Annotated in this window: 105 protein-coding genes, 1 tRNA gene, 2 pseudogenes and 1 riboswitch (1 of these 109 running past the window's edge); of the genes and pseudogenes, 54 read left to right on the forward strand and 54 right to left on the reverse strand. The window is 68.7% G+C overall.

Translation table 11 applies throughout. From position 1 onward, the window contains the following. The first annotated feature begins 180 nt into the window (after nt 1-180). On the forward strand, nt 181-861 hold the full coding sequence (locus HQ314_RS11985) for a haloacid dehalogenase type II (RefSeq protein WP_222650175.1): 681 nt from the start codon (nt 181-183) through the stop codon (nt 859-861). Nucleotides 862-1020: 159 nt separating this feature from the next. On the opposite strand, the gene HQ314_RS11990 is transcribed toward HQ314_RS11985, so the two are convergent. From HQ314_RS11990 to HQ314_RS21370, 6 genes are all read right to left on the reverse strand, one after another. Next, the gene (locus HQ314_RS11990) at nt 1021-2295 is read right to left on the reverse strand and encodes a hypothetical protein (RefSeq protein WP_222650176.1); all 1275 of its coding nucleotides are present in this window, start codon (nt 2293-2295) and stop codon (nt 1021-1023) included. 125 nt (nt 2296-2420) lie between these two features. Continuing rightward, nucleotides 2421-2768: a helix-turn-helix transcriptional regulator gene (locus tag HQ314_RS11995; protein WP_222650177.1), complete on the reverse strand. Its 348-nt coding sequence runs from the start codon at nt 2766-2768 to the stop codon at nt 2421-2423. Then, on the reverse strand, nt 2768-3898 hold the full coding sequence (locus HQ314_RS12000) for a tyrosine-type recombinase/integrase (RefSeq protein ID WP_261781636.1): 1131 nt from the start codon (nt 3896-3898) through the stop codon (nt 2768-2770). The genes HQ314_RS11995 and HQ314_RS12000 overlap by 1 nt, the downstream gene beginning before the upstream one ends. 78 nt (nt 3899-3976) lie before the next feature. Further along, nucleotides 3977-4441: a VOC family protein gene (locus HQ314_RS12005; protein WP_094689020.1), complete on the reverse strand. Its 465-nt coding sequence runs from the start codon at nt 4439-4441 to the stop codon at nt 3977-3979. 148 nt (nt 4442-4589) lie between these two features. Beyond that, the gene (locus HQ314_RS12010) at nt 4590-4907 is read right to left on the reverse strand and encodes an alkylmercury lyase (protein ID WP_308119424.1); all 318 of its coding nucleotides are present in this window, start codon (nt 4905-4907) and stop codon (nt 4590-4592) included. 156 nt (nt 4908-5063) lie between these two features. Continuing rightward, nucleotides 5064-5708: a VOC family protein gene (locus tag HQ314_RS21370; protein WP_261781637.1), complete on the reverse strand. Its 645-nt coding sequence runs from the start codon at nt 5706-5708 to the stop codon at nt 5064-5066. Nucleotides 5709-5920: 212 nt separating this feature from the next. Here HQ314_RS21370 and HQ314_RS12025 point away from each other — a divergent pair, with 212 nt between their 5' ends. Then, complete coding sequence (locus HQ314_RS12025; RefSeq protein WP_222650179.1) at nt 5921-6484, forward strand: AAA family ATPase; 564 nt, start codon at nt 5921-5923, stop codon at nt 6482-6484. A 134-nt stretch (nt 6485-6618) separates the two neighbouring features. Here the strand turns inward: HQ314_RS12025 and HQ314_RS12030 are convergent, their stop codons facing one another. Then, a complete protein-coding gene (locus tag HQ314_RS12030) occupies nt 6619-7545 on the reverse strand; it encodes an aldo/keto reductase family oxidoreductase (RefSeq protein WP_222650180.1) in 927 nt (308 codons plus the stop codon). 243 nt (nt 7546-7788) lie between these two features. Here HQ314_RS12030 and HQ314_RS12035 point away from each other — a divergent pair, with 243 nt between their 5' ends. Continuing rightward, nucleotides 7789-8718: an arabinofuranosidase gene (locus tag HQ314_RS12035; protein ID WP_222650181.1), complete on the forward strand. Its 930-nt coding sequence runs from the start codon at nt 7789-7791 to the stop codon at nt 8716-8718. A gap of 121 nt (nt 8719-8839) precedes the next feature. Here HQ314_RS12035 and HQ314_RS12040 read toward each other — a convergent pair whose 3' ends face one another. Next, on the reverse strand, nt 8840-10219 hold the full coding sequence (locus tag HQ314_RS12040) for a serine/threonine-protein kinase (RefSeq protein WP_308119370.1): 1380 nt from the start codon (nt 10217-10219) through the stop codon (nt 8840-8842). Between the two features lie 170 nt (nt 10220-10389). Between HQ314_RS12040 and HQ314_RS12045 the strand changes: the two genes are divergently transcribed. Continuing rightward, nucleotides 10390-11613 (forward strand): EAL domain-containing protein, encoded by a 1224-nt coding sequence (locus HQ314_RS12045; RefSeq protein ID WP_222650183.1) that lies wholly within the window; start codon nt 10390-10392, stop codon nt 11611-11613. A gap of 9 nt (nt 11614-11622) precedes the next feature. On the opposite strand, the gene HQ314_RS12050 is transcribed toward HQ314_RS12045, so the two are convergent. Further along, on the reverse strand, nt 11623-13215 hold the full coding sequence (locus tag HQ314_RS12050) for an ABC-F family ATP-binding cassette domain-containing protein (protein ID WP_261781638.1): 1593 nt from the start codon (nt 13213-13215) through the stop codon (nt 11623-11625). A gap of 146 nt (nt 13216-13361) precedes the next feature. Here HQ314_RS12050 and HQ314_RS12055 point away from each other — a divergent pair, with 146 nt between their 5' ends. The 6 genes from HQ314_RS12055 (at nt 13362) to HQ314_RS12080 (ending at nt 18385) form a co-directional block, all read left to right on the forward strand. Beyond that, on the forward strand, nt 13362-13595 hold the full coding sequence (locus HQ314_RS12055; RefSeq protein ID WP_222650184.1) for a hypothetical protein: 234 nt from the start codon (nt 13362-13364) through the stop codon (nt 13593-13595). Between the two features lie 14 nt (nt 13596-13609). Beyond that, nucleotides 13610-14458 (forward strand): SDR family oxidoreductase, encoded by an 849-nt coding sequence (locus HQ314_RS12060; RefSeq protein ID WP_222650185.1) that lies wholly within the window; start codon nt 13610-13612, stop codon nt 14456-14458. A gap of 47 nt (nt 14459-14505) precedes the next feature. Beyond that, entirely contained in the window at nt 14506-15090 is a 585-nt protein-coding gene (locus tag HQ314_RS12065) for a TetR/AcrR family transcriptional regulator (RefSeq protein ID WP_027504042.1), read from the forward strand. Between the two features lie 40 nt (nt 15091-15130). Continuing rightward, on the forward strand, nt 15131-16672 hold the full coding sequence (locus HQ314_RS12070) for an AMP-binding protein (RefSeq protein WP_222650186.1): 1542 nt from the start codon (nt 15131-15133) through the stop codon (nt 16670-16672). Between the two features lie 81 nt (nt 16673-16753). After that, entirely contained in the window at nt 16754-17365 is a 612-nt protein-coding gene (locus HQ314_RS12075) for a vitamin K epoxide reductase family protein (RefSeq protein WP_082544607.1), read from the forward strand. A gap of 177 nt (nt 17366-17542) precedes the next feature. Further along, nucleotides 17543-18385 carry a pentapeptide repeat-containing protein gene (locus HQ314_RS12080; RefSeq protein WP_261781639.1) on the forward strand — a complete coding sequence of 281 codons (843 nt, stop codon included), beginning with the start codon at nt 17543-17545 and terminating at the stop codon, nt 18383-18385. Nucleotides 18386-18401: 16 nt separating this feature from the next. Here HQ314_RS12080 and HQ314_RS12085 read toward each other — a convergent pair whose 3' ends face one another. After that, nucleotides 18402-19154, reverse strand: a complete 753-nt coding sequence (locus HQ314_RS12085) for a GAF and ANTAR domain-containing protein (protein WP_222650187.1) — start codon at nt 19152-19154, stop codon at nt 18402-18404. A 48-nt stretch (nt 19155-19202) separates the two neighbouring features. Further along, nucleotides 19203-20657, reverse strand: a complete 1455-nt coding sequence (locus tag HQ314_RS12090; RefSeq protein WP_051612949.1) for an MDR family MFS transporter — start codon at nt 20655-20657, stop codon at nt 19203-19205. 112 nt (nt 20658-20769) lie between these two features. Between HQ314_RS12090 and HQ314_RS12095 the strand changes: the two genes are divergently transcribed. Then, nucleotides 20770-21426, forward strand: a complete 657-nt coding sequence (locus HQ314_RS12095; protein WP_308119372.1) for a helix-turn-helix domain-containing protein — start codon at nt 20770-20772, stop codon at nt 21424-21426. Here HQ314_RS12095 and HQ314_RS12100 read toward each other — a convergent pair. Next, nucleotides 21416-22393 carry a LacI family DNA-binding transcriptional regulator gene (locus tag HQ314_RS12100; protein WP_056447165.1) on the reverse strand — a complete coding sequence of 326 codons (978 nt, stop codon included), beginning with the start codon at nt 22391-22393 and terminating at the stop codon, nt 21416-21418. The genes HQ314_RS12095 and HQ314_RS12100 overlap by 11 nt on opposite strands. Nucleotides 22394-22519: 126 nt before the next feature. On the opposite strand from HQ314_RS12100, the gene HQ314_RS12105 reads away from it, so the two are divergent. Continuing rightward, nucleotides 22520-23566, forward strand: a complete 1047-nt coding sequence (locus HQ314_RS12105; RefSeq protein ID WP_222650188.1) for a Gfo/Idh/MocA family oxidoreductase — start codon at nt 22520-22522, stop codon at nt 23564-23566. Further along, on the forward strand, nt 23563-24342 hold the full coding sequence (locus tag HQ314_RS12110; protein ID WP_222650189.1) for a TIM barrel protein: 780 nt from the start codon (nt 23563-23565) through the stop codon (nt 24340-24342). Before HQ314_RS12105 ends, HQ314_RS12110 begins: the two co-directional genes overlap by 4 nt. Nucleotides 24343-24349: 7 nt before the next feature. On the opposite strand, the gene HQ314_RS12115 is transcribed toward HQ314_RS12110, so the two are convergent. After that, a complete protein-coding gene (locus HQ314_RS12115) occupies nt 24350-25117 on the reverse strand; it encodes an ANTAR domain-containing protein (RefSeq protein ID WP_222650190.1) in 768 nt (255 codons plus the stop codon). 59 nt (nt 25118-25176) lie between these two features. Continuing rightward, entirely contained in the window at nt 25177-26640 is a 1464-nt protein-coding gene (locus tag HQ314_RS21750) for a helix-turn-helix domain-containing protein (RefSeq protein ID WP_307095238.1), read from the reverse strand. Nucleotides 26641-26808: 168 nt separating this feature from the next. Here HQ314_RS21750 and HQ314_RS12125 point away from each other — a divergent pair, with 168 nt between their 5' ends. Genes HQ314_RS12125 through HQ314_RS12135 form a run of 3 tightly spaced genes read left to right on the forward strand, consistent with a single transcriptional unit; the run spans nt 26809 to nt 29630 of the window. Then, the gene (locus HQ314_RS12125) at nt 26809-27861 is read left to right on the forward strand and encodes an amidohydrolase family protein (RefSeq protein WP_222650191.1); all 1053 of its coding nucleotides are present in this window, start codon (nt 26809-26811) and stop codon (nt 27859-27861) included. A gap of 1 nt (nt 27862) precedes the next feature. Next, nucleotides 27863-28567 carry an iron-sulfur cluster assembly protein gene (locus tag HQ314_RS12130; RefSeq protein WP_056447574.1) on the forward strand — a complete coding sequence of 235 codons (705 nt, stop codon included), beginning with the start codon at nt 27863-27865 and terminating at the stop codon, nt 28565-28567. A gap of 37 nt (nt 28568-28604) precedes the next feature. After that, entirely contained in the window at nt 28605-29630 is a 1026-nt protein-coding gene (locus HQ314_RS12135; RefSeq protein WP_204870263.1) for an NAD(P)-dependent alcohol dehydrogenase, read from the forward strand. A 17-nt stretch (nt 29631-29647) separates the two neighbouring features. On the opposite strand, the gene HQ314_RS12140 is transcribed toward HQ314_RS12135, so the two are convergent. Beyond that, nucleotides 29648-30313, reverse strand: coding sequence for a 3-oxoacid CoA-transferase subunit B (locus HQ314_RS12140; RefSeq protein ID WP_027504030.1), 666 nt, complete (start codon nt 30311-30313; stop codon nt 29648-29650). Further along, nucleotides 30310-31074 carry a CoA transferase subunit A gene (locus HQ314_RS12145; protein ID WP_308119374.1) on the reverse strand — a complete coding sequence of 255 codons (765 nt, stop codon included), beginning with the start codon at nt 31072-31074 and terminating at the stop codon, nt 30310-30312. The genes HQ314_RS12140 and HQ314_RS12145 overlap by 4 nt, the downstream gene beginning before the upstream one ends. 193 nt (nt 31075-31267) lie before the next feature. Between HQ314_RS12145 and HQ314_RS12150 the strand changes: the two genes are divergently transcribed. The 3 genes from HQ314_RS12150 (at nt 31268) to HQ314_RS12160 (ending at nt 34371) form a co-directional block, all read left to right on the forward strand. Next, nucleotides 31268-32020: an IclR family transcriptional regulator gene (locus HQ314_RS12150; protein WP_222650193.1), complete on the forward strand. Its 753-nt coding sequence runs from the start codon at nt 31268-31270 to the stop codon at nt 32018-32020. Between the two features lie 445 nt (nt 32021-32465). Continuing rightward, nucleotides 32466-33740: an ice-binding family protein gene (locus tag HQ314_RS12155; RefSeq protein ID WP_261781640.1), complete on the forward strand. Its 1275-nt coding sequence runs from the start codon at nt 32466-32468 to the stop codon at nt 33738-33740. Between the two features lies 1 nt (nt 33741). Next, nucleotides 33742-34371 (forward strand): class F sortase, encoded by a 630-nt coding sequence (locus tag HQ314_RS12160; protein ID WP_222627558.1) that lies wholly within the window; start codon nt 33742-33744, stop codon nt 34369-34371. Here the strand turns inward: HQ314_RS12160 and HQ314_RS12165 are convergent. Further along, nucleotides 34364-35374, reverse strand: a complete 1011-nt coding sequence (locus HQ314_RS12165; protein WP_222650194.1) for a Gfo/Idh/MocA family protein — start codon at nt 35372-35374, stop codon at nt 34364-34366. The two genes, HQ314_RS12160 and HQ314_RS12165, sit on opposite strands and share 8 nt — an antisense overlap. 62 nt (nt 35375-35436) lie before the next feature. Between HQ314_RS12165 and HQ314_RS12170 the strand changes: the two genes are divergently transcribed. Continuing rightward, on the forward strand, nt 35437-36414 hold the full coding sequence (locus tag HQ314_RS12170) for a Gfo/Idh/MocA family oxidoreductase (protein ID WP_222650195.1): 978 nt from the start codon (nt 35437-35439) through the stop codon (nt 36412-36414). 45 nt (nt 36415-36459) lie between these two features. Further along, entirely contained in the window at nt 36460-37101 is a 642-nt protein-coding gene (locus tag HQ314_RS12175) for an ANTAR domain-containing protein (protein ID WP_222650196.1), read from the forward strand. An 18-nt stretch (nt 37102-37119) separates the two neighbouring features. Here the strand turns inward: HQ314_RS12175 and HQ314_RS12180 are convergent. Continuing rightward, nucleotides 37120-38717: pseudogene (locus HQ314_RS12180) on the reverse strand (GMC oxidoreductase). Nucleotides 38718-38859: 142 nt separating this feature from the next. On the opposite strand from HQ314_RS12180, the gene HQ314_RS12185 reads away from it, so the two are divergent. Beyond that, a complete protein-coding gene (locus tag HQ314_RS12185) occupies nt 38860-39942 on the forward strand; it encodes a tartrate dehydrogenase (RefSeq protein WP_056447200.1) in 1083 nt (360 codons plus the stop codon). A 310-nt stretch (nt 39943-40252) separates the two neighbouring features. On the opposite strand, the gene HQ314_RS12190 is transcribed toward HQ314_RS12185, so the two are convergent. Then, the gene (locus HQ314_RS12190; protein WP_222650197.1) at nt 40253-41332 is read right to left on the reverse strand and encodes an SDR family oxidoreductase; all 1080 of its coding nucleotides are present in this window, start codon (nt 41330-41332) and stop codon (nt 40253-40255) included. 350 nt (nt 41333-41682) lie between these two features. Between HQ314_RS12190 and HQ314_RS12195 the strand changes: the two genes are divergently transcribed. Beyond that, on the forward strand, nt 41683-43305 hold the full coding sequence (locus tag HQ314_RS12195; RefSeq protein ID WP_222650198.1) for a GMC oxidoreductase: 1623 nt from the start codon (nt 41683-41685) through the stop codon (nt 43303-43305). An 8-nt stretch (nt 43306-43313) separates the two neighbouring features. On the opposite strand, the gene HQ314_RS12200 is transcribed toward HQ314_RS12195, so the two are convergent. Continuing rightward, nucleotides 43314-43387 (reverse strand) — tRNA-Cys (locus HQ314_RS12200). 48 nt (nt 43388-43435) lie between these two features. Then, nucleotides 43436-44989, reverse strand: coding sequence for a diguanylate cyclase (locus tag HQ314_RS21755; RefSeq protein WP_222650199.1), 1554 nt, complete (start codon nt 44987-44989; stop codon nt 43436-43438). A 254-nt stretch (nt 44990-45243) separates the two neighbouring features. Then, nucleotides 45244-45340, forward strand: a riboswitch (SAM riboswitch). Between the two features lie 169 nt (nt 45341-45509). Between HQ314_RS21755 and HQ314_RS12210 the strand changes: the two genes are divergently transcribed. From HQ314_RS12210 to HQ314_RS12245, 8 genes are read left to right on the forward strand one after another with little or no spacing between them, the layout of a single operon-like run. Next, entirely contained in the window at nt 45510-46466 is a 957-nt protein-coding gene (locus tag HQ314_RS12210; RefSeq protein ID WP_235578815.1) for an amino acid ABC transporter permease, read from the forward strand. Further along, on the forward strand, nt 46463-47245 hold the full coding sequence (locus HQ314_RS12215; protein ID WP_222650200.1) for an amino acid ABC transporter ATP-binding protein: 783 nt from the start codon (nt 46463-46465) through the stop codon (nt 47243-47245). Before HQ314_RS12210 ends, HQ314_RS12215 begins: the two co-directional genes overlap by 4 nt. 36 nt (nt 47246-47281) lie before the next feature. After that, on the forward strand, nt 47282-48250 hold the full coding sequence (locus tag HQ314_RS12220) for an ABC transporter substrate-binding protein (RefSeq protein ID WP_027504017.1): 969 nt from the start codon (nt 47282-47284) through the stop codon (nt 48248-48250). A 23-nt stretch (nt 48251-48273) separates the two neighbouring features. Continuing rightward, entirely contained in the window at nt 48274-48777 is a 504-nt protein-coding gene (locus tag HQ314_RS12225; RefSeq protein ID WP_222650201.1) for a GNAT family N-acetyltransferase, read from the forward strand. Between the two features lie 45 nt (nt 48778-48822). Further along, nucleotides 48823-50451, forward strand: coding sequence for an ABC transporter substrate-binding protein (locus HQ314_RS12230; RefSeq protein ID WP_308119376.1), 1629 nt, complete (start codon nt 48823-48825; stop codon nt 50449-50451). Nucleotide 50452: 1 nt separating this feature from the next. Further along, nucleotides 50453-51424, forward strand: a complete 972-nt coding sequence (locus HQ314_RS12235) for an ABC transporter permease (RefSeq protein ID WP_222638255.1) — start codon at nt 50453-50455, stop codon at nt 51422-51424. After that, the gene (locus HQ314_RS12240) at nt 51417-52301 is read left to right on the forward strand and encodes an ABC transporter permease (protein ID WP_222650202.1); all 885 of its coding nucleotides are present in this window, start codon (nt 51417-51419) and stop codon (nt 52299-52301) included. Before HQ314_RS12235 ends, HQ314_RS12240 begins: the two co-directional genes overlap by 8 nt. Continuing rightward, nucleotides 52298-53926, forward strand: a complete 1629-nt coding sequence (locus HQ314_RS12245) for an ABC transporter ATP-binding protein (RefSeq protein WP_222650203.1) — start codon at nt 52298-52300, stop codon at nt 53924-53926. The genes HQ314_RS12240 and HQ314_RS12245 overlap by 4 nt, the downstream gene beginning before the upstream one ends. Nucleotides 53927-54111: 185 nt before the next feature. Here HQ314_RS12245 and HQ314_RS12250 read toward each other — a convergent pair whose 3' ends face one another. Further along, on the reverse strand, nt 54112-55485 hold the full coding sequence (locus HQ314_RS12250; protein ID WP_222650204.1) for an MFS transporter: 1374 nt from the start codon (nt 55483-55485) through the stop codon (nt 54112-54114). An 80-nt stretch (nt 55486-55565) separates the two neighbouring features. Here HQ314_RS12250 and HQ314_RS12255 point away from each other — a divergent pair, with 80 nt between their 5' ends. From HQ314_RS12255 to msrA, 3 genes are all read left to right on the forward strand, one after another. Continuing rightward, a complete protein-coding gene (locus HQ314_RS12255; protein WP_222650205.1) occupies nt 55566-56081 on the forward strand; it encodes a helix-turn-helix domain-containing protein in 516 nt (171 codons plus the stop codon). A 109-nt stretch (nt 56082-56190) separates the two neighbouring features. Beyond that, nucleotides 56191-56991 (forward strand): GAF and ANTAR domain-containing protein, encoded by an 801-nt coding sequence (locus tag HQ314_RS12260; RefSeq protein ID WP_261769686.1) that lies wholly within the window; start codon nt 56191-56193, stop codon nt 56989-56991. A gap of 85 nt (nt 56992-57076) precedes the next feature. Then, nucleotides 57077-57613 carry a peptide-methionine (S)-S-oxide reductase MsrA gene (gene msrA / locus HQ314_RS12265; RefSeq protein ID WP_222650206.1) on the forward strand — a complete coding sequence of 179 codons (537 nt, stop codon included), beginning with the start codon at nt 57077-57079 and terminating at the stop codon, nt 57611-57613. 30 nt (nt 57614-57643) lie between these two features. Here msrA and HQ314_RS12270 read toward each other — a convergent pair whose 3' ends face one another. Further along, on the reverse strand, nt 57644-58444 hold the full coding sequence (locus HQ314_RS12270; protein WP_027504009.1) for a HugZ family protein: 801 nt from the start codon (nt 58442-58444) through the stop codon (nt 57644-57646). Between the two features lie 220 nt (nt 58445-58664). Beyond that, nucleotides 58665-59393 (reverse strand): pirin family protein, encoded by a 729-nt coding sequence (locus HQ314_RS12275; RefSeq protein WP_222650207.1) that lies wholly within the window; start codon nt 59391-59393, stop codon nt 58665-58667. 85 nt (nt 59394-59478) lie between these two features. Here HQ314_RS12275 and HQ314_RS12280 point away from each other — a divergent pair, with 85 nt between their 5' ends. Then, nucleotides 59479-60285 (forward strand): SDR family oxidoreductase, encoded by an 807-nt coding sequence (locus HQ314_RS12280; RefSeq protein WP_222650208.1) that lies wholly within the window; start codon nt 59479-59481, stop codon nt 60283-60285. On the opposite strand, the gene HQ314_RS12285 is transcribed toward HQ314_RS12280, so the two are convergent. Then, nucleotides 60273-61499, reverse strand: coding sequence for an MFS transporter (locus HQ314_RS12285; RefSeq protein WP_222650209.1), 1227 nt, complete (start codon nt 61497-61499; stop codon nt 60273-60275). The two genes, HQ314_RS12280 and HQ314_RS12285, sit on opposite strands and share 13 nt — an antisense overlap. Nucleotides 61500-61584: 85 nt before the next feature. Between HQ314_RS12285 and HQ314_RS12290 the strand changes: the two genes are divergently transcribed. Continuing rightward, nucleotides 61585-62493, forward strand: a complete 909-nt coding sequence (locus tag HQ314_RS12290; RefSeq protein ID WP_222627529.1) for a LysR family transcriptional regulator — start codon at nt 61585-61587, stop codon at nt 62491-62493. A gap of 9 nt (nt 62494-62502) precedes the next feature. Here the strand turns inward: HQ314_RS12290 and HQ314_RS12295 are convergent, their stop codons facing one another. From HQ314_RS12295 to HQ314_RS12320, 6 genes are all read right to left on the reverse strand, one after another. After that, nucleotides 62503-63285 (reverse strand): TauD/TfdA family dioxygenase, encoded by a 783-nt coding sequence (locus HQ314_RS12295; RefSeq protein WP_261781641.1) that lies wholly within the window; start codon nt 63283-63285, stop codon nt 62503-62505. Then, a complete protein-coding gene (locus HQ314_RS12300; protein WP_308119378.1) occupies nt 63282-64367 on the reverse strand; it encodes a D-alanine--D-alanine ligase in 1086 nt (361 codons plus the stop codon). Before HQ314_RS12300 ends, HQ314_RS12295 begins: the two co-directional genes overlap by 4 nt. After that, nucleotides 64360-65652 carry an ATP-grasp enzyme gene (locus tag HQ314_RS12305; RefSeq protein WP_222650210.1) on the reverse strand — a complete coding sequence of 431 codons (1293 nt, stop codon included), beginning with the start codon at nt 65650-65652 and terminating at the stop codon, nt 64360-64362. Before HQ314_RS12305 ends, HQ314_RS12300 begins: the two co-directional genes overlap by 8 nt. Beyond that, entirely contained in the window at nt 65649-66443 is a 795-nt protein-coding gene (locus tag HQ314_RS12310; protein WP_222650211.1) for an O-methyltransferase, read from the reverse strand. The genes HQ314_RS12305 and HQ314_RS12310 overlap by 4 nt, the downstream gene beginning before the upstream one ends. Further along, nucleotides 66436-67677: a sedoheptulose 7-phosphate cyclase gene (locus tag HQ314_RS12315; protein WP_027504001.1), complete on the reverse strand. Its 1242-nt coding sequence runs from the start codon at nt 67675-67677 to the stop codon at nt 66436-66438. The genes HQ314_RS12310 and HQ314_RS12315 overlap by 8 nt, the downstream gene beginning before the upstream one ends. A 103-nt stretch (nt 67678-67780) precedes the next feature. After that, nucleotides 67781-68452, reverse strand: coding sequence for an HAD-IA family hydrolase (locus HQ314_RS12320; RefSeq protein ID WP_027504000.1), 672 nt, complete (start codon nt 68450-68452; stop codon nt 67781-67783). 240 nt (nt 68453-68692) lie between these two features. Here HQ314_RS12320 and HQ314_RS12325 point away from each other — a divergent pair, with 240 nt between their 5' ends. Continuing rightward, entirely contained in the window at nt 68693-69334 is a 642-nt protein-coding gene (locus HQ314_RS12325) for a TetR/AcrR family transcriptional regulator (RefSeq protein WP_222650212.1), read from the forward strand. A 1-nt stretch (nt 69335) separates the two neighbouring features. Here the strand turns inward: HQ314_RS12325 and HQ314_RS12330 are convergent, their stop codons facing one another. The 5 genes from HQ314_RS12330 to HQ314_RS12350 all read right to left on the reverse strand — a co-directional run bounded on the left by HQ314_RS12330 (nt 69336) and on the right by HQ314_RS12350 (nt 73900). Then, nucleotides 69336-69554 carry a hypothetical protein gene (locus HQ314_RS12330; RefSeq protein ID WP_027503999.1) on the reverse strand — a complete coding sequence of 73 codons (219 nt, stop codon included), beginning with the start codon at nt 69552-69554 and terminating at the stop codon, nt 69336-69338. A 106-nt stretch (nt 69555-69660) separates the two neighbouring features. Beyond that, the gene (locus tag HQ314_RS12335) at nt 69661-70299 is read right to left on the reverse strand and encodes a TetR/AcrR family transcriptional regulator (RefSeq protein WP_051612942.1); all 639 of its coding nucleotides are present in this window, start codon (nt 70297-70299) and stop codon (nt 69661-69663) included. 8 nt (nt 70300-70307) lie between these two features. Continuing rightward, nucleotides 70308-71459 (reverse strand): diguanylate cyclase, encoded by a 1152-nt coding sequence (locus HQ314_RS12340; protein ID WP_222627519.1) that lies wholly within the window; start codon nt 71457-71459, stop codon nt 70308-70310. An 81-nt stretch (nt 71460-71540) separates the two neighbouring features. Beyond that, nucleotides 71541-72419: an SDR family NAD(P)-dependent oxidoreductase gene (locus HQ314_RS12345; RefSeq protein ID WP_261781642.1), complete on the reverse strand. Its 879-nt coding sequence runs from the start codon at nt 72417-72419 to the stop codon at nt 71541-71543. Continuing rightward, a complete protein-coding gene (locus tag HQ314_RS12350) occupies nt 72416-73900 on the reverse strand; it encodes an NAD(P)/FAD-dependent oxidoreductase (RefSeq protein ID WP_222650213.1) in 1485 nt (494 codons plus the stop codon). The genes HQ314_RS12345 and HQ314_RS12350 overlap by 4 nt, the downstream gene beginning before the upstream one ends. 126 nt (nt 73901-74026) lie before the next feature. On the opposite strand from HQ314_RS12350, the gene HQ314_RS12355 reads away from it, so the two are divergent. After that, complete coding sequence (locus HQ314_RS12355) at nt 74027-75382, forward strand: NADH:flavin oxidoreductase/NADH oxidase family protein (RefSeq protein ID WP_081821033.1); 1356 nt, start codon at nt 74027-74029, stop codon at nt 75380-75382. Between the two features lie 7 nt (nt 75383-75389). Here HQ314_RS12355 and car read toward each other — a convergent pair whose 3' ends face one another. Continuing rightward, complete coding sequence (gene car, locus HQ314_RS12360; protein ID WP_222650214.1) at nt 75390-78941, reverse strand: carboxylic acid reductase; 3552 nt, start codon at nt 78939-78941, stop codon at nt 75390-75392. A 200-nt stretch (nt 78942-79141) separates the two neighbouring features. Between car and HQ314_RS12365 the strand changes: the two genes are divergently transcribed. The 9 genes from HQ314_RS12365 to HQ314_RS12405 all read left to right on the forward strand — a co-directional run bounded on the left by HQ314_RS12365 (nt 79142) and on the right by HQ314_RS12405 (nt 89573). Beyond that, on the forward strand, nt 79142-80518 hold the full coding sequence (locus HQ314_RS12365; RefSeq protein WP_222627512.1) for an AarF/ABC1/UbiB kinase family protein: 1377 nt from the start codon (nt 79142-79144) through the stop codon (nt 80516-80518). Beyond that, a complete protein-coding gene (locus HQ314_RS12370; RefSeq protein ID WP_056447269.1) occupies nt 80497-81066 on the forward strand; it encodes a TetR/AcrR family transcriptional regulator in 570 nt (189 codons plus the stop codon). Before HQ314_RS12365 ends, HQ314_RS12370 begins: the two co-directional genes overlap by 22 nt. A gap of 152 nt (nt 81067-81218) precedes the next feature. Continuing rightward, nucleotides 81219-82946 (forward strand): cholesterol oxidase substrate-binding domain-containing protein, encoded by a 1728-nt coding sequence (locus HQ314_RS12375; protein WP_222650215.1) that lies wholly within the window; start codon nt 81219-81221, stop codon nt 82944-82946. A gap of 104 nt (nt 82947-83050) precedes the next feature. Beyond that, nucleotides 83051-84526: an MFS transporter gene (locus tag HQ314_RS12380; protein ID WP_222650216.1), complete on the forward strand. Its 1476-nt coding sequence runs from the start codon at nt 83051-83053 to the stop codon at nt 84524-84526. Further along, nucleotides 84523-85176: a TetR/AcrR family transcriptional regulator gene (locus HQ314_RS12385; RefSeq protein WP_222650217.1), complete on the forward strand. Its 654-nt coding sequence runs from the start codon at nt 84523-84525 to the stop codon at nt 85174-85176. Before HQ314_RS12380 ends, HQ314_RS12385 begins: the two co-directional genes overlap by 4 nt. Before the next feature lie 68 nt (nt 85177-85244). Continuing rightward, nucleotides 85245-85877 (forward strand): TetR/AcrR family transcriptional regulator, encoded by a 633-nt coding sequence (locus HQ314_RS12390; RefSeq protein WP_056447278.1) that lies wholly within the window; start codon nt 85245-85247, stop codon nt 85875-85877. Between the two features lie 109 nt (nt 85878-85986). Continuing rightward, the gene (locus HQ314_RS12395) at nt 85987-86895 is read left to right on the forward strand and encodes a diiron oxygenase (RefSeq protein WP_222650218.1); all 909 of its coding nucleotides are present in this window, start codon (nt 85987-85989) and stop codon (nt 86893-86895) included. A 7-nt stretch (nt 86896-86902) separates the two neighbouring features. Beyond that, entirely contained in the window at nt 86903-88387 is a 1485-nt protein-coding gene (locus tag HQ314_RS12400; protein ID WP_222638238.1) for a 4Fe-4S binding protein, read from the forward strand. A 556-nt stretch (nt 88388-88943) separates the two neighbouring features. Further along, nucleotides 88944-89573, forward strand: coding sequence for a hypothetical protein (locus HQ314_RS12405; protein ID WP_222650219.1), 630 nt, complete (start codon nt 88944-88946; stop codon nt 89571-89573). Here the strand turns inward: HQ314_RS12405 and HQ314_RS12410 are convergent. Genes HQ314_RS12410 through HQ314_RS12430 form a run of 5 tightly spaced genes read right to left on the reverse strand, consistent with a single transcriptional unit; the run spans nt 89521 to nt 95696 of the window. Beyond that, the gene (locus HQ314_RS12410) at nt 89521-90840 is read right to left on the reverse strand and encodes an MFS transporter (protein ID WP_308119380.1); all 1320 of its coding nucleotides are present in this window, start codon (nt 90838-90840) and stop codon (nt 89521-89523) included. The genes HQ314_RS12405 and HQ314_RS12410 overlap by 53 nt on opposite strands. Continuing rightward, nucleotides 90834-92612 carry an ABC transporter permease subunit gene (locus tag HQ314_RS12415; protein ID WP_222650220.1) on the reverse strand — a complete coding sequence of 593 codons (1779 nt, stop codon included), beginning with the start codon at nt 92610-92612 and terminating at the stop codon, nt 90834-90836. The genes HQ314_RS12410 and HQ314_RS12415 overlap by 7 nt, the downstream gene beginning before the upstream one ends. Continuing rightward, entirely contained in the window at nt 92609-94102 is a 1494-nt protein-coding gene (locus HQ314_RS12420; RefSeq protein WP_261781643.1) for an ABC transporter substrate-binding protein, read from the reverse strand. The genes HQ314_RS12415 and HQ314_RS12420 overlap by 4 nt, the downstream gene beginning before the upstream one ends. 35 nt (nt 94103-94137) lie before the next feature. Then, nucleotides 94138-94914, reverse strand: a complete 777-nt coding sequence (locus tag HQ314_RS12425; protein ID WP_308119382.1) for an ATP-binding cassette domain-containing protein — start codon at nt 94912-94914, stop codon at nt 94138-94140. After that, nucleotides 94911-95696 (reverse strand): ABC transporter ATP-binding protein, encoded by a 786-nt coding sequence (locus HQ314_RS12430; protein WP_222650221.1) that lies wholly within the window; start codon nt 95694-95696, stop codon nt 94911-94913. Before HQ314_RS12430 ends, HQ314_RS12425 begins: the two co-directional genes overlap by 4 nt. Before the next feature lie 209 nt (nt 95697-95905). Here HQ314_RS12430 and HQ314_RS12435 point away from each other — a divergent pair, with 209 nt between their 5' ends. From HQ314_RS12435 to HQ314_RS12445, 3 genes are all read left to right on the forward strand, one after another. Next, complete coding sequence (locus tag HQ314_RS12435; protein ID WP_037184264.1) at nt 95906-96187, forward strand: DUF1490 family protein; 282 nt, start codon at nt 95906-95908, stop codon at nt 96185-96187. A gap of 101 nt (nt 96188-96288) precedes the next feature. Further along, nucleotides 96289-98403 carry a cation-translocating P-type ATPase gene (locus HQ314_RS12440; protein WP_222650492.1) on the forward strand — a complete coding sequence of 705 codons (2115 nt, stop codon included), beginning with the start codon at nt 96289-96291 and terminating at the stop codon, nt 98401-98403. A gap of 10 nt (nt 98404-98413) precedes the next feature. Then, the gene (locus tag HQ314_RS12445; RefSeq protein ID WP_027503983.1) at nt 98414-99607 is read left to right on the forward strand and encodes an acyl-CoA dehydrogenase family protein; all 1194 of its coding nucleotides are present in this window, start codon (nt 98414-98416) and stop codon (nt 99605-99607) included. Nucleotides 99608-99611: 4 nt separating this feature from the next. On the opposite strand, the gene HQ314_RS12450 is transcribed toward HQ314_RS12445, so the two are convergent. From HQ314_RS12450 to HQ314_RS12485, 8 genes are all read right to left on the reverse strand, one after another. Continuing rightward, nucleotides 99612-100031: a ChaB family protein gene (locus HQ314_RS12450; RefSeq protein WP_222650222.1), complete on the reverse strand. Its 420-nt coding sequence runs from the start codon at nt 100029-100031 to the stop codon at nt 99612-99614. Nucleotides 100032-100186: 155 nt separating this feature from the next. Further along, complete coding sequence (locus HQ314_RS12455) at nt 100187-101047, reverse strand: cyclopropane mycolic acid synthase family methyltransferase (RefSeq protein WP_222646100.1); 861 nt, start codon at nt 101045-101047, stop codon at nt 100187-100189. A 446-nt stretch (nt 101048-101493) separates the two neighbouring features. Further along, on the reverse strand, nt 101494-103152 hold the full coding sequence (locus HQ314_RS12460; protein WP_222650223.1) for a phospholipase D family protein: 1659 nt from the start codon (nt 103150-103152) through the stop codon (nt 101494-101496). A 59-nt stretch (nt 103153-103211) separates the two neighbouring features. Beyond that, entirely contained in the window at nt 103212-103793 is a 582-nt protein-coding gene (gene idi, locus HQ314_RS12465; RefSeq protein ID WP_056447305.1) for an isopentenyl-diphosphate Delta-isomerase, read from the reverse strand. Between the two features lie 51 nt (nt 103794-103844). Then, nucleotides 103845-104747, reverse strand: a complete 903-nt coding sequence (locus tag HQ314_RS12470; RefSeq protein WP_222650224.1) for a sucrase ferredoxin — start codon at nt 104745-104747, stop codon at nt 103845-103847. A gap of 8 nt (nt 104748-104755) precedes the next feature. Continuing rightward, nucleotides 104756-106015: a cupin domain-containing protein gene (locus HQ314_RS12475; protein ID WP_222650225.1), complete on the reverse strand. Its 1260-nt coding sequence runs from the start codon at nt 106013-106015 to the stop codon at nt 104756-104758. Beyond that, a complete protein-coding gene (locus HQ314_RS12480) occupies nt 106012-106269 on the reverse strand; it encodes a hypothetical protein (protein ID WP_027503975.1) in 258 nt (85 codons plus the stop codon). Before HQ314_RS12480 ends, HQ314_RS12475 begins: the two co-directional genes overlap by 4 nt. Nucleotides 106270-106353: 84 nt before the next feature. Then, nucleotides 106354-107700 (reverse strand): APC family permease, encoded by a 1347-nt coding sequence (locus HQ314_RS12485; RefSeq protein ID WP_222650226.1) that lies wholly within the window; start codon nt 107698-107700, stop codon nt 106354-106356. 131 nt (nt 107701-107831) lie between these two features. Here HQ314_RS12485 and HQ314_RS12490 point away from each other — a divergent pair. Beyond that, nucleotides 107832-108743 (forward strand): annotated as a pseudogene (locus HQ314_RS12490) (manganese catalase family protein). A 253-nt stretch (nt 108744-108996) separates the two neighbouring features. Here HQ314_RS12490 and HQ314_RS12495 read toward each other — a convergent pair. After that, nucleotides 108997-110655, reverse strand: coding sequence for a catalase (locus tag HQ314_RS12495; RefSeq protein ID WP_222650227.1), 1659 nt, complete (start codon nt 110653-110655; stop codon nt 108997-108999). Between the two features lie 98 nt (nt 110656-110753). Here HQ314_RS12495 and HQ314_RS12500 point away from each other — a divergent pair, with 98 nt between their 5' ends. Continuing rightward, nucleotides 110754-111221 carry an NUDIX domain-containing protein gene (locus HQ314_RS12500; protein ID WP_222627489.1) on the forward strand — a complete coding sequence of 156 codons (468 nt, stop codon included), beginning with the start codon at nt 110754-110756 and terminating at the stop codon, nt 111219-111221. A 130-nt stretch (nt 111222-111351) separates the two neighbouring features. On the opposite strand, the gene HQ314_RS12505 is transcribed toward HQ314_RS12500, so the two are convergent. Then, nucleotides 111352-111606 (reverse strand): hypothetical protein, encoded by a 255-nt coding sequence (locus HQ314_RS12505; protein ID WP_027503971.1) that lies wholly within the window; start codon nt 111604-111606, stop codon nt 111352-111354. A gap of 154 nt (nt 111607-111760) precedes the next feature. On the opposite strand from HQ314_RS12505, the gene HQ314_RS12510 reads away from it, so the two are divergent. After that, on the forward strand, nt 111761-112735 hold the full coding sequence (locus tag HQ314_RS12510) for a ferritin-like domain-containing protein (RefSeq protein ID WP_222650228.1): 975 nt from the start codon (nt 111761-111763) through the stop codon (nt 112733-112735). 342 nt (nt 112736-113077) lie between these two features. Here HQ314_RS12510 and nadE read toward each other — a convergent pair whose 3' ends face one another. Next, a complete protein-coding gene (gene nadE, locus HQ314_RS12515) occupies nt 113078-113902 on the reverse strand; it encodes an ammonia-dependent NAD(+) synthetase (protein ID WP_027503969.1) in 825 nt (274 codons plus the stop codon). Nucleotides 113903-114041: 139 nt separating this feature from the next. On the opposite strand from nadE, the gene HQ314_RS12520 reads away from it, so the two are divergent. Then, the gene (locus tag HQ314_RS12520; protein WP_307095131.1) at nt 114042-114593 is read left to right on the forward strand and encodes a CinA family protein; all 552 of its coding nucleotides are present in this window, start codon (nt 114042-114044) and stop codon (nt 114591-114593) included. Here the strand turns inward: HQ314_RS12520 and HQ314_RS12525 are convergent. Further along, nucleotides 114573-115343, reverse strand: the 3' portion of a protein-coding gene (locus HQ314_RS12525) for a PP2C family protein-serine/threonine phosphatase (RefSeq protein WP_307109085.1). The gene runs 579 nt beyond the window's last position; only the last 771 of its 1350 coding nucleotides appear in the window; its start codon lies off the right edge, out of view — the gene reads right to left on this strand; it ends in the stop codon at nt 114573-114575. The two genes, HQ314_RS12520 and HQ314_RS12525, sit on opposite strands and share 21 nt — an antisense overlap.

Genomic DNA, 115343 nt, shown 5'->3' on the forward strand with positions numbered 1-115343 from the left:
GGATGGCATACGCCCTCCCGATCCGACACCGAGGATGCGGCAACCGACGAGGCGTGTGGACTGGGTGATCCCATGTCCAGGAAGCACTTCCACGACGCTGCGCGGTCGGAGAGCCTCACCGAGACGTCGGCGCACTGGTGAAGCGGGTTGGTGTCTCGGTGCGTCGGGTACGCCGGTGGCATGGCAGAACCCGTTGCTCCTGATGTCGTCGTGTTCGATGTGGTCGGCACACTCGCCGATCTCGACATCGTCCGCGACAGGTTCATCTCGGTGGCGCCGCCGTCGTCGTCGTTCGACGGATGGTTCGCGCACCTGTTGCGTGACGGCATGGCGCTGACCCTGTCCGGTGCGTACGAGCCGTTCGCCGTCGTGGCATCGTCCGCTCTGCGGGCGTACACCCGTGGGTTCGTCTCCGACGCCGACATCGAGCACGTCGTCGGAGGGTTCGCCGAGACGACACCGCACCCGGACGTCGTCGCGGCACTCGACGCCGCTGTCGCCAGTGGTGCGCGAGTGTTCACCCTGTCCAACGGAAGCGCGGACTCGACAGCAGGGTTCCTCGACCGGGCGGGTGTGTCCCATCGGGTCGAACGAGTGCTCAGCATCGACGACGTCCGCGCGTGGAAGCCGGCAGCAGCGCCGTACGAGCTGGCGGTGTCGAGCGCCGGAGTCACCGCGGACCGGTGCGCGATGGTGGCGGTGCACTCCTGGGACCTTCAGGGCGCCGGACGCGTGGGAATGCGCACCGGATGGTGCCGCCGTGAGGAGAAGGTGCCCACGGCCGCTTTCGGTGAGGCGGACGTGTCAGCCGAGACGCTCGACGGTGTGGTGCGCGCACTGTTCGACTCGACCGACGAGTGAACAGACACCCGCGCAGAGCGAATCCGGTGCACTGAACCGCGTACAGCGCGGACTACTGCACCGGATCCCACCGCCCCATCGATCGCTGGGGCCACCGTGCCGGACTCGTCACGGGTCCACTGGCAGGGTTGCCGTATTCGATTCGGCGAATAGCGTGACTCAGGAGTGGCGGTCGGCGGCGTAGTTCGTCCATTGGCCGCTGGCTCGGAGCGTGTGCTGCGCGACGGTGTGTGCGTTCAGGCCCAGCATCGCGGCGAGTGCGCTCGGTGGGAGCTCTCGGGTGAGGTGGGTGATGGCGGACAGTCTCAGGGCCTGCGGACTGATACCGATGCGACGCATCCGGTTACCGAGCGCCGTCGCCGTGAGTGGCATGTCAGCACGGTGACCGGGGAAGAGCCATGTCTGAGGTATTTGCTCCGCGGTTCCTGCGCGTCGTGGTCGGGGTAGTTGCAGGGCGATCTGGGCGAACGGATCCGGTAGCAGGAGCGTGTCGGCGCTGCCGAGCCGCAGTTCGACCCCGGCGTCGGTTTCGGTGACGTGGGCAGTGGTGAGCCCGGCGATACGAGTCAGTGGTTGGGCGAACAATGCGATCAGAGCGCCGGCGAGCCGGTCGGCGGGGTCCAGCGACTCGTCCTGGACGAGGCGTCGGCAGATCTGCCACCTCTCGTCGTCGCCGGTGGGGACTTCGGCTCGGCCTCGGTAGCTCGAGGGGAGGGTGAGTGTGCGGGGTAGGTGCCGGTTGCGTCGTGCCCACGTCAGGAAGGACCGTACCCGCCAGTGGGCGGCTCCGGGCGTGCTGAACCAGGTGTCGATGTCGTGTTGTGTGTATTCGCCGAGCTCTGTCGAGCGCTGCTGCAGCAGGTCGAGGAACAGTGCCGATTGTCGGATCTGTGAGCGAGCGTTCTGGGCGCCGACATGGCCTTCCCGTTTCTCGGTCGCCGCGCGCAATCTGGGTAGTACGGCCCACTGTGTCCACCTGGTCAGGAGTGCGCGGTGGTTCGGGGTCAGGCTGCTCAGTAGTTGGGGGAGTTGGGCTTCGAGGCGGCGCATGCTGCGGTCGAGGTCCGGGCCGAGGATGCCGGTGGCGACGAGGAGTGAGCGCAGGTGCTCGACCGACTTCGGGTGCGGGAGGGTGTCGAACGAGGTGTGTGTGAGGGCTGTGCTGCCGTCCTGGATGGAGAGCAGCAGGGGTGTGGTGCGGATCAGCCACCGGCGGGTGGTGACGGGTTCGGCGTGCAGGAGCGGCTGCCGCAGCGGTGCGAGGGGGCTGTCGGCATGAGGAGGGATGATCGCGTCGAGGCGGCGGGTCAGTGTGCACCGGTGACAGAGGGTGTCGCCTTCGGCGCTGGTGAGAGCTGATCCTGTTGCAGCGCAACAGGTGCAGGTGCGACGCGCCTTCTGGCGGCACCACCGGCAGGTGTCGTCGTCGTCCAACAGTTTGTCCGGCTTTGTGCAGCCGGCGCACGTGCCGCGGTGCTGCGTGGCTCGTTTTCTGCAGCGGTCGCACACCGTCATGCCGCGAACCTCGGCGGTGGTGCAGATGCGACAACGTCCTGCGATCACTGTCGCCGGATGTCGGCGCGTCGGGGTGTGCGGGTCTTGGCGCGGGTGGTCGCGGCAGCGGTGTCGGGGCGGTGTGTCGATGTTCCGGTCGCGGTCCCTGTGGCGGGTTCGGCGATCGGTTCGATCAGGTCGTTGGGTGTGCAGGTGAGGATGTCGCACAGTGCCATCAGGGTGCGCAGGCTCAGACGTTCGGGTGTCCCGGTGACCAGGCGATACACCTGTGCTTCGGAGAGTGTGATTCCTCGTTCGGCGAGGAGAGGTCCGAGTCCGGTGGTCGCGAAGATGCCCTGGTCGGCCAGGAGGCGGCGCAGGTGCCACTGGTAGTTCAGCTGCGGTTGCGGCATCAGTTCTCCTCGTCGGTGCTCGCGGTGGTAAACGCCCGACTCAGTGCTCGTCGGAGGGCGTTGTTCTTGTAGTCGGTGCCGACGCTGGTGTAGATCGCGGTGGTCGATCCCCAGGAGTGTCCGAGTTGTTGTTGGACGAAGAGGTGATCGAAGCCGTCCTCGAGCAGATGTGTCGCATACGAGTGGCGCAGACAGTGCGGGCCGAGGTGCTTCTCGAGCCCGACGGCGTTGCGGTACTCGGCGAACCGTTGGGAGATCGACACCGCTCCCACCCGCGCGCTGCGCTCGGTGGGCCAGAGGGCGAGTTGGTCGGAGTCGTAGAGGGGCCGGATCTCGGTGACCCACTCGTCGACGGCCTCGGCGGCCCATTCCATGGTGGTCAGGACAGTGCGGCGCCGTGGTGGTCCGCCGGAGAGGGCTTTGCCGTGGCGCACCGACAGCGCCCCGTAGCGGCCGAACTCGGTGGCCGCCGGGTTCGCGGTCCAGTCGACGGTGTCGAGCATCGAGGCTTCTCGCCGGCGCAGGCCCCAGGCATAGATCACCTTGAACAGCGTTGCGTCGCGATAGCTCGCCAGCCATCCCTTACGGCCGGAGGCGCCGACCCGGTTCACCCGGGTGTCGCAGTAGTCGAAGAACGCCTGCAACTCGTCGCGGGTGAGCGGGCGATTCCCTGGCCGCCCTTCGTAGTCGCTGCGGTGCACGACCATGTTCCACTCGTGGAAAATCTGCACCGGGTGCACCCCGAAGTGCCGCTCACAGACCTCGTGCCACCGGTAACGGGTGTCGGAGATGTAGCTGCAGAACAGCGATGCCGCCATCTGATACAACCGCACCGTCGAATGCGCGGCCCCCGACTCCACCAGATGCGTCGTCCACTCCTCGACGTCCGCCGATGACCACTGCCACGGGTAGTCGTTGGTGAAGATCACCAACCGGCGCACGATCTGTGTCCGACGCTCGATGGTCAGATTCGCGAGCATCCGCGAGCGCTGCTGTTGCTCCCACCCTTCGATCATCGCCGCCAGCACGGTTTCCTCGGGCGCGAGCAGCGACAGGCCGTCTCGCAACAGGTGATCTGCCGACCCCTCGGCGCGAGAAGCGCCGGACCCGACGGTGTCCATGGCCGACATCGCATGAACGTATCATGCATCCAATGCAAGGCGCTTGGATGACGTCGATGTATTTGTGGTGATCAACGACTCCGTCGGTCAGGAAGTAGTGACAGCGTCACCGTCACCGTCGACGACCGCGCTTTCGGTTCGAATAGTGTTCGTGGAGAACGTGATCAGGTTGCCGTCGCCGTCGACGGTCGCGAACTCCGTCGTTCCCCAGTCCGTCGCGACGGGGTGGCCGGCGTCTGCTGGGTGCAGGACGCCCGCGCGCGAGAGTTCGTCGTACAGTTCCGTGATCTCGTCGACGGTGATGCGGCAGCTGGCCGTTCCGGCGAGGAAGGTCTCCGCTCCGCTGCACACCGGCCACGGCGCAGGGTCGGTGCGGGTGGTCCAGCTGTCGTCGTCGGAGGCCCACAGGTGGATCTCGACGTCGTCTCGAGTGAGCTTGGCGAAGGTGGGATCGGAGTACTGCGCCGTGAAGCCGAAGGCGCGGGTGTAGACGGCGATCGCGGTCTCGATGTGCCGTACCGGCAGCGCGGGGACCGCTCTGGACATAGCCATGGGCAACACTAACGCCGGCGAACGCCACGAGGGAGTGAACGCTGCCGTGCCTTCGGGGAGTGCGTGCGGGTCGAGGTGCGCTGGTCGCCGCGCGGGCGCTACCGCTCAGTGTTCGACCGGGGCGGCGGGACGCGACCCTTCGCTGCGTTCATCGTTGCAGCGCTTCGTCTTTCGATTGCAGCGACGCGGCGAGTTGGTCGACGGTCGGCAGACCCGCCAGGCCGCGGTCGGTCGAGTAGACGCGGCAGGCGAGTTCGGTCAGTTGCACGGCATCGTCGAAGGCATCGACGCCGTCGATGAGGATGGTCGGTGAGCCGGCGAAGGCCGACGCCGCTGCCTCGGCGTCGGAGGAGATCAGCCGGTGACCGATCTCGATGTCTGACTGTTCGATCAGGCTGGCTGCAGCGCGAACCCGGTCCGCAGCTTCCTGCCAGTTCGGGCACCCGTCGAAGTACAAGATTTCCACCTTCATACGAGCGAGTCTGCCCTCGAATCGGTTGGCGTGCCGGTGCGGCCACAACGGGCGTCGGTTCATGGTGAGATCGTGTCGGCTGCAACGGGCGGGGCGGCGATCGTGCATCTGATGCTATTCCGCATCCTTCGACCACACCATCGTCGTGATTCAGAACGGATGTCCGGCCGGATCGAGGAGAACAGCCCACCGAGAATCGACCTGCGGTTCGGACTGTCGCGCACCACAGGTTTCTGCGTACCGCACCGCACCGGCCAGATCGTTGCCCGCGTCGATGTCCAGATGCACCACGGCGGTTCCGGGCCACTCGGGCGGTGTGTACTCCTCGACCTTCTGTGCCACCAGGACGAGCCCCTCATCGGTGCGCATCCCGGACGCCTGGTCGTCGCGCCAGAGTCGACGACCACCGAGAAGGGCCAGATAGAACCGAACGAGTTCTTCGGGATCCGCACAATCCAGAGAGATGCCCGCGGTGCGTAACGGCCCGCTCGTCGTCGGGTTAGGTGCCTCACCGCGCGCTCGCTCCACGACATATCGCCGTTCGATGCCCGCCGTCCGTCTGCCCCACTCACTCGACGAGACTCGCTCCTGATGTCGCGCGAAGGCGTCGTCGTCGGTGAAGTACTCGTCCACCAGCCACACGAGGGGATCACCGCTCTGGTGGACGTCGAAGGACACGCAGCCGAGTTCGGCGCGGGTCAGCTCGACATGACGGGGCAGGCATTCCGACACGACGGCCAGCTCGGCATCGTCCCGACAGACCAGCTGACCGCTGAGGTGGACGTGCTGGCTCATGCGTGGCTCCTCGTCGACGTGCCGATGAAGGGTGTACGACGACCATCCTCTCCTGCGGGCGCTGAAATCCCGGTGTTCGCGCACCCATCCTGGCGAGCCGCACGCGTGTTGCTCGGCGTGGTTGCGTGCGAGGGACGAAAAACAGTGCGGGAACCCAGCCCGCGGGTCACCGGGCGGCGCGTTCCACGGGCTCGAACCCCTACAGTCGATAGGTGCTCGAACCCCGCGGCCACCTCGACCCGCCACCGCGACGCATCCTGATCGGGGCGCCGGCGGGTGCCGGGAAGACCACGCTGGCGCGAGAGATCGAGAAACGCACGGGTCTGCCGCACACCGAGATCGATGCGCTCTTCCACGGACCGGGGTGGACTGTGCGACCGCGCTTTCACGCAGAAGTCGACGCGTTCACGGGCCGTGAGCGGTGGGTGACCGAATGGCAGTACACGACGCAACTGGGCCTGCTGCTGACGTCGCGCGCCGACACCCTGGTGTGGCTCGACCTACCCGTTCACGTGCACATGGTGCGGCTCATCCGTCGTACGCTCCATCGCCGCCGGCATCGAGTCCCGTTGTGGAACGGCAACATCGAGCCGCCGCTGCGGACGATCCTCACCGACCCCGAGCACATCGTCCGGTGGGGCTGGAAAGGCAGGAAGAAGATGCGCGGGCGCGTGGCCGACGCATCGAGTGCGCACCCGCATCTTCGAGTCGTCCGGTTGCGATCGAGCCGCGAGGCGATGCTCTGGGTGCAGGGTCTGCCGAAAGCGCAGCTCTGATCCGTCGGCACCGAGCGACTCACCCGCACCGCCCGGACCTTCCCGCATCCATCGTCGCGTTCCGCACGCGTGTTGCTCTGCGAGGTCGCGTGCGGGAACCGAGGAAGGGTGCGGGAGAACATGGTCCACCGGCGTCACGGCAGTGTGTGCCCCGCCGCGCGGAAGAGGCGGTACCACTGCTCCCGGCTCAGAACCACGTCCGAGCCGGCGGCAGCTTCCCGCACGCGGCCGGGATTGGTGGTTCCGAGCACCACCTGAATGTTCGCCGGGTGCCGGGTGATCCACGCGGTGGCGATCGCGGTGGGCGTGGTGCCGAATTCGGAGGCGAGCTCGCGGAGCGCATCGTCCAGTTCGGGGTAGTTCTCGCGATCCCCGAGGAAGACGCCGTCCGACGTTCCCTTCTGGAACGGCGACCACGCCTGCAAAGTGATGCCGTTCAGTCGTGCGTGATCGAGCACCCCGTTGTCGCGATTCGTCGACTGCTCGAGCCCCGCGATGTTCGCCGCGAGACCGGCAGCCACGAGCGGCGCGTGCGTGATGCTCAGCTGGACCTGGTTCACGATCAGGGGCTGTCGCACCTCGGTCTTCAGCACCTCGATCTGTCCGGGAGTGTGGTTCGAGACGCCGAAATGTCGTACCTTGCCCGCCGCGTGCAGCGTGTCGAAGGCGGCTGCGACCTCGGCGGGCTCCACGAGGGTGTCCGGCCGATGCAACAGCAGGATGTCGAGGTGGTCGGTGCGCAAGGCGGTCAGCGATTCGTCGACGGTGGACAGGATGTGCTCCGCCGAGAAATCGTAGAACCCTTCCCGGATGCCCACCTTGCTCTGGATGACGACATCGTCTCGATCGGACGCGAACGTCACCGCGTCGCCGAACCTGCGCTCGCAGGCGTGCCGCTCGCTGCCGTAGATGTCCGCGTGGTCGAAGATCGGCACTCCCGCGTCGCGTGCGGTTCCGACGAGGGTTCTGATCTCCTCGTCGCTCAGCGTCTCGATGCGCATGAGGCCGAGGACGATGCTGGACGCTCGGAGGTCGGTACCCGGGAAAGCGTGAGTCTTCATCTGCACTTGAGTACCCGTCGGGAACCGGGCGGCGCAACCGCACGGTCGGAAGCCGCCGACCGACTGCGGTGTGCGTCCGTCTGACTCGCATCGTCGTGACCGCTGCGGAGCCGGTGAACAGCCTGCGTAACGATCGCACATCGATGTAGCGCATGGGGCTGATGCGGCTGATGTGGCTGATGTGACTTTGGCACACTGCAGCCGGTGACATCAGAGCGACGTAGGCGACTGTCCGGAATACCGATGGTGCTTCTCGCTGTGGCGAGTCTGCTCGTCGCCGCCCCTGCGAGTAGTGGCGCCGCTCCGTCGGAGTGGGCGTACACGATGGTCGCGTTCAGCAATGCCAGCGACCGTGACCTCGACGTCTACCGATCGTCGGACGGGACCACCTTCACGCCGGAGCGCACGTCCGCGTTCAGGCCGCCGTCGGGACTGATGCGGGACCCCAGCATCTCCCGCCACACCGACGGGTCCTATCGCTTGACCTACACCACGGCCGACGGTGCGAACATCGGCTTCGCTCGCAGCCCGAACCGGGTCGACTGGACGTTCACGGGCACGCAAGCGGTTCCGTTCTGCTGCGCGTTCATGCCCGGCACCGGAGACGGCAAGGGCCCTCGCATTCCGTTCTTCTCCGAGTCGGCGGGCTTCGCGGACGGTCCGTCCCTGTCGCCGTTCGTCACCAAGGCCTGGGCTCCGGAATGGTTCGTCGACGGTGACCGAGTGCATGTCATCCTGTCCCTGTCGACGGGCGGCGGCTTCGTGCCCTACCTGATGACGGCACTCGATGACTCCCTGAGTTCGTGGAGCATCCCGGTTCCACTCGACGGTATCGGGGCCGACCACATCGACACGACGATCGTCAAGGTCGGGTCCACTTACCACGCGTTCACGAAGAACGAGACGAAGAAGGTCATCGAGCACGCAGTCGCGCCGACCGTGCTCGGGCCGTACCGCTTCGTCGCCCCCGGTCCGTGGGGTTCCATGGTCGAGGGTCCGGCCGTCGTCCAGCTGCCGAACGACGTATGGCGCATCTACCTCGATGCCTACATCGACGGGAAGTACCTGTACTCCGACAGCACGGACGGTCTCGCCACCTGGTCGCCGGTACAGGAGCTGCCCGGCGTGTCCGGAACCGCTCGGCACTTCGGTGTGATGCGAGAGCCGGCGTGATCCCGAGTGCTCGTCGCTGACAGAGCGGGACGAGTCGACTCGCGGGACTCACCGAGCTGCTGCCTCCCGAACACCTGATCCGGCTACGACGACGCCGTGCGCGGGAATTGATCCTCGGCCGTCAGCGATTGCCGTTCCCATTCCCGGAGTTCCCGTTCCCGTTGCCCGAGTTGCCGTTGCCCGAGTTGCCGTTGCCCGAGTTGCCGTTCCCGGAGTTGCCGTTGCCCGAGTTGCCGTTACCGCTGTTGCCGTTGCCCGAGTTGCCGTTCCCGGAATTGCCGTTGCCCGAGTTGCCGTTGCCCGAGTTGCCGTTGTCGGGTGACGCGGGTTGCGGAACGATGGGGGCGGGTTGCGGGGCAACAGGTGCGGGAGCGACCGTCGTCGTCGTCTCGACGACCGGTGGCGTGACCTCCGGGACAGTCTCGGGTACCGGGACAGGAGTGGCCGTCGGCTGCGACGTCGTCTCGACCACCACCACGGACGTGGTCGGCAGGGGCGGCTCCGTCGTCGGTTCATCGTCCGACCCCGCTCCGCGGATCGCGAGCACCGTGACGAGCGCCGCGCAGATTCCCAGCACGGCGAGTACCCACGGCACGGCGGATCGTCGACCGGACACGGCTGCGGCCGGCGTCGCCACCGGGGTCGCGAGGACAGCGGTGTCCGTGTCCTCGGTGAGGGTCTGCAGCCGGCGAGCCACGTCGGCGGCGGCCGGGCGCGCGGTCGGCGTCCGGGAAGTCATATCGGTCAGTAGTGACACCCATGTCGGTCCGAGCTCGACGGGGATCACCGGGTCGCGGTGCAGTCGGGCTATCGCGGCGGCGATCGCGCTGCCCTCGAACACCATTCGTCCCGTCAGGCACTCGGTCAGGACCAGACCCAGCGAGTAGACGTCGGAGGCCGGCCCCGTCGGCTCGCCCGTCGCCTGCTCCGGGCTGAGGTAGTGCGCCGTCCCGACGGCGGTGCCGTGCTCGGTCATCGGATCGGAGTCCACGATGCGGGCGATGCCGAAGTCGGCGAGCTTCGCCCGGAGGCCGGAATCGTCGTCGTCAGTGATCAGAATGTTGGCGGGCTTGACGTCACGGTGGACGATGTTCACCGTGTGGATGTGGGCCAGTGCCTCTGCCACCTGGTGCCCGATCTGCCGGACCACCTCCGGGGGCAGTGCGCCGCCTGCGCGGAACGAGGTCAGCGTGGTGCCGTCCACGAACTCCATCACCAGATACGGGCCGTCGTAGCCGACGATGTCGGACTCGGCGCCGGCGTCGTGCAGCGTGACCAGACCCGGGTGGGTCAGCGAGGCGAGGGTGCGCATCTCGGAATCGATGCGTCTGTGGTCGCTCGGTGTGTGGTCGTCGCTGCGGAACAACTTCACCGCCACGGCCCTGCCCAGCGTTCGATCGGTCGCCCGGAACACGTCGGACACACCGCCACGACCGAGCACGGGTCCCAGGGCGTACCGACCGGCGACGAGGCGCGGTGTGCCCGCCTGCGGGGATGTCACCTGCTCAGCCATTCCCCTCGCCTTTCCGCTGGTCGACCGTGCGGACCGATCCTAGGACGAGCGTGCCATTGATTCCGCGTAGCCGCGATGTCCGGTCGGAATGGACCTCGAGGCAGACTGAGTAGCCGGGCGGGGGCGTCGGCGGCACGGTGGACAGGAAAGGACACGAGGTGAGCTCATCCCCTGTCCTTCCCGGTCCCATCGACACCGCGTACCAGCCCATCGTCGACCTCCGCAGCCGATCGATCGTCGGATACGAGGCGCTCACCAGGCCCGCAGTCGGCACTGTGTGGGAGTCGCCCGAAGCACTGTTCCGCGAGGCCGAACGTCGGGGTGTCACGGCCGAGTTCGACTGGCTCTGTCGGGTGTCTGCCGTGCACGGCGCCGTGACGGCGGGACTCCCCGCTGAGCTGGCGCTGTTCGTCAACTCGGAACCCGCCGCCCTGGACGCCCCGCCGCCGGACTTCGCGCGCGCCGCGCTGGCGGACGCGGCAGACCACTCCATCGTCGTGGAGATCACCGAGCGTGACCTGATGGCGGATCCGGCGGGGATCCTGCGCGCGGTCGCTCACGCCCGCGACCTCGGGTGGCGTATCGCCGTCGACGACGTGGGGGCGGATTCGTCGAGCCTCGCGCTGCTGGCGTTGCTGCGCCCGGACGTCGTCAAGCTCGAGATGCGATTGATCCAGCAGCCGCCGACGCCGACGACGATCGCGCTCCTGGCCGCGGTGTCGGCGGAGACTGCGAGAACGGGATCCGTCGTCGTCGCCGAGGGAATCGAGAACGCAGCTCACGAGGCCCGCGCACTCGATCTCGGTGCAACGTGGGGGCAAGGCTGGTATTTCGGTGTGCCCGGCCCTCTGCCGCGTTTCGACGCCGCGCCGCGACGACCGCATCCCGGTCTCGCCGGCCCCGCCGTGACGGTGCGTGCCCCGGTGGCCGTGACACCGTTCGGCCTCACCCACGACCGCGGTACCGCGACGCGGGCCACGCGGGCCGCGCTCGTCGACGTGGAGGAGGACCTGCTCCGTCGTGCGCTCGAGTGTGGGCCGACGTCGCTCGTGCTCGCGACGGTTCCGGAGCCGGACACGATGGCCGAGTCTGTGCGCCGGTTGCTCGATCGGCTGTCCGAACGCAGTGCTCTGACCGTGCTGTTCACCGCGGGGGATCCACACTCACTGGCCGGTCGTCACCGTGTCGTCGTGATCGGACCGGGCGAGCCGCTGGCGCGAGAACACTCGGTCGTGGTGGTGGACCCGTCGTTCACCGCGGCACTGACGGCGGTGCCGTGCGACGGGGGCGGTGCGCCGTGCGTGGAGTATCGGCTGACCCACGACCGCGATCAGGTGCTCGACGCCGCGACACTGTTGCTGCACCGGGTGTCCCCGCGCTGAGCGCGGTCGTCACATCTGCACGCCGGCGATTTTCTCCACGCCGCCCCGGCCGTCGAAGGCGAGTTGGCGGAACGCGATCTTCTCGATGAAGAAGCGGTCGTGGCTCACCACCACGACGGCTCCGGGGAACGCCATCAGCGCCCGCTCGAGGATCTGAGCGCTGGGCAGGTCGAGGTGGTTGGTCGGCTCGTCCAGCACGATGACGCCGGCTCCGAACAGGAGACACTGCGCCAAGGCGACGCGTGCTCGTTGACCTCCGGACAGTGTTCCGATGCGCTGCTTCTGTTCGGCCTCGCAGAACTGCAGCAGAGCGAGGAAGCGCGCCACGTCCTTCCGGGTCGCTGTCAGCGCGAGGCTGTCCGGCATCGCGTTGACCGCGTGCGTCACGGTGTCCTCCAGGTCGAGGTTCGCGAGCACGGTGTTGTAGTGAATGAACGAGGGAGCCTTGACCTTCCACCTCACCGTCCCGGAGTCGGCGGGTGTGAGACCGGTCAGGACGTCGAGCAGCGTGGACTTTCCGCAGCCGTTGGGGCCGGTGATCGCGATGCGGTCGCCCCGGTGGATCTCGAAGGAGAGGTTCGCGAACAGTGGATCGCCGCCGTGCCCCTTGGTGACGCCGTCGACGACGCAGAGGTCGTCGTGCACGTGCAGTCCGCCGTAGATCGACGTGATGATCTGATCGACCGGGCGAGGGGTCTTGCTCTTCTTGATCGACGCCAGCCGCCGCTTCAGCACGCCGCTCGGATTCTTCGCGGCTTCCTTCCGGTCGGTGATCGCGTCCTGCTCGTAGGCGAGGAGTTGCTGCTCGGTGCTGAACTCCTTCTCGAGGTTCTTCAAGCGGAACTGCTTCTGCTGCACGTATTCCGAGTAACTGCCGTCGTAGGTGTGCAACCGGTTGTTCTCGATCTCGACGATGGTGGTCACCACCTGCTCGAGGAAGCGGCGATCGTGGGAGACGAGGAGCAGAGCACCGCGGAAGTCACGGAGCCACCGCTCGAGCCACGTGATCCCGGCGACGTCGAGGAAATTGGTGGGCTCGTCCAGAAGGAGGACGTCGGGCGATTCCAGCACGATGCGTCCCAGCGCGGCTCGGTTGCGCCATCCACCGGACAGCTTGTCCACCGGCAGTTCTCGACGCTCGGCGTCGAAACCGAGCATCGACAGGGCGGTGTCGATCTGCTGGTGGTACGTCCATCCACCGCCGACCTCCATCTGCTCGAGCAACTCGGCCTGCCGGTCGACGAGGCGGTACATCTCCTTCTCGTCGATGTCGCCTCCCAGCGCCGTCTCGACCTCGGCCAGTTCGGTCTCCACCGCCCTGATGTCCCCGAAGAGCGACTCCAGCTCGGCGGTGATGCTGCGATCGCCGTCGAGCTCGGAGAACTGGGAGAAGTAGCCGATTCGAGCGCCCTCGGTGACGTCCACCGTGCCGGAGTCGGGCGCCACACGCCCCAGAAGCAGCTGCAGGAGAGTGGTCTTGCCCGATCCGTTGCGGCCGGTCAGGCCCACCCGGTCACCGTCGGAGAGTCGGAAGAACACGTCGCGGAGAACGACTCTCTGCTCGTACCCGGCGTTGACGTCGTTCATGCGAATCCAGCTCATCGCGACGACGCTACCGGCAGACACCGTCGGTCAGGTGCCGGCAAGGGTCGCGAGGAATCGTGCGCGGAACGGTCCGCCCGCCCGCGTGACGAGACTCGCACACACCGCCGCGGTAGTCCGTACCCCGTGTGGGGTACACCCCTCCGGTGACGAGACGAGTGACGTTCAAGCGATCCGTCGCGCAGGCGATGGCCTTGTTCGCGGTGCTGGGCCTGTTCTGGGCGCTCGTCGGTGCGCGCCTCGATCAGGATCATCCGTTGCGCACCATGGTCGTGGTCGGCTGCAGTGTGATCGGCGCCGGGTGGTTGCTGCTCGCCGTGGTCGTCGTCGTCCGTCTCCGGCGTCTCCGCGCGAGTCGTGACGCCGTGAGTGAGCGCTGACGAAAGGACGTTTCATGAACGCCACCGCACCCACCGTCGCGGTCACCGGATCGACCGGCGCACTCGGCGGCGCCGTCGCCGCGTCGCTCGCCGCTGCGGGCGCGTCGCAGCGTCTGCTGGTGCGGAACGCCGGTCGCGCGCCGTCACACCCGGGTGCCGACGTCGCGCAGTGTTCCTACTCGGACGCGACCGCCGCGGTGCAGGCACTCGCCGGGATCGAGGTCCTGTTCATGGTCTCGGCCTCCGAGAGCGCCGATCGTGTCGACCAGCAGAGGACGTTTGTCGACTCGGCGGTCGCCGCCGGCGTGCGCCACATCGTCTACACGTCGTTCGTCGGCGCCGCGCCGGACGCCGTCTTCACCCTGGCCCGAGATCACCACGCCACGGAGAGTCACATCCGGTCCACGGGTATCGGGTTCACGTTCCTCCGGGACAACTTCTACCTCGACGTCATGGAGCACTTCGTGGGGGAGGACGGTGTTCTGCGCGGACCGGCGGGGGAGGGGCGTGCCGCGCTCGTCGCCCGCGTCGACGTAGCGCGCACCGCTGCGGCGGTGCTGAGCGACCCTGCCCGTCACATCGGCCGGACCTACGATCTGACCGGGCCCGAGGCGCTGTCGATGACGGAGGTGGCCGCCACACTGTCCGACGTCCGGGGAGTCGACGTGCGGTTTCACGACGAGACGGTGGCGGAGGCCTACGAGTCGAGGGCACGGTGGGCGGCACCCGCCTGGCAGAACGACGCGTGGGTGTCGACCTACACGGCCATCGCCTCGGGAGCTCTCGCCGACGTCTCGGGTGACGTGGAGGAGATCACCGGACGCCGACCGCTCTCGTTCCGGGAGTTTCTCACCGTCGGCTGAGCACGAGCACGGTCGGTATAGTGCACTGCATAGAACGAGAGGATCCCATGCCCAGGCAGAGCACCGCCCGTACCGACATGTTGCGCAGCGCGGCGCTGCTGTTCCGGGAGAAGGGTGTCGAGGCCACCTCGGTGGCCGACGTCATCGAGCATGCCCATGCGCCGCGCGGGTCGATCTACCACCACTTTCCCGGAGGGCGCCCGCAGCTCGTCGAGGAAGCGACACGGGGCGCGGGTGACTTCATGGGATCGATGATCTCGGCGGGTCTCGCGTCGCGGGGACCCGAGCACACCATGGCCTCCATCGTCGGGTCGTTCCGTGACCAACTCGTCGCGACGGATCACGTCGCGGGGTGTCCCGTCGGTGCGGCGGCCGTCGAGGGGCCCAACACCCCGGGTGCCCGCGACGCGGCAGGTGCGGCCTTCACGTCGTGGGAGAAGATCATCGCGGACTCTCTGTGCGAGCGCGGTGTCGCTCGTGACGACGCGGAACGCGGTGCGACCCTTGCCCTGTCGGCCATCGAGGGCGCCCTCCTCATGTGCAAGGCGCAACGGAGCACGCGGCCGCTCGACGTCGTCGAGGAGTGGCTCGTCGGCATGATGGCCGACCTGCTGGGCACCGCCTCTCGGTGAACTGCGCCGCACGGCGCGGAGCCTTGTTAGTGTCGGTCGAATGTTCGTCCCGTTCAGTGTCACCGACTTCCTCGACCGCGCCGCCGCCGTGTACGGAGACCGGGTCGGGTTCGTCGACGAGCCCGATCAGCCCGCTCCGAGCCTCGGATCGCCGACCTATGCCGAGATGGCGGACCTCGCCCGGCGGCAGGCCGCGAAACTCGACGATCTGGGTATCGAGCGTGGCGATCGAGTGGCGATCGTCAGCCACAACGCGGGCCGTCTGCTCACGTCGTTCTACGGAATCAGTGGCTGGGGCCGCGTCATCGTTCCCGTCAATTTTAGACTCCGGCCGGACGAGGTGCGGTACATCATCGAGGACTCCGGTGCGCGCGTGCTCTACATCGATCCGGAGCTGAAGGACTCGCTCGGCGACGTCGAGTGCGAACACGTCGTCGTTCTCGGTGACGACCAGAATCTGTACGCTCCGCCGGGATCCACTCCGGCACCGTGGGATCCGGACGAGAACGCAACCGCTGCCATCAATTACACGTCGGGGACCACGGCTCGCCCCAAGGGTGTCCAGATCACGCACCGCAACATCTGGGTCAACGCGGTCACCTTCGGCATGCACGTCGGCGTCAGCGATCGCGACGTCTACCTCCACACCCTGCCCATGTTCCACGCGAACGGCTGGGGACAGCCGTTCGCGATGACGGGAGTCGGTGCGCAGCACATCGTCCTGCGCAAGGTCGACGGCGCCGAGATCCTGCGCCGCGTGCGCGATCACGGCGTGACGGTGATGTGTGCGGCCCCCGCCGTCGCGGCAGCCGTGCTCGATGCCGCGCAGTCGTGGGAGGGCGAGATCCCCGGCCGGGATCGGGTGCGCATCATCATGGCCGGTGCGCCGCCACCGACGAAGACCGTTGCGCGCGTGGAGCGTGAACTGGGGTGGGAGTTCATCCAGATCTACGGGCTCACCGAGACGTCCCCTCTGCTGACCGTCAACCGCACTCGCCAGGAGTGGGACGATCTGGAACCCGAGGAGCGTGCCGCGAAGCTCACTCGGGCCGGCGCCCCCGCACTGGGTGTCCGACTCGACGTCGACCCGACCGGCGAGGTGTTGGCGCGATCCAACGTCGTCATGGAGGGCTACTGGGGGCGGCCCGAGGAGAGCGCCAGTACGCTGGACGGCGGCTGGTTCCACACCGGTGACGGCGGCCTCATCGGCGACGACGGCTATCTCACCATCGCCGACCGCAAGAAGGACGTGATCATCACCGGCGGCGAGAACGTCTCGTCCATCGAGGTCGAGGACTGCCTCTTCTCCCATCCCTCGGTGAGCGAGGTCGCCGTCATCGGGGTGCCGAGCGAGAAGTGGGGCGAGACGATCAAGGCCTTGGTGGTGCTCGCGCCGGACGTGGACGCCGGCCCGGAGACGGAGGTCGACCTCATCGCGTGGTGCAAGCAGCGACTGGCCGGGTACAAGGCGCCGACCACCGTGGAGTTCCGGGACGAGCTGGCGCGCACGGCCACCGGCAAGCTGCAGAAGTTCAAGTTACGCACGCCCTACTGGGACGGGATGGACCGCGAGGTCAACTGACTCGCCGGAGCCGATCTCTCAGGGAGGCTGTTTACACTCGGGGACTCGACCACTCTCCGACTCTCCGACGGGATCTCACCGATGACGATGTCCTCGCTGTCCGACGACGACGTCGACGTGGACCGTCCGTCTCGCGGAACCCCGGCGCGCGTGCTGCCGTGGGTCCTGCTGATCGGCGGGGTCGTCGGATTCGCGGCCGCCTGTGTGCTGACCTACGAGAAGATACGACTGACGGCGGACCCGTCGTACGCGCCGACGTGCAACCTCAACGCCGTGGTCAACTGCGGCTCGGTCATGGCATCACGCCAGGCGGCCGTCCTCGGATTCCCCAACTCCTTCATGGGGGTGGGCGGCTTCGCCATCGTCGCCATGGTGGGCGTCGCCCTGCTGATGCGCACGCGTCTCGATCGGTGGTTCTGGGCAGGGCTGCAGGTGGGGGTCACCGCGGCCGTCGCCTTCGTGCACTGGCTCATCGTGCAGAGCCTGTACGAGATCGGTGCGCTCTGCCCGTACTGCATGGTGGTGTGGGCCGTCACGGTGCCCGTCTTCTGGTACGTGACGGTGGTGAACGTGTCGGCTCTGGCGGGACCGGGCCGGACGAGAGACCTGCTGACGCGGTACCACGCCGTCCCCCTCGTCCTCTGGTATCTCGTGCTGGCAGGACTCGTCGTGCAGAGGTTCGTGCTCGGCTGACCGGGGTCGGTGCGCTACTCTGCGCGCAGTGATCTCTTCATGATGTCCTGACCAGGCCCTGTGGCTCCGACCGAGCGCACTCCGTGCGTTCGGTGGTGACTGCGTGCGCCGGTGTCGGCGGAACCTTCCGAGGGCTCCGCCGCCTCCGGCCCCTGTCACTTCTCTCCGGAGTACCTCATGAACGAGCCGTTCTCGGCCCCTGTCCCGCATCCGTCCACACTGCGCGCCGACTGCGCGCGGTGCACCGGCCTGTGCTGCACCGCCCTCGGCTTCTCGCGATCGGTGGAGTTCGCGACCGACAAACCACCGGGCGTCCCGTGTGCCCATCTGGACACGACGTTCCGGTGTTCGATCCACTCCGCTCTGGCTCGACGCGGGTACCGCGGTTGCGTGTCCTTCGATTGTTTCGGAGCCGGCCAACGCGTCAGCACGACGATGTTCCCTGCCACGTCGTGGCGCGACGGTGACGCGACCGCGCGCACCGTCTTCTCGGCCTTCGAGGTCGTGATGGACCTGCACGAGATGCTGTGGCATCTGACGCGGGTGCGCACGCGTGCCCACGACAGCGACCTGACCGACGAGGTCGATCTGCTGTGCGCGGAGATCTCTGCCGCCGTCGACGCTGGCGCCACCTCGGTTCTCGCGGTGGACGTGACGTTCGTTCGAGGGCGCGTAAGGCAGGTGCTCGACACCGTGAGCGCCGAGGTGCGCGCGGCCTACTTCGCGGACGGGGCGGCGACGGACGCACGGCTCGTCCCGCGAGCGGACCTGGCGGGCGCGGACCTGCGTGACGTGTGGCTCGTCGGTGCCGACCTGCGCGGGGCGTCATTGGTGGGGGCGGATCTGCGCCGTTCCGACCTCACCGGATGCGACCTTCTCGGGGTCGATCTGCGCGGCGCGGACGTCCGGGGTGCGGACCTGCGTGACGCGCTGTTTCTCACCCGGACGCAACTGGCGTCCGCGAGCGGGGACCGGAACACCCGAGTTCCGGTCGACCTGGAGGTTCCGCCCGGGTGGTGACCGGTCGGACTGTGCGTCAGGTGGGGCGCGCGCCGGTCATCTCGGCCGGCGCGACGTCCGTCACCGACGACACGAATTCGCGGGCGATGTCCCGCAGTCGGCGGTTGGTGCGCTGCGACTCGGTCGAGAGCACCTCGAACGCCGCGGCGTCGTCGATGCCGCGCAGGGCCATGAGGATGCCCTTGGCCTGCTCGATGGGTGCGCGGTGGGCCATGGCATCGCGGAGGCCGTCGACGGTGGTCGAGAGGTCGCGGTGCTGGTCGTCGCGCTCCAGCGCGTCCGAGACGGCGCCGACCAGCGTGCTGAGAACCTGACGGTCCAGGTCGTCGAACGAGTGCGGGGTGTGGGCGAAGAGGGTGAGCGAACCGATGGTGCGGTCACCCACCCGCACCGGGGTGCACATCATCGCGGCGATCCCCGCGGCGCGCGCAGTGGTGCCGAATTCCGGCCACCGGGCGTCTCCCGCCTCGCAGTCGACCAGCACCGTCTCGCCCTCGCGAGCGGCGTGCAGGCACGGACCGCTGTCCGCGTCGTACTGCTCGAGGTCGATGGCGGAGACGGTGGCCGACGACGTCGCGGCCGCGAAGGGTGCGCCGTTCAGCTCGACGGTGACTCCGCACATGTCCGTGTCGGGGATGCACGCGCAGGCGGCGTCGACCAGCCGGTGCATCAACTCCGCAGCATGGTCGTCGTCGGTGCCCGCCGCGCTCAACGAGCGGACGGCGTTACCGATCACGACCGCGAGCGGCAAGGAGTCAGAGGAGTTCACGGCACCATTGCACCACGACGGGGCGACAACCTTCCGGCAACGACCAGGTCACCCCCGGTCGGCCGCAGGCGTACGGATGAAGAACGAGGCGCCCACTGCCAGCAGGGACACGGCACCGCCGCACAGGAACGCGGTGTGGATCCCCGACTGCTGCGCCGCCACGTCGCCCACGCCACCGGCCAGTCGGGAGGCCGCAGCGGTGGACATCACGGTCACGAACAGCGCGGTGCCGGCCGCTCCCGCCAACTGCTGCACGGTGTTGAAGATCGCGCTGCCGTGCGAGTACAACTGCGGCGGAACCGAACCCAGTGAGGAGGTCATCAGCGGAGTCATGATCAGAGCGAGTCCGACGCTGAGCAGCGAGTGGATCGCGACGACCACGGGGAGGGCGGTGTCGGCCGTGAGGATCGTCATCGACCACAGTGCGGCGCTGACGACGACGGCGCCCGGGACCACCAGTGGGCGGGGGCCGACCCGGTCGAAGACCCGTCCGACGACGGGAGCGAGACCGCCCATGATCAGACCGCCGGGAAGGAGCATCAGGCCCGTGGTCAACGTGTCCAGCCCGCGGACGTTCTGCAGATACATCGGCAGCAGGATGAGGGCACCGAACAGCGCCATCATGCTGATGGAGAGCATGCCCAGGCCGATGCTGAACGTGGGGGTGCGCAGCGGACGCAGGTCGAGCAGGGCCCGGCCCGAGTCCTGACGAGCGATCTGCCGGAGGACGAACACGACCAGTGCGACGACGCCGACACCCAACGGGATCCACACGGGGACCGCGGTGCCCTCGGCGGCGTGACCCAGGCTGCCGAGTCCGTACACGATGCCGCCGAACGCCAGCGCGGACAGCACCACCGAGACGGCGTCGAACGGGGCCACCGTGCTCGCCGCGGTGGCGTTCTCCACCAGGCGGGATCCGATCGCGAAGGCCAGCAACGCGATCGGGAGCACGAGCCAGAACATCCACCGCCAGTCGAGTGCGCTGAGGATGACACCCGAGATGGTCGGCCCCACGGCCGGAGCCACGGCGATGACGATGGAGATGACGCCCATCATGCGGCCGCGCCGATCGGCGGGAACCAGTCGCAGCACGGTCGTCATCAGCAGGGGAAGCATGATCGCCGTGCCGCCTGCCTGGACGACTCGACCGGTGAGCAGCAGCGGGAAGCCGGGCGCCGACGCGGCGAGAACGGTGCCCACGGAGAACAGCGACATCGCCGCGAAGAAGACCTGGCGGAGAGTGAAGCGCTGGAAGAGGAAGCCCGTGGTCGGGATGACGATGGCCATGGTCAGGAGGAAGCCGGTGGTGAGCCACTGCGCGGTGCCGGCGTCGATGGCGAGATCGACCATCAGGGTGGGCAGCGCGACGCTCATGATCGTCTCGTTGAGGATCATGACGAATGCCGACACCACGAGCACCGCGATCAACAGCCGACTGCTCCGTGGCAGAGGCCCGTCCGTGACGCGCGGCGCGTCCACCTCTGTCTGCTGAACCTGCATCGTCGTGGGGCCTCTCTGTCGTTCGGTGTGGTAACAGTGTCTTCCTGCATGACAGTCACTGTCAAACTGGTTGTTGATGTAGGGTAACGGCCATTCGGAGAGGAGTGATGTCGTGAGTGGAGACGGCTCGACCGAGGTGGCGGCGACACCGGTGCCCGATCTGCGGGAACGTCGGCGTCGCGACATGTGTTCCGAGATCTCACTGGCGGCGCTGGAACTCTTCGAGCGTCAGGGATTCGCGTCCACCACCGTCGGCGACATCGCTCGCGACGCGGGCATCTCGCAGAGCACGTACTTCCGTCACTTCCCCACGAAGGAGCAGTCCGTCGTCGGCTTCGACGCCGGGCTCGAGCGAGAGATCCTGGCGTGGGTGACCGAGGCCGACCTCGCGTGTGTCGGTCTGGCCGGCATCGAGGACATCGTGGAGCGGTTCCTCCGGCGCATGAGTGCGGCGAACACGGCGTCGTCCGACCGCGTGATGCGCATCCGTCGGCTGATCGTGTCGGATGCGCACCTACGGTCCGCGGCGATCGCCCTCGACGAAGTGGTCATCGCTCGCCTGGCCGACGCGCTGGCGGCGCGAGTTCCGCGATCGCCCTCCCGCCTGACCGCCGAGACGGCGATCATGACCGTCCGGGTCGCGTTCGACTCGTGGGCGGCGCGCGTGGACGACGGGGATCAGGACGCCGACCTGGCGGAGATCTATCGCGTCGCGTGCCGTGATCTGCGGACCGTCGTGACCGGTGCCGCCCCGGACGTCACGACGTAGCCCTCGGTGCGCCGGTGGTCGACCGTGACACCAGGCTGGGCGTCAGCACGATGCTCGGCGCACTGTCGTCGACGGTGAGGGTGAGTGCGGCGTCCACCGCCGCGTCGGCCAGGCTCTCGGCGTCCTGGGACACCGTGGTGAGTGCGACGTGGTCCAGTCCGGCGACGCGCGAGTCGTCGTACCCGATCACCGACATGTCCCGCGGCACGGCGAGTCCGCGAGCGACCAGTGCAGCGAGAACGCCTGTGGCGCACCGGTCGTTGAAGGCGATCACGGCGGTGGGAGGGTGCTCGGTGTCGAGGAGTCCCTCGACTGCTCGCGCTCCGTCGTCCTCCGTGAGGCCGCCCCGCACCACCTCGGCTCGGGCGTCGTCGATGTGGGACAGGGCGTCCAGGAAACCGGCGGATCGGTCCTCGCTGCCCGGTGCGCCGTCGCCGTCGACGAAGGCGATGCGACGATGGCCGAGCTCCTCGAGATGCCGTACCGCCAGCGTGATGCCGGCGACGTCGTCGCTGCGCACCGTCACCGTGTCCGGGGTGTCGACACGGCGAGCGACGACGACGGTGGGAACGGTGCGGGCGAGCGCGGCCAGCTCGTCCTCCGGCAGTCGGCTGCCGAGGAGGATCGTTGCCTCGCAGCGATCGTGACGGAGGGAGTCGATGGCCGCTGTCTCACCTCTGCTGGGTGCGACGGCGCTGAGAGCCACCTCGTAGCCCCGTCGAGCCGCGGCGGAATAGACGTGTTCGACCAGATCCCCGTGGAACGGTTGTTGCAGCTCGAAGACGACCCCGAGAAGCCGGGAGTGCGACTGCCGCAGACTGCTCGCCCGTCGATCGCGGACGTATCCCAGTTCGTCGGCGATCTCGCGTACCCGTGCGCGGGTCGCGTCGCTGGCACCGGGGGAGTCGCGGAAGACGATGGACACCAGGGCGGTGGAGACTCCCGCCGCCCGTGCCACGTCGGTCATCGTGACGGGACGCTCGGTTCGTCTCCTGATGGTCACGCACCGATCGTACGGGGGTGTTGACGCCGGCGTCTAGTACGTTCTAGCCTCTGCGAACAGGCAAACTAGAACGTACTAGTAGGAGGCGTCATGGCAGTCGATCGTTCGGAGGTGGTGGGCATCGCGGTGCTCGGTGCGGGCAGGATCGGCGCCAACCACGCCGAGATCGTCGCGCGCCGGGTACCGGGTGCCGCACTGCGGGCAGTGGCGGATCCGGTGCCCGGCGCCGCCGACAGGCTCGCCGGGGAACTCGGTGCACCGACGGCGTCCACCGACATCCACGAGACCCTGCGGCGTGACGACGTCGACGCGGTCGTCATCTCCGCCCCCGCGCGGAGTCACACCGTACTCGTCGTCGCGGCCGCGGAGGCAGGGAAGCACGTGTTCGTCGAGAAGCCGATGGCCGTGACCCTCGAGGACGCGGACCGCGCCATCGCCGCCGCACGGGCCGCGGGAGTGACACTCCAGGTAGGCTTCAACCGACGCTTCGCGCCGGGATTCGCGGCGGCACGTCGGGCCGTCGACGAGGGCAGGATCGGTACGCCCCAGCTGCTGCGGTCGCTCACCCGTGATCCCGGCCCGTGGGGTGGAGATCCGAGCCGCGTTCCAGCGTGGACCATCTTCCTGGAGACGCTGATCCACGACTTCGACACGCTGTGCTTCCTCAACCCGGGAGCCGCTCCGGTGCGCGTGCACGCCATGGCCGACGCGTTGATCCGGCCCGAGGCCAGGGACGACGGCTTCCTCGACACCGCCGTCGTCACCATCGCGTTCGACAACGGCGCCCTCGCGACGGCCGAGGCCAACTTCTCCGCGCTGTACGGCTACGACGTCCGCGGAGAGGTGTTCGGATCCGGCGGCATGATCACTGCCGGCACCGCGGCGTCGAACGACATGACCCTGTACGACGCTCGCGGGATCACCGTGGACACCGCCCGTCGCGACATCGATCTGCTGCGCGAGGCCTACATCGGCGAGTTCACCGCGTTCGTGTCCTCGGTCCGCGACTCGACGCCCGCGGTCGTCGGTGGAGCCGACGCACGGGTCGCCCTGTCGATCGCGCTCGCCGCGATCGAGAGCGTGCGGTCCGGCGCCGCGGTCGCCGTCGCGGATCTCGACTCGGACGGTGTCCGATGACGTACACGCTGGCGGCCAGCGCCGAGATGCTCCACCTCGATCTGCCGTTCGTCGATCGGGTCCGACGGATCGCGGACCGCGGCCTGCAGGTCGAGATCTGGAACTGGTCGACGAAGAACATCGACGATCTGCAGGCCACGGGTGCCCGGTTCTCCTCGATGACCGGGTACCTGAGCGGAAGCCTCACCGACCCGGACGGCATCGACGAGTTGCTCCGCACGGCCGCGGAGTCGCTGCTCGTGGCCGATCGGCTCGACTGCCCGCGCCTGAATCTGCACGGCACAGGTCTCGATTCCGAGGGGTTGCCGGTCCACCCCGAGCACGCGGTGACCCCCGACATGTGGCTCCGGGCGGCCGACACACTGCGCCGGGTCGCGGAGCTGGGCGAGCGTGCCGGTCGCGTGTTCACCCTCGAGAACCTCAACACCGCGGTTGATCACCCCGGTACACCGTTCGCCACCGCGGCGGACACGCTCGCACTCGTGTCCGCGGTGGACAGTGCGGCGCTGCGCCTGAATCTGGACCTGTACCACGCTCAGATCGGCGAGGGGAACCTCATCGAGACGGTGCGGCGCTCGCTTCCCTGGATCGGCGAGATCCAGGTGGCCGACGTTCCGGGGCGCTGCGAACCGGGCACCGGGGAGATCGCCTACCCGGTCGTCGCCGCCGCACTGCGCGAGATGGGGTACGACGGTGTCGTCGGTCTCGAGGGGTGGGCACGCGCCGATGCCGACGAGGCACTCGACGCTTTCGAGGCGGCGTTCACGGCGCGGTGATCGTCGGTCAGCTGTCCTCGGTGATCGGGCGGGCCACGTCGACTAGTGGTAGTTCTGCTGCGGCAGCGGCTTTCTCGAGTAGTGCTCGGGCCTCGCCCATGTCGATATCGTCCCGCACCATGAGGATGCCGACCGCGATGCCGACGACCCGGCGGTCCGCCATGGCCGCACCGATCCGTCGGACTCCGGCGTCGAGGTCGCGCCCGCGGCCGTAGGACCACAGGGCGGTGTCGAGGTGGTCCACGAGGACGCACACCAGATCGTCCTCGGCCTCGACCTGCGCGGAGGACAGGGGAGGCCCCGCGGCGTACAGGTTGACCGATCCGGCGGCCGCCCCGTCGACGGTCAGCGCGCACGCGTGCACCCGGTCCACGCCTGCCCTCGCCGCGAGGGCGGCCAGGGGCGGCCAGAGTCGGGCCACCTCGTCGTGGGAGAAGTGCAGCGACGAGTGTGTCCGCAGCGCGCGCAGGCAGGGTCCGTCGTCGAGGTCGTACTGCTGGGCGTCGAGCGCGAACACGACGGCGTCGGTGGGGGACACGGTGAAGGGGTGGCCGTCCACGGTGGCGGTGATGCCGGCGTGCGCCACGCCGTCGAGTGATCGGACCGCCGCCGCCGCGCCCTGCTCGAGCACGACGAGCAGAGCGGCATCGTCGTCCACCGAGCCGGTCAGAAAATCGGAGACCGTGGTCGTCGCCGTCGAGTCCCGTTCGCGGGCCCGACGGAAGTGGGGGAGGTCGCGCAGTGCGAACAGACGTCGCGTGAGTTCGTCGTCCATGTCCGCGCCCCTCCCGTGAGATCGAGTCGTCCGGGACGAGACTACGCGGCCGACGTGCGTCAGCCGGGGTTCCGCGGATCGATCTTGTAGTAGGCCGTCTTGCGGTAGAGCGTGGCGCGGCTCATCCCCAGCTGACGGGCCGCCTGGCTCATCGTGACCTTGCCCGACGCGAGGACCCGCACTATCTCCCCGTGCTCGAACGCCTCGATGCTCGACAACCGGCGCGTCCGGCCCGCCAGCAGTTCGGCGGGGAGCATCGCGACGTCGACGACGTCCGCACGCGACGCGACTCGCGTGACGAGTTCGCGGAGCTCCGCCGCGCCCTGCGGCCAGTCGTGGTGCTGCAGAGCGCGTTCCGCCGCGGGGGTGATGTGCACGTCGCGTCCGCGCACCGCGCGCGCGAACTCGTGAGCCAACGGCACGACGTCGTCCGGTCGGTCCGACAGTGGGGGCAGCGACACGACCGATGCGACCGCGGAGGCGAGTGCGGCCGGGATGTCGTGCAGTCGTTCGGCGGTGACCGCGAAGGGCATCCGGGTCTCGGCGGACCGCAGCAGGTCGACGAGTGACTGCGCGGCGAAGTCGGGGAGCGTGTCGACGTCGCGCAGGACGACGACCGTGTCGGTGCGATCCGCCTCGTACGTCCACAGGTCGAGCCACGTGTCGACGTCGTCGGGTGCGGGGGCCGCTGCCGAGAGAATGCGGTGGCGCGGGAAGGCGCGCCGCGCAGCGTGCGTCACCAGCGACGAGCGGCCGGAGCCGGGGCGGCCGATCACCGCGACGGTCGATCCCGCGGCCATCGCGGAGTGGGCGTCCGCCTCCAGTCGTGACCACTCCGCGCCGAGTCGAACGCCTGTGCCGGTGGACCCGTGCTCGATACGGAAGAGGCTGCGACGCACCGTCGGTCGCTCTCGTCGACCGGTCGATCGGGACGACATCGACAGCGAGATGGTGCTCGCGGCCGACCGTGCGAGTGTGAGTAGGAGGTCGCTCGACGTCCGGGACCAGGTGGTGAGATTGACGGCACCCTGCAGACGACCCGTCGCGGGATCCAGCACCGGGGCGGCTGCGCAGGTGAAGCCGGTGAGGCTGTGGGAGTAGTGCTGTTCCGCTCGGACCAGGGTGGGTGCCAGGTCTGCCAGCGCGAGACCCAGACCGTTGGTCCCCACCTCCCGTTCCGAGTAGCCGAAACCGGGCGCGAGGTGGACGTCGTCGAGCGCGCGGAGCAACGTGTGGTCCCCGCTCAGGCGGGACAGAACGAGGCCGTCGGCGTCGGTGAGCATGAGGCCCACCGGCTCGGCGGTGAGCGTCCGCTGCAGGTCGGCGAGCACTTCGTCACCGCACTGCCGAAAGAGCGACTCCTGCCGTTCCGTCCCGGCGAAGACCGGCTCGACATGATCGACCGGGATGCCGTAGCGCCGACTCCGAAGCCAGGAGGCGCGGAGCCGAGGGGGTACCGCACCGGCGACCGCGTCCACCTCGCGGCCGGAGCCGGTCCGGTGTTCGGGGAGCTGTGCTGGCACGCGGGCGTCCTGGTGGGTCGAAGCGGGTCGGGTTGTGATCCAGGTTACAGCGCCCGAGGGGTGGTCGACCGTCTCAGATTGAGACGCCGGGGACGCCCGCTTCCCGTCCGTCGCGCTCTAGCGTCGAGCCAGTGAAGGTGACGCCAGTCACACGACGAAGGGACCTCGATGTACACCAAGGGCGACAACAGCTTCTTCATCGTCGACGCGCACGTCGCGCTGTGGGACGCGCGGCCCGAGAACCAGCGCAACATCCACGGCAAGCAGTTCATCGACTGCTTCTACGACTACCACCGCAACCTGTCGCCCGAGAGCGAGCTGTGGCCGTACGACGAGTACCTCTACCAGGGCGGCGACCGCCTGATGAAGGACCTCTTCGAGGACGGGTACGTCGATCATGCGATCTTCCAGCCGGCCCACCTCGGGGAGTTCTACGTGAACGGGTTCGGGCAGACGGAGGAGGCATGGGCCCTCACGGCGCAGAATCCCGACAAGCTCACCTACAACCACCACTTCGATCCGCGCAACGGCGAGCGTGGGCTCGATCAGCTCCGCGCCGATGCCGAACGGTTCGGACTGAAGGGCGTCAAGCTCTACACGGCGGAGTGGCACGGAGACTCTCGCGGCTACAAGCTCGACGACGACTGGACCCGGCGTTACCTCGAGGTCTGCCGCGAGCTCGGGATCACCAACATCCACGTCCACAAGGGACCGACCATCAGGCCGCTCGATCGCGATGCCTTCGACGTGGCGGACGTCGATCATGTCGCCACCGACTTCACCGATCTGAACTTCGTCGTCGAGCACTGCGGTCTCCCGCGGCTCGAGGACTTCTGCTGGATCGCCACCCAGGAGCCGAACGTGCATGCCGGGCTCGCCGTCGCGATGCCGTTCATCCACTCCCGGCCGAAGTACTTCGGCCAGATCATGGGCGAGTTGCTCTACTGGCTCGGCGAGGACCGGATCCAGTTCTCGTCCGACTACGCCCTCTGGACACCGCGCTGGCTGATCGAGTCGTTCGTCGACTTCCAGATCCCGGCGGAGCTGAGCGAGTACCCGGAGATCACGATGGACCAGAAGCGCAAGGTGCTGGGCCTGAACGCCGCGAAGATGTACGACATCCCGGTTCCGGCGGAGCCGCAGATCGCCGATGCCGACGAGACGGCCACCGGCCCGCGCGGCGCCGACCGTGCGGCCGACGACGTTCTCGTGGGAGCGTGAGATGACCACCCGTGCCGACTCGGCGATGCGGGCTCTGGACGTGGTGATCGATCCCGAGCTCGACGAGCCGATCACCGACCTCGACTTCGTGCAGTCGCTCACCGTCTCCGAGGACCGTGACGTCGTGGTGCACCTGCGCTTGCCGACGTCCTTCTGCGCGCCGAACTTCGCCTACCTCATGGCCTCCGACGCGAAGGACGTGCTCACCGGCCTGCCCTGGACGCGGAACGTGACGGTGGAACTCGACGACCACCACGATTCACCGATCATCAACGCGGGACTCGCCGCGGACGCGGGGTACCGGGGCACCTTCGCGCACGAGGCGGAGAACGATCTGGAGGAGCTCCGGACGACGTTCCGGCGCAAGGCTCACGTCGCGGCGATGGAGCGGTGCCTGACCGCGCTGCTGAAGCGGGATCCGTCCCGGCGCATGGAGGACATGGGAACCGTTGTGCTGGGCGATCTCCCGGACGACGACACCACCAGGGCACTGCGGTCGCGGCGACGGTCCCTCGGTCTGGACGACGTGCCCGACAGCATCGTCATGGTCGATCACACCGGAGCCGGCTATGCGCAGCTCGACGTGCCGCTCGCACTGCGTCGGGCTCGATCGACCCGCATCTCGATCGACGGCAATGCCCACTTCTGCCGGGGACTGCTCCGTACCCGCTACGACGACCCGGACCGCACGACGGTCGACGCCTGACCTTCCCGAGAAGCCGAGGAGACACATCATGAGCACCATGCGCGCAGTCCAGGTCGTGGGGTACCACGAGAAACTCCGAATGACCGAGGTACCCGTTCCCACTCCCACGGGGCCGTTCGACGTGGTCGTCCGGATCGGTGGAGCGGGGGTGTGCCGTACCGATCTGCACATCCTCGAGGGGCAGTGGGCCGAGAAGTCGAACGTGACCCTGCCGTACACGATCGGTCACGAGAACGCCGGCTGGGTCCACGCCGTCGGTTCCGCCGTGACGAACGTGCAGGAGGGTGACAAGGTCATCGTCCACCCGCTCATCACGTGCGGGCTCTGCCGCGCCTGCCGATCCGGCGACGACGTGCACTGCGAGATCAACCAGTTCCCCGGCATCGACACGAACGGTGGCTACGCGGAGTATCTGAAGACGTCGGCACGCAGTGTGGTGAAGCTGGACGACTCGCTGGAGCCGGCGGACGTGGCTGCCCTCGCCGATGCCGGGCTGACGGCCTATCACGCCGCAGCGAAGGCTTCCCGGCATCTGACTCCGCGCGACCGCGTCGTGGTCATCGGTGCAGGTGGGCTGGGGCACATCGGGATTCAGGTGCTGAAGGCGCTGACCGCGGCCGAGATCGTGGTCGTCGACCGTAACGCCGACGCGGTGAAGCTGGCCCTGTCCATCGGGGCGGATCATGGCGTCGTCGCCGACGGCACCCACATCGAGCAGGTGCTCGAGCTCACCGGCGGGCAGGGCGGCGAAGCGGTCATCGATTTCGTCGGTGAAGGCGGCGCGACGGCGGAGGGCATCGCGATGTTGCGGCAGGCGGGCAATTACCACGTCGTCGGATACGGCGAGAACATCGACGTGCCGACAATCGACATCGTGTCGTCGGAGATCAACGTCATCGGCAACCTGGTCGGGTCCTACAACGACCTGTGCGACCTCATGGCTCTCGCGGCACGCGGGTCCGTCGTTCTGCACACCGCGAAGTACGCACTCGACGACTTCCAGAGCGCCATCGACGATCTGGACGCGGGCACGGTGCGAGGGCGGGCCATCCTCACGCCGTGAGAACGGCCCGCCGCCGGTCAGTGCGTGACGAGGTCGTCGGCGTCGGTGAGGGTGGCGCCGGTGGCGTCGTGCACCTGCGCGGCCGTGACACCGGGCGCGGTCTCCCGCAGGACCAGGGTGCCGTCGCCGACGACGTCGATGACGGCGTAGTCGGTGATGACACGGTCGACGACGGCCTGACCGGTGAGGGGGAGCGTGCACGTGTCGACGATCTTGGGGTTGCCGTCCCGATCGGTGTGCTCCATGACGACGATGACGCGCGCGGCGCCGTGGACGAGGTCCATGGCGCCGCCCATGCCCTTGACCATCTTTCCCGGGACCATCCAGTTGGCGAGGTCGCCGGTCGCCGAGACCTGCATGCCGCCGAGGACTGCGGTGTCGATGTGGCTGCCGCGGATCATGCCGAAGGACAGCGCGGAGTCGAAGAACGCCGCGCCGGGCAGGGTGGTGACGGTTTCCTTGCCGGCGTTGATGAGATTGGCGTCGACCTCGTCCTCGGTGGGGTAGGGGCCGGTGCCGAGGATGCCGTTCTCGGAGTGCAGCGTGACGCGGATCGCGGGATCGAGGAAGCCGGGAATCAGTGTGGGCAGCCCGATGCCGAGGTTCACGTAGTCACCGTCGCGCAGTTCGGCCGCCGCGCGCCGAGCCATGTTCTCGCGGGTCCATCCGGTGTCGGTGCTCATCGTGCGTCTCCTGCGGGTCGGGTGGTGCGCTTCTCGATGCGGGGTGTCTGTGGGCCGGTCTCCACGATGCGCTGGACGAACACGCCGGGCAGGTGCACGTGCGCCGGGTCGATCTCGCCCGGCTGCACGAGATGCTCGACCTGAGCGACGGTGATGCGGCCGGCCATGGCGGCGAGCGGGTTGAAGTTCATGGCTGCCTTGTCGAAGACGAGATTTCCGTCGGTGTCACCCAGGTGCGCGTGCACGAGCGCGAAGTCGGCGCGGATGCCCTCCTCGAGGACGTACCGCTTGTCGCCGAAGACGCGGGTCTCCTTCGGGGGGGACGCGAGTGCGACGGATCCGTCGGCGGCGTAGCGCCACGGGAGCCCGCCGTCGGCGATGGGGCTGCCGACACCGGCCGGGGTGAAGAACGCCGGGATGCCCGCGCCCCCGGCGCGTAGTCGCTCGGCGAGAGTGCCCTGGGGAGTGAGCTCGACCTCGAGCTCGCCGGACAGGTACTGCCGGGCGAATTCCTTGTTCTCGCCGACGTAGGACGCGGTGACGCGACGGATCCGGTGCGCTACGAGCAGGATGCCGAGGCCGTGATCGTCCACTCCGCAGTTGTTGGAGAAGACCTCCAGATCGGTGACGTCGGTGGCGGCGAGGGCGTCGATCAGTGCGTCCGGGATGCCGCAGAGCCCGAAGCCGCCGACGGCCAGGGTGGCGCCGTCCGTGACGCCGCGGACCGCGTCGGCGGGGGTGGACAGGACTTCGGTGGCCACGAGTTCCTCCTGAGATCGAGTACTGATCAGATGTACGGTCCGGTGAGTGGACGTGCGCACTCTCTGCATTCGATCAGGACCACGGCGTCTTCGCAGGCGATACGGGGTCCGGACGGCGAACTGCTCGACTCGTGGAACGATCGGCGGCACGGTGTTCACTGAGTGGACACCCCGCGAGCCCTAGACTGTGGTGATGGCGGAGGCAGCGAGGTCGGTCATCGCGCGAGTCGCGGCCGTGATGCGTGCCGTCGGTGATCACGAGCCGGACGGCGCGTCGACCACCGACATCGCCAGGACCGCCGGGTTGGCGCGGCCCACCGTGCACCGGATGGTCACCGCGTTGGCGGCGGAGGGCTTCGTCGATCGGCACGAGTCGGGCCGGTGGGCGCTGGGGCCCGAGACCTTCCTTCTCGGATCGATGGCAGCGGAGCGGTACGACATCACGTCGAGCGCGGGAGACATCCTGCGCGATCTGGCCCGAACGACGGGGGAGAGCGCCTTCCTGTCGGCACGTCGGGGCGACGAGACGGTCTGCATCGCGAGCGAGGAGGGCAGTTTCCCGCTGCGCTCGCACGTCCTGCACGTCGGCCTGCGCATGCCCCTCGGAGTCGCGTCCGCCGGGTTGGTCATCCTCGCGCACCTGCCCGAACGTGAGCGGGTGGAGTACCTCGACCGTGCAGAGCTCGGCGGCTGGGGAGAACGTCACGCGCCGCGCGAGATCGCCGAACGGGTGGAACAAGTTCTGGTGCAGGGATACTCGGTAAATCCCGGGTTGTTGGTGGAAGGTAGCTGGGGTCTCGGGGCCGCGGTGTTCGATCGCCGCGACGCCCCGGCGTGGGCGCTGAGTCTGACGGGCGTCGCCGGCCGTTTCGACGATGTCCGGCGCCCTGTTCTCGGCGAACAGCTGCTGCGGGCCGCACACGCGTTGACCTCGCGTCTGCGGTGATCGGAGGTCGATGCGGCCGGTCGGACAGAACTCGGGCGGTACATCCAAGTTATTCACCCGTTATATCGTGAATGCATGCCCGATATCGTATCGATGTCGACATCAGAGTCCGAGAATTGTTGTCGCACAGAGATGTCAGTCGTCCATCACGTGATTGTCCGGACTCGACAGAATGTCGCAATTCCGGCATGCATTGACATTACCGTTATCGTCCTGTTCACTCTCATTTATGCCGTAAATCTACGTCGCATTCGACGGAGTCGGCTCGATCTCACACCTGCCCCCGCCACATCTCGGCGCCGTGGTCGTCTTCTCGGACGGTCATCGACGCGCCGACGTCGCCGGGGCGTCATCGCACCGCTCTGCGTCGTCGGGGACAGAGTCTGCGCACCACATGTGCTGCATCAGGGATGCGGCACATTCACCACATCGCGCAAGGAACCGCATGATCAGGACACACCTCGACCGCTCTCCCTTCGACGCCGCGAAGCGAGGCCGCCTCCCCGCACTGGGTACCGTCGCCGTCGCCACGGCGGCTCTGATGATCGTCGGCGCGAGCACCGCCGACGCCGCCACTCCGGTGGGACTCGGCACCGCTGCCAGTTACGCGGTCCTGGCCGGTGCGGGCGTGACCAACACCGGCCCGTCGGTCATCTCGGGTGACCTCGGAACCAGTCCGACCGCGGCCGTCACGGGGTTCCCTCCCGGTCTCGTGAACAACGGCACGATCCATGCCGCCGACGCGGTTGCGCTGCAGGCGCAGTCGGACCTCACCACGGCATACGACCAGGCGAGTGCGGAGCCGATCTCGGCGAACGTCGCTGCCGACATCACCGGCAGCACCCTCGCCCCGGGGGTCTACAAGGCTTCCAGCGCACTGGCCCTGAACGGCACCGTCACGTTGGACGGTGGATCGGATCCCGACGCCGTCTTCGTCTTTCAGGCACCGTCCACATTGATCACGGGGTCCGGCAGCAGAGTGGCACTGATCAACGTGAATCCCTGCAACGTCTTCTGGCAGGTGGGCAGCTCGGCGACCATCGGTACCTCCACGACGTTCGTCGGAACGGTACTGGCGCTCACCTCGATCAGCGTCCAGAACGGTGCGACCGTCTCCGGACGTGTGTTGGCGCGCAACGGCGCGGTGACCCTGGACGACAACGTGATCACGGCGAACGACTGCTCCCCGCGGACGACCACCACCCCGGTCGGCGACGGGGGAGTCGTGTTGCCTCCCATCGTGATTCCGATCCCGTCGATCCCGGGACTGCCGTCGATCCCCGGTGTCCCGCCCGTGATCACCATCCCGGGTCTTCCGGGGTTGCCGGGTACACCGCCCACCTCGTCGGTGCCCACCGCACCGGCGGTCCCGCCCACCTCGGACACTCCCGGTACGCCGGGAACCCCGAACACTCCCGGTACGCCGGGAACCCCGAACACGCCGGGAAATCCGAACACTCCCGGAACCCCGAACACTCCCGGAACCCCGAACACGCCCGGAACCCCGAACACGCCCGGAACCCCCGGTGTCCCCACGGGTCCGGACGCGCCGGGCCGGTACTCGCCGGGCAGCCAGATCACTCAGGTCCCGGGTGGTGGCGTCGACACGGGTGACGGCAGCACCGTCCGGTCGGCCGACCATCGGCAGCCCGTGTCGATCGGCCTCGCGGCCGCGGCGATCATCGGGTCGGCACTGGTGCTGCGTCGTCGAAAGAGCTGACATGGCATCACGTTCCGCCATCACCGCGGCGCGCTCACTGTGCGCTGCGGTGCTGCTCACGCTGGCGCTGATCTCCGGATGCTCCACTGCTGCCGGCACCGAGTCGCCGGTGCCGGCCGCGACCGAGTCGGCGGACGTCGGCGTGGTCGACGAGGGCACCACCGGTGTCCCTGATGCCGTGGCCGTCTCGTCGCCGCCGGTCCGCATCGACGTTCCCGCGATCTCCGTGAGTTCCGACCTCATGGGCCTGGGTCTGCAGCAGGACGGGACGATGGAGGTACCACCCGGCGCGTTTCCGGCCGGGTGGTACACGGGTTCACCGATTCCCGGCGCGATGGGGCCGTCCGTGATCGCCGGTCACGTGGACTGGGACGGTGCGCCGGGCGTGTTCTCCCGGCTCGGTGACCTCGTCCCGGACGACGACGTGATCGTCACTCTGCAGGACGGCACCACGTCGCGCTTCCGGGTCATGGAGGTCGATCAGTACCCGAAGGCCGAGTTCCCGACGAACACGGTGTACGGCGACATCGACCACCCGGGACTCCGGCTGATCACGTGTGGCGGTCGATTCGACAGCGACGCAGCCAGTTACGACGACAATATCGTGGTCTACGCTGATCTGATCAGCTGATCCGTTCGCGGATCCGGTCGATGATCTCCAGGGTCGCGACCGCGTCGGCGAGGGGATGGACGGCGGACTCGACCTCGCCGACGGAAATCCTTCTCGCAGCCTCCACCGCGGCGAGATGCAGTCCGTCGACCTGGAGGCCGGGGGTCTCGTCGTAGGCAAGGGTGATGCCGTCGCGGAGTGCGACGGTGAACGGCCCCGGCATGAAGAAGGGCCCGGCGATGGTGAGCGTGCCGTCCCGGCCGCACACGACCGCCGTCGTCGGCGTGTTCGTCAGGATCGTGGTGTTGAGCACCGCATGTCCGGACTCGCCGGTGAGAAGGGCCGAGATCTGACCGTCGATCTCGTCATTGGCAGGTCGACTCCGAGCATCCACCGTCTCCGGTGCACCGAGAACCGAGTAGGCGAAGGACGCGACGTACGTTCCCAGATCCAGGAGCGGGCCACCGGCCAGCGCCGGATCGTAGATGCGGTGATCGGTGGTGAAGAACTCGCCGTGATCCGCGAGCACCGTGTGGATCGGTCCGAGGACGCCGCTGCGGAGCACCTGCTCTATCACGTCGAACTTCGGCAGGAATTTCGTCCACATCGCTTCTCCCGCGAACACTCCTGCCGACCGTGCGGCCTCCGCGATACGGGCCGCGCCGGCCGCGTCGACGGCGAGCGGCTTCTCGACGAGCACGTGCTTGCCCGCGGCGATGGCGTCGAGGGCGTTCGCGAGGTGCTCGGTGTGTGGCGTGGCGATGTACACGATGTCAACGTCGTCGTCGGCGAAGACGGCCTCGTAGGTGCCGTGCGCACGGTCGACGCCGTGCTCGTCGGCGAAGGCGCCTGCGCGCTCCGGTGAGCGGGATCCCACCGCGACGACGGTCTGGGTCGTGTGCCGGTGCAGTGACTCGACGAACCGGTGCGCGATCCAGCCCGGCCCGAGGACTGCCCATCGGAGCACGGGCGCGTCACGGGGATCGGGAACTCGTGACAGGGGGAGGGAGGCGCTCTGCGTCATGCGGCAGAGCCAATCAGACGAAAGCACATTTGTCAGGACATTAAGATGTAATACTTTCGATCATGACTGTGCGGGTTGGAATCATCGGTGTCGGCGTCATGGGAGCGGACCATGCCCTGTCCCTCGATCGGCGGGTGTCGGGCGCGGCGGTGACCGCTGTCGCCGACTTCGACGCAGCACGGGCGAGTGCAGTCGCCTCCACCCTGCGCGGCGCCACCGTCGCGGCGGACGGCCCGGCGCTGATCGAGCGCGACGACGTCGACGCCGTCGTCATCGCCTCGCACGATTCGACCCACGCCGAACTGGTGCACCTGGCGCTGGCCGCGGGCAAGCCGGTGCTGTGCGAGAAGCCGCTCGCGCCCACGGCGGCGGAGTGCCGCGAGATCATCGCCGCGCAGGGCGAACGCACCTTGATCACGGTCGGCTTCATGCGTCGGTTCGATCCGGCCTACGTGGACCTGAAGCGCGTGGTGTCGTCCGGTGAACTGGGTGAACCCCTCGTCGCCCACTGCGTGAGTCGCACCGTCGAGGCCTACCCCGGCGGCACGTCCGCGTCGACCATCACCAACTCCGCGATTCACGAACTCGACATCGTGCCGTGGTTGCTGTCGTCGCCGATCACGGAGGTGAGTTGGCACGCGGGTCGTACGTCCGCGCACTCCGGAACGCGCCAGGATCCGCAGATCATGCTGTTGCGGACCGAGTCCGACGTTCTGGTGACGGTCGAGATCTTCCTCAACGCCCGCTACGGATACGACACGAGGTGCGAGGTGGTGGGCGATATCGGAGCGTCTGCGCTCGTGCTGCCCACTCACGTGGTCACCGACCGCGACCGCCGGCGGTCCGTGGCCTACCCGGCCGACTGGGTTCCCCGCTATGCGGACGCGTATCGCCTGCAACTCCAGGAGTGGGTCGATTCCCTCGAGGCCGGCCGGGTCTCGGAGCTCGCCGACGCGGACGCGGGGCTGCGTGCAGGTCTCGTCGCCGACGCTCTCGTCGCCTCGATGAACGAGGGCGGCCGAACCGTCGACGTGGAGTGATCTCCGCGGTACGTTTATCCATGTCCGACTCGGGCACCAGAATCCATGGATTCCTTCGACGCCACCCGCGCCGTGGTGGAGCGGTACGCGCCGTCGCTGGGTGTGGACGGGATCGCGGTGGCAGTCATCGTGACCGCGGCGATCCGCGACCTCGTCTACAGCAGCGACGACGTCGCGACCCGCATCGACGAACTGCAGTTCACGCTGGGAACCGGGCCCTGCCTCGATGCCTTCCGGAGTGAACAGACGATGATCAGCATGGTCGGTACCGACGAGGGCTCGCCGTGGCCGCTGTTCGACGACGCCGTTCGAGCTCTCGACGTGGGTGCCGTGTTCGCGCTTCCGGTGGGCACGGAGCCGACGGTGGGCGTGCTCGAGCTCTACCGCCGCGACGCGCATCCGTGGTCGCCGGTGACCGCGGCGCGTGCCGCGCGGTGCGCCGGGGAACTCGCGTCCGCGGTGCGCCGCGACGTCGCCGGAGTGGGGGACGACGCCGCGGACGATCCGCTGTCCCGCGCCTCCGTGCACGTGGCTGCCGGCATGATGGCAGCACGGTTCCGGATCACCGCCGACGAGGCCGTGGTTCGGCTCCTGTCCCTCGCCTACGCAGACGGGATACGCGTCACCCAGCTCGCGGACGACATCGTCGGGCGGCGGGTCGAGCTGACCGATGCCCTGCTGGACTGACGCCGGCCGCGGAGCGGCTCAGATGACGGTGCCGACGTCGGAGGCCACGATGCTGTCGAGAGCGTGCTCCGCGACTGCGGCGATGGTCATCGACGGATTGCAGGCGGCGCAGTTGCCCGGGATCAGGGCGCCGTCGAGAACGTAGAGGCCGCGCTGTCCCTGGACTCGACCCTCCAGATCACAGACCGTTCCCATGTTGGCCCCGCCGAGCGGGTGCCAGGTGGACGGGAACACCGCGTTGGTGTCCACGACGAGGCTGTTCGGTCCGGCGATCGCGCGCACGCGCGGGTCGATGTGACTCTGGATGGCCGCATCCCCCTCGTGCGGCCACCGCAGGATCGCATCGTCCCGCGCACCGTCGTAGACGAAACGCCCACGGGCGTCGCTGACGCCGTAGCCGACCAGAACGGTGGTTCGGGCATCCACCCCGAGAGGGGGGAACGACGCCTGGATGACCGTCATCGCGCGGGACGGGTCCGCCCAGTCGAGACTGCCGAAGACCACCGGGCCGCCCTGTGCGGGTCCGAAGTCCTGGTCGAACGTCGTCCACGAGTAGATCCTGTCCGCGTTGGTGCCCCAGCCGTCGCCGAGCGTGTCCGGCATGTCCGGGATCCGGCCGGACGCTGCCGCCCGCATCAGCAGTCGCGTGGTGTTCATGCTGCCCGCAGCCATGATCAGGGTCGGCGTGGTGAGGATCTTGTTCTCCACGACCGCCCCCGAGGTGTCGATGCGGTCGACGTACACCGTCCACCGGCCGTCGGACGCCCGTTCGACGTCGGTGACCTGGTGCAGGGTCTGTACCGTCGCCAGCCCGGTCGCCTCCGCCTCGGCGATGTACGTGACGTCCACGGAGAACTTGCCGCCGTTGTTGACGCCGATGGCGCCGTCGCCGTTGGTGTAGGACGGGGCCATCTCGCCACGAAGTTCGTCGAGGGCGAAGTTCCAGTCGATGGGCATCGGGATCTTCGACACGGGAGTCCGAGTCGTCGTGCACTGTCCCGGAATGCTCGTGGTGCAGCGTAATTGGGGCTGTCGACCAACTGGTCGGGCGCGACCGCGAGGTGTAGCATCCGGGCGACCCGCGGGTAATGGACGCGATCGAGCAGGCCCCAGTCCAGTGCGCCGGGGAACTGCGACGCGAACACCGCCTCGGCCGGCTGCAGCGTCATCCCCTGATAGACGAGGGACCCGCCGCCGACCCCGGCCGCACACAGCGCGGTCATGTTCTCGCCGGGAACCGCCTCGACGAGGCCGGTGTACGCCGGGACGTCGATCGGACGTCCGAACACGTTCTTCGCGGATCCGTACCAGAGGAAACGACCGTCGGGTGAGCGAGCGTGCGGAAAGGTCTCGGCGTTCGGACCGGTCGGCCATCGCAGACCGCGCTCGAGCACGGTCACCGGAACGCCTGCCTGTGCGAGGCGCAGTGCGGCGACGCCGCCGCCGAACCCGGAGCCGACGATCACCACGCGGTGATCCTCGCGGGAGAGCGGAACTCGTTGTGTGCGTGCGGCGATGCCGTGAGCAGAGGCGCGGGCGGCATGGTTGCCGGCGATCAGCGCACCGCCGGCCGCGGCGGCGCCGGAGAGGAACGTGCGGCGAGTGAACGGTGGCATGCGGCTTCCCCCGGATCGTTCGTGGAGTCCGCCGATACCTGTGGGCACCCCCCGGCGAACACCCGATCTCGATGCCGGGTGCTCAGAACCTAGACAGTTCTGTCCGCGAGTGTCAAGATTTCGCCCCGACTAGGCTCGAACGATGGCTACCAGACGCATCGCAGTGATCCCGGGTGACGGCATCGGCAAGGAGGTGGTTCCCGCCGGTATCGAAGTACTGGACGCCGCGGCGGCGGCGTTCGACCTCGACCTCGAGTACGAGTACTTCGACTACGCCAGCGCCGACTACTACGTCGAGCACGGAAAGATGCTTCCCGACGGCTGGTTCGAGGAGCTCCGACCGTTCGACGCGATCTTCTTCGGAGCGGTGGGCTGGCCGGAGGTGGTGCCGGACCACATCTCGTTGTGGGGCAGTCTGCTCCAGTTCCGACGTCACTTCGACCAGTACGTGAATCTGCGGCCCATCCGGCTCATGCCGGGCGTCACCAGCCCGCTCGCGGGACGCGAGGTCGGCGACATCGACTTCTACGTGGTGCGGGAGAACACCGAGGGGGAGTACACCGATCTCGGCGGCCGGATGTTCGCGGGGACCGAGCGTGAGACGGTGATCCAGGAGACGGTCATGTCGCGCATCGGCGTCGACCGAATCCTGAAGTACGCCTTCGAACTCGCCGAGACCAGGCCGAAACGCCACCTGACGTCCGCGACCAAGAGCAACGGCATCTCCATCTCGATGCCGTACTGGGACGAGCGGGTCGCCGCCATGGCGTCGCATCACCCCACGGTGGACGTCGACAGCTATCACATCGACATCCTCACGGCGAACTTCGTGCTGCACCCGGACTGGTTCGACGTGGTCGTCGCGAGCAATCTGTTCGGGGACATCCTGTCCGATCTCGGACCGGCGATCGCGGGCACCATCGGCATCGCCCCGAGTGGAAACATCAACCCGGAGGGGCTCTTTCCCAGTCTGTTCGAGCCGGTGCACGGATCGGCACCGGGTATCGCGGGCAAGAACGTCGCCAATCCGATCGGACAGATCTGGAGCGGCAGCATGATGCTCGATCACCTCGGCGAACCCGATGCCGCGCGCACGGTCCTGACCGCGGTCGAGAACGTGTTGGCACGGGGCGGCGCCGCGCTCACCGCGGACATGGGCGGAACGTCGGGGACCGACGAGTTGGGGCGCATCATCGCGGACGAGGTGACCGCTCTCGCTCGCTGATGATGTTCTCGAAATTGACACCGTTTCGGGGCGTTGTCTGTGAGCACGACCAAGTCAGTGACAGGTCACCACACCGTTCATCGTCGTCCGTGACGACGGGTCCTTCATGATCTGTGTGCGCGAAACAATCGCGACATCACTCACTCGGGAGACATCATGCTCAGCATTCTCAACGGCCTCAGCTTCCTCAATTTCTCGTTCGGAGATCTGCTGCCTCTGACCGATTTCCTGAATATTCTGAAGAGCCTCTCGATCGCGTCCTGACGCCGACGGCCGGGCGGGTCCACCCGCCCGGCCGTTGCGTCCGACGTCAGCGAGGAATGATCCGAGCGTCCCGGTACCGAGCGAGGTTCTCCGCGAAACTCTCACTGGTCGAGCGGAATCCGAGGAACCCCGCCTTGCGGCTCTTCGTCATGTCGGTCAGGCACTCCATGTCGCGGCCGAGGTCGCCGTCGGTGTGCCACCACGATGCGAGTCGAGTCACGTCCGACTCGACGAGGTCGTACTTCTCGGCGATGCGCCGCCACGCGTCGGGTGCATCGTCCATTCGCGTCGCCAACGGTCGCGGTTCGGTGTCGAAACCGACGGGTTCGACACCGAAATGGTCGGCGATGCGCGGCCACAGCCATCGCCAACGGAACACGTCGCCGTTCGCGACATTGAATGGCTCGTCGGCGCCGTTCTCGTTCGTGGCGGCCCAGATCATCTGCTCGGCGAGCAGATCGGCATCGGTGACATCGGTCAGACCGTTCCACTGGGTCTCCGAACCGGGGAAGACGAACGGCTCGCCGGTCTCCTTGCAGAGAGTGGCGTACACCGACAGGGTGAGTGCCATGTTCATGGCGTTGCCCACGGCGAACCCGAAGATGGTGTGTGCCCGGTGCACGCTCCAGGTGAAGCCCAGTCGCTCTGCGCCCGAGAACAACTCGTCCTCCTGGGCGTAGTAGAAGTTCGGTGTGTCGAGGCGCTCCTCGCTCTCGTGGAACGGGGTCTCCGCCGTCACCGCGGCGCCGTAGGCGTCGAACGGGCCGAGGTAGTGCTTCAGACCCGTCATGAGAGCGACGTGCTTCACCGAGTTCTCCGGTGCCAGCGCGTCGAACGTGTTCCGGAGGGTGGCGGTGTTCACCTCGATGTTCTCCGCCTCCGAGTCCTGCATCATCCACGCCGTGAAGAACACGAGGTCGGGCGCCGTTCCGCGCAGTGCCTCACGCAGCGCATCGGCGTCGAGAAGGTCGGCCGTCACGGGTGTCACGCCGTCGACCGGCAACTCGGTCTTGCGCGACAACCCGTAGGTGCGCCACCCCGCGTCGACGAGTCGTCGACAGATGGTCTGCCCCGAGATGCCGGTGGCTCCGACGACGAGCGCCGTGCCCGGACTTCGTGCTGCCATGTGTGTGATGCCTCCGATCGGTGATCGTGTCTCGATCCTGCATGGGCTACCCGTGGGGGCAACGGAGCAACCAGTGGGGCCGAGTGGCGCGGCGCACTGGTCCGCTACGTGGCGCCGAGCGCACCGCCCGGTGCCGAGCGCGCGCTGCACCGTGCGCGGAACGCCGTGCGCAGCGCGCGGGCGTCGGAACAGCTCGAGTGGTGCGGCGCACTCGTCGACGTCACGGCCGATCGCCTCTCATCGAGCCGGGCGAAGTGGACAACTTACCGGCGAGTAAGGAAGCTTCAGCGCATCCGCTGCCCGTCCGCGACACCCGCGATCACCTGCACCGGGTGGAGAGAAGCGTCGACATGCAGTGGTCGAGAAGACAGTTCCTGGGCGCGATGGGCGTCGCGGGCCTGATCGGGTCGACGGGACCGGGAGCGGTGTCCCGCGCGGCTCCGATACTCGACGGTCTGTACCGGTCGGCGGTGCCCGAGCTCTACGCACCGATCGATCCGGCGCCGGCGCATTCGGAGGCCGTGGTGGTCGGATCGGGCTTCGGTGCCGCGGTCACCGCGCGGCGCCTCGCCGAGGCCGGCGTTCGCGTCACCGTCCTGGAGCGCGGGTCGCAGTGGCCCACGGATCCGCGTCGACAGATCTTCGCCAACGACTTCCTGCCGGACGGGCGCGCGTTGTGGCGTCGCGGCGGCACTGCTCCGCTGACCGGACTGCCCACGGTTCCCACCGACCGCTTCGGCGGCATCTTCGACGTGAGTGAACACGGCACCATCGACGTGTGGTCCGGAGCCGCGGTCGGCGGTGGTTCGTTGGTGTTCACCGGCGTGATGATCGCCCCCGAACGACGGTTCTTCGACCAGCTCTTCACCGGGCTCGTCTCGTACGACGAGATGCAGGCTCTGCACTACCCGCTCGTCCGTTCCGAGCTGCGGCTCTCACCGATGCCGGAGGACGTCTATCAGTCGCTGCCGTTCACGCATTCACGGGTGTGGGATCACCAGGTCCGCCGCGCCGGGTACACACCACAGCGCATCGACGGTATCTGGGACTGGGACGTGGTGCGCGGAGAGATGGCCGGTCGGTCCCGTCCGTCCGCGATCATCGGGGAGTCGAATCTCGGCAACTCCAACGGCGCCAAGTTCGACCTCAACCGCAACTATCTGGCCGCTGCTCGCGCCACTGGCCGGTGCACGATCCATGCGCGTCACGAGGTCACCGCCGTGACCAGGGAGGCGGACGGTCGCTACGCGTTGACCGTGGATCTGCTCGACCCGTCCGCCGAGGTCCTCTCCACCCGCACGGTGACCTGCGACGACCTGTTCCTGGGCGCCGGGTCGATGGGAACGTCACGGCTTCTCGTGCATGCCCGCGACACCGGACTGCTCCCCGACCTGAACGAACACGTCGGTGAGGGATGGGGCACCAACGGTGACGCGGCACTCGTCCGGGGCATGAGCCCGGAGGGCAACGGCATCGTGCAGGCGTCGCCCTCGGCGTCGAGGATCTCCGACGACTCGGGCGCCCCGCTCACCCTCGAGAACTGGTTCGTCCCCGGATCGCCCGTCGATCTGACGCTGATCGGCTCGTTGGGCATGGTCATGGACCCGACGAGAGGGCGGTTCGTGTGGGACGAGTCGACGCGGTCGGTGCGGCTCGACTGGCCGGAGGCCGGCAACATCGCCGTCTCGGACGCCCTGCGACCGGTGCACGACCGCATCGCGGAGCGCTCCGGAATCGGTGTGGGGTATCCGCCCCTGCGGGTTCCGGACGTGAACACCTCGTTCACGGCGCACCCGTTGGGAGGGGTGGTGCTGGGCCGAGCCACGGACGGGCACGGCCGCGTCCTCGGCCACGACCGGTTGCACGTCGTCGACGGAGCGCTGATCCCGGGCAGCACCGGCAGAGTCAATCCGTCGCTCACCATCGCGGCGCTCGCCGAACGCAACATCGCGACGGTAATCGCCGATCGCTGAGCGCCCCGTGGAGCGAATGACGGGAATCGAACCTGTGTGCACGGCTGTGCAGGCCGTTGCCTCACCACTCGGCCACATCCGCAGTGAGTCCCACGTCGGGAATCCCGGACCGGTCGGGACAGAGAAGCGCTCACGGTGATTCTCGGGCTGTCGCGGTGAGATACCTCGCGGCCGCGGCCGGGTTCTCGTCCGCCAGTGACGCCAGCGCTCGACACAGTGCGCCGAGTGAGGTTCCCTCGGCGTGCGCGGCCGACTGCAGGAGTGCCGCCGCGGTGTCCCGGTCCACCGCGAGGTGTTCCATCGCCATGCCGATGCTCTGATCGAGCGCGGCCGCGGAGCGCAGTGCCGCGGAGTATCGATCCGAACGGGACGTCGTCGCCACGTCGATCTCCGTCTCGAGTCGCCGAGACAGCATCGCGAGTCGGACGGACGTGTGTTCCGGCCCGTGTCCGCGGGTCTGGAGCGCGACGAGGGTGGCAGCGACCGCCGCGGCGGCCTCGGTGCGCGCGCGTCTCTGCACAGCCTGCCGTCGACGGGACCGGAGGTGCTCAGACGACCGTGCTCGCAGCAGTGACGGCGGGTGGAACCGAGTCGTGTCGCCGTGCTCGACGCGGTCACGACCGAGACGCTTCGCCCGGTACATCGCATCGTCCGCGCAGGAGATGAAGGAGTCGAGCGTCGACTCCACGTCGCCGAGGGCGAGCGCGGCGCCGTCGGGAGCCGTGGCCACGGCCGTCGTGGTGCCGATGCTCACCGTCACCGAGCACCGTGTGCGCACCGATCGCAGGACACGGTCCGCGAGATCGGCCGTACGCGCACCGCGGGCGACGACCAGGAACTCCTCGCCGCCGAGACGGGAGACGACGGCGCCCGCCGGAGTCGCCAGCACCACCGCTCGCGCGACGGACTGCAGCGTCCGATCACCGTGGGTGTGTCCGTGGGTGTCGTTGACGGCCTTGAAGTTGTCGATGTCGATGACGAGGGTGGTGACCGATTCGTGCCGCGACGCCGCGGCACCCAGCAGTTCCGTCAGACGGGGGAGTACGCCCCGGCGGTTCAACAGGCCGGTCAGGACGTCCGTGCGTGCGAGCACGTCGAATCGGTGACTCACCCGCACCATCGACCGCCGCAGGCCCCACACCAACACGACGGGGACGACGACGATGGTCAGGGACGCGCCGGCACTGATGAACGCGATGGCCGCAGATCCTGCCGAGGCGAACGACACCACGACGGCGGCTCCACCGGCAGCCACGGTGAACGACCACGCGGTCGCGGGCGGCGACGCGGCCGCGGAGAGCACCGGGACGATGGTGAGCAGCGCGGCGATCGCGAGGGAACCCGCCGGATCGGTCACCGCCACCGCGGAGAACGTCGTACCGCACAGCATCACCATGCCCATGGCGACGAACTGGCGTTCGGTCAGCCGCCCCGAGCGCCGGATGATGCCGGCTCCCACCACGGCCGCAGCGACGGCGAGAGCGGTGGCGAGCATCGGGGCGATGCCGGGGAAGAACAGACCGGGCACCACCCAGCCCGCTCCCAGTGACAGGGCGGAACCGGTGATCGCCGTTCCCATCGCGATCGACCGGATGTCGAGCACCTGCCGTGCGGGTGTCTCGAGAGGCGACTCGGTGGGCGACGTCCGCGCGCCGCGGTGCGCTCTGTCGATGTGTGGCGTCACGCGAGCACCCCGGTCCCCGTCACCGGTGATCCGTCGTCGGCTGACCTCCACCGTGTACCCCGTGAATGTACCGACCGGGACGGTTCCGTCGCGGCGATCCGGCGCACGTCTGGCCGTGAGACCTCGGGCGCGTGACCACCGCGAACACGCGGTCGGTGCGGTTGTCACCCTTTCCGGTCATCCTGATTCGAACTCGACGGAGCCGAAAACTGTTGCGCGATTTGACGTCTCGAGACGTCGGCGCTACATTTTCCTCACCATCCAGAGCGACCGAGAGACCTGGCTCGTCGACGTCGCAGCAACCCGCCTCGAGTTCGAGTGTGTGGGTGCTACCGCCAGGACCGATGGAGGAGATCCGCCGATGAACACTGTGACGACCCGACGCCCGCACGTCCTTCGCCTGCACCTCGAGTCGTGTCGAGAGTGCTGCTGCGCCTGTACGCGGCGCTGACCGGGTCCCTCACTTCGTCCTCTCGAAAGGCACAGCGATGTTCGCTGCCCTCACGCACCGGTGCAGCCGGTGACTCAACTCCACGATCGACCGGTCACCACCGACGCCGGTGACGTCTCGGATCACGACCTCGTCGTCGCACGCACGGTGCACCCGTGGCGGTGGATCATCGCCGTCGCGACCCTGGTCCTTCTCGCACAGTTCGTCCACGGGCTGGTGACCAACGCCGGCTGGGACTGGGGCACCTTCGCTCAGTACTTCACGGCGCGGTCCGTCGTCACTGCTCTGTGGCTCACGATCCAGCTGACCTTCTGGGGCACCCTCATCGGGTTCGCACTCGGCATCGCTCTCGCGGCGGCGCGGTTGTCGCAGAACCCGGTCCTGCAGATCATCTCCTGGTTCTACATCTGGGCGTTCCGGTCGATCCCGCTGATCGTGCAACTGCTGTTCTGGTTCAACATCGCCTACCTGTATCAGCGTTTGTCCCTGGGCATTCCGTTCGGACCGAGCTTCGTCGAGTTCGACGTCAACAGTGTCATCAGCGGGTCCACGGCGGCGATCATCGGTCTGGCCCTGCATCAGGCGGCGTACTCGGCGGAGATCGTGCGCGCCGGCATCATCTCGGTCGATCAGGGGCAGCTCGAAGCCGCTGCGGCGCTGGGGATCCCGAAGCGACGCGAATTCTTCGCGATCGTGCTGCCGCAAGCCATGAGGGGAATCCTCCCCAACGCGGCCAACGAGGTGATCAGTCTCTTCAAGGGCACCTCGATCGTCTCGGTCATGGCCATCGCCGAGCTGTTCTATCAGGTCCAGGTGATCTACGGACGGACCGGCCGTGTCGTCCCGATGCTCATGGTCGCGACGGTCTGGTACGTGATTCTGACGTCCGTCCTGTCCGTGGTGCAGTTCTACGTCGAGCGGCACTACTCCAAGGGTGCACTGCGCACGGTGCCGCTCACGCCGATCCAGAAGTTGCGTTCGCGCATCGCCGCGCTGCCGCTGTCACCGAGGGGAGCAACTCGATGACCGCCGAGATCGAGACTGCGCGGTATGCGGTCGAGGTACGGGGAGTGCACAAGTCCTACGGTGCCCTCGAGGTCCTGAAAGGCGTGGACCTGGCCGTGCGGCCGGGGGAGGTCGCGGCCGTTCTCGGACCCTCGGGGTCGGGCAAGTCCACTCTGCTGCGCACGGTGAACCACCTCGAGAAGGTCGACGCCGGATCCGTCCGAGTGGACGGTGCCCTCGTGGGATACCGCCGCAGAGGCCGGAAACTGCACGAACTGACGCCGAAGGAGATCCGGCGCCAGCGCTCGCAGATCGGCTTCGTCTTCCAGAACTTCACCCTGTTCCCGCACCTCACGGTGCTCGAGAACGTGGTCGAGGCACCCGTGTCCGCACAGCGACGTCCGCGGTCGGAGGTGGAACCCGAGGCTCTCGCACTCCTGTCGCGGGTCGGTGTCGCTGACAAGGCGCACGACTACCCGCGGCGGTTGTCCGGCGGACAACAGCAACGCGTCGCGATCGCCCGGGCGCTGGCGCTGCGCCCGAAGGTGATCCTGTTCGACGAACCCACGTCGGCACTCGATCCCGAGCTGGTGGGCGAGGTGCTCGATGTCATCCGCGGTCTCGCCGCAGACGGCGCGACGCTCGTCATCGTCACGCACGAGGTCGGCTTCGCACGCGAGGTCGCCGACACCGTGGTGTTCATGGACGGCGGCGTCGTCCTCGAACAGGGTTCTCCTGTAGAGGTGTTCGACACCCCGACCCACAGTCGCACTCGAGAATTCCTCTCCCGGGTTCTCTGATTCCCACGCACACCTCTCCCGAAAGTGACCTCTCCCATGTCTCGATCGTCCCGTCGCCTCGCGTCGGTCCTGTCCTCCGTCGCCGTCCTCGCGCTCGTCGCGTCCGCGTGCGGCGAACCCGCAGCCGAGAACACCGTGGTGTCCGAAGCCGGTGTCTCCTATGATCTCTCGCCCGAGCAGTCCGGGCGCATCCACACCGAGAAGGTGGACGACATCGCGGCGAAGGTGCCGCAGGCAATCCGTGATCGCGGAACCCTCGTCGTCACCGGAACAGCGGGTGCGACTCCGCCTCTCGGCTTCTATGCCACCGACGACACCACCGTCGTCGGATCCGAGATCGATCTCGCGAGCCTCTTCGCCGACGTCCTCGGTCTCTCGGTCGACCGCCGCACCGCGGACTGGGCCCAGAACTTCGTGAAGATCGATTCGGGCGAGAACGACGCCTTCATCTCGAACGTGACGGTCACGGAGGAGCGCAAGGAGAAGTACGACTTCGCCACCTACCGCCTCGACAACGTCGCCCTCGAGGTTCCGACGGACTCCGACTGGACGTTCACCGACCGCAAGGACATCGCCGGCAAGAAGATCGGTGTCTCGTCCGGTACCAACCAGGAACAACTGCTCGTCGACTGGAACACGCAGAACGGGGCGGAGGGCATCGCGCCCGCCGAGATCGTCTACTACCAGAACGCCGCCGACTACTACCTCGCCCTGTCCTCGAAGCGCATCGACGGGTACCTCGGACCCAATCCGTCCGCGCAGTACCACTCGTCGAGCACAGGGGAGTCGAAGATCATCGGCACCTTCTCCGGTGCGGGCGAGGCGCTCCAGGGTGAGATCGCCGTCCTGGTGAAGAAGGACAGCGGGCTCGCCGAGGCGTTCGCGGACGCCATCGATCACACCATCGAGAACGGGACCTACCAGCAGGTGCTGGACAAGTGGGGGCTCGGCGGCGAGGCCGTGTCGGCCTCGGAGATCAATCCACCCGGGCTCCCGAAGAAGTGACCTCGGTCCGACAGGGAGCACCCGTGGCCGGCAGCGATCGCCCGCAGCTCGAGGTCGCGCGAGTCGACCAGGGCGATCCGCTGGCACGACCCCTGCTCGCGGAGCTGGCGATCGAGTACAGCACCCGCTACGGCGGGACCGCCGACCAGATGTACTCGGCTCTGTCCACCCATCCGGCAGAGGACTTCGCGCCGCCGCACGGCGGGCTGATCGTGCTCCTCGAGAACGGTGAACCTGTTGCCGGCGGGGCGTTTCGGCGTCACGACGAGCAGACCGCCGAACTGAAGCGCATCTGGACGTCCGCATCGCACCGCCGACGAGGACTCGCTCGGCGCGTTCTCACCGAACTCGAATCGGAGATCGCTGTCCGAAACTACGAGAGCATCCACCTCACCACCGGGTGGCGCCGACCGGAGGCTGTCGGCCTGTATCTGGCGGCGGGGTACACACCGCTGTTCGACCCGGTGGCCCCGCCGGCCGAGGGCGTGCCCCGTGCGTTCCGGAAGACGACTCGACCCACCAACTGACCCCCGTTCTTCGTTCCTGCACACACACCTCTTGGAGTTGACCCAGTGATCGACCGCCATCAACGGACACCCGCCGTCAGTGCCGCGATCGGCCTCGTCGCCCTGACCACGGCCCTCACCGCCTGCGGCGGCGCTGCTGGTTCGGCGGGCGCCGACGCCGGCCCCGCTCAGCCGGGAGGCACCCTGAACTACGGACTCTCCACAGCGCCGACGTGCTCGGATCCCGCGCAGGCAGGGACCAACCAGACGATCTACGTCACGCGCGCCGTGGTCGACTCACTCACCGATCAGGATCCCGACACTGGCGAGATCGTGCCGTGGCTCGCCGAGAAGTGGGAGACCGACGCGGATGCGACGTCGTTCACGTTCACACTGAAGGACGGGGTGTCGTTCAGCGACGGCACACCGGTCACCGCGCAGTCGGTCAAGAACAACTTCGACGCCATCGTGGGCACGCTCGGGGCGGCGAAGGCGCCGCTCGCCGCCAGCTATCTCGCGGGATACGTCGGGACGACCGTGGTCGACCCGCGGACCGCGCAGGTGACCTTCTCGTCGCCCAATGCGCAGTTCCTGCAGGCATCGGCGACCTCACAGCTGGGACTGCAGGCCGATGCCACCACGTCGCTGTCCGCCGAGGAGCGCTGCCAGGGCGGAAACATCGGCAGTGGCCCGTTCACGTACACCGACTACCAGCAGGATCGATCGGTGAGTGTGGCCAGGCGAGCCGGCTACTCCTGGGGTTCGCCGGCGTTCGGTCACACCGGTGAGGCCTACCTGGACGGCATCGAGTTCACGGTGGTGCCGGAATCGGGCGTCCGGACCGGAAGCCTGTCGTCGGGTCAGCTCGACGCCGTCAGCGACGCGCTCCCGCAGGACGCACCGACCATCGAGGCGACCGGCGGTCGAGTGCTGACGACGTCGAATCCCGGAACACCCTTCGGTATCGCGCCCAATGTCTCGCGAGGCGTACTGGCCGACCCGGACGTGCGCCGCGCACTCGTCCCCGCGATCGACCGTCAGCAGTTGGTCGACACCGTCCTCGGCCCGAACTTCCTGCCGGCGACCAGCACTCTCGCGAGCAGGACGCCCGGCTACGTGTCGTTGCCCGACGTGACCTTCGACGCCGACGCGGCGCGGACCGTGCTCGACAGTGCGGGTTGGGTACCGGCCGCGGACGGGATCCGCGAGAAGGACGGTCAGCGGCTCAGCTTCTCGATCCTGTTCAGCGCCGTGTTCGCGGGCAACCAGGCGATTCTCGAGTTGCTGCAGCAGCAGTTTCGGGACGTCGGTGTCGATGCCCGGCTCGAGCTGACGTCCGTGCCCGAGTCGATCGCACGACAGAATGCCGGTGACTTCGACGCGACGTACTACAACAGCACGCGTGCCGACGGCGACATCCTGCGGACGTCGTTCGCGGCGGACGGCCGAAATCTCAACCAGCGTGGCCCGATCGCCGATCTGGATGCCTCGTTGACCGATCAGCTGCGCACGACGGACACGACGCAGCGCGGCGAGTACCTGGCGCACGCACAGCAGCAGGTGCTCGACAACGGACTGTGGATCCCGACCGTCGAACTGTCGCAGGCGGTCGGCGCGAGCTCGGCGGTGCAGGACCAGAGGTTCGACGCGTCTGCTCGGCTGCAGTTCTTCGACACCTGGTTGAGCAGGAGCTGACATGCTTCGCTACCTCGGCCTGCGCGTCCTGCAGGCGATCGGTGTCCTGTGGGCCGCGTTCACCATCTCCTTCGTGGTGCTGTTCCTGCTGCCCTCCGATCCGGTGAGCATCGCGGTCGATTCCGGCGGCGGCAGTGGCACCCCGGTGGACGCGGCCGCGGTCGCCGAGCTGCAGGCCCGGTACGGACTGGACAAGCCTGTCCTCGAGCAGTACTGGACATCGCTCACCAGCGCGATCCGCGGTGACTTCGGCACGTCCATCTCCACGGGTCAGCCGGTGACCACCGCGATCCTGGGCGCCGTTCCGAGCACCCTCGCCCTGGCCGGTCTCGCGCTGATGCTCGCCGTCGGTGTCGGTGGGGGGCTCGCCTTTCTCGCTACCTACACCCGCGCACGATGGTTGCGTACCGCGCTGCTCTCCCTCCCTCCGCTGGGCGTCGCGGTGCCGACGTTCTGGGTGGGACTCCTGCTCCTGCAGGTGTTCTCGTTCGGGCTGCCGATCTTCCCGGCGTTCGGCGACCGCGGGTTCGGATCGCTGGTGCTGCCGGCGATCACGCTGGCGGTACCGACCGGGGCCGTCATCGCGCAGGTGCTCGCGACCAGCCTGACCACGACGTGGCGGCAACCGTTCACCACCGCGGCCGAGGCGAAGGGTGCGTCCCGGTGGCGGATCCAGACTCGCCACGTGCTGCGCCTGGCCAGCGTGCCGGCGTTCACCATCGCCGGCGTCCTCGTCGGCGAACTGTTGGCCGGTTCGGTGGTCGTCGAGACCGTGTTCTCCCGGGCCGGCGTGGGCCGACTGACGCAGACATCGGTTCTCGCGCAGGACATCCCGGTGGTGCAGGGAATCGTGGTCCTCACGTCGCTGGTGTTCGTGGTCGTCACGCTGGCCGTGGACATCGTGTACCCCCTGATCGATCCCCGGATCGTCCAGCGCACCACCCGACCCACGAAGGAGCCGGCCCATGTCTGACGTCCTGGTACGAGAGACGGTCCACGCGAGCGTCTCGCCCGAGCCGACGTCCCGTCGACGGCGAGTGACCCCGCGGGCCGTCGGCGGCAGGATCGGCGTGGCGGTGTCGGTGGCCGTCCTGATCGTCGCCGTCGGGTTCGCCATCGTCCCGTCTCTTTTCGCCAGTGGGGATCCCTTGCGCGGCGTCCCGGCGGAGAAGTTGCAGGGACCCAGCGCCGCTCACTGGTTCGGCACCGACAACATCGGCCGCGACGTCTGGACCCGGGTCGTGCACGGTGCCGGGTTGTCGCTCAGCGCGACGCTGATGGCCGTGGCCATCGCGCTCGTGGCGGGATCGATTCTCGGCCTGATCGGAGGCGCTGTCGGCGGAATCGTCGACGCGGTGCTCATGCGTCTCGTCGACGTGCTGTTGTCCATCCCGACTCTGCTGCTGGCCCTGGCCCTGGTCACCGCTCTCGGTTTCGGAACCGTGAACGTCGCGATCGCGGTCGGTGTCACCCTCGTCGCGAGCTTCGCGCGCGTGATGCGGTCCGAGGTGCTGCGCGTAAGGCGGTCGCTGTACGTGGAGGCCGCCTTCGCGTCGGGTTCGCGGTGGCACACCGTGCTGTGGACCCACATTCTCCGGAACGCGTACCCACCCGTGATCGCCCTGGCGGCAGTGCAGTTCGGCATGGCCGTGCTCGCTGTGTCGTCGCTCAGTTTCCTCGGTTTCGGAGCGGTACCGCCCACACCGGAATGGGGTTCGCTCGTGTCGGAGGGGCGCAACTTCCTCGCCACCTCCTGGTGGCTCACCACGCTGCCCGGTCTCGTCATCGTGGCGGTCGTGCTGTCGGCGCACAGAGTGGGCCACGCGCTGGATCGGGGTGATCGAGCATGAGCAGCAGGAGTGGAGCCGGCGGAACGACCCGGTCGAGCCTGCTCAGGGTCGACGGTCTGCGCGTGTCGTACGGGGCGACAGAGGCCGTGCGGGGTGTCGACTTCGAGATCGCGCGGGGTGAGGTGCTCGCCCTGGTCGGCGAGTCGGGCAGCGGCAAGACGACCACGGCCCAGGCGATCATCGGTCTGCTCGCCGGATCGGGCACCGTCACCGGGGGCACCGTCACGTTCGACGGTGACCGTGTCGACGACGCGGGACACCGTCGGTGGGAGAAGCTTCGCGGTGCGCACATCGGTCTGGTGCCGCAGGACCCGACCACGTCGCTCAATCCTGTGAAGCGAGTGGGGGAGCAGGTCGCAGAGGTGCTCCGCATCCACGGCCGGGCCGACCGGCGCAGCGCCGCGGCGGCGGCCGTGCAGATACTCGACGAGGCGGGGATCGACAATCCGGAGCTCCGTGCTCGGCAGTATCCGCAAGACCTGTCCGGCGGGCAGCGTCAGCGCGTGCTCATCGGTATCGCGCTGGCGTGCGAGCCGGAGCTGGTGATCGCCGACGAGCCGACCAGCGCTCTGGACGTGACCGTGCAGCGCCGCATTCTCGACCACCTCGCGGATCGGATCGCCGAGCACGGCACCTCGGTACTGCTGATCACGCACGACCTCGGGGTCGCGGCCGACCGCGCCGATCGGATCGCCGTCATGCGTGACGGTGAGATCGTCGAGATCGGGCCCGCGCGAGAGGTGTTGGAGAACCCGACCGCCGACTACACGAGAGGACTGATCGCGTCCGCGCCGTCTCTGACGTCGGTACGGGTGCCGCGTGCGACGCGCGAGGCGCAGCCGGTCCTGTTGTCGCTGAGACAGGTGTCCAAGACGTTCCGCATCGGTCGTGGACAGAACCTGACGGCGGTGGACGGGGTGTCGCTCGACGTCGAGCGCGGACGGACGGTGTCGATCGTCGGGGAGAGCGGCTCGGGAAAGTCCACGACGGCTCGCATCGCTCTGCGGCTCGAGAACCCGTCGGCGGGGTCGGTCGTCTTCGACGGCGACGACATCACGTCCGCACGCGGCAGGGAGTTGCGCACCCTCCGGCGACGCTTCCAGATCGTGTATCAGAACCCGTACGCATCGCTGAATCCCGCACTGCGCGTGCGGGACATCGTGGCGGAACCGCTCGTCGCGTTCGGGCTCGGATCACGCTCCACGCGTCCCGCCCGGGTGGCCGAACTGCTCGAGCAGGTCGCCCTGGCGCCGGAGTACCTCGACAGGCGCCCCGCCGAGCTGTCCGGTGGGCAGCGCCAGCGGGTCGCCATCGCCCGCGCGCTGGCTCTCCACCCGGAGCTGCTCGTGCTCGACGAACCGGTGTCCGCACTGGACGTCTCGGTGCAGGCGCAGATTCTCGAACTCCTCACTCGGCTGCAGGACGAGTTGGATCTGAGCTATCTGTTCATCTCCCACGATCTCGCGGTCGTGCGCCAGATCAGCGACACGGTGCTGGTGATGCGCAACGGGCGAGTGGTCGAGTCCGGGTCGGCGGAGGACGTGTTCGATCGACCGCAGCACGAGTACACCAGGGAACTGCGCAACGCCGTTCCGGGAACGGGAGTCGACGCACGACCGTCATGACCTTTCCGATCACGCCGAGCAGAACTGTGTCTCCGCGCGCCGCGCGGCTCTAGCGTCGGGCCATGACCTGGAACTCGATCATCGATTCGATCCGTCACTGGGTGTCCGACTGGAGCGACGAGTCTGCCGCCGGCTGCGTCGAGGCCGCGGTGCGCACCTCGTTCTGAGGGCGCGCGACGACGCTGTCAGCGTGCGGCTTTCGGCCGGGTCGCCGCGACGACCGCGGCCCCCAGCGCGGTGATCGCCATGACGACGATCACGGCGTGGTTCCAGCCGTCGAACACCGCGGACGGCGCGGTGCCGGCCGACAGGACCACCACCGACACCACGGTCACGCCGATCGCCGAGCCGAGGTAGCGCGCGGTGTTGTTCGCCCCGCTTCCCATGGCGGCGCGCCCGGCTGGGACGCTCGCGACGGCCTCGCGGCCGAGGGCGGCGTTGACTATTCCTGTCGCGGCGCCGGCCAGGACGAGACCCGGCACGAGGCGCAGGGGCGACGACGTCTCGGACAGTCCGAGTAACAGCCCCGTCCCGACGGCGACACCGACGAGGCCCAGGGCCAGTTGCGTTCGGCCGGAGACGGACGCGGGTATGCGCCGCGCGAGCAGGGCGGTGATCACGCTCGTCCCCGACCAGCCGAAGAGCAGGAAGGCGCTGTGGAGTGCGTCCAGACCGAATGCGGCGCCGACGAATCCGGCCATGTACGACATCAGCGCGATCACCCCGGCTCCGGTGGCGAGTGCGGCGACGGTGGCGGCGAGGAAGGCGGGTTGGCGCAGCAGCGTGAGATCGAGCATGGGCGACGCGGTCCGGCGTTCGTGCAGAACGAAACCCGCGAGCAACAGCGCGGCCACGGCGAGCAGGACGAGGGGTAGGGGTCGCGTCCACCCGGCACGGCCCTCGACGAGCGCGGCGAGGAGGGCCGACAGACCCCCGGACAGGGCGACGGCGCCGATCAGGTCCAGCCCGCGCCTTGTCTCCGTGCGGGATTCGGCGAGGAGGCGCCCTGCGACGACCGCGGCGACGAGTGTCAGCGCGGTGAGCAGCCAGTACCCCTCGCGCCACGTGGCGAGACGATCCGAGGTCGCGGACAGCAGGGGACCGAGGGTGATGCCCGCGCCGACGGCCGCGCCCCAGATGCCGCTGGCACGGGCGCGCAGCGGGCCGGGTTCGAAGGCGTGCGCGATGACGCCGAGACTCGACGCCAGCACCGCGCCCGCCCCGACGCCCTGGACCACGCGGGCGAGGACGAACACGAGCGTGGACGGCGCGGCCGCGCACACAGCGGACGCGAGGGCGAGGACGACGAGACCGAGAACGAAGGTGCGGCGACGGCCGATGTCGTCGGCGAGTGCGCCGGACACCAGCAACGCGGCACTGAGGCCGATGCTCATCGAGCTCAGGATCCAGGTTCTGCCCGACGCGTCGCTCCCGAGCGTCGCGGCGGTGCTGCCGATGGTCGCCAGGGGAAACGTGAACGCAGCCAGGGCGAGGAGGGTCCCGAAAGCCGCGACGGGCAGGGGACGGGCGAGAGGTGGTGCGGATCGCTGCTGAGTCATGCCCGTCCTTCGGTTCGGTGAGCGAACCGTAACCCGCCGATATGGTTCGGTCAACAGACCGTTCGAGGTAGGCTCGAGCCATGGCGATGGGAACGGATTACGCCGCGCAGGACTGCTCGCTCGCTCGCGCCCTGGAGATCGTGGGGGAGCGGTGGACACTGCTCGTCGTGCGGGACTCCCTGTTCGGTGTGCGCCGGTTCTCCGACTTCCAGCACCACCTCGGCATCTCGAAGGCAGTGCTGTCGCAGCGCCTGTCGGCCCTGGTGGACCACGGATTGCTGAGCAGGGAACGTGTCGGTGGGCGTGAGGAATATCGTCCCACCGAGATCCTCGTCGACCTGTGGCCCGCGCTGCACGCGTTGACCGTGTGGGGTGAACGAGCAGCGCCCGCGCAGGACGGCCCCCGTCGGGTGTTCCGACACGAACCGTGCGGCGGTGAGCTCGACGATCACGGCAGCTGCCCGCAGTGCGGGACCGTGCCCGCTGCCGGTCGGGTCGTCATGTCGCCGGGGCCGGGTGTGGTCGCGACCCCGCGGCCGAACACCGTGTCCCGCGCGCTCCGCGCACCTCGTCGGTTGCTCGAGCCGATCAGGTGACGGCGACACCCGGCGCGAGGTGAAGGGGGGCGGTCGCGCGACGGCCCCCGGGGCCTCGCTCTATTCTGGACCGGGTCGGAAACACAGGTCCGCGACACGGTCGGTTGTCATGGGCGTCGAGAGTGGGGAACACATGACGGTGCCGTACGGCGATCGCGGCGATCTCGTCCGCACCATCGACGAGGACACCTCCGTCGATCAGCAGGCGTCGGCGCTCGGCAAAATCGCCGAGATGGCCCGCACTCTCCGCGGAACCCGTCGATCGGTGGACGACACGCTGACAGCCCTGGTGCGGTCGGCCACGCAGCTCATGCCCGGCGTCGATCATGCGTGCGTCACCGTGATGACCGGTGCGCGGCGCACCATCCACGCCCGCACCGACGACGTCGCCGCCGATCTCTGCCGTGTGCAGTTCGAACTGGGTGAGGGGCCCACCGAGAACGAGATCTGGCAGATCGACACCGTCGTGGCCGAGAATCTCGGCAGCGAGCGGCGGTGGCCCTCCTTCGCCGCGGCCGCACGCGACAGGGGAATCGAGTCGATGGCGGCGTTCCGCCTCTACACCGATCCGTCGGCGCGTGATCTCGGCGTGTTGCTGCTGTTCAGCAGGACTGCCGACGCCTTCGACGCCGATGCTCAGATGGTCGGATCCGCGCTCGCCGCCCACGGCGCGGTGGCGCTGCTCAGTGCCCGCGACGACCAGAACTTCCGGGACGGCCTCGCGAGTCGCGACATCATCGGCCAGGCCAAGGGGATCCTCATGGAGCGATTCGACGTCGATGCCGTGCAGGCCTTCACGATGCTCGCCCACATCTCCCAGTCCGAGAACCGCCCGCTGCGGGAGGTCGCGCTGTCTCTGATCGAGGAGTCGCATCCCACGAGGTCCGTCGAGGTTCCGCCCGTCGCGTGACGGCCCGCCGGAACTGCCCGTCGGAACAACGCGGTGCGCGCGGACGTTGTCGGAACAGAGTGTTACTGCGACAAGAGGAGACACCATGGCGGACAGCACACAGGCAGGTTCCACGACCGAGACGGCCATCCTGGCGGGTGGATGCTTCTGGGGTGTCGAGGAACTTATCCGCAAGCAGCCGGGCGTGCTCTCCACGCGCGTCGGGTACTCGGGCGGAGACGTGCCGAACGCGACGTACCGGAACCACGGCACGCACGCCGAGGCGGTCGAGATCGTGTTCGACCCGACCCGGACGACCTACCGCGACATCCTGGAGTTCTTCTTCCAGATTCACGACCCGTCGACGAAGAACCGTCAGGGCAACGACCGCGGAGTGAGCTACCGCTCGGCGATCTTCTACACCTCCGACGAGCAGAAGCGCGTCGCGCTGGACACGATCGCCGACGTCGACGCCTCCGGTATCTGGCCCGGAAAGGTGGTCACCGAGGTCACCGCGGCGAGCGAGTTCTGGGAGGCCGAGCCCGAACATCAGGACTACCTGCAGCGGATCCCCAACGGATACACCTGCCACTGGGTCCGCCCCGACTGGAAGTTGCCGCGTCGGAACGCTACGGTCAGCTGAGCCGTTCGACCATCGACGCCCGTCGTCCCCTCAGGGGCGGCGGGCGTTTCTCGTCAGCTCGATCGTCGCGGCACGGAGATCGTCGAGTGACGCCAACGGCGACGTGTAGCCGACTCGCGTGTAGGACACGCCTCTCGGTGTGGTGACCGTGATGTCGAGTCCGTAGCGGTCGGCGCCGGTGCACACAGCGGACGTCGCATCGGGGAATCCGCCGAATGCCGCGGTCATCGCGGTGAGTGCGTCCGCGTGGTCGGCGTTCAGGTGCTCCACCGCGGGCCCGCTCACCGGCCGTACCGGATCCGGTACGGCGGCTGCGTAGTCCGCCGCCGTGGCCGAGTCCATGCGGCCGTAGCCGCCCACCCATCTGACTCGGTCCACCGACAGGATCCAGACGGTGAAGTCGCTGTAGTCGATGTAGTACCGTGCCGCCGGGACGGCCGCCAGGTGCGCCTCCCGCGCAGCCTCGACGTCCGAGCCCGACGGCCGAAGCACGGTGCCCGCCAGCGTGATACGTCCGCTCGCGAGCGGATCACTGTTCTCGCCCGGAGCGACGACGGACAGACTCACCCGTGGATCCGCCGCGAGATTGCGACCGTGCTCCGCCATGTGGGAGACACAGAGCACGGGGTTCCCGCCCAGGAGGCCGTACGTCACGTACGACGCCCACGGATGTCCGTCGGCCGAGAGGCTCGCGAGCGTGGCCGTGTTGGTCGACGCGGCCACCGTGCGCGCCTCCTCCGCCGCGGACGGCCGGCGAGGGTGGGTGACGGGAGCGGTGGGCGTCGGCATCGACGGGGCGTCGCCGGGGTCGCCGTGATCGAGAGTGGCCATGGGCGAACACTACCGGCGCCCGGCGCCGACCGGTGGCGCCGGAATGCCCTAGCGGACGGGCGGTCGCAGCAGGAGGGCAGCGCCCGAACCGACACCGACCACCATGAACATCAGCAGCATGACGACGTTGGCCATCTCGTTCTCCGTCTTCCGGGCGGGTACGTCCACATCGCGACCCGTGTGGACAGATCTCTACCCCCGGCCGTGTGACCGCAAACACTCACGCATGAGCGTGCATCTCCCACACCAGGATCTCGGCCGACGACGTCGTGTGGACGACATGTCCGCCGGTGTCGGTACCGCGGAGCGCGTCACCGTGACCGAGTGTTCCGATGCCGTCGATCTCGACGGTGCCGCGCGCGACGAAGAGGTGGAGGAACGGCGCGGTGGGGAGGGTGACGGGCGTGCCCGGCCGCAGCCGCGCCACGTGGAGCGCCGCCTTGCTCTGGCCCAGTCCGACGGCCGTGCCACCGCGGTCACGGTCGAGTCCCGACTCGACCGTGACCAGGCGGCCGGAGGCCAGTTCGCCTGCCGCCGCGTACTCCTCGTACCCGGGCGGCCGCCCGTTCTCGTCCGGCGGAAGCCACATCTGGACGACCCGCAGCGGTGTCCCGGCGGAATATCCGGCCCCGTTCCGCTCTGAGTGGACGACGCCGGAGCCCGCACTCATCCGCTGCGCCAACCCGGGCGTGATGGTCCCCTCGTTCCCGAGCGAGTCACGGTGCACCAGTGATCCGTCCAGCACCCAGGTCACGATCTCGACGTCGGCGTGCTGGTGGCTGTCGAATCCCTCGCCCGCGTCGACGGTGTCGTCGTTGTGGACGAGCAGCAACCCGTGCGCATTCGCGGCGAGATCGAAGTTGCCCGCCACGGGGAAGGACTGCCAGGAGTCCAGCCACTCGTTGCGCCAGTGGATTCGATCGGCAGCGGGTACGACGACGTCGGGCATGACACGCACAGTACCCGGGCACATCGACACTGCGACGCGATGTGATGACAGCTATCATCAGATGATGGTGGGACGACGGAGACCGTTGGCGGACCTCGCAGGCAAGGTGGTGGTGATCACCGGAGCCGGATCCGGCATGGGCCGCGCGTACGCGGCGGCCTATGCCGCACGCGGGGCGGTCCTCGCGCTCGGCGACATCGACGGCAACGCCCTCGCGGAGACGGTGACGAGCCTGCCCTCTGGCGGCACGGTGCTCACCGAGGTGTACGACGTGGCCGATCGCGACGCCGTCGCGGCCTTCGCCGCCCGCGTCGCCCAGGAGGTGGGCCCGGCGACCGTCGTCGTCAACAACGCCGGCATCGAGGGCGGTTTCCGGCCCGCCTGGCATCTCGACGACGCGTCCTACGACCGGGTGATGGCGGTCAATCTCGGTGGGGTGGTGCACGGGACGCGCGCCTTCCTGCCGCAGCTGATGTCGCGGCCGGCGGCTGCGCTGGTGAACGTGTCCTCCATCTTCGGACTGCAGGGGACGCCGAACCACACCGACTACTGCGCCAGCAAGTTCGCGGTGCGGGGATTCACCGAGGCCCTCGCGACCGAACTCGCCGGGTCCACCGTCTCGGTCCACCTGGTCCATCCGGGCGGCGTGGCGACCAACATCTCGCGGGCCGAGGGATCCCAGCAGTTCGCAGCGAAGTACTACGCCACCTCGCCCGAGGCGGTGGCCGAGCGCGTGGTGCGGGACGTCGAGTCCGGACGGATGCGCATCGTCACCGGACACCGGTCGCGCCAGGTCGCCTTCGGGGCCCGGTTCCTGCCGCTCCCGCTCATGGTCCGGCTCGTCCGTCGCGACATGAACGACATCCTGGACCCCGGCGACTATGCCGACTGAGCCTCGGCGCCGGGCGACCGCAGGACCAGTGCCCACAGAGCGGCGACGACGGCCAGTGCGATGACGAACGCGGCCATGGCCGACCAGCCGTAGGCCTGATACACGACGCCGCCCGTCCAGCCGACGATGCTCGAACCGCCGTAGTAGAAGAGGTTGTAGAGCGACGCCGCCTGAGCGCGACCGTCCGTCGCGCGATGCCCGGTCCATCCGGACGCGATGGCGTGCGCGGCGAAGAATCCCATCGTGAACACCACCAGGCCGAGGAGTACGACGATCAGCGTGTGCGCGATCGTCAGGGCGACCCCGGCGATCATGACGCCCGTCGACCCGGCGAGCACCGCGGAGCGTCCGAACCGGCCGGCCAGCTGTCCGGCGACGCGAGACGAGACGGTTCCGCTGAGATAGGCGATGAAGATGAGGCTGATCAGCGACTGGGGGAGTCCGAACGGGGCTGCCTCGAGGCGGAAGCCCAGATAGTTGTAGACGGTGACGAAGCCGCCCATGAGCAGGAACGCCTGCCCGAACAGCGCGCGCATGCCGGGGTCCCGGAGGTGTGTGGTGACGCGTTTCCCCAGCCCCGGGCCGCCATCCCGCGTAGGGAGCGCGCGCCGCGGTGCGGGGGCGAGGCGCAGGAAGGCGATCGCGGCCACGGCGGCGATGATCGAGACCGTCAGTGTTCCGATGCGCCAGTTCGTGTACTCGGCGACGGGTCCGGCGACGATGCGGCCGAGCAGCCCGCCCAGCGTGGTGCCCGAGACGTAGGTGGCCGCGGCCACCGCGGTGTTCCGGCGGTGCACCTCCTCGCTGAGGTAGGCGATCGCGATGGCCGGCAGCCCGCCGAGGGCGGCGCCCTCCACGAACCGCACCGTCAGCAGCATCGGCAACGACGTGGAGAGCGGGACGACGAGGCCCAGGACGGTGGCCGTGACGATCGAGATGCTCATGGCACGCACCCGGCCGACGCGGTCGGCCACCACGGACCACGGCAGTACGGCGACCGCGACGCCGACCGTGGCGCAGCCCACCGCGAGCGAGGACTGCGACGGCGTGATCGAGAGGTTCGAGGCGATGAGCGGGAGGATGCCCTGGACGGAGTACAGCTGGGCGAAAGTGGCGACACCGGCGAGAAGCAGCCCGGCGACGAGCCTGCGGTACTCGCGGGACCCACGGGTGTGTCCGTCCCAGTCGGTGTCGGTCGCCTCGTCGATGGTCACGGGATCCGACGGTAGGCCGGACGCGACCTATTCGTCCAATGCATTGCATCTCGCACAATCATGATCGTGACGTATCGTTCGATTCATGCGTGAGGAAGCCGAGGCACTCCTGCCTCTGATCCCGACACTGCTCGCCGTGGCGGAGACCGAACACATCACCGAGGCGGCGCACGTCCTCGGCCTCCCGCAGCCGACGGTGAGCCGGCAACTCGCCCGCGCCTCGGCCGCGTTGGGAGTGGCGGTCGTCGAGCGTCGTGGTCGGGGCATCGCCCTCACGCCTGCGGGACGTGCACTGATGCCCTTCCTCGACCGGGCGGTCCGCGAACTCGAGGCCGGGCTCGACGCCATGACCGAGCAGGACGCCCGCACTCGTGGCCGCATCTCGGTCAGCTTCCAGAACACGGTGGGCGAGGGCGTGCTCCCGCTGCTCATCAAGCGCTTCCTCGCCGATCATCCCGCCGTCACGTTCACCCTCGACCAGGGCGCGCGGGCCCGGTGCCTCGACAGACTGGAGGACGGGAGCGCGGACCTCGCATTCGTGGCGCTCGGCACCGAACACGGCACCGACACGTCCTTCGGGCTGTACGACGAGAGGCTCGTGTTGGTCGTCCCGTCCGATCACCGACTGGCGGGCCGCCGATCGGTGGACCTCGTGGAAACGGCGGACGACCCGTACGTGGCGATGGAACACGGGTACGGCATGCGTTCTCTCTGCGAGACACTGTGGGCCGCTGCGGGAATGGCCCCGACCATCGCCTTCGAGGGGCAGGACATCCACACCGTGCGCGGGCTGGTCGGGGCGGGCCTCGGCGTCAGCGTCCTCCCTCGCACGACCACTCCCGCCGGCCCGCTGCCCACGGTCGACATCGCGGTGAACGACCCCGCGGCGCGGCGGCGCATCGGCGTGGTGTGGCCCGCACGCACCCTGCCGGCGCAGGCCCTCGCCTTCCGCGACATGGTGGTGCGGCGAGGGGCCGCTGTCCTGGCGCGCTGACGATCGGCCTCAGGAGCGAGCGCGACCGTCGGTTGCCATCCCGCGGTGCATCACCCGGTCGCCCACCACTCCGCTGTGTTCGGCCCGGTGCATGACGCACCGGTTGTCCCACAAGACGACGTCGCCCGGCTGCCACGTGTGCCGGTGCACGTTGTCCTCGGCGGTGGAGTGGTCGTAGAGGAACCGGACGGTCTCGGCGGTCTCGTCGGGCGACATTCCGCTGATCGACGCGCATCGCGCGGGAGTCGACAGGTAGAGCGAGCGCCGTCCGCTGATCGGATGGGTCGCCACGAGCGGATGCACTGCGGACGACTCGGCATCGTCGGCGAGATCGAGACCGGTCACGACGTGCGTGAGCGTGCGGTCGACGAGTTCGTCGCGAAGGTCGTCGGGCAGTGTGTCCCACGCGCGGTACTGGTTGCTGAAGACGGTCTGTCCTCCCTCCGACGGCACGGTGACCGCACGGAGCGAGGTGTACGCCGGTGGGTGTGCCACGTAGCTCGTGTCCACGTGGAAGGTGGAGCGCGGCGTCGTCGTGCGACCGACATTGCTGATGACGTTGAGATCCGGGTGTCCGGGGACCGGTGTCTCGCCCTCGGTGAACACGAGGTCGCCGAACGCACGGAGGAACTCGATGAAACGGTCGTCGTCGAGCGACTGCCCCCGGAAGACGACGACGCCGTGATCTGCTGCAAGGCGGCGTGTCTCGTCGATTGCCGCCGCGTCGAGGTCCTCCACCCGGACGTCCTCGACGAGTGCGCCGACGGGTTCGAGGGTGGTGTGTCGCATCATCGTGCTCCTTCGATCGAGAGTTCGCGCAGTCCTGCGGCGAACAGGTCCTCGAGAGGTATTCCCGCGGCCGCGGCCATCACCGCGACCACGCTGCCCCGCGCGTAGGAGCAGTACAGGCCTGCCTCGAGAAACCACGGTCGACCGTCGGGGTCCACCCGGAAGTCGAAGAGGCTGTAGTGCCGACACCCCAGCGCTCGGTGGCACTCGAGGGCCACCGCGTGGATCCGCTCGGTGATCGGATCGTCCTCGGGGACGATCCACGCCTTCGTGGCGTTCTTGGCCACCAGGTACAGCGCCCCGTCCTCGTCGCGGGACAACTTGTCCTCGCGTGTGCGGATCGGACGATCGTCCGCGTCCACGGCGTACTCCTCGAGCGGCAGGCACACCGGTTCACCGTCCACCACGACGATGCCGCAGCGCACCTCACGTCCCAACTCGACGTAGCGCTCCACCAGCACCCGGCGGGAGAACCGCGCAGCGTCCGCGAGCGCGTCGGTGTACTCGTCAGGAGTGTGCGCGAGCGACACCCCCACCGAGTTGTCGGAGTCCACCGGCTTGACGACCACCGGTAACGGGACGGGCGACCGCGTGCCTGACCGTGGTGCGTCCGGGGGCACGACGACGACGTGGCCCTCCGGCACCGGAACGCCCGCCGCAGCGACCACCGCTCGGGTCAGCGCCTTGTCCGCCGCGAGTGCCATCACGTCGGCGGTGTTGCCCAGCAGAGCGAGACCCACGACGTCGACCAGCGCCCGGTAGGACGTCATGCCGGGCAGGCAGAACATCTGCGGCACGACGACGTCGACACCCAGAGCCTCGATGTGACGCAGCGCGTCCGCGAGCGACAGAGGCGGAGCCCCCGCCACCGCGTCGTCGGTGAGATCGACCGGGAAGCGCCACGTGCGGTCGGGCGAGACCAGTGCGACGTGGAACTCGTACCGTGCGGGATCGGCGAGCGCGGACAGCGCGTCCGAGGCGTACACCCGCGACAGGTCCGAATGGAACTCGTCCTCGGCGGACCCCGCGAGGTGCAGCACGGTCACCCGTGCGGTCGGGTGGACGAAAGCCGTGTCGTCAGTCACCGCCGGCCTCCACGAGTTTGCCGATGTTGAAGTCGATGCGGCTCCACGAGCGACCGGCGCGAAGGTTCGCCCAGATCAGCGACGGCATGTGAAGGTGGTGAAGCATGAAGTAGGGCAACGGATCCCACCGCGTGAACACCGCGTCCTTCCCGGTGGCGATGGTGCGTGCGCGGGCGAGGCGGCCAGGCTGGGTGAGCAGCCGCCAGATCTCGTGGTAGATCCAGTAGGTCGGCCGGGCGGACGGGAGCGGCGTGATGACGGGGTGCCCGTCGTCGAGGTACGCAGCCGCCACGTCCGGGTGATCGTGGAACATGGTGATGGCCGAATGCGTTCGCGGATTGCACTCGATGGCGTAGGCGTGGCCGTCCGTCGCCTCGATGAAGTCGAAGGACACCTGGCCCGTGAGCCCGAGCTCGCCGACGAAATGCTCCACCCACGACCGGATCTCGGGCTTGTCCACCATGGCGTAGTTGATCTGGAACGCCGACGACTCGCAGCACCCGTACACCTGCACGCGCCCGTTGCGGACAGTCGAGTGGGTGCAGTACTCCTGACCGGTGACGAACTCCTGCATGATCCACGGATCCTCGTCCGAGATGTCGAGCCCGGAGACGAACGCGGCATTCGCCGCGCGGTCCCGTCCCGTCAACGGCGTGAGGTCCATACGACCCACCGGGTTGTACGCGATGCGCTTGAGGATGTAGGTACGGCCGTCGGGGAAGTCGAAGTCCTCGACCTGCCGACGGTCGGTGACGAGGTGTGATTCCGGCACGCGCAGACCGAGCGACTCCGCGACCTTCGAGAACTGCACCTTGTCGTCGAGCATGCGCACGGTGGCCGAGTCGACGTGGACGACGTCGCACCGCCCGTCGAGCAGAAGACCGACCTCGGCGTCCGGCACGCTGGACGCCGGACTCGACACCGGCACGAACACGTCCGCTCTCTCGCTCAGCACGATGTCGGCGATCGCGCGCGCATATCCGGGTTCCGACGCCTCGGGGACGGTGTGGAACACGTCCACCGCTCGGGAGAACCGATGCGCGGTGTACCGGTACTTGGCCGATTCGACCAGTACCACCCGGTGGCCGGCGCCGTGGAACGATCTCGCGAGTTGTAGCGCCTTGGTCATCTTGCCGCCGTTGATCACGACCGTCCTACGCCGTGCGGCAGGCGAACCGGGTGCCGTGCGCGGTCGGGCTAGCGCCGCCAGGACGGGCACGAGGTCGAGCGGGGCGGTGACGAGCGAGCCGACGAGGACCGCCACGGACCGGCCGACGCTCGTCACGACGCACTCGATCGACGGATGAGCGTCAGTCCGTCCCGCAGCGGGACCAGGACCTGCTCGACGCGGGGGTCCGCCGCCACGGCGCGATTGAACTCCGCGATGGCGGAACCGTTGTCCGACATGGCCGTACCGAGGTACGGCTCGGCCTGCAGGAGTGTGTTGTCGACGGCGACCACGGCGTCCGGCGTCAGCAGCTCGGAGTCGAGAAGCGCCGTCAGGTATCCGAGGTATCCGGCCTTGTCGGCATCGATGAACACCAGGTCGAACCGGCGTCCCTCGTCGGCGAGACGGGTGAGGGACTCCGCCGCAGGACCGACGAGAATCTCGATCGCGTCGCCTGCCGACGACGCGTCGAAGCACTGTCGGGCGAACGCCGCGACGGGTTCGTCCAGTTCACAGGCGACGATGCTTCCGCCGGGTGGAAGTGCCTCGGCCATGGCGAGAGCGGAGTACCCCGTGAACATGCCGATCTCGAGGACCGACGTGGCGCGGGTCATCCGCACGAGGAAGTCGAGGAAACGTCCCTCGACGTGGCCGGACAGCATCTCCTGTTCGAGCGCGCTGCCGGACCATTCCGCGGATCGGGTGCGTGCGGCCAGATCCGCGAGAGCGGGTGATTCCGGGGTGGTGCACTCGTCCAGGTACGGGTCGAGGCCCGCGATCACGTCACGCGCACGCCGAGCGCGGCCGAGAACGGCTGCCGGGACCCCGAGGTCGTCGAGGTCCCGGCACAGCTTCGTCAGCTCGGCCGCGGCGATGGTGGTCGGTGTGACCGGCCGTGCATCACTCATCGTGGGACGAACCGACCGCGACCTCCGGTTGCGGCGCGGTGAACATGTCCACGCCGTCGCCGTCGCGGTCGTGCTCGAGGCAGATCTTCTTGTGCAGGGTGAGCGTGTCCGACAGCTCGTCGACGGTCACGTCGTTCAGGAATTCGCAGGACCCGATGGGCGCCGGCACCGCCGCGCGGAGAATCCCGTCTCGGGTCTTGAGGATGGACGACGTGGCCTCGGCGAGCAGGTCGGCCGTCAGGTACGAGCTGTCGAGCGCGAGCCCGATCCCGCTCATGACGCCGAGCACGCGGTCGCGGTCGTCGGCCGTGATGTGGCCGCGCTGCTCCGCGAGGGTGGTGGACAGCGCCATGTCGATGTTGATGGCGTGTCCGTGGAAGAACGGCGCGGGCGGGGTGAGCTCGAGCGTCGGACTCCAGGTGTGGCCGAAAGCGATCACGCGATCGAGGTCGATCTCGTGGAGGTTGGGCGCTTCCAGGTCCAGCATGGTCGCGATGGCCTTGTAGGTGAGGCGGTCGGCGATCTCACGCAGTTCCGCGGTGCCGTCGAGGTGACCGAATCGCGTCGCCAGCAGCTCCGGGCCGTGCTTCTCGAGCATCTCGAAGATCTCGAGATTGCCCACGACGGAGATCTTGATGAGCTCCGCCATGCCGTTGCGGACCTGGTCCTCCGGCAGGGTGCCCAGGAAACTGAAGTCCAGCAACACCTTCTGCGAGGCGTGGTACGCGCCCAGACGGTTCTTGTGCTTGCCGTAGTTGACGGCGACCTTGATGCTGACGCTGGCGTCGATGAGACCGATCAGCGTCGTCGGGATGCGGATGTACGGCGTGTTCCGGCGGTAGCTGGCGCACGCGAAGCCGGCGACGTCCGTCGTGAGTCCGCCGCCGACGACCAGGACGGGCTCGGTACGCACCAGGCCGAAGCGATCGAACTCGCCCACGATCCGCTCGAAGGTCTCGATCGACTTCGCCGTCTCGCGGATCTGCACCGGGACGATGGTCAGCGCGATGTCGTGATGGCGGAAATAGGTGTGGATCGCGTCGCCGTACAGCGCGAGGACGCTGTCGTCCACCACCATCAGGCAGCGGCCGTACGGCCGGTAGCTGTCCGCGAGCTCGGTGTTCGCGGTGTCGAAGACGCCGTCGACGTACACGAGGTCGTACTCGATCTTCTCGTATCCCTCGACGTGGAAGGTGCGATCGTCTGCGGTGACACGTGCCTGGAGGTTGCTCACTACTTCTCTCCCGAGGAAAACGGTTCGCGAGCATCGCGCTCGACGGGTGAACCGGGGTTGGCGTGGATGTGACTCGACAGGGTGTGGAGTCGACCGGTGAAGGTCACTGTCGAGCCGTCACCAGAGATTCGATGCGAGCGGGGTCGAGGGATTCGACCGTCTCCGATGCCGAGGAGAAGTCGCTGCCGGCCGTGTTCTCGTTCGGGAACGCGACGCAGGTGATGTCGGCTGCGGCTGCGGCGGCCACACCACCGGCGTTGTCCTCGATCGCGACGCAGGCGGAGGGCTGTTCGCCCAGCTTGTCGAGGGCGAAGGCGTAGGACGCGGGGTCGGGCTTGCCCTGCTCGACGTCGTCCGCGTCGACGAGGACGTCGAAGGAGTCGCGAGTGACCTCGGGGGACAGCGCCTCGAGCACGGCGTCGACGTTCTCCTTCGACGTGGTCGTGACGAAGCCGAGCTTGGCGCCCGACTTCTTCGCCGCGGCGATGGTGTCCACGACGCCGGGTCGCGGGCTCACACCGGCCGAGGAGAGGAGGGACCGGAAGATCTCCGACTTGGTCGCGTGCACCGCGGAGGCGTCGACCTCGACGCCCTCGGACGCCGCGAAGTCCTCGATCCGGTTCGCGCCGCCGTTGGAACCGAGCATGGACCGGTAGTCGTCGCGTGACCAGTTCCAGTCGAGCCCGTGCGAGGAGAACGCCTCGTTGAAGGCGCGTCGCTGGAGCTCGGACGTGTCGGCGAGAGTGCTGATGGAGCCGAAGAGGATGGCAGACATCGGTGTCCTTCCGTGGACCGGCCCGACGCTGTGCTGCGCCGAGGCCCGAGGCGACGGATGACCCGTCGCGAATGATGGTGGGGGAGTTCGCGGTCGAAATGCCGTGCACGAAGCTGGTCCAATAGTACAGTAGTGAACATTTAGTTCAATAGGTCTGTACCCGAAATTCGCGTAACTTCAACCCTCGAACTTCGATGCCCGAATTTCGAAAGCACAGCGACCGAGGAGGTGAGTGACGCGATGAGTGATACCCCGTCGGACGAGAACGGAATCGGAACAGAGCCCGACGCCGTGGCAGAGGACGCCCGCGTCGCTCGCACACGCGCGGACGTCTCGCGCGCCGCGCTCGAGGTGCTGACAGGCGAGGGGTGGGAGGCGGTGACCCACGCGCACGTCGCACGGGTGGCCGGTTACTCCAAGACCACGCTGTACACGCACTGGCCGTCCCGTTCCGACCTGCTCACCATGGCTCTCGAGGCGATCGGCGACATGCCGCATCACGACCTGGTCGGCGACGTCCGCACGGACCTGATCGGTGAGCTGCGGATGCTCCGCGACGCCATCGCCACGCAGCGCCTCGATCGCGTGCTCATGGCCATGGCGCAGTGGGGGGCCACCGTCGCCGAGATCGGCCGGGTGCGCCGCCGCATCGTCGACGACGGCGAGAAGCACACTCGGCAGATGCTCGGTGCGGTGATCCAGGGCCCGGAGCTCGAGGCGGCGGTGTCCATGCTGTCCGGCTCCGTTATCTGCCCGACGCTGATGTACGGGACGCTGCCCGACGATGCCACCATCGAGGCCGCCGCCGACATCCTCCTTCGGGGCATCGATCTTCGGGGCAACGAACTTCGGGGCAACGAACTTCGGGGCAACGAACGCTGACTCAGCGGCTGCTGTGCACCAGGTCGGCCAGGGACTGCCGCGACTGCGCGGACTCGGCCAGTGCCGCCGTCAGTTCCTCCCATGCGCGCTGGACGCGGAGTTCGTCGTGGGCGAGACGTGCGCGGGCGCGAGCCACGCGCCGGTGCTCGGCGTCGCGGGTGAAGGTCGCGTGTTCCTGCCGTCGGACGAGCAGGAACACGTCGGGATCGGTGGGATACATGCGTGCGTCCTCGAGTCGTGGTCGGTTCGATGTCGGCCGGCCTCCGGCCTTCCCGGTGGTCGGTTCGCACCACTGAAACACCCGAGGGGGGACCGCGTCGACCGAATTACTCGGGCTCGGCCGCACCGACCACCGCGGCGAGGAACCGGGCGGTCCCGTGAACGAGATCGGTTCTGTCCGCTCGGTATCCGTCCATGAGCCAGGTCATGGCGGTGTGGCTGATGCCGCCGACAGCGGCGGTGGCCAACCTGTCGAGGGAACTACCGACGGCAATGTCCGGCGTGTGGCGACCGAGGAGCCCCACCATCAGCTCACCGAATCCGTGCATCGTGTCGAGATACGTGCGGTCCACCCGTGGGCTCACCCCCAGCACCTCGAGCCACACGATCCGTGCGAGCTCACGGTCCTCCACGGCGCGGAAGAAGCCGTCGAGGCCGTGACGCGAGAGCGTCAGCGGGTCCGTCCCGGCGGGCAGGTCGTCGACCGCCGCCGTGGTGGATCGGGTCAGTGTGGCGATGCACTCGCGGTACACCTCGACCAGGAGGTCCTCGAGAGTGGGGAACAGCTCGTAGAAGTAGCGATCGGCGACGTGCGCGTCACGACAGATGCCGCGCACCGTCGACGCTCGGAAACCCACCGATCCGAAGGACGCGCGCCCCGCGTCGAGCAGTTGGCGCCGGCGACGAGCCGTGCGCTCCTCGGCGCTCTCCCCGCCGTAGGTACGTGCGGGCGATGGATCGGTCACGCCACCATTCAACCGGTCGACGCGAGACCGCGCGCCGTTCCCCCGTCCACGGCGACGCAGTGCCCACCCGATCGCTTGGCCCGGTACATCGCGGTGTCGCCCCGATCGACGAGTTCGGTGAGTGTGGCCGACAGGCGCCGGCGATCGTGCAGCAGGGTGGTCGTGCTCGCCATCGCGAGCCCGACACTCGCGGTGACCGCCGGCCCCGGGATCCTCTCCGCCACCGCGTCGCGGACGGCGCGGGCGGCCCGCAACGCCGCGAGTGCGTCGTCGTACAGATCGAAGACGAGGAACTCCTCGCCGCCGTGGCGTGTGACCACGGCGGCGGATCCGGCCGCGCGCACCAGGCTCTGTCCGACGCGCACCAGCACCTCGTCGCCGACGTTGTGCCCGAATTCGTCGTTGATCGCCTTGAACTTGTCGAGGTCGAGCACGATCACGGCGGCCACCGGGTGGGCAGCGGCGGCGCGGGTGGTCGTGGAACGCATGTCGTCGGCGAGAAGCATCAATCGCGACTCGAGCCCCCGGCGGTTGCTGAGGCCGGTGAGCGGATCGGTCAACGACTTGTCCGCGTCGACGCGGATGAGATGGACACCCAGTTCGATCACGATGGGGACCACCACGCCGACGACACTGAGCATGATCGCCTTGGCGGCGGCGATCGCCAGGTCGTACTCGGGGTCGAGCGCGACCTTGACGGCGAGCACCGCGATGGTGAATGCGCACCACACGACGTGCGCGAGTAACACCCGTGGCCCCAGCAGGAAGGTCGCGTAGGTCCCGAGGAGCACCAGCAGACCGGCACCGCTCAAGCCGGCGAGCGAGCTCGAGTCGAGGAAGCAGACCACGGCGATGGCGACATCGGCGTAGGCGAAGAAGACGACCGATTCGCGGAAGGACGGCCAGTGCGCCACGTTCCAGCGCACGGCCCAGCCGATTCCACCCACGATGGTGACGACGACGACGGCTCGATCCGCGAGACCCTGGGCTCCGGACGGCGATCCGAGCGACAGGACAGCGATGGCCGTGACGACGAGGGTGAGGCAGGAGATCAGGCCGCGCATCCATCGCGCGAGGCCGCGCGACTCCACGAAGAGCCGCAACTGCTGCGTGTCACGCTGGGCGGACCAGCATTCCCGGAGCAGGGCGGCGAGCATCATGCATCGGAACGATACCCGTGATAACAGACACTGTCGGTACTAATCACCAGTGTGCGGGTCACAAACGGGGAAATAGCCGAATCAGGGCCGGCGGCGTTCGAGCCGCGCGACGAGCGTCCGGATCGTCCGGTCCTTCTCCAGTACGACATCGGACAGCGGGTTCGCGATCCCGCGCATCGCCGAATAGGCCCGCCACCGTCCCGGAAGCTGGATCCGTGCTGCTCGTCGCTCGATACCGTCCACCGCTCCCGCCGCGAGAGCCTCGGGGGAGATGGGCGTGAGAAGGGGTGCGGGGAAGGCTCGCGCCACCAGAGCGGTCGCGATGTCGTCGGCGCCGAAGGCCACGTCCGCGATGGGGGTCGCGACCCACCCCGGGTACAGGACTCCCGCGGTCGCGCCCGTGTGAGCGAGCTCGGCACGCAGGGCGCGACCGATCTGCTCCACCGCGGCCTTGGTCGCGGCGTACGGAGCGTTCGCCAGGCCGTTGAGATAGGCGTAGGTCGACGACGTGATCAGCACGTGGCCGCGGGCGGCGACGATGTCCGGCAGTGTCGCCCGGATCGTGTTCCACACGCCGTTCAGGTTGACCGAGACGACACGCTCGAAGACCCCGTCGGGAACGGTCGCCACGGTGTACGCGGTGTCGCCGCTCGAGATGCCCGCGTTGGCGTGCACCACGTCGATCCCGCCGAACCGGTCGTGGACAGAGGCGACGGCCGCACGGAGTTCGTCGGGAGACGTCACGTCCACGCGGAGGGCGATCGCCCGGTCGCCCAGGGCACGAGCGACGTCGTCGACGGACGGAGCGACGTCGAGCAGCGCGACCGCGGCGCCGCGGGAGACGAGTTCGCGTGCGACGGCGGATCCGATGCCGCCGCCGGCCCCCGTCACGACGGCCACGCGCCCGTCGAGGCGGAGCCGCGGGGATCTCCGGAACATGCCCGTGGTGCCGGAGGTCATGACGCTGCCACTCTCTCGGTGTCGGTCGACGCGGGCCGCAGGACGTGGTCGTCGTCCCGGAACGAGCCGGCCAGTCTGCGGTAGGTGAAGCTGAAGCCGGGGAACATGGCGATCACGCGTCCGGACGCGGACTTGTACCAGCTCGTGCAGCCACCGTTCTGCCACACCGTGCGTGTCATCTCGTCGTGGATCATCGCGGTGTAGCGCTCCTCGGCGGCGCGGGTGACCTCCACCGTGCGCGACGACGTCCGCCGAGCGTGCTCGATGGCCGACATGATGTACCGCATCTGGGCCTCGATGACGAAGATGACGCTCGTGTGGCCGATCCCGGTGTTCGGCCCGGTGACGATGAACAGGTTCGGGAAGTCGGGGACGGTCGTGCCCAGATAGGCCCTCGGGTAGTCGGACCACACGTCGCGGAGCGCGCTGCCGTTCCGGCCGATGACCGGGTAGGAGATGACGCCGTCGGTGGCGTCGTATCCGGTGGACCACACGATCACGTCGAGGGGGATCTCGCGCCCCGTCGCGGTGGTGATGCCGGTGGGGGTGACTTCGGCGATGCCGTCGTCACGGTCGTGGAGCGTCGTGTTCGCGGAGCTGATGGCGGGATACAGCGTGTTGGACAGGATGATCCGCTTGCACCCGATCGTGTAGTCCGGTGTCAGCCTGGCCCGGAGATCGGGGTCCGCCACCTGGTTGCGGAGCAGATTCCGTGCGTGACGCTCGGCGAACAGCCAGAGGCCGACCTTCGAGTACTTGAAGCCGATGATCCGGGCCTCGAGCTTCCAGTAGATGGCCGCGCGCAGTGCTCGACGCACGAAGCTCACCCGCAGGGCACGGCGTTCCCAGGGTCGAAACTTCCGATCGGGTCGGGGCATCACCCAGTGCGGGGACCGCTGGAAGACGTGGAGCTCGCCCACCTCGGGCTGAACGGCCGGGATGATCTGCGCCGCGCTCGCACCACTGCCGACGATGGCGACACGCGCGCCGGCGAGGGGGACGTCGTGGTTCCACGCGTTGGTGTGGAACTGGGCGCCCGCGAAACTCTCGCGACCCGGGAAGGGCGGAACGACAGGCGTGCTGAGCGGCCCGGTCGCGTTGACCACGAACTGCGCACGATAGTCACCCGCTGTGGTCGTGACGTGCCAGGAGTCGGCGACCCACTCGATGCGCTTCACCTCGGCGCCGAGCACGGTGAGATCCCCGAGACCGTGCTTGTCCACGACGTGGCGGGTGTAGTCCTCGAGCTCGCTCTGCACCGCGAACATCTGCGACCAGTCGTACGGCTCGGACGCGATCGAGTAGAGCGGGCTCTGCACGTCGACGGCCGCTCCGGGGTAGGAGTTCTGCCGCCAGGTTCCGCCGGCGAACTCGCGTCGTTCCAGGACGACGATGTCGTCGATGCCGCGACGCAGCAGTTCGATGGCGGCGCACTGCCCACCGAACCCGCTGCCGATGATGACGACCGTGACGCTGCGCATCGCGCTCCCGAGTGGTGGGGCGCCCGTTCACGGACACCGCGGCAAGTGATGACAGCTATCATCACACCACATCTGGTGTACTCCGGGGAACGGATCCACCCACCCATTCACCCGACGAGGGGTTCCATGCCTGACGTGTCGCTGTCCGCACCGCTGACGTTGCCCAACGGACAGGTCCTGCCGAACCGGATCATGAAGTCCGCGCTCAGCGAAGCGCTGGGTACCCGTGACAACGCCCCGGACGAGAGACTGTCGCGTCTCTACCGCCGCTGGGGCGATGGTGGCTACGGGCTCCTCGTCACCGGGAACGTCATGGTCGACCACCGGCATCTGGGCGAGCCCGGCAACGTCGCGGTCGCGGACGGACGCGACCTGGATGCCCTCTCCCGCTGGGCGAAGACGGCGCAGGACGGTGGCAGTCCGATCTGGATGCAGATCAACCACCCCGGCCGTCAGGGCAACCCGGTGACGACGGTCGGCGGCACCCTGGCGCCGTCCGCGGTGGGCCTGGACATCCCCGGGATCCCGGCGCCCCGCGCGGCCAGCGGCGCGGAGATCGAGGACATCCTGTCGCGGTTCGCGACGACGGCCGCGGTGGCCGAGGAGGCGGGGTTCGACGGAGTGCAGATCCACGCCGCCCACGGTTATCTCGTCAGCCAGTTCCTCTCGCCCCTGACGAACCTGCGGACCGACGAGTGGGGCGGCGACATCGAGGGCCGCGCGCGTTTCCTGCTCGAGGTGGTGCGACGAGTACGGGCCGCCGTCTCCCCGGGCTTCGCCGTCGGCATCAAACTCAACTCGGCCGACTTCCAGCGCGGCGGTTTCAGCGAGGACGAGTCCCGTGAGGTGGTCTCGATGATCGGTGATCTGCCGGTCGATCTCATCGAGATCAGCGGCGGCAGCTACGAGTCGCCCGCGATGATGGGCACCGCGGTGTCGGCCAGTACGGCGTCGCGCGAGGCGTACTTCCTCGACTACGCCGTCACGGTGCGCGACCTCGCTCCCCACATCCCGCTCGCCGTGACCGGTGGGTTCCGCACGCGCGACGGAATGTCGGACGCGGTGCGGTCCGGTGCGTGTCAGATGGTGGGACTCGGCCGCCCGACCGCCGTCCTGCCCGGAGCGGCACGGGACGTTCTCGACGGCACCGTCAGCGTACTGCCCAGCCCGTCCATCTCCGTTCCGGTGCCGGCCCGCTTCGCGACCCACCGCTCGGTCCGGTCGCTGGGGGGACTGCTCGATCTGCAGTGGCACACCGATCAGTTGCATCTGATGGGAGCCGGCAAGGATCCGGATCCGGCTCGGCCCGTGGCGAAGACGATGCTGTCGTCGGTGCAGCGCAACGGGATCGACGCTTTCACCGCGGCGCGGCGAGGATCCGGTGGCGGTGCGAGCTCCCCCGTGGGGACGGTGTTCGCGCTCGCACGCCATCGGATCCTCGATCCCGCCGTCCGGCTCGTTCGGTCACGCACCGGACGCTGATCGGCTGTCAGAGCGTCGGGATCAACCCCAGCGCCTCGAGATCACGCACGTACTTCGCGACGAGATCGCGCGACAGGTGCGGGATGTCGTCGATGTCCGCCAGTGCCGACCCCGGTGTCGACGTGTCGCGGACTGCGGCACGGAACACCTCGGCCGGTAGGGGTGACCCGGCGGTCGGCAGGTCCGGCCGCGCGTAGGCGTGCCGCAGCGGCAGCACCGAGGCGGACCGCTGCGCCGACGGCAGGGACTCGAGCGCGTCGGAGAACTCGGCGAACCACGTGTCGTAGTCGGCGATGCGCCGAATCGTTCTGCCGGACTGGATGATCCAGTCGACGACGGTGTCGAGAGAGATGCCGTCGTCGTGCGGATTGAGCACGTCGAAAGTCCGGTGTCCCGACGTCGCGCTGCCACCGAGCTCGGTGATCGCCGCTGCGGTGAAATCGGCGGGGAGTCCGTCGTAGTGTGCGCGCGGCCGCCCTGCATCGTCGACGGGTGCGCCCGTGTCCTGCCGGTAGAACGTCTCCGGGGCGATTCCGGTGGCGATCAGCGACAGCACCGTGCGGGTGAAGATGTCCGGGACGTTGAGCTGACCGGTCCACCGGGGGTGCGCCAGGATCATGTCCGAACGGAAGACGGTCACGGGGAGTCCGAAGGCGTCGGAGGCGTTGCGCAGCACCACTTCACCCGCCCACTTGGAGGTGCCGTATCCGTTGGCGTACGACTCGTCGAGGGCGCGGACCGGACTGATCTCGCGGATGTCGCCGTCCTCGGAGAAGGCCTCGACGCCCGCCGCGACGGCCACGGTGGACAGGTAGGTCACCGGCTTGAGGTGATGCGTCAGGGCGAGCCGGGCGATCTCGGCGGTGCCGATCACGTTGGGGCCGAACAACTGCTCGTACGGCAGCGCGTGATTGACGAGCGCCGCGGGATGCACGATGCGGTCGACCCGCTCGGCCAGCGACGCGTACTCCTCGTCGCTCACGCCCAGGTTCGCCTCGCCCACGTCGCCGACGACGACCTCGAGCGCGGTGTCGGCCAGCGTCGTCCACCGCGACCACAGGGCCGGGTCGCCGGTGTCGAACGCGGTGTCGAGACGGGCACGAGCGTCCGCCGCGGTGCGTCCGCGCACGAGGCACACGACGGTGCCGCCGACCGCGGCCTGGCGTTCGAGCCACTCCAGGCACAGGAAGCGCCCGAGGTATCCGTTGGCGCCCGTGAGCAACACGGTCCGGGTGTCGGTGCGCACCGGTCCCACGTCAGCCGCGGACGAGAGGAACTCGTCGCCGAGGACGGCGCTCAGCGTCAGCTGATCGGCACGGGCCTGCGTCGCGTGCGCTCCGTGCACCGAGGCGAAGGTCGCGGCTCCCGTGGCATCCGCGTCGCCGCGTCGCCGCTCGATGTGGGTCGCGATCGCCGCGAGGTCGGACGACGGCGCGATGACGACCGTGACGGGGACGTCCACCTCGAAGATGTCCTGCAGCAGGGTGGCGAACGTCAACGCGGACAACGAGTCACCGCCGAGGTCGGTGAAGTGCGCATCGGGTGAGACCTCCGTGCCGGCGCATCCCAGCAACGCCGCGGCGGCCTCGCCGACGGTCTCCAGGACGGGTGCGTCGGCGCCGCGGCGGCGTAGTTCGCTCATCTTCGCCGTCTGGCCCTCGTCGATCTCGCGGTACCTGTCCTCGAGCGCCTCGCCGTAGCGCGCCGTCAGAGCGGGACGCAGCTGCTTGTTCGCTCCCGAGAGCAGACCGTTCTCCTGCGTGAAGGGCTCCGCGGCCAGGACGATGTCGCGCGGGACCTCGTAGGACTCGAGCTGCTCCTCGCGCGCGAGGGCCTGCAGGGAGTCGAGCACGGTGGCGGTGTCGGCTCCGTCGGCGGGCACGACCACGGCGAGGAGGTAGGACCGCTCGCCGCTGCCGTGCAGATGGATCTGGTCGACGGCGTCGGCGGACGCGTAGATCGACTCCAGGCGCGAGAGGGCGACGAACTCGCCCTGCGCCAGTTTCAGCACGTTCTTGCGGCGATCGACGTACACGAGATGGTCCGGCTCCGTCTCCGCGACCACGTCCCCGGTGCGGTAGAAGCCGTCCGCACTGAACATCTCGGCCGTCACGTCCGGCCGCTTGTAGTAGCCGGGCACGAGGGAATCGGTCTTGAGGAGAAGCTCACCGCGCGGGTAGGGGCGGTCGGTCACCGCGTACCCGAGCTCCGGAACGTCGTCGAGGCGGTACTCGAGCACCGGCGGCCGCTGGACGACGCCGTCGAACAACACCATGCCGGCCTCGGTGGAGCCGTAATTGTTCTGCACCGTCGTGTCCAGGAGTTCGGAGACGAAGTCGATGACCTCGGGGGAGGTCGGCGCGGTACCCACCACTGCGGAGAGGATGCGGCCACCGAGAGTGGTGGATCGCATGTCCTCGAGGACCTCGGCGCGGACGGCGTCCGCGCTCTCGCCGGTGCGGTGCGCCCGGGTCTCGATGCGTCCGAGGGCTGTCTGACGCAGTAGATCGCACACGCGGGGAACCAGCATGGCCACGGTCGGCCGGGCGAGTGCGTAGTCGTCGAGAAGCGTGGACAGATCGCTCGAACTCGCGAAGTACACGATGCCGCCGGCTGCCAGGGTCGTGAACACCACCGCGCGCCCGGCGAGATGGCTCATGGGCAGGTAGTCCAGCGTGATCGCACCGGGTCGCCCGGCCTCGTCGGACTCCGCGCTCTGGTCGTACCAGTGGGACGTCGACCACAGGCGCGAGACGATGCGCTGGGTGTGGATGGCGCCCTTCGGGGTCCCGGTACTGCCGGAGGTGTAGATCAACGTGGCGATCCGGTCGGGATCGACGGCCTCGGGGCCGGCGAGCCGGGGGAGAGTGCGACCGCGTGCGATCGCCTCCCGCAGCGTCTCGATCGCGAGCACCGTGCCCGGTGCGGATCGTCGAGCCTCGGCGAGGCGGTCCTCGTCGTCGTCCACACGGTCGTCGTGGTCGAGGACGACGATGCGGCGGATGCTCGGGCACGCGGCGGCCACAGCCGTGGCGGTGGACAACTGTTCGTTGTCGACGACGAGTGCGACAGGCTCGACCTCGGCGGCGATGTCGGCGAGGCGTCCGGGAGCCGCGCCGGACTGGAGGGGAACGGCAACGGCACCGGTCCGGACCGTCGCCAGTTCGGCGACGACGTAGTCGGCACCGGCGAATCCCAGGGTCGCGACGAAGGTGTCCGGAGTGGCGACGTCGCCGAGTGCGGTCGCGAGATCGAGGGCATCGGACCACAGCGATCCATAGGTGATGGTGTCCATGCGCTGCTGGAGCCGACGCACCCGGCGACCGTCGTCCGCGGGCTCGACGTCGTACGCCCGGCGACCCAGCGCGGGCCGGTCTGCGTAGCGGTCCATGACCACCTCGACCATGGCGTGAAGATCGGGCGTCAGGTCCGCCACCTGTGCCGACACCGCGGGATCGGCGGCCGCGGCGCGCACCTCGGCGTCGGTGTCGAACAGGTGTGCCGCGCGGGCGGCGACAGCGTCGGTCCGTGTGTCTCCTGATGTGATGGTGCTGGTCATGCTGTGTTTCCCCCTCTGATCGACGTCGCGCGGTCCCCGTCGCGCGGTATATCGTTACTCGAAGTAAGAGTAAGCCCTCGCGGACCTCCGGAAACGTGATGTGCGACATAGCGTGCCCGAGATGTCCGGTGCGCCAGAAACTTCCGGGTCCGCGGTGCCGCGATCGATCGAGCGCAGGCACGGTGCGGGATACTGGGGAAGTGCCGGAGAAGATGCCGACGTCCAGGGTGGCCCGGGGCGCCGAGGTGGGTCGCCTCGTCGCGGGTCGCACGGCGCGTAACGCCACCATGCGAGTACGCATGGCGGGTCGCACCGAGGAACTGCGTGCCGCCCTCACGGCGAAGGAGGCGGTCCGCTCGGCCGAACGGCTGGTGACCGTCCTGGGCGGTCTCCGCGGAGCGGCGATGAAGCTGGGCCAGATGCTGTCGATGCTGGACCTGTCGTTCGTCCCCGACGAGCACCGCGACGAATTCCACCGCAAGCTCGCCGAGTTGCAGAGCCGCGCACCCACCGTCTCGTTCGACGACGTGCGCACTGTGATCGAGGCGGATCTGGGCGAGTCGATCGAGTCGCTCTACGCCGAGTTCGACGAGAGCCCGTTCGCCGCCGCGTCGATCGGTCAGGTGCATCGTGCCCGCTTGCACGACGGCCGGGAGGTGGCCGTCAAGGTGAAGTACCCCGGTATCGACGACGCGGTGCGGGCCGACCTGAAGAATCTGTCGTTCTACGTCAAGCTGTTGCCGGCGTCGATCCCGATGCTGTCCTCCCGTGCCGTCGTCGACGAGTTGCGCCGAAACCTCGAGGCGGAACTCGACTACCCGGCGGAGGAGCGGACGCAGCGCCGCGTCGCGGCACTGTATCGGGAGCACCCGCACTTCTTCGTCCCGGACACCGTGCCGGAGCGGTGCGGCGCGGCGGTCCTGACGACCGAGTTCGTCGACGCGGTGCCGTTCGACGAGATCCGTGCGATGTCGGCGGAGGTGCGAGACCGGGTGGGTGAGACGGTGTTCCGCTTCTACATCGGGTCTCTGCACACGCTCGGCGAGTTCTGCGGTGACCCTCATCCGGGCAATGTCCTGCTGGCTCGGGACGGGCGCGTCACCTTCGTCGACTTCGGTCTGTACCTGCGGATGAGTCCGGCGGACGTCCGTTTCGAGAGAGAGTGCCTGCGAGCGGCGATCGAGGGTCGCGGAGACGATCTGCTCATCGCCATGTCCGCGCGGGGGATTCTCGACCCCGGCGCCGCCGTGACGGCGAGCGATTGTCTCGACTACGTCTGCGCAGCAGCGGAACTCAGTCTGAACGACGGGTCGGTCACCGTGACGCCAGAGATGGCGGGGGCGTGTTTCGTCCTCGCCGTCGACCCGCGATCGGGCAGTTTCGGCACCATGACCAAGCAGTGGTTGCCGCCCGAGCACGTCTTCTCCCGTCGCGCGGACTTCCTGACGTTCGGCATCCTCGGGCAACTTCGTGCCACCGCGAACTGGGGGCGGATCGCGCGCGAGTGGTTGTACGACGAACCGCCGAGCACCGCCATGGGTGTGGACATCGCCGCATGGCAGCCACCGCCCGCGTGAGGGAACGCATCCTCGCGGCGGCGGTGCGACGCCTCGAGCTCGGTGGTTTCGACGGCGTGACCATCAGTTCCGTGGCCGACGAGGCCGGTGTCTCCCGCCCGACGGTGTACGCGCACTTCGGTACCCGCGACGCCCTGGTGTCGGACGCGTTGCAGGACGTGAGTTCGCGTGTCATCGGGTCCGTCGTGTCCGCGGTCGGCGAGCGGGAGTCGGTGTCCGAGTTCGTCGTCGAGGCCATGGTCGCCGCGCGTGCGGCGTTCCGGTCGTCGCCGGCGTTGGCGCCGCTGGTGCATCCCGGCCGTGGAACGGTGATCTACGACGGATCCGCCTTCGGGATCGACGCGCTGAGCCTGACCCGGTCCTTCCTCACGCCTCTGGTGGGAGCGCCCGCCGAGGCCGGCGGCGACCTCGACGAAGTCGCCGACCTCTGCATCCGCATGTTCCTGTCCGTGGTGCAGTTCGACAGCGAGGCGACCCGCTCCGACGACGCGCTCCGGGGCTATCTGCGCCGCCGCCTCGTGCCGGTCCTCGACCTGCCCGGCGCGTGACCCACCCGGCCGAGACCCTCCCGGACTTGACAATCTTTACGGGTATGTCAAAGGTGTAAACCCTCCGGGGGGACAAGCAGATCCGGACTGCCCAGCAGTGCGCTCACGAGGCGTGGGGCTCACATCATCCGCATCTCGCGCATCGGGGACTCATGCCATCGTTCGACCGTCGATCCTTCCTGTCCGCATCCGCCGCCTCGGCCGTGGCCGCCACGCTCGCGGGGGTGTGCCGGCCCGTGCCGGCGGGAGCTGTTCCGGCGGGTGTCGGGGAAGGCGTCGCCGCGCCACCCGACTTCCCACCGGGAATCCCGCTGTTCCGGCAGCGGTACCAGAACTGGTCGAAGGAGATCGTGGTCGACGCGGTGTGGACGTGTTCGCCGCGATCCGCCGACGACGTGGTGACGCTCGCGAACTGGGCTCACGCCTCCGGTCACCGGCTGCGGCCGCGCGGCGCGATGCACGGGTGGACCCCGTTCACCATCGAGAACGGCGAGAACCTGGACCGGGTCGTGCTCGTGGACACCATGACCGCGCTGACCGGTGTCACCGTGGACACCGCGTCGTCCACCGTCACCGCCGGTGCCGGCGCGACTCTGTCCGACGTCCTCCAGGCGCTGGAGGACCACGGTCTCGGATGGTCGAGTGTGCCCGCGCCGGGGGTTCTGTCCATCGCGGGCGCTCTGGCTGTCGGGGCGCACGGCGCCGTGGTACGCGCAGTGGGAGAACAGGTTCCGATCGGTTCGTCGTCGGGATCCTTGAGCAATCTGATGACCTCGATGACGGTGGTCGCGTGGAACGGGACCGGGTACGCACTGCGGACCGTCGCCCGGTCGGAGGCCGACGCGCCGGATCTCGCGGTCCATCTCGGCCGAGCGTTCGTCACCGAGGTGACGATGCAGGCGCATCCGGCGACTCCTCTGCGATGCGAGAGCATCACCGACATCGGCTGGGCGGAGTTGTTCGGAGCGCCGGGGGCACCGGGGCGTACGTACGTCGATTTCCTGGACCGGTCCGGCCGCGCGGAGGCGATCTGGTACCCGTTCACCGACACTCCGTGGCTCGAGGTGTGGACGCCGACTCCCGTGCGACCGCCGCCCTCCCGCGAGGTCGACGGACCGTACAACTACACGTTCTCCGACACCCTCCCGGAAGCGGTGTCCGACGCGATCGGTGCTGTCGTGTCCGGGCGGACGGAACTGACGCCCGCGTTGGGTCAGGTGTTCCTCGCGACGACGGTGGCGGGGCTAGCGGCCACGGGGTCGTCGGACATCTGGGGAGCGCCGAAGAACACGCAGTTCTACATCCGTCCGAGCACACTGCTCCTGACGGAGGGCGGCGGTGCGGTGATCACGGCTCGCGCGAACGTGGCTGCGGTCCTGCACGACTTCACCCGCTGGTTCCGAGAGCGCACCGAGCACTACGCGTCCCTGGGGCAGTTCCCGATCAACGGCCCAGTCGAGATCCGGTGCTGTGGTCTCGACCAGGGCTCGGACGTCCTCGTCGACTCGGCCGGCCCGCCGACGATCTCGGCCATGCGTCCGGTACCCGATCGTCCCGAGTGGGACACGGCAGTGTGGCTCAACGTGCTGGGCATTCCGGGAACGCCCGGGATGTTCGCGTTCTATCGCGAGATGGAGCAGTGGATGCGAGAACGTTTCGACGGTGCCGATGCGGTGTTCCGGCCGGAGTGGTCCAAGGGGTGGGCGTTCGACGAGGACCGCCCCTACCGAGACGTGCAGGCGCTCACGGCCACCATCCCCGACTCGTTCCGCGACGGGTACTCGGGCGAGCGGGACTGGGACTCCGTCGTCGGCACCGTCGACCGACTGGACCCACACCGCGTGTTCGGCAATGCCTTCCTCGACCGATTCGTCCGATGACGTGGTGATGCAGGCCACAGGAGCGGCGAGAACGTTGACGTGGGTAAGGATCGGTGCCTAATTTAAAACAGCTGTTTCAATCTAGCTGAGAAGAGACTCGACCCATGTCCTCACCCATCGCTGCCACGGCCGAGACGGAGGAGACCGGAACCGGACGCATCGTCGCGGTACTGGCCTTCGCCGGCATCACGGTCGCCCTGATGCAGACACTGATCATCCCGCTGGTTCCCCAACTCCCCGCTCTGGTGAACGCCTCGGCCGCGAACACCGCGTGGGCCATCACGGCCACCCTGCTGGCGGGTGCGGTCGCCGTTCCCGTGACCGGCCGACTCGGCGACATGGTGGGCAAGCGGCGCATGCTGCTGGTCAGCCTGGCGCTGCTCGTCGCCGGATCGGTGGTCGGTGCCCTCGCGAACAGCCTCGTTCCCCTCGTCGTGGGGCGGGCACTGCAGGGTCTCGCCGCCGGTGTGATTCCCCTCGGCATCAGCGTGATGCGGGACGTGTTGCCTCGCCACAAGCTTCCCGGTTCGATCGCGCTGATGAGTGCGTCGCTCGGAGTGGGCGGCGCCCTGGGTCTTCCGGCCGCGGCGATCATCGCCGAGTACGCGGACTGGCATTTCCTGTTCTGGACGGCGGCTGCGCTCGGCGCAGTGGTGGCGGTCGCCGTGGTCGTCGTCGTTCCCGAGTCGACGGTGCGCACCGGCGGCACGTTCGACATCGGTGGAGCGCTCACGCTGTCGGTCGCCCTGGTGACCCTGCTGCTCGGGATCTCGAAGGGTTCCGACTGGGGGTGGAGCAGCGCGTCGATCCTCGGCCTGCTGCTGGTGTCCGTCCTCGCGTTCGCGGCGTGGATCGTGTGGGAACTGCGCACTCCCCAGCCACTGGTGGACCTGCGGGTCTCGCTGCGGCGGCAGGTGCTGTTCACCAACGCCGCGTCGATCATGCTCGGTTTCGCGATGTTCGCACTCAGTCTCGTTCTGCCGCAGATCCTTCAGTTGCCCGCCGCGACCGGCGTCGGCCTGGGACAGTCGATCCTCGTCGCGGGCCTGGTGATGGCGCCGTCCGGACTGATCATGATGGCCGTCGCGCCGGTGTCCTCGCGCATCACCACCACGCGCGGACCGAAGATCACGCTCATGGCCGGCGCGGCGACGGTTGCCGTCGGCTACCTGCTGGGCATCGTGATGATGGGCGCGGTGTGGCAGCTGATCGTGGTCTCGCTCGTCATCGGTGCGGGCATCGGACTGGCGTACGGAGCGATGCCCGCCCTGATCATGTCGGCGGTGCCCGCCTCCGAGACAGCGGCGGCCAACAGCTTCAACACGCTGATGCGGTCCCTCGGAACGTCGTTCGCCAGTGCGGTCGCGGGGGTCGTTCTCGCGTCGATGACCGTGTCGTTCGGATCCACCGCGGTGCCGTCCGAGGCCGCCTTCCGGATCACCATGGCCATCGCCGCCGGCGCGGCGATCCTCTCGGTCGTACTCGCCTCCTTCCTTCCGCGTCACCAGGACGGCGAGGGCGAGGCGTCGGAGGTCGTCGGAGGTGCCGTCACCGACCGGGCCACCGAGCCGGTGGAATGAGCCAGGCCCGGTCGACGCGAGCCCCGTCCGCGCGCTCCGAGGCGACGCGCGAGGCGATTCTGGGTGCCGCCGAGCGGCTGTACGCGGAGAACGGTGTCGTGTCGGTGTCGAACCGTCAGGTCGGCGACGCGGCGGGGCAGAGCAACAGCGCCGTGGTCGGTTACCACTTCGGCAGCAAGGAGGATCTCGTCCGCGCGATCGTCGTCCGCCGGACGGGCGACGTCGAACGGATCCGCTCCGCCCACGTCGCGGCGATCGGAGAGGGCGCCGACCTGCGAGCGTGGGTGTCGGCACTGGTCCTTCCGTCGACGCAGTACTTCGCCGAGTTCGGCGCCCCCACCTGGTACGCGCGGTTCGCCTCCCAGGTCATGACGGATCCGGTGCTGCGGCCGATCCTGGTGGACGAGGCGCTGTCCTCGGCGACGCTGCGAGAGACGGTCGCCGGCGTCACCTCGTGTCTGCCCCCGATTCCTGCCGACGTCCGCTCGGCCAGAGGGGCCATGGCGCGCACTCTGCTGACGCACGTGATGGCCGAACGAGAGTCGGAGTTCGCCGCATCGGGCGCCGATCCGACGGCGTACTGGACGGCGTGCGGCATCGACCTCGTCGACGCCATCGTGGGGATCTGGTCCGCTCCTGTCTCCCGCTGACGTCGCGACGCGTCGTCAGCGGGCTCGCCGCGCCGACGACCGGGCACCCGTCGACCTAGACTTTCCGGATGCAGACTGCCGGGAACAGGCTCGAGCGACGGAAGGCGCGCACGCGCCAGGCTCTCGTGGACGCCGCGCGCGAGATGATCGCCGACGGGCGTTCCTCCACCGCGAGCATCGCCGACATCACGGCCGCCGCCGACGTCGGGTTCGGGAGCTTCTACAACCACTTCGAGGACAAGCCCGCACTCTTCGCCGCTGCCGTGGAGCAGGTTCTCGAGCAGATGGGGGAGACGCTCGACGGAGTCTCGCCGCGCTCGGACGATCCGGTGCAGATCTTCTGCGACGCCGTCAGGCGGACCGGTCGTGCCGCCGTCTCGCATCGTCAGGCCGCGGAGATCGTCGACCGGTCGGGGTTCGCGTTGCTCGACGCGCCCGGTGGTCTCGGGCCGCGGGCCCGCCGGGATCTCGCGGCGGCGGTGGACGCCGGACGACTCGAGATCGAGGACCTGTCTCTCGCGACGGCAATGACGGCGGGTGTGCTGTTCGCCCTGGTGCACCGGTGGCTCGAGGACCCGGGCTCCGTCGACGATCGCCGGATCGACGACGCAGCGGAGCGGCTGCTGGTGATGCTCGGAACGGACCCCGACACCGCTCGGGCAGTGGCGCACACGGACCTGGAGATGCCACAGATCTCCTGACGATTCGGGACCGTCCCGACCCTGCGACGTCTTCCCGTGACGGCGAGTACCTGATAACCTCTGTCACAGTTAGTCACGGAGATGTACCCGCCCACGGAAGGACGACGCCATGACCAGCACACTCGACCCGGAACTCACCGTCTCGGACGCCGAGGACGTGTCTGCTCGGCTGCTCGATTCCGTCGCAGCGCTCTCGTACGACCCCATGCAGGAGGTCGACTGGGAGGCTCCCCTCGACCCGGAGCAGTTCGGCCTCAATCCTGAGTGGAGCACCCTCTACGGCACTGATCTGTGGAAGGAGATGACGCCCGAACAGCGCGTCACCCTCACCCGCCACGAGGTCTGCTCGATCATGAGCACCGGCATCTGGTTCGAGATGATCCTGCAGCAGATGGTTCTGCGTGATCAGTACTGCAGCGACTCGTCGTCCTCGGACTTCCAGTTCGCGCTCACCGAGATCGCCGACGAGTGCCGCCACTCCCTGATGTTCGCCAAGGCGTGCCGCACCATGGGCATCAAGGCGTATGTCCCGCGCCGGCTCAGCATCGAGCTCGGTCGTGGCTTCAAGACCCTCGCCGTGTCGGAGGCCGCCTACGGCGGCATCCTCGTCGCCGAGGAAGTGCTCGACGTCATGCAGCGCGACTGGATGCGCGGCGAGAACGTGCTCCCGTTGGTGCGCACCACCAGCAAGATCCACGTCGTCGAGGAGTCGCGGCACATGACGTTCGCGCGTCAGCAGATGCGCGAGAACATGGCGGGAATCTCCGCCGCCCGCCGTAAGTCCGCGGCCCTGCTCATCGCCATCGCCGCCCGAGTCATCGTGTCCAACATGGTGAGCAAGGACGTCTACGCCGCGGCCGGTCTCGACCGGGACCGCGCCGTGCGCGAGGCGAAGAACAACACGCACCACCACGTCATGATGCGCACGAGCAGCCAGCACCTGATGGCGTTCCTCAGCGACTGTGGACTGCTGACCAAGCCCGCTGCGGCCGTCTACCGCACCATCCACATGGTCTGACGCTCCCATGGCCTTCGCGATCACCCAGAACTGTTGCAACGACGCATCGTGTCTGTCGGTCTGTCCGGTCAACTGCATCCACCCGACGCCGGACGAGCCGGACTTCGGCAAGACCGACCTGCTGTACATCGATCCGCGGTCCTGCATCGACTGCGGCGCCTGCGCGGACGCATGCCCGGTGGACGCGATCACGCGGGTGTCGCGGCTGTCGCCGTCGCAGGCGATCTACGCGGAATTGAACGCCGACTACTACCGGGACCGGCCGGTCGATCATGCATGGGGCGCACCGACGTTCCCGCCGGCGGACATCGGCTCCGTGTCGCTGAAACGGGTCGCCGTGGTGGGAACCGGGCCGGCCGCCTGCTACACCGCGACGGCGCTCCTGCGGCAGACCGATGCCGCGGTGACCTTCTTCGACAAGCTGCCCGTGCCGGGTGGTCTCGCGAGATACGGTGTGGCACCGGATCATACGAGTACCCGGCGCATCGGTGAACACTTTCGGTCGCTGTTCGTGCACTCGCGCGTGACGATGCGCCTCGGCGTCGAGGTCGGGGTCGACGTCACGGTGGAGGAACTCTCGCGGACCTTCGACGCGGTGGTCTACGCGGTGGGTGCCGATCAGGACAGGCAGCTTCCCCTCGAGTCCGAGGTCGTCCCGATGAGTGCCCGCACCCTCGTCGGCTGGTACACCGGTCACCCCGACGTCCCCGCCGACGCCGTGGATCTGCGCGGCGTGACGCGCGTCGTCGTGATCGGCAACGGGAACGTGGCGCTCGACGCGGCGCGAATTCTGACAGCTCCCGTCGAGGACCTCGTGGGCACGGACATCTCGGCCCACGCGCTCGCGGCGCTACGGGACAGTGCGGTGCGGGAGGTCACCGTGCTCGGTCGACGCGGTCCCGAGGTCGCCGCCTTCACCCGGTCCGAGTGCCAGGCGCTCGTCGATCGCACATCGGTGCCCGTTCTGGTCGCGGGCGACGACGATCTCTCCTCGGTCCTGGCGGCGCTGCCGCTGTCCGCGTCCGCTGCACCGCTCGCCGCCGCACCGCGCGCCGACGAGGCCGAGACGGGTGACGGCGCGCCGCGCATCGTCTTCTCGTTCGGGCGCGCACCGGTGGCGGTACGCCCGGGAGCGCTCGACGTCCGCGGATCCGGCACGTCCGACGCGGGGATCGCGAGCTCGATTCCCGCCGATCTGGTGCTGCAGGCGACCGGGTATCGCGGGTCCGCCCTGCCCGGACTTCCCTTCGACGTGGACCGCGGAACCGTGCGCAACGTCGAGGGTCGCGTCGTGGACTCCGAGGACCGCCCGGTGGCCGGGGCCTACGTCGTGGGATGGGCCAAGCGTGGCGCCACGGGGGGTATCGGCGACAACAAGCTCGATGCCGAGCGCACCGTCGAGCTGATGCTCGCGGACTCCCTCTCCGCAGCCACGTCGTCGCGTCGCGAGACGGCCGGCAGACGACCATTGTTCGGCCGCGCCGGCCGATAGGCGAGCCGTTCCCGCGCTCCACTCCCGGGTCTCCAGCAGCCCCGGACCGTACCTCTCGGGAGGTGTGGTCCGGGGCTGACTGCGTTCCGAGGTGTCGGTGTGGCGCTGTGAGAGCGCCCGAGTGGCCGTCGTGGAGCGCGAATTCGCCACGAATCGCCGACCCGCCGTTCGTGGCTTTTCACGAAATTCAGTCTGCTTCGTCGGTGCAGTTCTACGAGGAGTCACCAAAGCGACCCGGAATACGAACGGGTAACTCGGATATAGGTTGTCGTAACGGGTCAATGACCTGCGGTTCGTTCTCGGGCCTCGAAAAGGGCACATCCGTCGCACGTCACCGATTTCGGGGCGGAATCCACTTTTTGCTCGGGAAGCGGGACAATAAGTGTGTGGATTCGTCGTCCGGCGAGTCCGTGGTCTGTTGGTCGGGGCGCCGGACGGCGATCCGACAACTCTGTCCGAGAGGTGTCCGATGTCGACGACTCTGCTCGCCCCCACCCGCCTGATCACACAAGGGAGCACGCGCCTTGCAGATCGTGATAGTGGGACCGTTCTGGTGATGAGTTCCCCGTCCGCCGATCGTGGGCTCTGGGACGAGTACCTCGCCTGCGCCACGCGGTCCTACGAGCGCCACGGAGTGGGCGTCGCGCTCGACGTCGAGCGCGTCGCCGACGGTGCGGACACCGCTGTGTTCTACGCGGCCGTGGACCGTGCGGGGCAGGTCGTCGCCGGCGTCCGCGGCCAGGGCCCCTACCTCAGCGCGGACCAGTCGCACGCTCTGGTGGAGTGGGAGGGCAACGCCGCTCGGCCCGACGTCGCGGAACTCATCCACGGTCGACTGCCCGCCGGTGTGGTGGAGATGAAGACCGCGTTCGTCTCCGCGGACGCCGAGCATCCCGGTGCGCTCTCCGCACTGCTGTCCCGTACGGCGCTGCCCACCATGGTCTTTACGGGCGCCCGATACGTCATGGCCACGGCGGCCGATCACGTGCTGCGACGGTGGGAGTCCGGCGGCGGCCGCGTGGCCGAGAACATCGCCCCGGCCGCGTACCCCGACGAGCGCTACCGGACCCGCATGATGTGGTGGGACCGGTTCTCGATCATGGACGACGTGACCGAGGACGTGTGGGCACGCATCACTCGCGAGACGGAGGTGCTGACGGGCCGCGATCTGGTTCTGGCGGCGTGATCGCCGGGGTCACCGGGACCAGTCGGCGAGCCACCGAGCGCAACGTCACTGCCGCCGCGAGCGGCAGGACCGCCGCGGCCGCCCACGGAACCGCCTCGCCTGCAGGCGTGTCCGGCATCGCGTCGATGATCGCGCCGAGCGCGACCGACCCGACGAGCACCCCGACCCCGCCCAGCGAGGCCAGCAGACCGTAGTACGAGCCCGTGCTGCGCTCCCGCGCCATCCGCGGGACCAGGTCGCGCGCGAACGGCATGGCGATCATCTGACCTACCGTCAGCAGCACGACGAACGCGGCGGGCCCCACGAGCCCTGTGGCACCCTCGGTGCCGAGCAGTGCGGCCACGGCCGCCACGGCGAACGCGGTCGCCATGACGGCGAAACCCAGTGGGAGAACGCGTACCAGCGAGAACCGGCGCAGTGCTCGGGTCACGCTCATCTGCCCGGCGACGACGAGTGCCGACGCCGCGGCGAAGAACCATCCCAGTGGTGCCTGCGATCCCCACACCTGCTCGACCCGCAGCGGCAGCAGGAGATAGAGCTGGTTGTACGCGACGAGCTGCGCGCTCATCGCGGCGGCGAAGACGAGGAACAGACGGTTGCGGGCGATCTCCCGCCAGTCGTCGAGCCAGGAGTCCGTGGTCGACTCGGAATGTCGAGCGGGCAGTAGTACCACGTGCGCGAGCGTGATGACGACGAAGACCCCGGCCGCGACGAGGCAGGTCAGTCGGAAGTCCACCGCGAGCAGCGCGGAGCCCAGCAGCGGACCGGTGAACGCGCCGATCTGGCCGAACACGGTGAACAATGCGAACGCGTCCAGGCGGGACTGGCCACCCGCGCGTTCACCCTCGCCCGCCTCCAGCGCCACCGCGCTCTCGACCGCCGGCGAGAACAGCGCCGCGGCCACGCCGGTGAGCGCCGTGGCTGCGAGAACGGCCGAAAGGCTCTGGGCCAGAGCCAGTCCCACGAATCCGAGGACGCGCAGGACGCAGCCCGTCAGCACCACCGGTTTGACGCCGAGGCGGTCCGCCAGCGTTCCGCCGACGACGAAGAGTCCCTGCTGCGAGAACGTGCGGACTCCGAGCACGACACCGACCAGCGCGGCGCCGAGACCGAGGTCGGACGTCAGGTGCACGGACAGGTACGGCAGCACCATGAAGAAGCCGATGTTGAAGGCCATCTGCGTGAGGACGAGCAGTCTCACGGTGGGCGTGGCCGCACGGAGGTCGTGCCAGGGGAGCACTCGACCGCGGCGAGACGCCCTCAGCACGCGGAGACCGGGGTGGGACGGTCGGCCTGCGCGGCGGGACCGTCGGTGGACCGACGCCCACGGCGGGACCGGACGGCACTCGACAGCGACACCGCCGTGACCGACAGCAGAACGAGGCTCACCAGGGGCGCGAGGGCCACCCAGGGCGCCCGCTCCACCGTGGACACCCCGTCGGCCAGCACGAGACCCCAGTCGGGACTGGGTGGTTGCGGTCCGAGTCCCAGGAAGCCCAGGGCGGCGAGTGCCAGGGCGATACCCGGCAGCCGCACCACCCCGTGACGCAGAACGGCGGGACCGACCGCCGGGAGCACCGACCCGAACAGCACGCGCAGTCGACCCGCGCCGAGGGTGGGCAGGACGGCGACGTACGGCCTGGCCGCGACCTCGGCCGACAGCGCTGCAGTGTGCGCGGCCAGGGGTGCCCACGAGACCAGCAGGACAGCCACGGCTGCCGACGCGGCGCCGGGGCCCACGACGGAGGCGACGACCACGCCGGCGATGACCGGTGGCGCGGCGTTGGTCACCTCGATCGGACCGGTGAACACCCGCGCCGCCGAACCGAGAACCAGACCCACCAGCACACATCCCAGTGCGACCGTCGCGGACACGGTGACGGTGTGTGCCGCACCGTGAGCGACGCGGGCGAGCACGTCGCGTCCCGACGCGTCGGTGCCGAACGGATGCGCGAGGGACGGTGGCAGGAACTTGCCTCGCGTGGTGGCGAACGGGTCGCGGGGCAGGCCGACGAGCACCATGGTGCCCAACGCACTCGCGGCGACGGCGGGCACGACGAACGGGAACCGACCCGCGGCGACTCGAGCGGTGGGTACCGGGACGGCGTGATCGTGCACCGACCGGCCGAGCAGTGCCCGGCGGGCGGCCTGCGCGGCCACACCGATGAACACGCTGACCCCCATGAGCAGCAGGATGTCGGCCTGCAGCGCCGGAAGGTCCTGCGACTGAGCGTGTCCGAGCATCGATCGTCCGATCCCGGGGATGGCGAAGACGCGTTCGACCGCGACAGCTCCACCGAGCAGACCCACCATCACGAGGGCGATCTGGGACGTGAGCGACGAGGCCGCGCGACGCAGCACCGCACGGGCGAGCGTGCCGCGGTCCACGTCGGCGACCGTCCACGTGGTCACCCATGCCTCGGTGAACGACACCGACACGGCATCGGCGAGCAGACGGCCGAGCAGCCCGCCGGCCGGGAGACCGAGTGCGAGAGCCGGGAGGATCGCCGAGGTCGGGCCGGTCCAGCCGTAGGACGGGAGCGACAGCCACACACTGCCGACGATCACCGCGACGGACGCCAGCAGGAACTCCGGCACCGAGGTGAGAACCGAGGCGCCGACACCCGAGGAGCGGGTGGGCCGCCCCCGTAGCCCGGCGCGCAGTGCCGGAGCCACGATCACCGTCGCCACCGCACAGGCCACCGCGAGGGCGAACCCCATCAGGGTCGTCGAGACGGCGAGCGCGTCGAGGGCGCCGGGAAGGACGGGCCTGCCGGTGTTCCACGACGTGCCGAGATCGCCCCGCAGAACTCCGCCGAACCACCTGCGCAGCAGCGTGATCGGACCCGCATCGAGTCCCAGATCGGCGCGGATCGCGGCGAGTGCGGCGGGTGTCGGCTCCTGGTCCGCGGAGCGCGCACGCAGGATCGACAACGCCGGGTCGCGGCCCGACAGCCACGGCAGCAGTGCGACCACCACGATCACGCCCGCGACGGACAGCAGGCGAGAGGCGGAGACGAGGACGCGGCCGGACGTCATCCGACCGTGGTCTCGGTGGTGACCAACATCCGTTCCCGCGGATCGCGCGCTGCACCCGACACCGACGCGGCCTCACCCTGCACGACGCGCTCGTGCAGCATCGGCACCACCGCATCGCGCTCGAGTATCAGCCGCTCCGCCTCGAGGACGGCGGCTCGGCGCGCTGCTCCCGGCTCGGTCGCCGAGGCGGTGGACAGAGCGGCGTCGACGGCGGGGTCGCAGAACTGCGCGATGGTGAAGGAACCGGCGCAGGCGAAGTCGGAGTACAGGTAGGCGACGGGGTCACCCGAGTCGAGCACGGTCGCCCGCGACAGGACGAACGCGTCGAACGCGCCGGCGAGAGCATCTGCCTCGATGAACTGGTACTCCCGGACCACCTGCTCCACCACGAAACCGCGGGCCTCGAGCTCCTGCTGCAACAACACCGCGACCTCGGGCAGTTCCGCGCGATCGGTGAAGGTGCCCAGGGTGATCCGTCGCCCCGCGGGATCGCCGGCCGGGGCGGTCGTGCGTGCGGGCCGGTCCGCCGTCCACGGCAGGGCGGGTCCCAGCAGTCCGCTGGCCACGTCGGCGCGGTCCTCGTAGACCTGGTCGACGAGTCGATCGGCGTCGACGGCCTCCCGCGCTGCGGCGCGCATCGACGGGTCGGCGAAGGCGCCCGTCCTGTTGTTCAGGTAGAGGGTGTTGGTGCGCGGCATGGGCACCTCGTGCACGAGAGCCGGATCGACCAGCGCCGCCTGCGACACCGGCACCGCCTCGACTATGTCGGCGGTACCGTTCCGCAGCGCCGCGGCCCTGGCCGTGCCGTCGGGGACGAAACTCACGTCGATGCCCGAGGCCTTCGCCGGACCACCCCAGTAGTCGTCGTTGCGATCGAGTGTCGCCGTGGACGTGCCGTCGACTGCGGTGAGCACGAACGCACCGGTGCCGTGTCCGACGGGATCGACGGGACCACCGCCCGCGTACGCGACCGGCGAGAGGATGGCCAGCTGTGGGCTCGACAGTCGTTGCGGTACCAGCGGATCCACCGTCGCGGTGCGCACGGTCACGGTGTCCGTGCCGTCCGCCTCGACGGTCATGTCGACACCGTCGAGAATGCGGGGCTTCGGCGAGGCGGTGGTGGCCGCGGTGAGTGCGGTGACCACCGCGGCGGCGTCGAGCGGCGTCCCGTCGTGGAACCGGACGTCGGGCCGCAGGTCGATGCTCCAGGTCGTGTCGTCCACGCGAGTCCATGCGGTGGCGAGGGCAGGCTGTGCCTCGCCGAGATCGTCCAGTACGACGAGGGTCTCGGCCGTCGACCATCGGGACAACTTGAAGGCGTCGTCGCTCAGCGGGGTCAGCCCGGAGCGCGGCGGCTGCAGCATCGCCACACGCACTCGGCCGCTCCCGTCGTCGGCGGACGGTGATGCCGCGAAACAGCCGGACAGCGCGAGCACCGACACGGTGAGAACGGCGGAGAGGGGCAGCATTCGGCGGGGGGACCGCATCATGGGCATTCTTTCGAGGGAAGGTCGGACGGAACGAACTACAGGTGCGCGCGGACGGGAAGACGCGGTACCGCATCGACCAGGGCGCGGGTGTGGGTGTGCTGCGGGGACCCGAGAACCGTGGTGGTGCAGCCAGTCTCGACGATCACGCCGTCGGTCATGACCAGAAGACGGTCACTCGTGCGGGCGGCGACGGCGAGATCGTGCGTCACCAGCAGCGACGCGGTGCCGTTGCGGTCGCACACGGTCTCGAGGACGTCCAGGACGAGATCTCGCAGGGGCAGGTCGAGTCCACTGACCGGTTCGTCGGCGACGAGGTAGCGGGGTCGGCACGCGAGGGCGCGAGCGATGGCCACCCGTTGTCTCTGGCCGCCCGAGAGCTCACCGGTGCGGGCGCCGACCATCGACGCGGCCACCTCCACCGAGTCCAGGGCCGCAAGGGCGCGAGCGCGGTGATCGCCCTCGCACCGCAGCCACCGCAGCGGTGCGGCGACCGAGTCGAGCACGGTGCGACGCGGGTCGAGCGAGGAACCGGGATCTTGGGGAACGTACTGCACCTCGCGGCGGAACCACCGGGTCGAGCGGGCGGGACCCGGCCGGATCGCGGCGCCGTCGAGTGTCACGTCGCCGGAGTCGGCTGTCTCCATCGCCAACAGCATCCGGAGCAGGGTGGACTTGCCCGATCCGGAGGCGCCGACGAGTGCGACTCGCTCGGAGGGAGCGACGGAGACGGTGACGTCGTCGACCGCGATCGTGTGTCCGTCGTACCGGCGCGTCAGTGCGCGGCCGTGCAGACCGGGAGATCCCGACGTCACGATGCGACCGGGGCGGAGTGCAGCGCCGCGTCGGCCGACCGAGCGCGCGACACGAGCCTCGCGGTGACGGGGTGGCGCGGTGCCGAGAGAACGTCTGTGACGGAACCTGTCTCGATGATTGCTCCCTGGTCGGCGACCACCACGCGGTCGCAGAGAGCAGCGGCGACGGCCAGATCGTGCGTGATGAAGAGCAGGGCGGGTCCTCGGTCGCCGCCGGTCGCGGCGCCGAGAGTCGCGACGACAGTGCTCTGGCTGACCACGTCGAGTGCCGTGGTGGGCTCGTCGGCCACGATCACCGGGGCGTTCGAGGCCAGTGCCATCGCGATGCAGACACGCTGACGCTGCCCGCCGGAGAGCTGGGCCGGACGTGCTGCTGCGATGCGCTCGGGATCGGTGAAGGCCATGCCGCGCAACAGTTCCTCTCGGTCGGCACGTCGCCGACTCGTCTCGCCGCGGTGGCGCAGTGCGAGATCGAGCTGCCGTCCGACAGTGAGGAAGGGGGCGAGTGCGGACGACGAGTCCTGGAACACCATCGCCGCCCGCGCGTCCCGAGGGCGGCGGGGGACGGGCGTGCCCGCCACGTCGTGACCGCCGATGCGCACGTGACCGCTGACGATCAGGTCGGGAGGGGTGACGCCGACGACAGCGGACGCGATCACCGATTTTCCGGAACCGGACGCGCCGACCAGCGCGACTCGTTGTCCTGCAACGACATCGAACGTAGTTCCGGTCACGAGCGTGGTGGCGCCGACTCGGACGGTCAGGTCGTCGACCTCGAGCACGGTGGTGTCCCTCCGCCTTCTGTCGATACTGATAATCGTTGTCGACGAGAGAGTAGGGGTTCGTGACGGTCGGGGGCAAACCGTCGCGATCATCGACTGATCCGACAACGGTTGTCGGTAACGCTATGATCACTGCACGTCGTCCTCGCAGGCGATCCACCGTCACCGATCCGCGTCTGCTCGCAGCGCGGTGCAGAGGGAGTCCCATCATGATGTTTCCCGTCATCGCCAAGGCGGCGTCCACCGTCGTGACCGGGGTAGTGGGCGTCGCGGCCTACAACGGTGTGAAGAAGGTCGTCGAGCGTGCACCGCTGCGCGAGGCTGCAGTCCGGGTCACCGAGGTGAGCCTGCGTGGGGTGCGCAAGGCGGAGGTCAAGGCCGAGTCCGCTCGTCTCGCGGTCTCCGACGTGGTCGCCGAGGCGAAGGATCGCATGGGTGAGGAGGCGCGGCCCCCGGCCGCGTCCGACGTCGGTCACGGCCACGACCACTGATCGCCGACGTGAGCACCGCGGTCGCCGGTCGGGCGGACACCGATCCCGCCGAGACGCCGACACCCGCAGCACCCGAGGTCCTCTCCGACGGCGCCGGCAGGATGCGCGTCCGACTCGACTGGATCACCGGCAGTGACGTCCGCGCGGTCGCGGTCGAGGACTTTCTCGACGCCGTTCCCGGCATCCGCGCGGTGCACGCGTTCCCTCGGACGGCGTCCGTCGTCGTCTGGTACTCCCGTTCCCGTACCGACCCCGCGTCGGTGCTGGCCGCGCTGACGGCCGTACCCGCGGCGACCGCGCTCGTTCCGGGCCAGGTCGCGGTGCGCACACCGCGGTCGGCAGACGTCGGTACCGGCGAACTGCTGCGCATGACCGTGGGCGGAGCGGCTCTGGTCCTGCTGGGCCTGCGCCGGTACGCGCTGCGCCGACCTCCCGTGCTGGGTCCCACCAGCCGGCTCGTCGCCACCGGTGTCACCGTCTTCACCGGCTATCCCTTCCTGAAGGGCGCCGTGCGGTCCCTCACGGGAGGCCGCGCCGCCGGAACGGACGCCCTGGTGTCCGCGGCGACCGTCGCGAGCCTCGTCCTGCGTGAGAACGTCGTCGCCCTCACCGTGCTGTGGCTGCTGAACATCGGCGAGTACCTGCAGGAGCTGACGCTGCGCCGCACCAGGCGTGCCATCTCGGATCTGCTCAGCGGAACCCACGACACCGCGTGGATCCGGACCGGAGACGGCACCGAGGTATCCGTGGACATCGACTCGCTCGAGGTCGGCGACGAGGTCGTGGTGCACGACCATGTCGGAGTCCCGGTCGACGGCACCGTGATCGAGGGCGACGCCGTCGTCGACCAGTCCGCGATCACCGGCGAGACACTGCCGGTCACCGTGACGGTGGGGACCCGACTGTCGGCCGGGTCCGTCGTGCTGCGCGGCCGGGTCGTCGTCCGCGCGTCGGCCGTGGGCCGTGACACGGCGATCGGCCGCATCATCGCGCGGGTCGAACAGGCGCAGGAGGATCGCGCGCCCATCCAGACCGTGGGGGACAACTTCTCCCGTCGCTTCGTGCCCGCGTCGTTCCTGCTCTCGGCCGCCACGCTGCTGGTCACCCGTGACGTACGCCGGGCCATGACCATGCTGCTCGTCGCGTGCCCGTGCGCGGTCGGCCTGTCCACTCCCACCGCTATCAGCGCTGCCATCGGCAACGGTGCCCGTCGGGGGATCCTCATCAAGGGCGGGTCCCACCTCGAACAGGCCGGCCGCGTCGACGCCGTCGTCTTCGACAAGACGGGAACGCTGACGGTCGGGCGCCCGGTGGTGACCAATGTGATCGCCTTCCACGACGCGTGGGAGCCGGAGCAGGTGCTCGCGTACGCGGCCAGCTCCGAGATCCACTCTCGACATCCGTTGGCGGAAGCCGTGATCCGCAGTACCGAGGAGCGTCGCATCGAGATCCCGCCGCACGAGGAGTGCGAGGTGCTCGTCGGGCTGGGCATGCGGACCGTCTCGGACGGCCGCACTCTGCTGCTGGGCAGTGCATCCCTGCTGCGCCGGGAGAACGTCGAGGTCTCCGAGGACGCGTCCGAGTGGGTGTCCCGTCTGCAGCACCGCGCGGAGACGCCCCTGCTCCTCGCGGTCGACGGTGTGCTGGTCGGGCTGGTCAGTCTCCGCGACGAGATCCGCTACAACGCTGCGGAGGTGCTGCGCGCGTTGCGGGCCGACGGCGTTCACCGCATCGTGATGCTCACCGGGGACAACCCGGCCACGGCCGCGGCGGTCGCGGCCGAACTCGGCATCGACGAGTGGCGGGCCGAGGTCATGCCCGAGGACAAGCTCGACGTCGTCCGCGCCCTGCAGGCGGAGGGCCACGTCGTCGCGGTCGTCGGCGACGGCACCAACGACGCGCCCGCGCTCGCGGCCGCGGACATCGGCATCGCGATGGGTGCCGCCGGGACCGACGTCGCGGTGGAGACCGCGGACGTGGCACTCGCCGGGGACGATCTGGCGCGACTGCTCGACGTGCGCGCCCTGGGGCGGCGCTCGGTGGCCGTCATCCGCCAGAACTACGGCATGTCGATCGCGGTCAACGCGATCGGACTGGCCGTCAGTGCCGGCGGAGCACTGTCGCCGGTTCTCGCGGCGATCCTGCACAACGCGTCGTCCGTCATCGTCGTCGGTAACAGCGCGAGACTCATCGAGTACAGGCCCGAATCCGGGTAGGTTCGACAGAATGACGACCACCGCACCGCGTACCACCGCAGCACCCGTCGGACCGCTCGACCTCTTCGCCGCCGACTCCCTGCTCGACGAGGACGAGCGTGACATCGCGGCCACGGTCCGCGCGTTCGTCGACAAGCGGCTCAAGCCCGAGGTGGGGGACTGGTTCGAGGCCGGCACCCTTCCGCGTGAGATCGCCCGCGAGTTCGGCGGCATGGGTCTGATGGGCATGCACCTCGAGGGGTACGGCTGCGCCGGGACCAATGCGGTGAGCTACGGCCTCGCGTGCATGGAACTCGAGGCGGGCGACAGCGGGTTCCGGAGCTTCGTCTCCGTGCAGGGTTCGTTGTCCATGTTCTCGATCCACCGCTACGGGTCGGAGGAGCAGAAGCAGGAATGGCTCCCGCGTCTCGCCACCGGGGAGGCCATCGGGTGTTTCGGGCTGACCGAGGCCGACTTCGGCTCCAACCCGTCGGGAATGCGCACCCGCGCCCGACGGGACGGCGACGACTGGATCCTCTCCGGCTCCAAGATGTGGATCACCAACGGCACCCTCGCCGACGTGGCAACGGTGTGGGCGCGGACCGACGAGGGCTTTCGTGGATTCGTCGTGCCTACGGATGCACCGGGTTTCGCCGCTCACGCCATCGGTAAGAAGTTGTCGCTCCGCGCGTCGGTGACGGCGGAACTCGTCTTCGACGACATCCGGTTGCCGTCGTCGGCAATGCTGCCGGGTGCCACCAGTCTCGGAGCTCCGCTCTCCTGCCTCAACGAGGCGCGGTTCGGCATCGTGTTCGGCGCTCTCGGCGCAGCGCGAGACAGTCTCGAGACCGCCATTGCGTACGCGAACTCCCGCGAGGTGTTCGACCGGCCGCTCGCGAGTTTCCAGCTGACGCAACAGAAGCTGGCCGACATGACGCTCGAGCTCGGCAAGGGGTTCCTTCTCGCCGTCCACCTCGGCAGGATCAAGGACCGCGGTGAGATCACGCCGGATCAGGTGAGTCTGGGCAAGCTCAACAACGTGCGCGAGGCCATCGCCATCGCTCGCGAGTGCCGCACGATCCTGGGCGGTAGCGGCATCACTCTGGAGTACTCGCCGTTGCGGCACGCCAACAACCTGGAGTCCGTGCTCACCTACGAGGGAACCAGCGAGATGCACATGCTGTCCATCGGTAAGGCGCTGACCGGCCAGCAGGCCTTCCGCTGACTCCTCACCGCTTCTTCGCGGTCTGCTTCCTGTTCTCCTTGTCGATGGCGTCGACCAACTCGTCCTTGGTCATCGTCGATCGGCCGTGCACGTCGAGGTCGCGAGCGACCTCCTCGAGGTGCTTCTTCGACGCGTTCGCGTCGACGCCGCCGGCGCTGCGGCCCTTCGGGTTCGGGCCCCCGCTCTCGGCGCGCTCGTCGGAGGGGCCCTTCTCGTCCTTCGGCTCCCAGTGGTCGCCCACCTTCTCGTAGCTGTGCTTCAGGGAGGAGTAGGCGACTCGGTGCGCCCGCTGCTCGTCGTCGTACTCCTCCTCCGCGGAGTCGAGTGTCTTCGCGAAGGTGCGCTGCGCCTTCTCGTCCGATTTCTGCAGGGTGGAGGGCAGCTCCGACTCGATGGGCTTGCCGTCGTCGTCCGTCGTGGGCACGACTGCCTCCTTCTCTCGGGTCCTGAACGTCGGGTCTCGTGTTCAGGTGGCCTACCCTCGTCCGGCGGCGCGAAAACCCCGACGACGAACGTGTAGCTGCCGTGGGAGACCATGCCGGCGGCTTCCCTGCCGACATGGTCCCAAACGACCTGGTTCTACTTGGACAGCGTGAACTGCATGATGTCGATGGTTCCGCGGCGGAACTGCTTCGCACATCCGCCGAGGTACTTGATGTAGCGCTCGTAGACCTCGTCGCCGGCGATCGCGATGGCCTCGTCCTTGCGGGCCTCGAGGTTCTCCGTCCAGATCTCCAGCGTGCGGGCGTAGTGCTGCTGCAACGAGTGCACCCGGTCGACCGAGAACCCGACGGACGTCGCGCGTTCCTGGATGGTGCCCGGGCGCTCGAGCTCCCCGCCGGGGAAGATCTCCCGGAGGATGAAGCGCATGAAGACGGCGTCGCGCTTGTCGACGGCGACACCCTTCTCCTCCAGATCGTCCAGTCCGTAGCCGACGATGGTGTGCAGCAACATGACTCCGTCGGAGGGGAGCAGCGAGTGCGCCTTCTCGAAAAACGGGACGTGGCGCGCGCGACGGAAGTGCTCGAAGGCGCCGATGCTGACGATTCGATCGACCGGCTCGTCGAACTCCTCCCAGCCCTGCAGGCGTACCTCGGCCTTGCGGTCGCCCGTGAGGTCGTCCAGACGGGACTGGACGCGTCCGAACTGGTGCTCGCTGAGCGTCAGGCCGACCACGTCCACATCGAACCGCTCGCGGGCGCGGATCATCGCGGTTCCCCATCCGCAGCCGACGTCGAGCAGGCGCATGCCCGACTCGAGGCCCAACTTGTCCAGGGCCAGATCGATCTTCGCGAGCTGTGCCTCTTCGAGCGTCATGTCCTCGCGCTCGAAGTACGCACAGCTGTACGTCCACGTGGGGTCGAGGAAGAGCGCGAAGAAGTCGTCGGACAGGTCGTAGTGCGACTGAACGTTCTTGAAGAAGGGCTTCAGGTCTGTCATGTGGTCTAGCAACCTCACACTCGACGGGCAGGAAGGAGCGACGGCACACCCTCCCCCGGGGATGTCTGTCATGCGCGAATCTACGGTCTTCCCAGTCGATCCGCGCTCGGAACCGCCAGGTCGACGCGCTAAACGAACCTGCGGTCCGAGTCTCGCGCGTCCGTCGTGGTCGGTCCCGGTTCTCGGCTCCCGCAGGTCGTCGAAGGTCCGTTTCGAGGCCGTCGCTCGGCGATGTCGCGCTCCTCGAAGGATCGTGGTCGCCAGGGCGCCCCGGCCGACACCAACTAGTCGATGACGCAGGACATCCACCTGGTCGCGTTGCAACGCGATGAGCGGGCTCAGGACCAGCAGTGCCGGCACGTCTCGTCCGGACACGACGGCATGGAAGGAGTCACGTTGTCGCGGATGCAGTTCGGGCATGACCGAGCGCCCGCGCGGCCGCACCGTCAGAAGCGGCGCGTCAACCGCAGGCGCAGTGGTCGGCCGTCGGGGTCGACCACCAGCCGGTAGAGGAGCGAGAACACCCGCTGTTTCCACAGCGGCGGCACCTCGATGGCATGCATGCGCAACCGTCCTCGCGGGCGATCACCGTCGCGGCCCCCGTCGTGCCACGCGTCGAGCTCGCTGACCTGATCGGCGACCGCGTCGAAGCAGTCGTCCGGGTCGAGGAGGTCGGCGACGTCGGCGTCCGCGCCGCTCCCACGGGACAGGTGTTCGGCGAGCAGTTCGAGGCGGAGGTCTCGGGCGAACACCCGCGCACCGTCACCCAGGCCACCGGGATCGACGGGCTCGCGCGCATCCCGCTCCTCGTCGACCACGGCCGCCGTGAGCTCCGAATCGTGGGTCCAGGAACGGCGATTGAAGTTGTCGCTACCGATGGCCGCCCACACGTCGTCGACGATGCAGACCTTGGAGTGCACGTACACCGGCACGCTGTCGTCGTTCTCCACGTCGAGGACGAGCACCCGGTCGGCGCCCGCGTCACGCAGCAGATCCAACGCGGCGGCGTGGCCGAGGAGCGACGGTGGGATGGTGATCGCGCTGTCGTCGTCGAGGTGACGGGGTACCACGATGATCATGCGGAGCCGGGGCGAGCGCCGCAGCGCACGCGCGAAGACCCGCGCGACGTCCAAGGACCACAGGTACTGGTCCTCGATGTAGATCAAGCGCTCGGCGCGACCGAGGGCCTTGGCGTACGCACGGGCGGCGCTGCGCTCACCGTCCTGCGCGAACGGGTACGACGGTCGGCGACGCGGGTAGGTGCGGAGCAATTGCACCGAGCACGTTCCCGTCGCCTCGGGGTCGGGGAGGGCAGCGGGCAGCTCGGACGGCTCGCGCCGGTGCCGGCGGACGACGTCGCTCACCACGTGCCACGGCAGCCGCGACAGCGCCGCCGGATCCTCCCAGCGCTCCCGGAAGGTATCCTCGACGTCGCGCACGGCCGGACCGCGCATCTCGAGCTGCAGGTCGTGCCAGGCGGGGGTCTCCCCGTACTCCGGCGGGAACGGTCGGCTCAGGGCATCGCCGTGATGGTGCGCATCGTCCCGTCGGGACCGGGCCAGATCGATACCGCCCACGAACGCGACGTTGCCGTCGCGACGCGAGGAGGAACGCAGCACCACGAGCTTCTGATGATGGGAGCCGAAGGTCAGAACGCGCTGATCGAGAACGCACTCACCGCCCGCGTCCTCGAGGGCGGTCGCGAGGGCACTGTTCTTGCCGCCGGTGTATCCGAGGCCCTCCGCGTGCGAGCGCCACAGCAGGCCTCGGACGAAGACACCGCGCGTCGCGGCGCCGGTCAATGCGTCCTCGACCGTGGGACCGCGGTCGGTGAGCACCTGCTCCGGGTCGCCGCGCCAATCGGTGAACATCACCAGATCGTCGGGTTCCGCGTCGGCGAGGTGGTCGTTCAACACCCGGAAGTAGGTGTCGCCGTGCACGAGAGCGACGCAGCGGTTGCCCGCCGTCCACGCGCGGATGCGGGTGTCCGGGTTGGCGCGCTCCTCCTCGGACAGGAACCAGGGATGTGTCTCGTCGTCGAAATCGACGTCCGCGAAGATCGACGATCGACCGAGAGCATGGGAGATCCGATCCACCGCCGTCATCAACACGTTGCCGCGAGGTGGTGCACCTCTCTCGCCGACGCTCGGTCCCGACCCGTGCGTCACGCGACGCGCGCGGCGGGTGGGAGGGACTCGGTGCCGCCGGTGGGCCAGGCCAGGGGATCGGACCCCAGGGCGTGCAACTGCCGGACCTGGTCCTGACACCACGGCGACAGATCGCTCTCGCCCGCGAGCACGGTCGCGACGAACTCGTCCCACGGTTCCCAGCGGTAGTCGGCCACCTCGTCCGGTCTCGGATCGACGGTCCTGTCGTCGTGCAGGACGAGGAACACCGGGCAGATCTCGTACTCGACCACGCCGTTGTCCATCACGGCGCGGTACCGGAACGACGGGAGCACCGGAGCCGCGCTGTCCGCACCGATCCCCAGTTCGTGATCGAGGCGCCGCAGAACCGCGGAGTCGAGACGCTCACCCGGCGCGGGGTGTCCGCAGCACGTGTTGGTCCAGATTCCGGGCCAGGTGCGCTTGTCGTGCGCCCGCTGTGTCACCAGGACCTCGCGCTCGCGGTTGATCACGTAGCTCGAGAACGCCAGGTGCAGCGGTGTGGCGTCGTGATGCACAGTGGCCTTGTCGTGGGTGCCGATGGCACGGCCGTCCTCATCGAGCAGTACTACGAGTTCCACACGTGTCCCTTCCGGATGTACGACCGGCCTCCCGTCCAGAGTAATGGTCGCTCAGCGGGGCCGAGACCGGCGGACGGACACCACGTCGTGGGTGCGCACCGGTCCGGCGACGCGGGCGTGGCACGTGGTGAGGATCGGCGCCGACAGAGTCTCCTGGAGAACCACCTCGACGGTGTCCCCGTGGTGGTCGAGGAGGACGTGTCGCCGACCGTCCGGGCCCGGGGCCTCCGAGAGTGGGTGCAGGGTGTCGATGGCGAAGTCCTGCAGAGCGGCGCGCGCCGCGTGCTGGGCCACCTGGACGGCGCCCGAGAACGCGCTGCGGCCACGCAGGAACTCCGGGGTGACGAGCCCGTCGTGGTGGCGCCGGAGGATGCGGACGACGTCCGCGTCGTCGACGTTGCCGTAGTAGAGACCGTGCGGCAGGACGATCATCGTGCCGGCGAATCGATCGCCACCGAGGTGCGAGCACTCCCACACCTCGCCGGGGTACGCCGCCACGGCCGGAGCGAGGATCGTGCGACCGCGGACGGCGCAACAGCGGTCGTGCCTGCCGTGGGTGCACACGGCCACGATGGTTTCCGTCGACGCGATTCCCGACGATCCGTCGAGCGGGACGTCGAGCAGATCGGCCGCGTCGGACACCTCGCCCCTGTGCACGCTCTCGTGCCCCGGCCGTGCGTCCACCGACGCCCACCGCCACCGGCCGCGGCCTCGGCGACGGCCGGGCTCCCGGACGGCGAGGGGGCGGAATCCGGCACTCTCGATGCGGCGCACGAGCGCTCCACCCAGTACGGGATCGAGGACGGACGGGGAATCGAGGAACGCCGACGGGCCCCAACTTCCCGCGACCTCGACGAGGAACCATCGTTCTCCGCGAGAACCGCTTCCCGCCAACGTGTCTCCCCGATCACGAGCATTGTCGCTGCACGGGCGCCACGCCGCGGTGGTGCTCACCGGCGTCGTCACGATCGGGCGACGACGAGAGCCTCGCGGAGCAGGCGACGCACCACGACGATCGCGTCCTGATCGTCGAGACCCGTGAGATCGCCGACCGCGCAGTCTTTCCCGCTGTGCAGCTGCCGAACGGCGTCCGCCGCGATCGAGGGCAGCGTGATCGTCTTGGTCCGCGTCGTCACGGCGACCGACTCGGGCGACTGCGTCACCCGCGCGGCGAGCCCGGATCGCCACGTCACCACGGTGGCCGCGGACAGGCCGGCCATCGTGCGCACGGTCTCGAGAGGACGCACCGGGGCCGGCCGCGTGACCTCGACGAAGCGACGGCCGACACGCTCTGCCGCCGTCCGCGCTCGACCGTCGCGGCCGTCGGTGTCGGTGAGGGTCGCGGTCAGATCTGCGATCAGCGCGCGCACGTGCGGTACGACGGCGTCCGGATCGGTCAGATCGAGCCCCACGGGCAGCGGGGCCCGGAAGCTCGCGTCGTCCGCGAGGGTGCCCAGCACGTGATGCAGGAGGTCGTACCGGGTGAAGGCCGACATTCCGACGGTCAGATGGATCGAGGTGTCACCCAGGGCCTCGGCGGAATGGATCCAGCCCCTCGGAACGTACAGCGAATCACCCTCGCGCAGAACGACGTCGAGGGTAGGGTCCGTGCGCGCCATGGCGGCGACGGCGTCCCGGCGATCCGACCACGGCTGGTTCGACAGCGGATGCTCGTGCACCGGGGGGTGCAGGATCCACCGCTTCTCGCCGGCGATCTGGAGGACGAAGACGTCGTGCACGTCGTAGTGGGGATCGAATCCCCGCGACGATGCGGGGGTGATGTACGAGTTGACCTGCACCGGGTGGCCGAGATCGGCGACCAGGTCGCCGGTGAAGTGGATGAGGGGAGGCCACAGTCGATGGAGTCCCTGCAGGACGAGGGTGTGGCCGTCCGCGAAGGCCGCCAGAATTCCGGCGGAGTCGAGCTGATCGGTCACCTCGGCCCCGAAGCCACCCGAATCGGTGAACTGACTGCGGTCGGTCAGTGCGCCGTTCCGGGCCATCCGGGCGAACGGAGTGCGCACGCCGCGTTCGGACACCAGCTCGTCGACGGCGTCCGTCGACAGCAGATCGGTGAACGGAGCGGGTAGATCGACCGCGCGCGTCAGGAGCGGCGCGCGACCCCAGTGGTCCTCGGCGAAGGCGCGGGGCTCGATGCTCAGAAGACGACGCAGCGCGGACCGGTCTCCCGGTCCGCGCTCGTCATCGGTCGGTCGGCTCAAGCCGTACCGTCCGCACCGCCGTCGTGGCCGTCGGGGTTCGAGCCGCCGTCGGCCGGGCCCTCGCCGCTGGCCGCGGAGCCGTCCGCGCCGCCGTCGTGTCCACCCGGGTTCGAGCCGCCGTCCGCGGGGCCCTCCGTGCTGGACGCGGTGCCGTCGGCGCCGCCGTCGTGACCGTTCGGGTTGGAGCCGCCGTCGGCGGGGCCTTCGCCGCCTGCTGCTCCGGAAGTGGTGATGTCGTCGTCGTTGATAGCCATCGTCTACCTTTCAGTCGTCACGACCGGACGCCGGAATTCCGGCGTCGGACACACATCGAACGTCCCCGTTCTACAGGAGACAGGTCACGTGTTGACGATTTCGGGACTTCTCAAACTCCGTGTCCACCGCATCGCCGCGTAGAGCACGCCGCCGACCAGGAGCAGCACGCCGGCACGCAGCCATGTCTGTGCGGTCTGCTGCGTCGCGAGCACGCCGCAGCTGATCAGAGCGAGTACCGGAAGGATCACCGGGGTTCGGAAGTGCGGATGGTCCACACGGTCCTTGCGTAGCACCAGCACGGCGAGATTGGTGCTGACGAACACGATCAGGAGCAACAGGACGACGGTTTCGGCGAGTGCTGCGACCGTGCCGGTGGCCGCGAGAATCATGGCCACGACCGTGGTCGCGACGATGGCCACCCACGGTGTCTGCCGACGTGGCAACACCCGGCCCGCGACGGCGGGCAGCAGTTGTTGCCCGGCCATGCCGTACGTGAGGCGACTGGCCATGATCATGGTCAGCAGGGCGCCGTTGGCCACGGCGATCAACGCGACGAGTCCGAACAGCCTGTCGGGGACACCGACGTCGGCGGCCGAGACGACGGCGAGCAGGGGCGCCGACGTGTCCGCGAGGTCGCTCGCGGACACGACCGCGCTCACCGCGAGTCCGACCGCGACGTAGACCGCACCGGCCGTCGCCAGCGAGAGGAAGAGCGCGCGAGGGTAGACGCGGTGCACGTCCCGGACTTCCTCCGCCATGTTGGCCGAGGTCTCGAACCCCACGAACGAGTAGAAGGCGAGCAGTGCCGCCGCGAGGACCGCCACGGCAGGGTTCACGGCATCGGTGAACTCGAGGGTGCGGCCGAGATCGCCGTCGCCGCGACCGAGCACGATGCAGGCGAGGACGACGACGAGGACGAGTCCGCTGACCTCGACGACGGTCATGACCACGTTCGCCCGCATCGACTCCTTGATGCCACGCGCGTTCAGGAGAGCCACGACGGCGAGGAACACCAGCGCGGCAGGAACCGTCGGGACGTCGAGGAAGGCGCCCAGATAGTCACCGGCGAAGGCGACGGACAGCCCGGCCGCGCTCGTCACACCCGCCGCCAGCATCGAGAACCCGACGAGGAACGACACCACCGGCCGTCCGAAGGCTCGCTCGGCGAACACGGCGGCACCACCTGCGCGCGGGTACTTGGTCACCAGCTCGGCGTACGAGGCCGCGGTGAGCATGGCCATGGCGAGTGCCACCAGCAGCGGCACCCACACGGCACCGCCGACCTCGCCGGCGATCTCGCCCACGAGCGCGTAGATACCCGCTCCGAGAACATCACCCAGGATGAACACGAACAGGAGTTTGCCGGTGACGGCGCGACGCAGACCGGGGGAGTCGCCCGGTGCCGCAGGGTCGTTCAGGTCGGTGCTCATCGCAGCGGGTTACCCGTTCGCGGGGCCGTTACCCACGCGCACGACCCAGCGACCCGGGTCGTTTGTCGGGTCCGCCTCCGGGTAGCCGGGGCGCGACAAGAGCACGACCCCGAGCACTGTCAGGAGCCTTCATGTTCCGTCATACCGACCACCTCCAGTTCGACGTGAAGCCGGAGAAGCCGGATCCCGTCTACGCCCGCAAGCTGCAAGAGTTGATCGGCGGCGCGTACGGCGAGATGACCGTCACGATGCAGTACCTGTTCCAGGGATGGAACTGTCGGATGAAAGGCTAGTACAAGGACCTCATCATGGACATCGCGACCGAGGAGATCGGTCACGTGGAGATGATCGCGACCATGGTCGCGCGGCTCCTCGAGGGCGCACCGGCCACCGAGTCCACCAAGAACGCTGCTGCCGATCCCGTCGTCGCCGCGGTGCTGGGCGGGATGGATCCGCAGCAGGCCATCGTGTCCGGCGGCGGACCCACCCTCGCCGACAGCAACGGTGTCCCGTGGAACGGGCGCTTCATCGTCGCCAGCGGCAACCTGCTGGCGGACTTCCGCGCCAACGTCGCGGCGGAGGCGCAGGGCCGCGTGCAGACCGCACGCCTGTGGCACATGACCGACGATCCCGGTGTCAAGAACATGCTCGAGTTCAACCTGGCCCGCGACACGTATCACCAGAACATGTGGCTCGCGGCCATCGAGGAGCTGCAGGCGGACGGTCTGGAGGGTGTGGTGGCGCCGGACGACCTGTTCGACGAGGAGTACGACGAGCACGCGAGCACGCTGTGGCATCTGTCGGACGGCACCGAGTCCGACAAGGGCCGGTGGGCGCACGGCACCGCACCCGACGGCCGCCACGAGAACAGGTTCCTCGCCGATCCGCAGCCGCTGGGCAACAAGCAGAGTGGACCGCCGCCGGACCCGAAGCTCTACGCCACCTACGACGGCGGACTCGGCGAACCGTCGAACGCGGCTCTCGGCACGGAGAAGGGCGTCATGGGCAAGATCAAGGAGACGTTGGACCCCGACGCCGGCTGATCGGCCGACCCGAACGACGAAGAACCCCGGCGCCGATACGGCGCCGGGGTTCTGTCAGGTTGATGTGGATGGTGCGAGTCGATCCGGAGAACAGGCTCCGCGTGATCGTCCTCGCGTCGGAATGAACACGTGTCTCGTCGTCACCGTGTTGATACGCACCACCTGCCTCGAGTTCGTCCTACGACCTGTTCGGCTTGCGTCTCCGACGATAACCCCGCGGAGTGACGCTGTCCACACCTGCGTCATGACGACGTCATCCGGCAGTCGTCGCGCGTTCGTTCGGGACGCAGTGCGTCATCTGCAGGTCGGCGACATCGCGGGGGCCGTTCTTCCCGAGATTCGCGCGCCGCCGGTCCTCCTCCTCCGACAGGGTCTGCGATGCGAGCGGTTCGAGTCCGCGGACGTCGTCGGCCGAGATGCCCAGCCCCTCTCCCACGCGGGCGCCGAGTTCGTCGTCGGCCATGAAGAAGTGCCAGACCATCCGCTCCTGCACCTCGCGCGTCGCCTCCGAGATGTTCGCGACGAGATTCGCCACGAGGTCGTCCTTCTCCCACTGGTCCATCAGCTGGTACCGCTGACCGGCCTGCTCGTAGTCGTTGGTGCGATCGATCCGCTTGCGGGTGAGGCGGCCGTGCATCTCCGGACCCTGCTCGTCGTGCGTCGGGTACTCGGCCTCACGGAGACCGCCCGTGATGGAGGGCTCGTAGTTCACGTGCGGATTGCTGCCGGTGTTGTCCACCGAGTACTGCATCTGGCCGCCCTGCTGGTTCGTGGACACCCGCGCGTTCTTCGCCTGGTTGACGGGCAGCTGCAGGTAGTTCGGCCCCACGCGGTAGCGCTGGGTGTCCGAGTACGAGAAGGTCCGGCCGACCAGCATCTTGTCGTCGGAGAAGTCCAGGCCGTCGACGAGCACACCGGTGCCGAACGAGATCTGCTCGTTCTCGGCAAAGTGGTTCGAGACGTTGCGGTCCAGCACCATGCGGCCCACCACCTTCGGCGGGAACTCGTTCTCCGGCCACACCTTCGTGTCGTCGAGCGGGTCGAAGTTCAGCTCGGGATGCTCGTCGTCGCTCATCATCTGCACGCGCAGTTCCCATTCGGGGAAGTCGCCGCGCTCGATGTGCTCGTACAGATCCTTGCTCGCGTGGCCGAGATCGTTCGCCTGGATCGCGGCGGCGTCCGCCTCGGTGAGCGACGCGACTCCCGCCTTGGGGATCCAGTGGTACTTCACCAGGTGAGTCTCGCCCTCGGCGTCGACCCACTTGTAGGTGTTCACTCCGAAACCCTGCTGCGTCCGGTAGTTGGCCGGAATCCCGCGGGGGGAGAACAGGTTCACGAGCATGTGGGTCGCCTCGGGCGTCTGCGACATGAAGTCGAAGATGCGCGCGGGCTCCTGCCGGAACGTCACCGGATCCGGCTTGAGCGAGTGGATGACGTCCGGGAACTTGATGGCGTCACGGATGAAGAAGACGCCCAGGTTGTTTCCGACGAGGTCCCAGTTGCCGTCCTCGGTGTAGAACTTGATCGCGAAGCCGCGGGGGTCACGCGCGGCCTCGGACGAATCGCGCCCGCCGATCACCGTCGAGAACCTGACGGCGAGGTCCGTGCGCTTGCCGGCCTCAGCGAACAGCTTCGCGCGGGTGTACCGCTCGATGGGTTCGTCGCCCCACTTCCCGGTGGCCTCGAAATAGCCGTAGGCGACGGCTCCGCGGGCGTGGACGACGCGCTCCGGGATGCGCTCGCGATCGAAATGGCTGACCTTCTCGAGAAACTGGTAGTTCTCGAGGGTGGCCGGACCGCGTGAGCCCACGGTGCGCTGGTTCTGGTTGTCGTAGACGGGATGCCCTTGACGATTGGTGAGGATGTCCCGGTCGTCTGCCGGTGTCGACCCTTGCGACGCGACGTCTGTCATGTGTCGGCTCCTTGACTGCTCTGTGGAACGGAGGCTTCGTGCAGCGGACCGCGTACCCGACACGATCGCGAGAAAACGTGATCGGACAGAATCCCGGAATGAGGACGAGTGCCGGTGTGCTGCTGTTCCGCGGGGGTGGGGGCGAGCTGGAGGTGCTGCTGGCTCATCCCGGCGGACCCTTCTGGGCGCGCAAGGACGCCGGCGCCTGGTCCATACCGAAGGGCGAGTACGACGCCGACACCGAGGATGCGCGCACAGCGGCGGCCAGAGAGTTCGCGGAGGAGCTCGGGTCCCCGGTGCCCGACGGGGACTGGATCGATCTCGGCACGGTCGCGCAGTCCGGAGCCAAATCGGTTCGTGCGTTCGCCGTGCGCGGCGAACTCGACCCCTCGACCGCCGTGAGCAACAGTGTGGAGATGGAGTGGCCACCCAGATCGGGGCGGCGGCTGGTGTTTCCCGAGGTCGACCGCGTGGAGTGGTGTGATCGGAAGTCCGCGCGGCGTCGGCTGCTGAGCGGGCAGGTTCCGCTACTCGACGCCCTCGACCGCCACCTCGAGCAGCTCTGAGGCGCACGTCGCGCGGGCGGAGAACTTGTGTGCAGAGATCCGCGGTGAACGCGGATCTCTGCACACAGACCGTCGACGCATCGCGGAGCGGACTGGTCGCCGACGTGATGAGACGGATCGCTCAGCCCACTCAGGCGGCGCCCTGACCTCCGCCGCCGCCCTCGGTCATGCCCTCGTCACGGTCACCGTCGGCGTTGCGGAACTCGTCGAGTGTCGCCTCCGCCGCGTCGCCGGTCTGTTCGGCGGCACCGTCGGAGGAATCGTGGAGATCGTCCTGATCCGGCCCGCCCTCACGCCGCTCGGGGATGTCTCCCGCCGCCTGCTTGGCCTCGTCGATCTTCTCCTGCACGGAGTCGAGCATCGTCTCGTCCAGTTCGTCGGCCATGAGAACTCCTTAGATCGCGGGGAATGTGCCTCGTCACACTGCGTTTTCCCCGTAGTACCGGCGGGTAACCACGATCTGTCACCGAATGACACGGGGCGGTCGTTCCGGCTGCTCTTGCACCGAGACTCAACTTCCATCACAGGGGGCACATCACATGGTCAGCACCACCGCACACACCGAACGGGCGACGCTCGTCGCCCAGCTTCGCGCTCTGCTCGCGCTCACCAACACCGAGGTTCAGGTGGCCGACACCCGCGTCGCACAGGCTCGGACGGAAGCTGTCCGCGAGGAACTGCTGCAGAACGCGTCGAACGGACGCGATCGCGCTGCTCGCATCGATGCCGCCATTCGTGAACTCGGCGGCTTCCCCGGCGTCGTCGCACCCGTCGTCGGGCGCCTCACCGCGCTGCTCAAGGCCATCGGCGAGCAGGCGCAGCCGTTCGACGAGGCCCTTCTCGGCGATCTCGCGCTGGAGCACCAGCTGCTCGACCGCGCCCGTTACGTCAAGGCTCTCGCCACGACCGCGTCCACGCCGGGCGTCGTGTCGCTCGCAGACGATCTCGTGACCGCCCACACCGCGACCGTCGAGTGGCTCACCACCGTCCTCGCCGAGGACGCCCTCGGTGGACCGGCCGCACTGCGCCGCACGCCGATCCAGGCCGCCACCGGTGCTGCCGTGCGTCTCATCAACACGCCGGTCACCTGGTCGTCGCGAGGTGTCGACCGCGTCGTCGGCACGGCGAAGGACGTTCCCGCGAAGGTGTCCACCCTCATCGGCCGCGGCCAGCGCGCGACCGAACTGGCCGTCGACACCGTCACCGCGAGCCGCGACGCGGCACTCGAGACGGCCGAGGAGGTCACTCGTGACGGCGGCGCGACCGGTGTCGCCGACGCGATCCACCGCACCCGTGCGGCCGGCGGGACGCTCGAGGAGCACGAACTTCCCATCGCCGACTACGACGGTCTGAACGTCGCCGCAGCAGTCGCCGAGATCAAGGAACTGACCGATCCGGCAGATCTGCGCACCGTGGTCGCCTACGAGGAGCGCAACAAGAACCGCCACTCGGTGGTCTCCGCCGCGCAGACTCGTCTGGCAGCGCTGGCGAAGGACATCGTCGGCATCTCCTGATCCACTCACACGGAAGCCCCCGAGGATCATCGATCCTCGGGGGCTTCGTCGTTCGTCGGTCCGGTCAGCCCGCACGCCTGGTCGGGGTGTCGGCATGGTCCGGACGTTCTCGGCGGGAGGGTGCCGAGTCGAGGGGAACGGGTCGTGCAGTCTCCGCTCCGCACCGTGCCATCACGGCCTCCCACCATTCCTGCCGCGGACCGGTCTCGGTCCAGACCACCGTGTCGATGTCCATCTGTTCATCTCCTGTCGAAACACCGGAATGCGTCGACGCCTCACTTCTCGAGCGCTGTGAGGGGGATTACCCGTTCGGAGCAGGATCACACCGACCGACCGAGACGGTCAGCGCCACCACGTCTCACTGGGGGTGACCGGAGTGGTGCGCTTGTGCCGGGTCTTGACGAACCAGTTCTCGATGGTGGCGGCGGCCTCGTCGGGCACGTCCTCGCCTTCGAGGTAGGCGTCGATCTGGGCGTACGTCACACCCAGTGCCTCCTCGTCGGGCAGCGCCGGCCGGTCGTCCTCGAGGTCGGCCGTGGGTACTTTCTTCCACGTGCTCTCCGGGGCACCGAGCTCGCGCAGCAGGGCCGCACCCTGGCGCTTGGTCAGGCCGGTCAGCGGTGTGAGGTCCACACCGCCGTCGCCGTACTTGGTGAAGAACCCCGTCACGGCCTCGGCAGCGTGATCGGTACCGACGACGAGCAGGTTCCGCTCGCCCGCGAGCGCATACTGGGCGACCATCCGCTCGCGTGCCTTGATGTTGCCGCGAACGAAGTCGCGCAGTCGATCGACTCCGAGGGCCGTGGCAGCTGCCACGCCTGCGCCATCCGCGGACGGCTTGATGTCCACCGTCACCGTGGTGTCGGGGCGGATGAAATCGAGCGCGATCGCCGCGTCGGCCTCGTCCGCCTGCTCACCGTAGGGGAGTCGTACGGCCATGAACGTCGCGTCGCCGCCGCCGGCGCGAACGCGTTCCGCGGCGAGCTGGCACAGGCGTCCCACGAGTGTGCTGTCCTGTCCGCCACTGATGCCGAGTACGAAGCCGGCAGTTCGGGTGGCGACGGCGTAGTCGGCGAGAAAGCCCACCCGCGTGTCGATCTCCGCTGCGGGATCGATGGTCGGACGGACCTCGAGTTCGGTTCGAATGGTGTCGCGAAGGCTTGGCATGACTCAACGCTAGCGCCGATCCTCCGCGCGTGCCGGGGATGTTTGTCACCGGACGGAGCGGGAAGGACTACCGGTCCGCGCATCACGTCGAGAGGAAGCCCGAAGTCACATGTCCCGAAGTCGTACGTCCCGAAGTCGCGTGTCGCAGCATGCCGGGCACGAGGAACTCATCGAGGGCGAGGCGGCCGAACCGGAGCAGCGCGTCGACACCGACGAGGATCTCGCCGAGCTCTGTTCGGAGATCGCGGAACTCGCACTCGAACGCGACCTCCGTATCGCCACCGCCGAGTCGCTCACCGCCGGGAACATCGCTGCCAACCTGGGCCGCGCGTCGTCGTCCGGAACGTGGTTCCGCGGGTCGATCGTCGCCTACGCCAGTGAGGTGAAGTACTCGCTGTTGCAGGTACCCCGCGGCCCCGTGGTGAGCGAGGAGGCCGCCACGGCCATGGCGAGCGGAGCGGCGTCGGCGCTCGGCGCGGATCTCGCCGTGGCCGTCACCGGTGAGGCGGGACCGGAGACGAACGAGGACGTGGAACCCGGAACGGTCTGGTTCGGCATCGCCGACCACGGGACGACCAGCGCGGAGCGCGTGGTCTTCGAGGGCGACCCGAAGGACGTCCTGGCCGCGACCATCGAACGCGCGCTACGCCTGCTGCGCGACCACGCCCGGTCAGGCGCCCAGCGCGAGTAGGGCGATGTCGTCGATCGGAGAGAGGTCGGGGATGAGGGCGACCAGATCCTCGACCATCTTCGTCGTGGACAGTCCGAGGCGGGCCTGCGTGAACTGCGCGAGACCGTCCTCGCCGAACATGGTGCGCCCGTCGGGACGTGCCTCGGTGATGCCGTCCGTGTAGAGCAGCAGTGTCTGCCCCTCCTGCAACCGGAAACTGCACGCACTGAAGGTCGCGTTCGGCAGAGCGCCGACGAACATGCCTGTACTGGAACGGATCTCGTGCACCTCGCCGCGAGCGGGATCGAGGAGCAGGGCGGGCGGGTGCCCGCCCGTCGCCAGTGTGACGCGGAAACCGCCGCGAGGATCCGGGGTGATCACACCGAACAGCACGGTGCAGAAACGCTGATGCGAGGTGTCCATCAACAACAGTCGATTGAGCTCGGCGAGCCCCTCCGTCGGATCGTCGTGGTGCAGCGCCGCGGCCCGCAGGGTGTAGCGGACCAGCGAGGTGACGGCCGCGGCGCCGGCGCCGTGGCCCTGGACGTCGCCGAGGAAGAACGCCCACCGGTCCTTGCCCAGCGCGAAGACGTCGTAGAAGTCGCCGCCGACCTGCAGGGGTGACGAGGCGTGGTAGTGCGACGCGAGCGTCAGACCCTCGATGGTGGGAAGGGAGGGTGGGAGCAGCGTGCGCTGCAGCACGGCGGCGTAGTCACCGATGATCGCGGAGTCCGCCTCGGCGCGCGTGCGGAGTTCCCGCTCGGCGCGCAC

This window comes from Rhodococcus sp. BP-332 (assembly GCF_019836065.1).
Taxonomy (GTDB): Bacteria; Actinomycetota; Actinomycetes; order Mycobacteriales; family Mycobacteriaceae; genus Rhodococcoides.

Excerpts from the sequence above, each read along its gene's own strand:
- HQ314_RS11985 (WP_222650175.1), top strand. The coding sequence starts at position 181 with ATGGCAGAACCCGTTGCTCCTGATGTCGTCGTGTTCGATGTGGTCGGC.
- HQ314_RS11995 (WP_222650177.1), bottom strand. The coding sequence starts at position 2,768 with ATGCCGCAACCGCAGCTGAACTACCAGTGGCACCTGCGCCGCCTCCTG.
- HQ314_RS12000 (WP_261781636.1), bottom strand. The coding sequence starts at position 3,898 with ATGTCGGCCATGGACACCGTCGGGTCCGGCGCTTCTCGCGCCGAGGGG.
- HQ314_RS12005 (WP_094689020.1), bottom strand. The coding sequence starts at position 4,441 with ATGGCTATGTCCAGAGCGGTCCCCGCGCTGCCGGTACGGCACATCGAG.
- HQ314_RS21370 (WP_261781637.1), bottom strand. The coding sequence starts at position 5,708 with ATGAGCCAGCACGTCCACCTCAGCGGTCAGCTGGTCTGTCGGGACGAT.
- HQ314_RS12030 (WP_222650180.1), bottom strand. The coding sequence starts at position 7,545 with ATGAAGACTCACGCTTTCCCGGGTACCGACCTCCGAGCGTCCAGCATC.
- HQ314_RS12035 (WP_222650181.1), top strand. The coding sequence starts at position 7,789 with ATGGTGCTTCTCGCTGTGGCGAGTCTGCTCGTCGCCGCCCCTGCGAGT.
- HQ314_RS12050 (WP_261781638.1), bottom strand. The coding sequence starts at position 13,215 with ATGAGCTGGATTCGCATGAACGACGTCAACGCCGGGTACGAGCAGAGA.
- HQ314_RS12060 (WP_222650185.1), top strand. The coding sequence starts at position 13,610 with ATGAACGCCACCGCACCCACCGTCGCGGTCACCGGATCGACCGGCGCA.
- HQ314_RS12065 (WP_027504042.1), top strand. The coding sequence starts at position 14,506 with ATGCCCAGGCAGAGCACCGCCCGTACCGACATGTTGCGCAGCGCGGCG.
- HQ314_RS12070 (WP_222650186.1), top strand. The coding sequence starts at position 15,131 with ATGTTCGTCCCGTTCAGTGTCACCGACTTCCTCGACCGCGCCGCCGCC.
- HQ314_RS12075 (WP_082544607.1), top strand. The coding sequence starts at position 16,754 with ATGACGATGTCCTCGCTGTCCGACGACGACGTCGACGTGGACCGTCCG.
- HQ314_RS12080 (WP_261781639.1), top strand. The coding sequence starts at position 17,543 with ATGAACGAGCCGTTCTCGGCCCCTGTCCCGCATCCGTCCACACTGCGC.
- HQ314_RS12090 (WP_051612949.1), bottom strand. The coding sequence starts at position 20,657 with ATGCAGGTTCAGCAGACAGAGGTGGACGCGCCGCGCGTCACGGACGGG.
- HQ314_RS12100 (WP_056447165.1), bottom strand. The coding sequence starts at position 22,393 with ATGACCGACGTGGCACGGGCGGCGGGAGTCTCCACCGCCCTGGTGTCC.
- HQ314_RS12105 (WP_222650188.1), top strand. The coding sequence starts at position 22,520 with ATGGCAGTCGATCGTTCGGAGGTGGTGGGCATCGCGGTGCTCGGTGCG.
- HQ314_RS12110 (WP_222650189.1), top strand. The coding sequence starts at position 23,563 with ATGACGTACACGCTGGCGGCCAGCGCCGAGATGCTCCACCTCGATCTG.
- HQ314_RS12115 (WP_222650190.1), bottom strand. The coding sequence starts at position 25,117 with ATGGACGACGAACTCACGCGACGTCTGTTCGCACTGCGCGACCTCCCC.
- HQ314_RS12125 (WP_222650191.1), top strand. The coding sequence starts at position 26,809 with ATGTACACCAAGGGCGACAACAGCTTCTTCATCGTCGACGCGCACGTC.
- HQ314_RS12130 (WP_056447574.1), top strand. The coding sequence starts at position 27,863 with ATGACCACCCGTGCCGACTCGGCGATGCGGGCTCTGGACGTGGTGATC.
- HQ314_RS12135 (WP_204870263.1), top strand. The coding sequence starts at position 28,605 with ATGCGCGCAGTCCAGGTCGTGGGGTACCACGAGAAACTCCGAATGACC.
- HQ314_RS12140 (WP_027504030.1), bottom strand. The coding sequence starts at position 30,313 with ATGAGCACCGACACCGGATGGACCCGCGAGAACATGGCTCGGCGCGCG.
- HQ314_RS12150 (WP_222650193.1), top strand. The coding sequence starts at position 31,268 with ATGGCGGAGGCAGCGAGGTCGGTCATCGCGCGAGTCGCGGCCGTGATG.
- HQ314_RS12155 (WP_261781640.1), top strand. The coding sequence starts at position 32,466 with ATGATCAGGACACACCTCGACCGCTCTCCCTTCGACGCCGCGAAGCGA.
- HQ314_RS12160 (WP_222627558.1), top strand. The coding sequence starts at position 33,742 with ATGGCATCACGTTCCGCCATCACCGCGGCGCGCTCACTGTGCGCTGCG.
- HQ314_RS12165 (WP_222650194.1), bottom strand. The coding sequence starts at position 35,374 with ATGACGCAGAGCGCCTCCCTCCCCCTGTCACGAGTTCCCGATCCCCGT.
- HQ314_RS12170 (WP_222650195.1), top strand. The coding sequence starts at position 35,437 with ATGACTGTGCGGGTTGGAATCATCGGTGTCGGCGTCATGGGAGCGGAC.
- HQ314_RS12175 (WP_222650196.1), top strand. The coding sequence starts at position 36,460 with ATGGATTCCTTCGACGCCACCCGCGCCGTGGTGGAGCGGTACGCGCCG.
- HQ314_RS12185 (WP_056447200.1), top strand. The coding sequence starts at position 38,860 with ATGGCTACCAGACGCATCGCAGTGATCCCGGGTGACGGCATCGGCAAG.
- HQ314_RS12190 (WP_222650197.1), bottom strand. The coding sequence starts at position 41,332 with ATGGCAGCACGAAGTCCGGGCACGGCGCTCGTCGTCGGAGCCACCGGC.
- HQ314_RS12195 (WP_222650198.1), top strand. The coding sequence starts at position 41,683 with ATGCAGTGGTCGAGAAGACAGTTCCTGGGCGCGATGGGCGTCGCGGGC.
- HQ314_RS12215 (WP_222650200.1), top strand. The coding sequence starts at position 46,463 with ATGACCGCCGAGATCGAGACTGCGCGGTATGCGGTCGAGGTACGGGGA.
- HQ314_RS12220 (WP_027504017.1), top strand. The coding sequence starts at position 47,282 with ATGTCTCGATCGTCCCGTCGCCTCGCGTCGGTCCTGTCCTCCGTCGCC.
- HQ314_RS12235 (WP_222638255.1), top strand. The coding sequence starts at position 50,453 with ATGCTTCGCTACCTCGGCCTGCGCGTCCTGCAGGCGATCGGTGTCCTG.
- HQ314_RS12240 (WP_222650202.1), top strand. The coding sequence starts at position 51,417 with ATGTCTGACGTCCTGGTACGAGAGACGGTCCACGCGAGCGTCTCGCCC.
- HQ314_RS12245 (WP_222650203.1), top strand. The coding sequence starts at position 52,298 with ATGAGCAGCAGGAGTGGAGCCGGCGGAACGACCCGGTCGAGCCTGCTC.
- HQ314_RS12250 (WP_222650204.1), bottom strand. The coding sequence starts at position 55,485 with ATGACTCAGCAGCGATCCGCACCACCTCTCGCCCGTCCCCTGCCCGTC.
- HQ314_RS12255 (WP_222650205.1), top strand. The coding sequence starts at position 55,566 with ATGGCGATGGGAACGGATTACGCCGCGCAGGACTGCTCGCTCGCTCGC.
- HQ314_RS12260 (WP_261769686.1), top strand. The coding sequence starts at position 56,191 with ATGGGCGTCGAGAGTGGGGAACACATGACGGTGCCGTACGGCGATCGC.
- msrA (WP_222650206.1), top strand. The coding sequence starts at position 57,077 with ATGGCGGACAGCACACAGGCAGGTTCCACGACCGAGACGGCCATCCTG.
- HQ314_RS12270 (WP_027504009.1), bottom strand. The coding sequence starts at position 58,444 with ATGGCCACTCTCGATCACGGCGACCCCGGCGACGCCCCGTCGATGCCG.
- HQ314_RS12275 (WP_222650207.1), bottom strand. The coding sequence starts at position 59,393 with ATGCCCGACGTCGTCGTACCCGCTGCCGATCGAATCCACTGGCGCAAC.
- HQ314_RS12290 (WP_222627529.1), top strand. The coding sequence starts at position 61,585 with ATGCGTGAGGAAGCCGAGGCACTCCTGCCTCTGATCCCGACACTGCTC.
- HQ314_RS12295 (WP_261781641.1), bottom strand. The coding sequence starts at position 63,285 with ATGATGCGACACACCACCCTCGAACCCGTCGGCGCACTCGTCGAGGAC.
- HQ314_RS12310 (WP_222650211.1), bottom strand. The coding sequence starts at position 66,443 with ATGAGTGATGCACGGCCGGTCACACCGACCACCATCGCCGCGGCCGAG.
- HQ314_RS12320 (WP_027504000.1), bottom strand. The coding sequence starts at position 68,452 with ATGTCTGCCATCCTCTTCGGCTCCATCAGCACTCTCGCCGACACGTCC.
- HQ314_RS12325 (WP_222650212.1), top strand. The coding sequence starts at position 68,693 with ATGAGTGATACCCCGTCGGACGAGAACGGAATCGGAACAGAGCCCGAC.
- HQ314_RS12330 (WP_027503999.1), bottom strand. The coding sequence starts at position 69,554 with ATGTATCCCACCGATCCCGACGTGTTCCTGCTCGTCCGACGGCAGGAA.
- HQ314_RS12340 (WP_222627519.1), bottom strand. The coding sequence starts at position 71,459 with ATGATGCTCGCCGCCCTGCTCCGGGAATGCTGGTCCGCCCAGCGTGAC.
- HQ314_RS12345 (WP_261781642.1), bottom strand. The coding sequence starts at position 72,419 with ATGACCTCCGGCACCACGGGCATGTTCCGGAGATCCCCGCGGCTCCGC.
- HQ314_RS12350 (WP_222650213.1), bottom strand. The coding sequence starts at position 73,900 with ATGCGCAGCGTCACGGTCGTCATCATCGGCAGCGGGTTCGGTGGGCAG.
- HQ314_RS12355 (WP_081821033.1), top strand. The coding sequence starts at position 74,027 with ATGCCTGACGTGTCGCTGTCCGCACCGCTGACGTTGCCCAACGGACAG.
- car (WP_222650214.1), bottom strand. The coding sequence starts at position 78,941 with ATGACCAGCACCATCACATCAGGAGACACACGGACCGACGCTGTCGCC.
- HQ314_RS12370 (WP_056447269.1), top strand. The coding sequence starts at position 80,497 with ATGGCAGCCACCGCCCGCGTGAGGGAACGCATCCTCGCGGCGGCGGTG.
- HQ314_RS12375 (WP_222650215.1), top strand. The coding sequence starts at position 81,219 with ATGCCATCGTTCGACCGTCGATCCTTCCTGTCCGCATCCGCCGCCTCG.
- HQ314_RS12380 (WP_222650216.1), top strand. The coding sequence starts at position 83,051 with ATGTCCTCACCCATCGCTGCCACGGCCGAGACGGAGGAGACCGGAACC.
- HQ314_RS12385 (WP_222650217.1), top strand. The coding sequence starts at position 84,523 with ATGAGCCAGGCCCGGTCGACGCGAGCCCCGTCCGCGCGCTCCGAGGCG.
- HQ314_RS12390 (WP_056447278.1), top strand. The coding sequence starts at position 85,245 with ATGCAGACTGCCGGGAACAGGCTCGAGCGACGGAAGGCGCGCACGCGC.
- HQ314_RS12395 (WP_222650218.1), top strand. The coding sequence starts at position 85,987 with ATGACCAGCACACTCGACCCGGAACTCACCGTCTCGGACGCCGAGGAC.
- HQ314_RS12400 (WP_222638238.1), top strand. The coding sequence starts at position 86,903 with ATGGCCTTCGCGATCACCCAGAACTGTTGCAACGACGCATCGTGTCTG.
- HQ314_RS12405 (WP_222650219.1), top strand. The coding sequence starts at position 88,944 with ATGAGTTCCCCGTCCGCCGATCGTGGGCTCTGGGACGAGTACCTCGCC.
- HQ314_RS12415 (WP_222650220.1), bottom strand. The coding sequence starts at position 92,612 with ATGACGTCCGGCCGCGTCCTCGTCTCCGCCTCTCGCCTGCTGTCCGTC.
- HQ314_RS12420 (WP_261781643.1), bottom strand. The coding sequence starts at position 94,102 with ATGATGCGGTCCCCCCGCCGAATGCTGCCCCTCTCCGCCGTTCTCACC.
- HQ314_RS12435 (WP_037184264.1), top strand. The coding sequence starts at position 95,906 with ATGATGTTTCCCGTCATCGCCAAGGCGGCGTCCACCGTCGTGACCGGG.
- HQ314_RS12440 (WP_222650492.1), top strand. The coding sequence starts at position 96,289 with ATGCGCGTCCGACTCGACTGGATCACCGGCAGTGACGTCCGCGCGGTC.
- HQ314_RS12445 (WP_027503983.1), top strand. The coding sequence starts at position 98,414 with ATGACGACCACCGCACCGCGTACCACCGCAGCACCCGTCGGACCGCTC.
- HQ314_RS12455 (WP_222646100.1), bottom strand. The coding sequence starts at position 101,047 with ATGACAGACCTGAAGCCCTTCTTCAAGAACGTTCAGTCGCACTACGAC.
- HQ314_RS12460 (WP_222650223.1), bottom strand. The coding sequence starts at position 103,152 with ATGACGGCGGTGGATCGGATCTCCCATGCTCTCGGTCGATCGTCGATC.
- HQ314_RS12480 (WP_027503975.1), bottom strand. The coding sequence starts at position 106,269 with ATGGCTATCAACGACGACGACATCACCACTTCCGGAGCAGCAGGCGGC.
- HQ314_RS12485 (WP_222650226.1), bottom strand. The coding sequence starts at position 107,700 with ATGAGCACCGACCTGAACGACCCTGCGGCACCGGGCGACTCCCCCGGT.
- HQ314_RS12495 (WP_222650227.1), bottom strand. The coding sequence starts at position 110,655 with ATGACAGACGTCGCGTCGCAAGGGTCGACACCGGCAGACGACCGGGAC.
- HQ314_RS12500 (WP_222627489.1), top strand. The coding sequence starts at position 110,754 with ATGAGGACGAGTGCCGGTGTGCTGCTGTTCCGCGGGGGTGGGGGCGAG.
- HQ314_RS12505 (WP_027503971.1), bottom strand. The coding sequence starts at position 111,606 with ATGGCCGACGAACTGGACGAGACGATGCTCGACTCCGTGCAGGAGAAG.
- HQ314_RS12510 (WP_222650228.1), top strand. The coding sequence starts at position 111,761 with ATGGTCAGCACCACCGCACACACCGAACGGGCGACGCTCGTCGCCCAG.
- nadE (WP_027503969.1), bottom strand. The coding sequence starts at position 113,902 with ATGCCAAGCCTTCGCGACACCATTCGAACCGAACTCGAGGTCCGTCCG.